This is a genomic window from Paenibacillus xylanilyticus (assembly GCF_013359935.1).
In the GTDB taxonomy this organism is placed as follows: Bacteria; Bacillota; Bacilli; order Paenibacillales; family Paenibacillaceae; genus Paenibacillus; species Paenibacillus xylanilyticus.
This window is the reverse complement of sequence record NZ_JABMCB010000149.1, coordinates 1-101,434: the sequence shown is the minus strand read 5'-3', so window position 1 is coordinate 101,434 and position 101,434 is coordinate 1. Positions and strand designations below refer to the sequence as shown.

The 101,434-nt window shown below is 48.2% G+C and carries 88 protein-coding genes, 2 tRNA genes, 1 rRNA gene and 2 other annotated features; of the genes, 81 read left to right on the top strand and 10 right to left on the bottom strand.

Annotated elements, in window-relative coordinates; translation table 11 throughout:
• From HP552_RS04645 to HP552_RS04635, 3 genes are all read right to left on the bottom strand, one after another.
• The coding region (locus HP552_RS04645; RefSeq protein WP_217506309.1) for a hypothetical protein at positions 1–995 on the bottom strand (995 nt) is incomplete at its 3' end.
• A gap of 415 nt (positions 996–1,410) precedes the next feature.
• On the bottom strand, positions 1,411–1,764 hold the full coding sequence (locus tag HP552_RS04640) for a hypothetical protein (protein WP_175394445.1): 354 nt from the start codon (positions 1,762–1,764) through the stop codon (positions 1,411–1,413).
• 123 nt (positions 1,765–1,887) lie between these two features.
• On the bottom strand, positions 1,888–2,616 hold the full coding sequence (locus HP552_RS04635) for a glycosyltransferase family 2 protein (RefSeq protein WP_175394444.1): 729 nt from the start codon (positions 2,614–2,616) through the stop codon (positions 1,888–1,890).
• 219 nt (positions 2,617–2,835) lie between these two features.
• On the opposite strand from HP552_RS04635, the gene HP552_RS04630 reads away from it, so the two are divergent.
• Positions 2,836–3,207, top strand: a complete 372-nt coding sequence (locus HP552_RS04630) for a hypothetical protein (RefSeq protein WP_175394443.1) — start codon at positions 2,836–2,838, stop codon at positions 3,205–3,207.
• Positions 3,208–3,798: 591 nt separating this feature from the next.
• On the opposite strand, the gene HP552_RS04625 is transcribed toward HP552_RS04630, so the two are convergent.
• Positions 3,799–5,154 (bottom strand): dipeptidase, encoded by a 1,356-nt coding sequence (locus HP552_RS04625; RefSeq protein WP_175394442.1) that lies wholly within the window; start codon positions 5,152–5,154, stop codon positions 3,799–3,801.
• 227 nt (positions 5,155–5,381) lie between these two features.
• On the opposite strand from HP552_RS04625, the gene HP552_RS04620 reads away from it, so the two are divergent.
• The 13 genes from HP552_RS04620 to HP552_RS04560 all read left to right on the top strand — a co-directional run bounded on the left by HP552_RS04620 (position 5,382) and on the right by HP552_RS04560 (position 22,737).
• Positions 5,382–7,787 carry an AraC family transcriptional regulator gene (locus HP552_RS04620; protein ID WP_175394441.1) on the top strand — a complete coding sequence of 802 codons (2,406 nt, stop codon included), beginning with the start codon at positions 5,382–5,384 and terminating at the stop codon, positions 7,785–7,787.
• Between the two features lie 331 nt (positions 7,788–8,118).
• The gene (locus HP552_RS04615) at positions 8,119–9,048 is read left to right on the top strand and encodes an ABC transporter permease (RefSeq protein ID WP_175394452.1); all 930 of its coding nucleotides are present in this window, start codon (positions 8,119–8,121) and stop codon (positions 9,046–9,048) included.
• 47 nt (positions 9,049–9,095) lie between these two features.
• On the top strand, positions 9,096–9,983 hold the full coding sequence (locus HP552_RS04610) for a carbohydrate ABC transporter permease (RefSeq protein ID WP_175394440.1): 888 nt from the start codon (positions 9,096–9,098) through the stop codon (positions 9,981–9,983).
• An 18-nt stretch (positions 9,984–10,001) separates the two neighbouring features.
• Positions 10,002–11,510 carry an extracellular solute-binding protein gene (locus HP552_RS04605; RefSeq protein WP_175394439.1) on the top strand — a complete coding sequence of 503 codons (1,509 nt, stop codon included), beginning with the start codon at positions 10,002–10,004 and terminating at the stop codon, positions 11,508–11,510.
• A gap of 210 nt (positions 11,511–11,720) precedes the next feature.
• Positions 11,721–15,062 carry a glycosyl hydrolase gene (locus HP552_RS04600; protein ID WP_175394438.1) on the top strand — a complete coding sequence of 1,114 codons (3,342 nt, stop codon included), beginning with the start codon at positions 11,721–11,723 and terminating at the stop codon, positions 15,060–15,062.
• Between the two features lie 17 nt (positions 15,063–15,079).
• Entirely contained in the window at positions 15,080–16,702 is a 1,623-nt protein-coding gene (locus HP552_RS04595) for a glycoside hydrolase family 43 protein (RefSeq protein ID WP_175394437.1), read from the top strand.
• A 28-nt stretch (positions 16,703–16,730) separates the two neighbouring features.
• Entirely contained in the window at positions 16,731–18,017 is a 1,287-nt protein-coding gene (locus tag HP552_RS04590; protein WP_175394436.1) for a Gfo/Idh/MocA family protein, read from the top strand.
• Between the two features lie 87 nt (positions 18,018–18,104).
• A complete protein-coding gene (locus tag HP552_RS04585; RefSeq protein ID WP_175394435.1) occupies positions 18,105–18,926 on the top strand; it encodes a polysaccharide deacetylase family protein in 822 nt (273 codons plus the stop codon).
• A gap of 56 nt (positions 18,927–18,982) precedes the next feature.
• On the top strand, positions 18,983–21,163 hold the full coding sequence (locus tag HP552_RS04580; protein WP_312884204.1) for a glycoside hydrolase family 88/105 protein: 2,181 nt from the start codon (positions 18,983–18,985) through the stop codon (positions 21,161–21,163).
• 245 nt (positions 21,164–21,408) lie between these two features.
• Complete coding sequence (locus tag HP552_RS04575; protein ID WP_175394434.1) at positions 21,409–21,684, top strand: hypothetical protein; 276 nt, start codon at positions 21,409–21,411, stop codon at positions 21,682–21,684.
• Between the two features lie 9 nt (positions 21,685–21,693).
• Positions 21,694–21,996 (top strand): hypothetical protein, encoded by a 303-nt coding sequence (locus tag HP552_RS04570; protein WP_246310755.1) that lies wholly within the window; start codon positions 21,694–21,696, stop codon positions 21,994–21,996.
• A 48-nt stretch (positions 21,997–22,044) separates the two neighbouring features.
• Positions 22,045–22,476, top strand: coding sequence for a hypothetical protein (locus HP552_RS04565; RefSeq protein WP_175394433.1), 432 nt, complete (start codon positions 22,045–22,047; stop codon positions 22,474–22,476).
• Positions 22,477–22,479: 3 nt separating this feature from the next.
• Entirely contained in the window at positions 22,480–22,737 is a 258-nt protein-coding gene (locus tag HP552_RS04560; RefSeq protein WP_175394432.1) for a DUF8617 domain-containing protein, read from the top strand.
• Between the two features lie 129 nt (positions 22,738–22,866).
• Here HP552_RS04560 and HP552_RS04555 read toward each other — a convergent pair whose 3' ends face one another.
• The gene (locus tag HP552_RS04555; RefSeq protein WP_175394431.1) at positions 22,867–23,742 is read right to left on the bottom strand and encodes a DUF72 domain-containing protein; all 876 of its coding nucleotides are present in this window, start codon (positions 23,740–23,742) and stop codon (positions 22,867–22,869) included.
• Between the two features lie 338 nt (positions 23,743–24,080).
• Between HP552_RS04555 and HP552_RS04550 the strand changes: the two genes are divergently transcribed.
• From HP552_RS04550 to HP552_RS04530, 5 genes are all read left to right on the top strand, one after another.
• Entirely contained in the window at positions 24,081–24,824 is a 744-nt protein-coding gene (locus HP552_RS04550; protein WP_175394430.1) for a class I SAM-dependent methyltransferase, read from the top strand.
• Between the two features lie 22 nt (positions 24,825–24,846).
• Entirely contained in the window at positions 24,847–25,836 is a 990-nt protein-coding gene (locus HP552_RS04545) for an MBL fold metallo-hydrolase (protein ID WP_175394429.1), read from the top strand.
• Between the two features lie 199 nt (positions 25,837–26,035).
• Entirely contained in the window at positions 26,036–26,371 is a 336-nt protein-coding gene (locus HP552_RS04540) for a hypothetical protein (RefSeq protein ID WP_175394428.1), read from the top strand.
• A complete protein-coding gene (locus HP552_RS04535; RefSeq protein ID WP_175394427.1) occupies positions 26,368–27,408 on the top strand; it encodes an FAD:protein FMN transferase in 1,041 nt (346 codons plus the stop codon). Before HP552_RS04540 ends, HP552_RS04535 begins: the two co-directional genes overlap by 4 nt.
• A 49-nt stretch (positions 27,409–27,457) precedes the next feature.
• Entirely contained in the window at positions 27,458–28,111 is a 654-nt protein-coding gene (locus tag HP552_RS04530; RefSeq protein ID WP_175394426.1) for a ferric reductase-like transmembrane domain-containing protein, read from the top strand.
• Positions 28,112–28,218: 107 nt separating this feature from the next.
• Here the strand turns inward: HP552_RS04530 and HP552_RS04525 are convergent, their stop codons facing one another.
• Positions 28,219–28,785: a phosphatidylglycerophosphatase A family protein gene (locus tag HP552_RS04525; RefSeq protein ID WP_175394425.1), complete on the bottom strand. Its 567-nt coding sequence runs from the start codon at positions 28,783–28,785 to the stop codon at positions 28,219–28,221.
• 236 nt (positions 28,786–29,021) lie between these two features.
• Between HP552_RS04525 and HP552_RS04520 the strand changes: the two genes are divergently transcribed.
• The 8 genes from HP552_RS04520 (at position 29,022) to HP552_RS04485 (ending at position 37,223) form a co-directional block, all read left to right on the top strand.
• Complete coding sequence (locus tag HP552_RS04520) at positions 29,022–30,077, top strand: GerMN domain-containing protein (RefSeq protein ID WP_175394424.1); 1,056 nt, start codon at positions 29,022–29,024, stop codon at positions 30,075–30,077.
• 171 nt (positions 30,078–30,248) lie between these two features.
• A complete protein-coding gene (gene rph / locus HP552_RS04515) occupies positions 30,249–31,007 on the top strand; it encodes a ribonuclease PH (RefSeq protein WP_095293274.1) in 759 nt (252 codons plus the stop codon).
• 1 nt (position 31,008) lies between these two features.
• Entirely contained in the window at positions 31,009–31,632 is a 624-nt protein-coding gene (locus HP552_RS04510) for an XTP/dITP diphosphatase (RefSeq protein ID WP_175394423.1), read from the top strand.
• A gap of 359 nt (positions 31,633–31,991) precedes the next feature.
• Entirely contained in the window at positions 31,992–32,834 is an 843-nt protein-coding gene (locus HP552_RS04505; RefSeq protein ID WP_175394422.1) for an STM4015 family protein, read from the top strand.
• A 3-nt stretch (positions 32,835–32,837) separates the two neighbouring features.
• On the top strand, positions 32,838–34,127 hold the full coding sequence (locus HP552_RS04500; RefSeq protein ID WP_246310754.1) for an STM4014 family protein: 1,290 nt from the start codon (positions 32,838–32,840) through the stop codon (positions 34,125–34,127).
• Positions 34,120–34,905: an STM4013/SEN3800 family hydrolase gene (locus tag HP552_RS04495; protein WP_175394421.1), complete on the top strand. Its 786-nt coding sequence runs from the start codon at positions 34,120–34,122 to the stop codon at positions 34,903–34,905. The genes HP552_RS04500 and HP552_RS04495 overlap by 8 nt, the downstream gene beginning before the upstream one ends.
• Before the next feature lie 57 nt (positions 34,906–34,962).
• Positions 34,963–36,357: an STM4012 family radical SAM protein gene (locus HP552_RS04490; RefSeq protein ID WP_175394420.1), complete on the top strand. Its 1,395-nt coding sequence runs from the start codon at positions 34,963–34,965 to the stop codon at positions 36,355–36,357.
• Positions 36,354–37,223 (top strand): STM4011 family radical SAM protein, encoded by an 870-nt coding sequence (locus HP552_RS04485; protein ID WP_175394419.1) that lies wholly within the window; start codon positions 36,354–36,356, stop codon positions 37,221–37,223. The genes HP552_RS04490 and HP552_RS04485 overlap by 4 nt, the downstream gene beginning before the upstream one ends.
• Before the next feature lie 167 nt (positions 37,224–37,390).
• On the opposite strand, the gene asnB is transcribed toward HP552_RS04485, so the two are convergent.
• The gene (gene asnB, locus HP552_RS04480; RefSeq protein WP_175394418.1) at positions 37,391–39,235 is read right to left on the bottom strand and encodes an asparagine synthase (glutamine-hydrolyzing); all 1,845 of its coding nucleotides are present in this window, start codon (positions 39,233–39,235) and stop codon (positions 37,391–37,393) included.
• Positions 39,236–39,427: 192 nt separating this feature from the next.
• Here asnB and HP552_RS04475 point away from each other — a divergent pair, with 192 nt between their 5' ends.
• The 3 genes from HP552_RS04475 to HP552_RS35330 all read left to right on the top strand — a co-directional run bounded on the left by HP552_RS04475 (position 39,428) and on the right by HP552_RS35330 (position 40,303).
• Positions 39,428–39,727 (top strand): hypothetical protein, encoded by a 300-nt coding sequence (locus HP552_RS04475; RefSeq protein WP_175394417.1) that lies wholly within the window; start codon positions 39,428–39,430, stop codon positions 39,725–39,727.
• 20 nt (positions 39,728–39,747) lie between these two features.
• A complete protein-coding gene (locus tag HP552_RS04470; RefSeq protein ID WP_175394416.1) occupies positions 39,748–40,101 on the top strand; it encodes a hypothetical protein in 354 nt (117 codons plus the stop codon).
• 73 nt (positions 40,102–40,174) lie between these two features.
• Positions 40,175–40,303 (top strand): hypothetical protein, encoded by a 129-nt coding sequence (locus HP552_RS35330; RefSeq protein WP_281366003.1) that lies wholly within the window; start codon positions 40,175–40,177, stop codon positions 40,301–40,303.
• Positions 40,304–40,375: 72 nt separating this feature from the next.
• Here HP552_RS35330 and HP552_RS04465 read toward each other — a convergent pair whose 3' ends face one another.
• A complete protein-coding gene (locus HP552_RS04465) occupies positions 40,376–40,669 on the bottom strand; it encodes a magnetosome magnetite crystal formation protein family (RefSeq protein ID WP_175394415.1) in 294 nt (97 codons plus the stop codon).
• A 271-nt stretch (positions 40,670–40,940) separates the two neighbouring features.
• Here HP552_RS04465 and HP552_RS04460 point away from each other — a divergent pair.
• From HP552_RS04460 to HP552_RS04445, 4 genes are all read left to right on the top strand, one after another.
• Positions 40,941–41,014 (top strand) — tRNA-Arg (locus HP552_RS04460).
• Between the two features lie 318 nt (positions 41,015–41,332).
• Positions 41,333–41,485, top strand: a complete 153-nt coding sequence (locus tag HP552_RS04455) for a hypothetical protein (RefSeq protein ID WP_175394414.1) — start codon at positions 41,333–41,335, stop codon at positions 41,483–41,485.
• 118 nt (positions 41,486–41,603) lie between these two features.
• Positions 41,604–42,377 carry a class I SAM-dependent methyltransferase gene (locus HP552_RS04450; protein WP_175394413.1) on the top strand — a complete coding sequence of 258 codons (774 nt, stop codon included), beginning with the start codon at positions 41,604–41,606 and terminating at the stop codon, positions 42,375–42,377.
• A gap of 380 nt (positions 42,378–42,757) precedes the next feature.
• Entirely contained in the window at positions 42,758–47,272 is a 4,515-nt protein-coding gene (locus tag HP552_RS04445; RefSeq protein WP_175394412.1) for a S8 family serine peptidase, read from the top strand.
• 93 nt (positions 47,273–47,365) lie between these two features.
• Here HP552_RS04445 and HP552_RS04440 read toward each other — a convergent pair whose 3' ends face one another.
• Positions 47,366–48,601, bottom strand: a complete 1,236-nt coding sequence (locus HP552_RS04440) for a CynX/NimT family MFS transporter (RefSeq protein ID WP_175394411.1) — start codon at positions 48,599–48,601, stop codon at positions 47,366–47,368.
• Between the two features lie 289 nt (positions 48,602–48,890).
• Positions 48,891–48,964 (bottom strand) — tRNA-Arg (locus HP552_RS04435).
• Positions 48,965–49,290: 326 nt separating this feature from the next.
• Between HP552_RS04435 and HP552_RS04430 the strand changes: the two genes are divergently transcribed.
• The 47 genes from HP552_RS04430 to HP552_RS04200 form a co-directional block, all read left to right on the top strand.
• The gene (locus HP552_RS04430) at positions 49,291–50,133 is read left to right on the top strand and encodes a hypothetical protein (RefSeq protein ID WP_246310759.1); all 843 of its coding nucleotides are present in this window, start codon (positions 49,291–49,293) and stop codon (positions 50,131–50,133) included.
• 135 nt (positions 50,134–50,268) lie between these two features.
• Positions 50,269–51,609, top strand: coding sequence for a trigger factor (gene tig, locus HP552_RS04425; protein ID WP_175394410.1), 1,341 nt, complete (start codon positions 50,269–50,271; stop codon positions 51,607–51,609).
• A 375-nt stretch (positions 51,610–51,984) separates the two neighbouring features.
• Positions 51,985–52,575 carry an ATP-dependent Clp endopeptidase proteolytic subunit ClpP gene (gene clpP / locus HP552_RS04420; RefSeq protein ID WP_091001992.1) on the top strand — a complete coding sequence of 197 codons (591 nt, stop codon included), beginning with the start codon at positions 51,985–51,987 and terminating at the stop codon, positions 52,573–52,575.
• Between the two features lie 12 nt (positions 52,576–52,587).
• A complete protein-coding gene (gene clpX / locus HP552_RS04415) occupies positions 52,588–53,841 on the top strand; it encodes an ATP-dependent protease ATP-binding subunit ClpX (protein ID WP_063566713.1) in 1,254 nt (417 codons plus the stop codon).
• A 120-nt stretch (positions 53,842–53,961) separates the two neighbouring features.
• The gene (gene ispG, locus HP552_RS04410; protein ID WP_175394409.1) at positions 53,962–55,059 is read left to right on the top strand and encodes a flavodoxin-dependent (E)-4-hydroxy-3-methylbut-2-enyl-diphosphate synthase; all 1,098 of its coding nucleotides are present in this window, start codon (positions 53,962–53,964) and stop codon (positions 55,057–55,059) included.
• Positions 55,060–55,232: 173 nt separating this feature from the next.
• Entirely contained in the window at positions 55,233–56,990 is a 1,758-nt protein-coding gene (lonB, locus tag HP552_RS04405) for an ATP-dependent protease LonB (protein WP_175394408.1), read from the top strand.
• 87 nt (positions 56,991–57,077) lie between these two features.
• Positions 57,078–59,417, top strand: coding sequence for an endopeptidase La (gene lon / locus HP552_RS04400; protein WP_175394407.1), 2,340 nt, complete (start codon positions 57,078–57,080; stop codon positions 59,415–59,417).
• Positions 59,418–59,577: 160 nt separating this feature from the next.
• Complete coding sequence (yihA, locus tag HP552_RS04395) at positions 59,578–60,237, top strand: ribosome biogenesis GTP-binding protein YihA/YsxC (RefSeq protein ID WP_175394406.1); 660 nt, start codon at positions 59,578–59,580, stop codon at positions 60,235–60,237.
• Between the two features lie 269 nt (positions 60,238–60,506).
• The gene (locus HP552_RS04390) at positions 60,507–61,094 is read left to right on the top strand and encodes a non-ribosomal peptide synthetase module (protein WP_175394405.1); all 588 of its coding nucleotides are present in this window, start codon (positions 60,507–60,509) and stop codon (positions 61,092–61,094) included.
• A 338-nt stretch (positions 61,095–61,432) separates the two neighbouring features.
• Positions 61,433–61,831, top strand: coding sequence for an adenosylmethionine decarboxylase (gene speD, locus HP552_RS04385; RefSeq protein WP_175394404.1), 399 nt, complete (start codon positions 61,433–61,435; stop codon positions 61,829–61,831).
• A 327-nt stretch (positions 61,832–62,158) separates the two neighbouring features.
• A complete protein-coding gene (hemA, locus tag HP552_RS04380; protein ID WP_175394403.1) occupies positions 62,159–63,547 on the top strand; it encodes a glutamyl-tRNA reductase in 1,389 nt (462 codons plus the stop codon).
• A 15-nt stretch (positions 63,548–63,562) separates the two neighbouring features.
• Positions 63,563–64,390, top strand: a complete 828-nt coding sequence (gene ccsA, locus HP552_RS04375; RefSeq protein WP_376768940.1) for a cytochrome c biogenesis protein CcsA — start codon at positions 63,563–63,565, stop codon at positions 64,388–64,390.
• Positions 64,391–64,395: 5 nt separating this feature from the next.
• Positions 64,396–65,046, top strand: a complete 651-nt coding sequence (locus tag HP552_RS04370; protein WP_175394402.1) for a precorrin-2 dehydrogenase/sirohydrochlorin ferrochelatase family protein — start codon at positions 64,396–64,398, stop codon at positions 65,044–65,046.
• Positions 65,047–65,048: 2 nt separating this feature from the next.
• Positions 65,049–66,005, top strand: coding sequence for a hydroxymethylbilane synthase (hemC, locus tag HP552_RS04365; protein WP_175394401.1), 957 nt, complete (start codon positions 65,049–65,051; stop codon positions 66,003–66,005).
• 4 nt (positions 66,006–66,009) lie between these two features.
• A complete protein-coding gene (cobA, locus tag HP552_RS04360) occupies positions 66,010–67,572 on the top strand; it encodes a uroporphyrinogen-III C-methyltransferase (RefSeq protein ID WP_175394400.1) in 1,563 nt (520 codons plus the stop codon).
• A 135-nt stretch (positions 67,573–67,707) separates the two neighbouring features.
• Entirely contained in the window at positions 67,708–68,712 is a 1,005-nt protein-coding gene (gene hemB / locus HP552_RS04355) for a porphobilinogen synthase (protein ID WP_175394399.1), read from the top strand.
• A gap of 143 nt (positions 68,713–68,855) precedes the next feature.
• Complete coding sequence (gene hemL, locus HP552_RS04350; protein WP_175394398.1) at positions 68,856–70,160, top strand: glutamate-1-semialdehyde 2,1-aminomutase; 1,305 nt, start codon at positions 68,856–68,858, stop codon at positions 70,158–70,160.
• Positions 70,157–71,065 (top strand): RluA family pseudouridine synthase, encoded by a 909-nt coding sequence (locus tag HP552_RS04345; RefSeq protein WP_175394397.1) that lies wholly within the window; start codon positions 70,157–70,159, stop codon positions 71,063–71,065. The genes hemL and HP552_RS04345 overlap by 4 nt, the downstream gene beginning before the upstream one ends.
• Before the next feature lie 135 nt (positions 71,066–71,200).
• Positions 71,201–72,739, top strand: a complete 1,539-nt coding sequence (locus HP552_RS34845) for a LysM peptidoglycan-binding domain-containing protein (RefSeq protein ID WP_246310753.1) — start codon at positions 71,201–71,203, stop codon at positions 72,737–72,739.
• 161 nt (positions 72,740–72,900) lie between these two features.
• Positions 72,901–73,186 (top strand) — a binding site (T-box leader).
• 58 nt (positions 73,187–73,244) lie between these two features.
• Positions 73,245–75,911 carry a valine--tRNA ligase gene (locus HP552_RS04335; RefSeq protein WP_175394396.1) on the top strand — a complete coding sequence of 889 codons (2,667 nt, stop codon included), beginning with the start codon at positions 73,245–73,247 and terminating at the stop codon, positions 75,909–75,911.
• 77 nt (positions 75,912–75,988) lie between these two features.
• The gene (locus HP552_RS04330) at positions 75,989–77,365 is read left to right on the top strand and encodes a bifunctional folylpolyglutamate synthase/dihydrofolate synthase (RefSeq protein WP_175394395.1); all 1,377 of its coding nucleotides are present in this window, start codon (positions 75,989–75,991) and stop codon (positions 77,363–77,365) included.
• 5 nt (positions 77,366–77,370) lie between these two features.
• The gene (murC, locus tag HP552_RS04325; RefSeq protein WP_175394394.1) at positions 77,371–78,741 is read left to right on the top strand and encodes a UDP-N-acetylmuramate--L-alanine ligase; all 1,371 of its coding nucleotides are present in this window, start codon (positions 77,371–77,373) and stop codon (positions 78,739–78,741) included.
• A 118-nt stretch (positions 78,742–78,859) separates the two neighbouring features.
• Positions 78,860–80,053: an SPOR domain-containing protein gene (locus HP552_RS35555; RefSeq protein ID WP_175394393.1), complete on the top strand. Its 1,194-nt coding sequence runs from the start codon at positions 78,860–78,862 to the stop codon at positions 80,051–80,053.
• Positions 80,054–80,197: 144 nt separating this feature from the next.
• A complete protein-coding gene (locus HP552_RS04315; protein ID WP_175394392.1) occupies positions 80,198–80,440 on the top strand; it encodes a DUF4321 domain-containing protein in 243 nt (80 codons plus the stop codon).
• 93 nt (positions 80,441–80,533) lie between these two features.
• Positions 80,534–81,145, top strand: coding sequence for a Maf family protein (locus HP552_RS04310; RefSeq protein ID WP_175394391.1), 612 nt, complete (start codon positions 80,534–80,536; stop codon positions 81,143–81,145).
• Positions 81,146–81,179: 34 nt separating this feature from the next.
• Complete coding sequence (gene radC, locus HP552_RS04305) at positions 81,180–81,869, top strand: RadC family protein (protein ID WP_175394390.1); 690 nt, start codon at positions 81,180–81,182, stop codon at positions 81,867–81,869.
• A 185-nt stretch (positions 81,870–82,054) separates the two neighbouring features.
• Positions 82,055–83,089, top strand: a complete 1,035-nt coding sequence (locus tag HP552_RS04300; RefSeq protein ID WP_095293312.1) for a rod shape-determining protein — start codon at positions 82,055–82,057, stop codon at positions 83,087–83,089.
• A gap of 183 nt (positions 83,090–83,272) precedes the next feature.
• Positions 83,273–84,148, top strand: a complete 876-nt coding sequence (mreC, locus tag HP552_RS04295) for a rod shape-determining protein MreC (protein WP_175394389.1) — start codon at positions 83,273–83,275, stop codon at positions 84,146–84,148.
• Positions 84,148–84,681: a rod shape-determining protein MreD gene (mreD, locus tag HP552_RS04290; RefSeq protein WP_175394388.1), complete on the top strand. Its 534-nt coding sequence runs from the start codon at positions 84,148–84,150 to the stop codon at positions 84,679–84,681. The genes mreC and mreD overlap by 1 nt, the downstream gene beginning before the upstream one ends.
• A gap of 74 nt (positions 84,682–84,755) precedes the next feature.
• Positions 84,756–85,418, top strand: coding sequence for a septum site-determining protein MinC (minC, locus tag HP552_RS04285; RefSeq protein ID WP_175394387.1), 663 nt, complete (start codon positions 84,756–84,758; stop codon positions 85,416–85,418).
• Positions 85,419–85,421: 3 nt separating this feature from the next.
• Entirely contained in the window at positions 85,422–86,216 is a 795-nt protein-coding gene (gene minD / locus HP552_RS04280; protein WP_175394386.1) for a septum site-determining protein MinD, read from the top strand.
• Positions 86,217–86,450: 234 nt separating this feature from the next.
• On the top strand, positions 86,451–87,329 hold the full coding sequence (locus tag HP552_RS04275; protein ID WP_175394385.1) for a M23 family metallopeptidase: 879 nt from the start codon (positions 86,451–86,453) through the stop codon (positions 87,327–87,329).
• Complete coding sequence (locus tag HP552_RS04270; protein ID WP_175394384.1) at positions 87,322–88,182, top strand: M50 family metallopeptidase; 861 nt, start codon at positions 87,322–87,324, stop codon at positions 88,180–88,182. Before HP552_RS04275 ends, HP552_RS04270 begins: the two co-directional genes overlap by 8 nt.
• Positions 88,183–88,295: 113 nt before the next feature.
• Positions 88,296–89,546 carry an Rne/Rng family ribonuclease gene (locus tag HP552_RS04265; RefSeq protein WP_175394383.1) on the top strand — a complete coding sequence of 417 codons (1,251 nt, stop codon included), beginning with the start codon at positions 88,296–88,298 and terminating at the stop codon, positions 89,544–89,546.
• A gap of 56 nt (positions 89,547–89,602) precedes the next feature.
• Positions 89,603–89,687: a sequence feature (ribosomal protein L21 leader region), on the top strand.
• Positions 89,688–89,701: 14 nt separating this feature from the next.
• Entirely contained in the window at positions 89,702–90,013 is a 312-nt protein-coding gene (gene rplU, locus HP552_RS04260) for a 50S ribosomal protein L21 (protein WP_095293319.1), read from the top strand.
• A 13-nt stretch (positions 90,014–90,026) separates the two neighbouring features.
• Positions 90,027–90,356 (top strand): ribosomal-processing cysteine protease Prp, encoded by a 330-nt coding sequence (locus HP552_RS04255; RefSeq protein ID WP_175394382.1) that lies wholly within the window; start codon positions 90,027–90,029, stop codon positions 90,354–90,356.
• A gap of 23 nt (positions 90,357–90,379) precedes the next feature.
• A complete protein-coding gene (gene rpmA / locus HP552_RS04250) occupies positions 90,380–90,691 on the top strand; it encodes a 50S ribosomal protein L27 (protein WP_095293321.1) in 312 nt (103 codons plus the stop codon).
• Positions 90,692–90,852: 161 nt separating this feature from the next.
• Entirely contained in the window at positions 90,853–91,590 is a 738-nt protein-coding gene (locus tag HP552_RS04245) for a Spo0B domain-containing protein (RefSeq protein WP_175394381.1), read from the top strand.
• Positions 91,591–91,605: 15 nt separating this feature from the next.
• The gene (gene obgE / locus HP552_RS04240) at positions 91,606–92,916 is read left to right on the top strand and encodes a GTPase ObgE (protein WP_175394380.1); all 1,311 of its coding nucleotides are present in this window, start codon (positions 91,606–91,608) and stop codon (positions 92,914–92,916) included.
• A 231-nt stretch (positions 92,917–93,147) separates the two neighbouring features.
• Positions 93,148–93,585, top strand: coding sequence for an ACT domain-containing protein (locus HP552_RS04235; RefSeq protein WP_024633956.1), 438 nt, complete (start codon positions 93,148–93,150; stop codon positions 93,583–93,585).
• A 111-nt stretch (positions 93,586–93,696) separates the two neighbouring features.
• Positions 93,697–94,983: a homoserine dehydrogenase gene (locus HP552_RS04230; RefSeq protein ID WP_175394379.1), complete on the top strand. Its 1,287-nt coding sequence runs from the start codon at positions 93,697–93,699 to the stop codon at positions 94,981–94,983.
• A gap of 108 nt (positions 94,984–95,091) precedes the next feature.
• On the top strand, positions 95,092–96,162 hold the full coding sequence (gene thrC, locus HP552_RS04225) for a threonine synthase (RefSeq protein WP_175394378.1): 1,071 nt from the start codon (positions 95,092–95,094) through the stop codon (positions 96,160–96,162).
• Positions 96,159–97,127 (top strand): homoserine kinase, encoded by a 969-nt coding sequence (gene thrB / locus HP552_RS04220; RefSeq protein WP_175394377.1) that lies wholly within the window; start codon positions 96,159–96,161, stop codon positions 97,125–97,127. Before thrC ends, thrB begins: the two co-directional genes overlap by 4 nt.
• Positions 97,124–98,005, top strand: a complete 882-nt coding sequence (gene pheA / locus HP552_RS04215) for a prephenate dehydratase (protein WP_175394376.1) — start codon at positions 97,124–97,126, stop codon at positions 98,003–98,005. The genes thrB and pheA overlap by 4 nt, the downstream gene beginning before the upstream one ends.
• 145 nt (positions 98,006–98,150) lie before the next feature.
• Positions 98,151–99,035, top strand: a complete 885-nt coding sequence (gene ilvE / locus HP552_RS04210) for a branched-chain-amino-acid transaminase (protein WP_175394375.1) — start codon at positions 98,151–98,153, stop codon at positions 99,033–99,035.
• 193 nt (positions 99,036–99,228) lie between these two features.
• The gene (locus HP552_RS04205; RefSeq protein ID WP_175394374.1) at positions 99,229–100,848 is read left to right on the top strand and encodes a LysM peptidoglycan-binding domain-containing protein; all 1,620 of its coding nucleotides are present in this window, start codon (positions 99,229–99,231) and stop codon (positions 100,846–100,848) included.
• Positions 100,849–101,349: 501 nt separating this feature from the next.
• Positions 101,350–101,434: ribosomal RNA gene (locus HP552_RS04200) — 16S ribosomal RNA — on the top strand; the annotation flags it as partial.

Below are 101,434 nucleotides of genomic sequence, written 5' to 3'. Positions count from 1 at the left end.
ACCTTGAGGTCCTTGGTCGCCCTGAGGTCCTTGAGTACCTTGAGGTCCTTGGTCGCCCTGAGGTCCTTGAGTACCTTGAGGTCCTTGGTCGCCCTGAGGTCCTTGAGTACCTTGAGGTCCTTGGTCACCCTGAGGTCCTTGGGTACCTTGAGGTCCTTGAGTACCTTGAGGTCCTTGGTCGCCCTGAGGTCCTTGATCACCCTGAGGTCCTTGGTCACCTTGAGGTCCTTGGTCACCCTGAGGTCCTTGGGTACCTTGAGGTCCTTGAGTACCTTGAGGTCCTTGGTCACCCTGAGGTCCTTGAGTACCTTGAGGTCCTTGGTCGCCCTGAGGTCCTTGAGTACCTTGAGGTCCTTGGTCGCCCTGAGGTCCTTGGGTACCTTGAGGTCCTTGGTCGCCCTGAGGTCCTTGGTCGCCCTGAGGTCCTTGGTCACCTTGAGGTCCTTGGTCGCCCTGAGGTCCTTGATCACCCTGAGGTCCTTGGTCACCTTGAGGTCCTTGGTCACCCTGAGGTCCTTGGTCGCCCTGAGGTCCTTGGTCGCCCTGAGGTCCTTGGTCGCCCTGAGGCCCTTGATCGCCTTGAGGTCCTTGGTCACCTTGAGGTCCTTGGTCGCCCTGAGGCCCTTGATCGCCTTGAGGTCCTTGGTCGCCCTGAGGCCCTTGGTCGCCTTGAGGTCCTTGGGTACCTTGAGGTCCTTGGTCGCCCTGAGGCCCTTGGTCACCTTGAGGTCCTTGATCCCCTTGAACGCCCTGAGGTCCCTGAGTACCCTGAGGCCCTTGAGTACCCTGAGGTCCCTGAGTACCTTGAGGCCCTTGAGTACCCTGAGGTCCCTGAGTACCTTGAGGCCCTTGAGTACCCTGAGGTCCTTGGGTACCCTGAGGTCCCTGAGTACCTTGAGGTCCTTGAGTACCCTGAGTACCCTGAGGTCCAACACTGGAACCCAGGAGCTCGTCGGACACGAGACGGTGGGCTGGCACCAATTGTCCGCTTGCATTTTTGCCCCAAACGGAGATCTGGATGTCATTCTCTGCCGGACCGGTTACCGTAAACACATACTCGAATGCATCGAGATTGGCGAAGTAAGAGAGGTTCACATCTGTATTGGGAGCGAGTGATCTGTTTTCCAGTACATACAGTATTCTGGTGCCTGACAGAAAGTAGCCTTGGATCAATACATTGGCGGAGCTTACCTGGTTAGGGTTATCGATAAGAACGGTGACAGTCTGCGTGGGTCTCACTCCGTTAACTGGAGCATTGGCAATGGGACCGGTTGAAAGAACAGCCATACCTAAACACCTCCTTAAAAAAGTTTGTGAACATCGTTCTGAAAAGAACAAGTTCTCTATAAGATATGATTCAATGATATGTTGCGTTTGTAAGTTTGCCTCAGTTCATTTGCTGATTTTTCCTTAATTATCCAACTGTTCATCCGCGACAATGCGCTGTGCATTGACAAGATTACCCGTACCGTCCTGACCCCACATCGAAATTTCAACAAGACCTTCGGCAGGCCCGCTTGTCGTAAATACAAATTCGTATTCATTCGTATTTGCAGCATAATTTTTGGTTATAAACACTTCGGGTGCCAGCGAAATTTCCTCAAGCACATACAGCATTCGTACACCGAGCAAAGAATAGCCCTGAATCAGAACTGTTGCGGAGTTAGCTGCATCTCTGTTGGTTAAAATGATAGTAATTTGCTGAACCGGCCTTGTGCCTGCAACAAGATTATTTTCAATGGGTCCTGACGATAGAATAGCCATTGAGCATCACCTCCTTTCTATTTGATTTAACAGGGTTAACTTGGAAGATTAAGAGAGTAATACTGGAATCTTTTGTATCCTATTCCGTACCTTAAGGCGATGACAGTTTTTCTACCCATTGAGTTACAGTACAATTACGGATTGGTTCTTCAGAACTTCGAATTGACGGCGTTTTTCCGCTTCATCCCATAGGTAATGAAAACCCCAGCGATTAGCAGTGTCATCTTCACGAAGTCCCTGCTTCAGAGTGGAGTAGCGCGAACTCAGGTATTCTATGCCCAGATACTTGTAGTGCAGAAGCAGTACTTCACTCGAGTGAGGCCGGACGAGTTCTCCGAAAGGCGCAGCTTGATGTCGCCCGGGTCCGAAGTTCATCTCTTGGATAGCACTTGGATTAAGGATTTGGGGTTTGTCAAACAGAGTACTCCTTACTCCCGTTCGTACAGATCGGCATAACGTTTCACCGTCTTCAGGAAAGGAATCAGATACCATTTGATATCCTTGGGGAACAACTAGAGTAATGCCTTGCGAGGTACATTGCTGGAGGTATTGTCGGAGGTCTGGATGATAGAGATGTTCATCGATGTCGCAGACAATAATCCAGTCAGCCTTATCTCTGCTTGCTTTCCAGAAGTGGTTGAATAGATGCTGCGCGGACCGTATGAGCGAGTTGTCCTGGATATCAAAGTGTTCAAGAGTCACCTTGGGGTGGGATTTCAACATTGCGAGGGATTGATCGGTTGAACCGTTGTCGAAGACGAAATATTGATCTGCGATGTCATCATAGTGGCGAAAAAAGAACGGTAGCATCTTTTCTTCATTCCAGCATATGCAGTAGATGTGTACAATCATCGGTATTCTCCCTTCCATTCGAAAAAGATAGGATGTGCTGGAACACTATATGTCGATTAGAAGTGCATCGTTCAACATAAGGGAGTGGTTTCGAACAGAACAATGGAAGCCTATATTTTTGTCCGAATCATAGCCATTACGCAAAATGCCAGTGACTATGTTAAAATAGATCTCAAAAAAGACGAGATCTGCGGATCACGCATGACGGAGGCGTGAAACATGGAACGTAACGCTATGCTCGAATTCGACCCGTTCATCACAGAGCTGGCGGAGAAGCTGCACGTACACGGGTATTACGCTTTTTATGGCGAGCACTACAATGAGACCGATATGGAGCAGTACCGCAGACATCTGTTCACCTCATTCAGCAATATCGTATGGGTGGAGCTGGATGCACGCAAAAAGTATATGATTGTGGATCACCGTGGTCGCAACACGGTTATGAAATTAATCGACGGTATGCTAAACACCCGTAGAACGCTTCGGGCCAATCTGGCGATGGCAGGTACGGACACCTCCGAAGTCCAGCAGGAAATTACGCACATGATGCAGCTTGTGCATATGCTGAATTTCACGACGTTTAGAACATAAGTGACATACAACAAGAGAGACTTCCCCGAAGGGAAGCCTCTTTGTTTTTTCACCTAACGAATCCATACCACCTTATGGCGAGAACTTATGCAGAATGCAAAAGTTAACGAACTTCAGTCACATTATCTTAGTGTTTACTTATTCGAAATACTTCCACAGCCAGGAATAACGCGCCTCTGATTCATTAAACCACCGATCCCATGGTAATCAGCTTAATAACGCTCGATCTGTTCGTCAAACGGTCAAGTGTCAGATTTAACATTAACCTCTATCTTAGATCTATTATTTCTTACGACAAAAAGAGTGTCCCGTCATAAATCAAACGGGACACTCTTTTTATTTCACTTACCCACTATCCACTTGTATAGATAGCCTCAATCTTAAAATCAGTTCGGGAAATGCTGAAAAGTAGTGAAGGAAACGAAATCGATTCTGGAGAAGCGGAGCGGTCGCCTTTATCACCGGGATTTCTCCCTTTGGAAAAGGGAATCAAAGAAATCCGGGGATAACAGCGATCGAAAGAACGATTCGGAACCGAAACGGCCACTTCAGCACACTGCCCAGCACTTATTTTTCACATGAGCTTCCAACTTACAAGCTCTTCATAAACTGAACAATCGTCAACAACCCTTTATCAAAGTTCTCCAGGTTGAAGTGCTCATTCGGTGCGTGCAGGTTCTCATCCGGCAAACCAAAGCCCATCATGACGGCTGGTACGCCAAGCACACGGGACAGTTTCTCCACAATCGGAATGGAGCCGCCGTCTTTGGTAAACAGGGCACGAACACCATACACTTGCTCATACGCATCAGCCGCTTTTTGCAGAATCGGATCCGTAGGATCGGTATTAAACGCAAAAGCTTTCTCGATTTGTTTCACATGCAGTGTTGCACCTGGCTGAACATGGGCACGCAAGTGTGCTTCAATGCGGTCCAGCACCTGTTGTGGGTCTTGGTCGGCAACAAGGCGGCATGTGATTTTGGCATGAGCCTCTTTTGGAATGACCGTTTTGGTACCCTCACCCTGGAAGCCGCCCCATACGCCATTCAGCTCGAGCGTAGGACGGGCGCCAACACGTTCCACGAACGAGTAGCCTTCTTCGCCGTACAACTGCTCCAGTCCGAGATCCTGGCGAAGCTGTTCTTCATTGAAGCCCTGCTTCACGAACTCTTCTCTCATCTCAGCAGACAGCGGCAGAACGCCATCATAGAAACCATCCACGCTCACGCGGCCTTGCTCATCATGCAGCGAAGCAAGCAGGGAAACGAGTGCATGCAGTGCGTTTGGTACACCACCACCAAAAGAACCGGAGTGCAGGTCCGTATTGGCTGTGTTCAGATCCACTTCGAGCGAGCAAAGGCCGCGCAGACCTGTGGAGATGGCCGGTTTTCCTTTTTCGAGCAGGGAAGTGTCAGAGATCAATACCATATCTGCACGCAGCTTGTCCGTATTGTCGTTCAGATAGATCGGCAGGTTCGGACTGGAGATTTCTTCTTCACCTTCGATACAGAACTTCACGTTAATCGGAAGTTCCTTGTTTTCGGCGAGCAGTGCTTCAACCGCCTTGATATGTAAAAAGATCTGTCCTTTGTCATCCGTCGCACCGCGTGCAAACAGTTTTCCGTCACGAACCGTAGGTTCGAATGGAGGCGTATCCCACAGGTTAAGCGGATCGACAGGCTGTACGTCATAGTGCCCATAGATCAGGGCCGTTGGTTTTCCTGGGGCATGCAGGTGATCTGCATAGACGATCGGATGTCCAGCCGTTTGAATAACCTCTACATTTTCCATGCCGGCACGAGTCAGTGCATCCGCCGCCCACTGAGCTGCACGGTTGATGTCCTCTTTATGAGCCGAAATGGCCGAGATACTTGGAATGGACAACCATTCGTTCAGTTCTGCCAGATGTTTTTCTCTATGTTCCTGAAAATAAGTCTGTTCTTTCATTAAAAGGGCCTCCTTCATGTTTTGCTTTATCCTATTGTAATCCATTTTGCCATCTTAATAAAACATTGGTTAAAAAATGATCGGCTACGTACCGTTTCATTCCACCGGAAATTGAGCGTATAATACAGGAAACGGATTTCATCCATATTTTCTCATGAAAACCAATCAGCAGGGGAGTTGAGGGAGTCCCATGACAGACAGATCACATGCAAGCAGGCAGGTGAGCGATGATGGAAACGGCTAAAAGAGAAAAACCTACGGGCCGGCTTATACGTTTGCCCGGGTTCACGCCTGGACGCCAAAAGGGGCGTTTTTACCGGAACAGTCTGATCATTATTTTGCTCATTGCCAGCATTCCCGGACTGATTACAGGTATCGTGATGTATCAACTGGTCGTTGGCAGAATGGAAAATGAATTCAATCGCATGCATCAGAACCAGATCGAGAACCGGGCACGCAATGTGGACGACCAACTGGCCTATCTGGAGATGACCTTGTCGCATTGGGCTTTTGAACCGAGGTTTGGCAATGTACTGCGAACGCTGGACTTTGTATATTATTTTAATGAAACACAGGAGATCGTAACCACACTTTATGTGTTGGAAGGGTCACATCCCCTGATCAAGTCTGCGCAGCTGTATTTGCAGGAACCGAAACCAATCCTGTTTAACCGGGAATATAATGAGTTAAAAGATGATGCCAAAATACAAGCATATGACCGTTATCTATCGATGGGTAATCACGTGTATTGGACAGACTGGGTATCCAGCATAAGCAGTGAACCTACAGGTTCCACAGAGAACAGCCTGCTGCATACCGATGCAAGCAATGCGCTGGTTCTTGTACATAAGATCCCTGGCGAAAACAATAATCCTTTCGGTGCACTGATCATTACCTTGGACAATGAGAAAGTCGCCAGCTTGTTGAAAACGCTTACTCCATATGATGAAGGATTAACTTTTCTAATGGATCAGGAAAAAAATACACTGGTCACCGGTAATCCGGGCGGGAGTCAGCAGAATGCTGCTTTTGAACAGCAGCTCAAGAAAGAGGTTGCACTTCATGAGGACAGCACATCCTTTTTGTTCAAATATGAGGATCAGACTTACTCCGTATCGTACGGTTCATTGAGCCGGATTGATTCGGAGTGGACCTATGTCTCTGCTGCACCATTAACATCTGTCACATCACCAGTGAAACTGGTATCCAAAATCATCGTCATTGCAAGCGCAGGCAGCCTTTTGCTTGGACTCATGTTATCCTGGCTTGCTTCACGCCGCATCTACTCTCCGGTTGCCAGAATGCTGCATCTTCTGACACCAGGCAAACATGAAGCGCAGACCCATCCGAAGCTGGACGAATTCCAGCTGCTGGAGCAGCAGTGGAATGAGCTCACTTCCCAGAGTATCACTGCACACCGCCAATTGCAGGAGCAGCTCCCGCATTTGCGTGACAGCTTTGTACTGCAGCTGGTTCAAGGTCATTTATATGCCTACAACGAGCAAGATCTCCAGAAGCGAATGAAAAATCTGGGATTCGAAGTGGAGGGGCAGCAGTTTCTTCTGCTGCAGATGTACTTTACGGGCTACGCCCGGCTGCAGGGCCGATTTGGAAGCCAGGATACCGGTCTGGTGACATTTGCAGCGGTAAACATTATCGAGGAAGTCGCTGAAAGTTACTTCGGGCAGATTAGTGTCATGAACTTTCATGACCTCTCTTCAGCCATGCTCGTTATTGCACCGAAGGATGAACAGCTGAAGCCACAGGCATTGCTCTGGGGAGAGGAGCTGGTAGAGGTTATTGGGCGAACACTCAAAATGAATGTCACGATCATGATCAGTCGGCCGGCTGATTCCTTGCATGAATTGCCTGGCATCTTTGTAGAAATGGAACAGGCGGTTGCTTATCGCAGCATAGAGGAGGGAAGTCAGATTCTCGATCTGGAAGATGAGCAATGTTTCCGCAGAGCGGAAGAAGCTGCTTATCCACTGGGACTGGAACGCGAGTTGATTCAGGCGATCAGGCTGGGCAAGCCAGAGGAAGCTGAACGGGTGATGGACCTATTTATGAGCGAGGTTACCTGGACGGGCAGTACCGAGTTCCAGGTGCAGCAGATGATGCTTCAATTGCTGGGAAGTGTGCAGCATATGATGCTGCAGACGGGAGTAACGCCCTACAAGCTGTTTGGGGGCTGCAATATGTACGAGCGGTTGTCTGCGATCCGGGAACCTGCACAGATGAAGCAATGGATGATGGCTGAGGTGCTGCAACCTTACGTGCAGGAGATCGAAATGCGATCCCAGGAACCGCTCAAGCAGATCGTGGAACGCACAATGCTGTATATGGATGAACACTATAGAAGCGAAATTTCCCTGGAGGGCTGCGCAGATGCGGAACAGATGACACCCTATGCACTCAGCAAAGCTTTTAAACAGGTATCTGGCATGAACTTTATTGATTATTTGACCAAAGTAAGGATGGAGGCAGCCAAGCAGCTGCTGCGTGAGACAACGATGAAGATCAATGACATCGCAGCTGCCGTTGGCTATCAGCACAGCTATTTTAATCGCATTTTCAAAAAACAGGAGGGTATAACGCCAAGCCAGTATCGGGATCTGTGGTTTGGCAAATAACCGTGTTCACACCCTTTCTATTTCACCGGGATCCGCTCCATAGGATTCCGGTTTTCTGTGTGAATGACGAAAAACAAAGAAGGATAAAGCTGCAAAAATGTGCAATACCGTCTTCTGTACATATGTGCAAATCCAAGCGGAAATGGCGTCATAGCGGGATTTCTAGCCTCATACTGCATATCAGCAAAAAATGAAGGTTGCCGGAAACAGGGTGGCTGTATAGTCTGAATATCAAGTTGATTGATAACGCTTACATAAATGGGGGAGGGGAGAGATTATGAACGGGAAGACCAAATGGAATGGGAATACCGCTGCAGCAGCTCAGGCGGAAATGGCTGCCATGCCGATGAAGCGGGAGTCCAACTGGAAGAGGCAGATTAAACGAAACAAATGGCTGTATGTGCTTGTGCTTCCCGGTTTTCTGTACTTTGTTATCTTTAAATATTTGCCCATGTGGGGAATCGTCATCGCCTTTCAGGATTATCAGCCTTTTCTCGGCATTCGGAACAGTGAATGGGTGGGCATGGAGAACTTTACAACCTTCTTCTCCAATCCGGATTTCTTTCGATTGCTTCGTAATACGCTGGTCCTGGCTGTGTATGATCTGATTTTCTTTTTCCCGGCTCCGATTATTATCGCCTTATTATTGAATGAAATCAGGGTCGCATTCTTCAAAAGAACGCTTCAGACGCTGGTCTATGTGCCCCACTTTGTATCGATGGTTATTATCGCCAGTATCACTTACGTGTTCCTGACCCCTCAGGGCGGGGTACTGTACGACCTGATCGCCTGGATTACAGGCAAGCCTATTGATGTATTATCCAGTCCGGGTTCGTTCCGTCCGCTCATTATCATTCAGATGATGTGGAAAGAGATGGGCTGGGGAACGATCATTTTCCTGGCAGCCCTCGCAGGCGTGGACACGGAGCAATATGAAGCTTCCATTGTGGATGGTGCGGGACGATTGCGCCGAATGTGGCACATTACACTGCCAGCGATTCGCACAACCATTGTTATCCTGCTCATTCTCAGACTGGGGAACTTTTTGGATACGGGCTTTGAACAGATCTATCTGATGACCAACTCGCTCAACCGGGATGTGGCAGATGTATTCGATACGTATGTCTATACGGTGGGGATTACGCAAGGAGCATTCAGCTACAGCACCGCGGTAGGATTATTCAAATCGGTCGTAGGTATCATTCTGGTGCTCGGCAGCAATAAACTTGCCAAAAAATTTGGTCACCCCGGGATTTATTAAAAGCGACTTTCCAGAAATTTTACATCCATTCATAAGGAGGAGCGCCCATGAACAGCCGTCTATACAACAGCCCTGCCGGCAAAGTATTTGATATGTTCAACTACGTTATGCTGGGTATTCTGGGCATACTGACTGTCCTTCCTTTCCTGTACATTATAGGGAATTCCTTCGCGACCGAAGCCGAGATTACGGAACGCAGTTTCTTTCTCATTCCGAAAGTGTTCTCCTTCAGCGCGTATGAGTATATTTTTTCCTCGTCCACGATCTTTCGCAGCATCGGCGTTTCCGTTTTTGTGACGGTAGCGGGGACGCTGGTCAATCTGTTCTTCACGCTGACGATGGCTTATCCGCTATCCAGAAGCGATTTCTGGGGCCGCAACGTCATGATGAACATGGTGATCTTCTCCATGTTGTTTGGTGGCGGAATGATCCCGACATATCTCGTCATTCGCGGACTTGGACTGCTCGATTCGTACTGGGCCCTTATGCTTCCTGGCGCAATCAGCGCTTTTAATTTAATAGTTGTCAAAAACTTTTTTCAGCAAATGCCGCCCGGGCTGGAGGAAGCGGCCCGCATCGACGGCTGTTCGGATCTGGGGGTACTATGGCGAATTGTCCTGCCATTATCCAAACCGGTGATTGCCACGTTTGCGTTATTTTATGCCGTAGGGCACTGGAATAACTTTTTCTCGGCCCTCCTGTATATTTCCGACAGTGACAAATGGCCACTGCAGGTGATGCTGAGGCAGATCGTTCTGCTCTCGCAGGCAAGTGTTGGGGATATGGCCAATATGGACCCCAATTTTGTACAGCCACCAGAACAGTCCATTAAAATGGCAGTGATCGTTGTAGGTACCATTCCGATTTTGCTGGTGTATCCGTTTTTGCAAAAGCATTTTGCCAAAGGTGTCATGCTAGGTTCAATCAAAGGCTAAAGCCAAGGGGGAGAACGTATGGGACAAAAAGCGGGAATCCAAAAAGCTGCACTAGTACTTTCTGCAACATTGTTACTGAGCACGATTCTGGGGGCTTGTTCCACAGGCAAAACCGATTCGGGAGAAGCGGCTGCAGGTGGAACTGATCAGATTACAATTATGCTTCCGAATTTTGAAGCCGAGAATCCGCCTGAAAACAGCCCGGTGATTCAGAAGCTTGAGGAGTTGACCAAAGTGGATGTGAATCTGCAATGGGTGCCGAGCAGCTCGTATGAGGATAAATTCAATATCACCCTGGCTTCAGGCAAACTGCCGGACGTGATGGTCGTGCTTGGCAAGTCGCCAAGCTTCATTAACGCTTCACGTACAGGGGCCTTCTGGGAACTGGGACCTTATCTGAAAGACTATCCAAATTTAAGCCAGATGAATGAAATTATTACGAACAATGCTTCCATTGATGGCAAAACGTACGGTATCTATCGAGGAAGGCCGCTGGGGCGTAACGGGGTCACGATCCGGAAGGATTGGCTGGAAAATCTGGGTCTGGAAGCACCCAAAAATTTGGAAGAATTTTATAATGTGCTGAAAGCGTTCACTACAGATGATCCGGACGGCAACGGCAAGGACGATACGTACGGCTTGGTTGCGAGCAAATTTAACGGACCTTGGGACAATATGCAAATCTGGTTTGGTGCACCCAACAAATGGGGGGATGATGGCAGCGGCAATTTGATTCCGGCTCACGAAACTCCCGAGTATATGGAAGCACTGAAATTTTTCCGACAGATCTACAGCGAAGGATTGGTGAATAAGGACTTTGCCGTGATGGATGCGACCAAATTGCCTGATCCGTTTGTCAACGGGCAAGCGGGTGTCATGATCGATGTAGCGGATAACGCACAGCGGATGGACCAGAAAATATTGGAGAAAGACCCGTCGGCAACCGGGCGAGTTGATGTACTTCAAGCGATGGAAGGACCAAAGGGACTGCGTGACATGCCAACCTCAGGCTACTCCGGTATGATTGCCGTCTCCAAAAGCGGTGTGAAAACGGAAGATGACCTGAAAAAGGTACTCAGCTTCCTGGATCAATTGAACGAACCGGAACTGCAAGCACTGCTGTCCAACGGTCTCGAAGGTAAGCAATATGAGAAAAAAGGGGACTATGTCGTTCCGACCACCGACAAGCTTGCTCTGCGCGATCTGCAGGGATTAAATCAAATGCTGATGTTTCTTCCTGAAGACCGCGCCTTCCGCATTCAGCCGACACCGGTTCGGGAGAAGGTAGCCGAAATTCAGAAGGCCAACGAGGAAATCGTTGTTCCCAATCCGGGTGAGCCGCTGATTTCCGACGTTTATGCACAGAAAGGACCGCAGCTGGACAACATCATTAACGATGCACGTATCAAATTCATCGTGGGGCAGATTGATGAGAAAGGATTCCAGGATGCGGTAGCACTGTGGAAGAGCAGCGGTGGTGATGACTATGTCAAAGAAGTAAATGAACTGTACGCTGCACTGAAGTAAAACCAATTCCAGAGCCCGACAGCCGTGCTTACAGTACAACAGTTGCTGCCGGGTATTTCCATGTATATCAATTTTATAAAACATTTTGTAATTCAAGGCTCCCTAACACCCCTTTTTGAGGTATAATCATAGCCAAACAAACCTAATTAAACACAAATGAACCATATTAGTAGTCAATGAGGACTCTATTTTATAGGGGAGGAAAGCGACATGTGGAACGGGGAGGCATTTGTTAATCCCGCCGCGCAGTACCGGATTCACCCCTTCTGGTTTTGGAATGGGGATATGGAAGAAGGTCAGATCAAACGGCAAGTGAATGAGATGGCAGCACAGGGCGTAGGCGGTTTTTTCATCTGTCCGCGTCAGGGGCTGCAGATACCCTATCTGTCTGACGCATGGTTTGACAAGGTCCGGATTGCAGTGGAAGCAGCCGAGGCCTGTGGCATGCAAGTATGGCTTTATGACGAATACCCATATCCTAGCGGAATGGCAGGAGGGGAGGTCACGCTTGATTTCCCTGAAGCCAAGCAGCGCCAGCTTGTACATCAGCAGATTCATGTTCAAGACGGAGAGGTTGTGGAACATGAGCTGCCTTGGGGACGAATTTTGTTGGCCAAAGCCATTCCGAGAGACGCAGAGGGTAACCGGTTATGGAATGAGTCTATCGATTTGCGCCATAAAATCGGCAATATCCAGACGGATCAGGTATATCAGGAGACAGGTCTGACCTCGTATAACCGCAAGCGCTTTTTTACATATCGGACAGCTTTTCGCCTGGTATGGGATGCCCCGGCAGGGGAATGGGATATTATCCTGTTCCAGGAAGAGGAAATGAGTGATTTCAAATATTACGGCAATTTTGTTGACCCGTGCCACAGGGAAGCGATGAGCCGTTTTATTGAACTGACACATGACCGATATGCAGCAGCTGTTGGAACTCATTTTGACAGCGTTATCAAAGGGATGTTTTCCGATGAAATTGCGCCGCTCGGACGTATTCCCTGGTCTCCGCAGCTGCCGGCATATTTCCGCGAACGCTGCGGATATAGTCTCATTGATTCGCTGCCGGCCCTTTTATATGGCGATGTGCCGGATTCGGCCCGGATTCGGTATGACTACTATCAATCGCTGCATCTGCTTCTGAGGGAGTCGTATCATAAACAGGTTCATGACTGGTGTGAGGGAGCAGGAATTCAGTATGCCGCAGAGGTCCCTGGTGTACGGATGACTACCCAGTTGTTCAGCCATATGCCTGGCGGAGACTCTGCACACGAGAAGATCGGGCGCCCCCTGTCCTGGATTCTGGAACGGTACGGCAAACGAATGCGTGACAATCCCAAAATGGTCAGCTCACTGGCCAGACAGCTGGGACGCAGCCGCAATCTGATTGAGTGTTTTCATAGTGTCGGTTGGTCGATGACGCTGCAGGATGCCAAATGGATGATTGACCGCATGGCAGCCATGGGCACAAACTTTTATAATTTTCACGCTTTTTTCTATACGATTGGCGGGTTAACGAAGCATGATGCCCCACCGTCCCAGTTTCTCCAGAATCCGTATTGGAAGCATTTCCGCCAGCTTGGCGATTATACGGGGCGAATAAGTTATCTGATGAGCACAGGGACAGCCGATATCCGGATTGCTGTACTTGACCCGACGACCACATTCTGGAGCCTGATGGGTAATCCGCTGCATGGGTTTGAATACAGCGGTGAGGATGCAGCGGAGCGGGCAAGACTGGAGAGGCTTACGAACGACTGGATGAGAATCGGTGTGCACCTGCTCGAAAACAGACGTGACTACGACCATCTTGATCCCGAGCTGCTGGCTGAGTCCGTACTCGCCGATGGAACGATTCAAATTGGCGTTGCCAGGTACGAGGTGCTCATCCTTCCGCCGATGCTGAACCTGGAGGCTGCTGCATGGAAGCAGGTTAAACGGTTTGTTGAACAAGGAGGAACGGTCATTTCGGTTGGCATGCCTCCGCACATCTCCATTCAGGAGGGAAGTCCGGAAGGAGATGAAGCAGCACAGTTCTTCGGTGCGGGTGAGAAACCAGAGGAAGAGTACTGGGGCCATGCCGGCGAGACTAGACAAGCCAGCAGTCAGCTGATGTGGCAGCAAGGAGAGGGAGAGGCCTACTTTCTTCCGGTGGGTAGCGGTCGCGGGGATGATTCATCACTTGAACTGATTTCACTGCTGCTGGATCAGGTGCTGCCGGAGCCGATTTGCTGGATCATGGAAGAAGAGAGTGCATCCTTGCTGATGCAAACCCGTCAATTGTCGGATGGAGAATATATGGTCTTCCTATCCAACCAGGAGGACCGGCAACTGGAGGGTCAATTAAAAGTCATTGCCAAGCGGTTATGGACGGGTTCGGATCTCTCAACGGGACAACGCCTGCTGGCAGAGCGGCTTAACCTGGAGACAGGAGAGCGAGTAGTCTTGCCGCTAACCAGCAGCGGTGGAGAATGGTGCATCTCCCTCCGGTTTGCCGGGTATGAATCCCATGCTGTGCGGCTGACTTTACAGGCAGTAGAGACCGCTGGAGACCTTTCGGGTACCGTGGGCAAGGCCGGAGTAGCTGAACGATCGACATCAGCTGCTGCGGAGAAACCATCAGGTCCCATGATAATACCTACGGAAGGGCCGTGGCGGCTGGAAACCGTTCAGCCTAACACACTTCGGATAGGACAGTTCCATCTCACGGCAATGAATGACAATGGAGTCATTTTGGAAAGCAAGCATGCAGCAGCCAAACCCTTTATCGATCAGGCAGCTGAATTGTCGAAGCAGCATCACCTGCCTCTTCAGTTCAACCAGGTATTTGGTACGCCGAAAAAAGCGGTTATTGCCTATCCTATCCAATGCCGGTATACGACTGCTTTTGAGCTGAGAACAGCATTGCCCGTTTGCATGATATTTATGGACCGGGCAGCGATTGCCGGGACCTGGACCATGGAGATCAACGGCGAGCCTATTGGGCCAGATCGATTCAAGTCCATGGAGATTACGGATTACACCAACATTGGGTGTGATATCACGGAGTTTCTTCGCACGGGCTTGAATGAACTAACGATAACGGTGCAGGTCACGAAGGATGAGGAAGGGATCATTGATCCGCTGTATTTGCAGGGACGGTTTGGCGTGGAGTTTCATCATGAAGGCATGGTCTCGTTAGTACATGAACCAGGTACAGCTGTACGGATCGCACCAGAGCCTCAGCCGCTGTATCCGCATTTTGCAGGAGAAACGAGCTATAAACGCAGCTTTTGGCTGGATCAGCCTGATGCTGATACCGATGACTTTGAGCTCGAATTCAGTGAATGGCGGGTGCAGGATGTGACGGAGGTATTGGTCAACGGGCATAGCCTTGGCGTGCGATGCTGGTCTCCGTATCGCTGGAGCGGAGAAACTTCCTGGCTTCGTCCAGGGGACAATGAAATTGAAGTGCGGATCACCAATACGTTAATTGGTCTGCTGGAAGGTACCTATTTTGATTCAGATAGCCACAGTTTGCATGAGACTGGTCTTGGACCCGCTAAAGAATGAATTTGAAGGAGGAGCATATGAGTACAACCCAATCAGGACAGGAAAGAAAGACTCCCATCTGGGTCGCGGATCAGGGAGATGGAACGTATCGCAACCCCATTCTGCATGCGGATTATTCAGATCCTGACGTCATTCGTGTCGGTGATGATTTTTATATGACGGCTTCGAGCTTCTCTCATATACCGGGGCTGCCAATCCTGCATTCCAAAGATTTGGTGAACTGGAAACTTGTACGATATGCGATTGAACGTCTGGATCTCCCTGGATATGATGTGCCGCTTCATGGCAAGGGTGTATGGGCACCCAGTATCCGATACCATGATGGGAAGTACTGGATATTCTTCAGCACACCGGATGAAGGCATCTTCATGACAACGGCTGATCACCCAGAGGATGAATGGTCCCCTCTCCATCTGGTTCATGAGGTAAAGGGTTGGATCGATCCCTGTCCGTTCTGGGATGATGACGGTCAAGCCTATTTGGTTCATGCCTTTGCCCACAGCCGTTCCGGCATAAAAAGCAAAATAAAGGTATGCCGCATGGCTCCGGATGGAAGCAGGCTGCTCGATGAAGGCCAGATTGTTTTTGACGGTACAGCGCATCACCCCACGATTGAGGGTCCGAAGTTTTACAAGCGGGAAGGGTACTATTACATCTTTGCCCCAGCGGGGGGCGTAAAGCCAGGATGGCAGACTGTGTTGCGTTCGAAGCAGGTGTTTGGACCTTATGAGGACCGGATTGTGATGCATCAGGGTGCCTCCACTGTTAATGGCCCTCACCAGGGAGGATACGTGGAACTGGAATCTGGAGAGTCATGGTTTATTCATTTTCAGGATCGGGACGCTTATGGCCGAATTGTTCATTTGCAGCCGATGAGCTGGAACGAAGACGGATGGCCTGTCATTGGCATTGACCGTGAAGGAACTGGGACCGGTGAGCCTGTTAACGTGTACACGAAACCGGATGTAGGTGCAACCTACCCTGTTATGGTGCCAGATGTCTCAGATGATTTCCAAAGGGAGCGCATGGGGATTCAATGGCAATGGCAGGCGAACTCTCGTCCCGAATGGGCTGAAGTCGCTCCGGACAAGGGACTTGTTTTACATATGCATCCTTACCCGGAAGGCATACAATCCCTGTTCGGTGTTCCGCAGCTGCTTATGCAGAAATTTCCCGCTTCTGCCTTTGAAGCAACAACCAAGCTGACGTTCTTGCCGAAGGAGGAGGGTGATCGAGCGGGGCTTCTCGTGTTTGGTGATCAATATGCGTGTTTATGTCTGACTAAGACTGAATCTGGAGCTGCAAGGTTGTCCCTGAGCCGCGGAGCCAAGCAGCCAGACAACCATGTGCATGCGGATGAATGGGAAGAAACCGGGTTGGACTGGAGTGACCATGGTTCACAGGAAATCGGTTGGACCATTCATCTCCGTCTTACGCTGGAGGAACCTGCCCGCTGCCAGTTTAGCTGGAGTGAAGACGGGGCAGACTTCCAGCCGATTGGGTCACCATTTACCGCGACAACTGCACTTTGGGTGGGAGCGAAGATGGGCGTTTTTGCTGTGAACACACGATCTACGAATAGTGAAGGTCAGGGTGTTTTTCGATATTTCGATGTGAAGGAAATCAATCATCTTCTATAAATACCATTTTTCAAAGGAGAGACGGGATATGAGCAAAAAAACGTATGCAATTGTAGGGACAGGCGGACGGGCAGGATTTTTTTATACAGCACTGGCAAAGGAATACAAGGATCGTTCCGAACTGCTGGCCCTCTGTGACACCAATCAAACCCGTATGGATTATGCCAACAAGATATTAACGCAGGATTGCGGCTATCATGAACTTCCAACGTACACGGCTGATCGTTTCGAAGAAATGATTGCAGAACACAAACCGGATACTGTCATTGTCACCTCCGTCGACCGCACGCATCATCATTATATTATCAAGGCAATGGAGCTTGGCTGTAATGTCATCACAGAGAAACCCATGACGGTAGACGAGGAGAAATGCCAGGAGATTTTGGACACGGTTAAACGTACTGGGCGAGATGTGCGCGTGACCTTCAACTATCGGTATGCTCCGCATCACACGAAAGCACGTGAATTGATCATGAACGGCGTGATCGGCGATATTCACTCCGTACATTTTGAATGGCTGCTCAATACGCGCCACGGTGCGGACTATTTCCGCAGATGGCATCGGGACAAACGTAACAGCGGCGGTCTGCTCGTGCACAAATCGACCCACCACTTCGATCTGGTCAACTTCTGGATTGGTTCACAGCCGGAAAGTGTATTTGCTTACGGTGACTTGCTGTTCTATGGCAGAGAGAATGCAGAGCGCCGCGGAGAGAAACACAACTATGCACGCGCTACGGGAAACCCGCAGGCGGAGAACGATCATTTTGCACTGCATCTGGATCAGAACGAGCAATTGAAGGCCATGTATCTGGATGCAGAGCACGAGGATGGTTACCAGCGGGATCAGAACGTGTTTGGTGACGGAATCAGCATCGAAGATACACTCGGTGTATTGGTACGTTACAAAAATAAGGCTGTCCTCACCTATTCGCTCAACGCGTACATGCCGTGGGAAGGGTACCGCATCGCCTTTAACGGCAGCAAGGGCCGGATTGAGATGAATATTGTGGAGCAATCCTACGTGAACGCAGGAGGAGACCGGGCCAAAGAAGGGGCACTCAAAGGCCGCAGCATTACCGTGTACCCCATGTTCGACGCACCTTACGAGGTCCGGGTGGAAGAAGGAGAAGGCGGTCATGGCGGAGGTGATCCGGTGCTGCTGAATGACATCTTCGGTGATCCGGTGCCTGACCAGTTCAACCGTGCTGCGAACCATGTGGATGGAGCCCGCTCCATTCTGACAGGCATTGCCGCCAACCGGGCGATCAAAACCGGACTGCCTGTCCGAATCGAAGATTTGGTGAAGTTTTAGTTTTATATAAATAGGCGAACTTTTCATATACCCAATAAAGAAGTGACAGGAAAACGGTGGAAGAAAAGTGTGAGGAGGAGGTACAAAATGGGGAATCGCATTCAGTTTGATCGATATCCTGGCGGCGTGATGAAGGCACTGACGCTCAGTTATGACGACGGTGTGATCCATGACCGCAGGCTGGTTGAAATTTTTAATCGTTACGGACTGCGAGGTACATTTAATCTAAACTCTGGTACACTCGGAAAACCTGGGCGAATTGAGCGGGAGGAAGTGGCTGAACTGTACGCCGGGCATGAGGTGGCTGTGCATACGGTTACTCATCCTACATTGTCTTATGTACCAGATGAGCTGTTGAACGAAGAAATTATGGAAGATCGCCGAGCACTGGAGCAGCTTGTCGGTTATCCGGTGAGGGGAATGGCTTATCCCAATGGAGGGTACGATCGTTCACTTAGTACCAAACTGGAGTGGCTAGGCCTTGACTACGCCCGAACAGTTGAATCCCACGGCAGATATACGCTGCCTGAGCGTCCGCTCGAATGGCATCCGACCTGTCATCATAAGAACGATCTGGCGGCGCATGCCGAGCGTTTTATCCAGCATTCCAAAACAGGTACACCGCTCCTGCTCTATGTTTGGGGACACAGTTATGAGTTCAATGATAACGACAACTGGGACATCATGGAACGATTTGGTGAACAGATTGGCGGCAGGGATGACATATGGTACGCGACGAATATCGAAGTTATTGCCTATTGGAAAGCGGTCAAACGACTGGAATGTTCAGCAGACCGATCCATCATCCATAATCCGTCGGCCAGATCCGTCTGGTTCACGGCAGATCAGCAGGTGGTTGAAGTGAGAGCCGGAGAGACATTGCGATTAACCGAACCAATCAAGGTATAGGAAGGGAGCTGACGATCATTCGTTATTTTCATGAAAACGAGGCGATTGCAGGCAAGGTGTATCAATCAATTCCGGATATTTTGACGACGGTTGCCCAGCGATATATTGGCGATCATCCCAAACATTCATTTTTATTCAGAGCATACCACCGGGGCGGGTTCCGCCGACTTGGGGATTATCGTTACGATCTGAATCTGGACGACAAGTGGTCTGAGGCACGTGCAGGGCAGTACGTATACGTATGGGGCAAGTTATGGAGCCAGCAGGAGGCTACGTTGAATACAGGTCTGAACTGCTACAGTCCGGTAACGATCTATGTGAACGGGGAAGAGATTTTTAAATCCGAGCTGCTGCAGGAGTTATTTCCCGAGCGAAGAACTCAGATCCCCATTTCCGTAAAGTACGGCTGGAATGATGTTTTGCTTTGCTTTGTAAAAACAGAGGTTGGGTTCGGCGGTATTTATGGTACCGCTTCCTTCAAAAACTTCCCTCTCCACTTCCTCACTCCTGGTGTGGATCGGCAAGGTCAGGAGGGCTGGCTGTATTCGGAGCCTCTCGATGAACCTGTAACTTCACTTCCCCGTGACGGGATGACCGAAGAAGAAACAGAACTTTCCTGGTATCCTCGGAGAGAATGGACAGAAGAAGAGCAGGACGCGGGTTCTTTCGCCAGGATCTATGGTACAGACCAAGCAGCCGTATCCTATGCGTGGACCAAGCTAGATGTAACATTGCCGGGATCGTCTCCTGTGGTTTTGGAAGGGCAGCATGCGGGGGCTCTGTCTTTGTATGTAGACGGCAAAGAAGTGTACTCTGCTCGCAAAAGTGGAGATTTCCGCGTGGAACTGCCGCGCCGTTATGGTTCTTCCGATCTGGTGGCACGAGGTGAAATCAAGGGTGGGGAGAGTCGCTGGGGATTCACGCTGGATTCTGCGAAGGCCTCCGGATCAGAAGGCTGGAGGTTAAGACCTCCACATCCCGTTGCCGGCAGTTCGGACGTATGGCTGTATACCGGAAGATTTGCACCAGGCTCTGAGCCGGTACCTACAGATATTACTGTGACGGATACTGTTTTTGATGATGGCTCGAAAGGCGTTTACTGGCATGCCGATCAGCCAGAGACCAGCGTTCGTCCCTATCTGGAAAATACACATTACGGAAAATGGAATTACCCGTTAGGGGTTACCCTGCTTGGACTTTTACGCATTGGACAGGAGCTGGGTCGTGACGATGTTGTCCAGTATGTCCGGGATCATATCGGTTTGAGTACTTCGTTCGACCGTTATGGTCTATGGGATCGGGAAACATACGGTGCAGCGGGGATTAATAACCAATTGTCGGCAATTGACAGTCTGGACGATTGCGGTTCGTTCGGATCGACATTGCTGGCTGCGATGGAACTGGGTGACATTCGCGGGGGCAGAGATACGGCGGATCGCATTGCCAGTTACATCACGGATGAGCAGGAACGTCTGGAGGATGGAGCATTTAATCGTGTCCGTGGCAGCGGCGAGATGCGTCACGAAACGATGTGGTGTGATGATCTGTACATGAGCACACCATTCCTGATGCGTTATGGTCAATTGACGGGTAACACGGCGTATTGGGATGATGCGGTCAACCAGTTTCTGCTGTTCCGTAAATATCTTTACCTTCCTGAGCAGCAGATCATGTCCCATGTGTATGATTTTGTCCGTGGCCGGGCGACAGGCATTCCGTGGGGGCGCGGAAACGGCTGGGTCCTTTTTTCACTTACCGAATTGTTAAGCATTTTGCCGGAGGATCATGCCCGGCGGTCGGAACTGCTGAGTTTCTACCGGGAGCTATGTCAGGGGTATTTGGCGCTGCAAGGTGAAAATGGCCTGTGGCATCAGGTGTTGAATCGCCCGGATTCATATGAGGAAACGTCGTGCACGTCGATGTTCATCTACGCCTATGCCCGGGGAATTCGGGAGGGCTGGCTTGAGACGCCTGCACTCTATCTGGAAGCTGTACGCAAAGGATGGGAAGGCCTGACCCGACTGTCCATTGATCATGAAGGCAATGTGTACGGCGTATGCCGTGGATCGGGTTACTCTTTTACTGCACTCTATTATCGGGACGATCTGGGGTGGGTTCTGAACGATACCCATGGCATTGGAATAGTGTTGTTGGCAGGTATTGAAGCGCATAAGATGAACCAGCAGCTGAGCCAGATGAATGTTGCTGAACAAGAAGATACGATGCAGAAAGCCTGAAGGAATTATCCAATCATCATACAAAGTGATAGCGGACTATTTTAGGGGATACGGCCTGAAATAGTCTTTTCTTTTCTTTAATAAAAAAAATCAACTGAGTAAAAATATTTAAAACACATTGAGAGACTTTCGATATTAAGTTATAAAATATATCTAATTGGAAGAGCAACAAGTGGATTGAAGCTTGTGCCTTAGGCTTGGAAATGTTGGTGAAAGGTTGAATAATCAATTTTAAGGGTGAATTTATGGAACTAAAGGAGAAGATTGAGTCTCTAATTCAAGAGTTGAATTTTGAGAAGGTTTATGTAAGTGGCACCCCATTGTTATTACGTGATGGTATTTATTACAAAATAACCTTTGTTGAAGGTCTAAATTCTTATGTCATTGAATTTGCAAGTAGTTATGATGAGGCAGTAAAGAATATGTTTGAGGATGGTGATATATATCCTATTTCATTAGGTGAAGATCAACTAATCTGTCAGTTGCGTCATGATCTAAAAAAATTTTATTTGAACGAGTAGCATGTATTATTGATTGGTGCTTTTATTGATTCTTTGTGGTATGGGCGATATTCTGTGATTATGTGGGTGGAGGTATTAAAACAGGACGAAATAGCAAGTGTCACTTTGTTTGACCTAAGATTGTCAGAGGGCGAATTAATGGTTTATGCAGATTGTATTGAATTTGTCTTAAACCATTGTTCTGAGGAACAACTTTACGAACTTACCGGATGTGAAAACCGAGTTGAATTAGTTTCTTATTATGATGATTTAAAGAATTTAATTAAAACGGTCATCAATAAGAAGTGTTTACCAGAAAAATATAAAGATTGATTTGGTTTCAAGAAAATTTAAATATTAGCCTCTGGAAGGGGAGTATGCATGTCCGTTTCAGCATCTATTGAGGTAACCTTATCAAAGCCAATCTCAAGAATGACTATTCTTCGCAAACTAGAAGAATTCGGTTGGTCTTATAACGATCATGGAAAAGTAACTTTTCTACCAGTTGGGGACGTGGATGACTTTGATTGGCAGCACGAATGTATTCCTGTAGAAGAGTTATATAAGATATTAGCTATAAAGGATAACGAAGGAGAATTAATTGGGGTGGCAATGACCTGGAAAGATACTAGTATAGGGGGCACATTTTTAATTAGAGAGAACGGCACCACAATAATGAGTCCTGATATCAATCGAAAAGTCCTTGATGTAGAAAGTTACAACAAAATAACGGATATAAATTGGTACCCGTATTTGGCCGATTACTTGAGTACATTTCTTACGAAGAACATGTTTAAAGTTCAGGAGGAATGATGTATGGCTAGATTTCAATGCAAATGTGGTGTAACACTATCAAATTCAAAAGCCCCGAATGACGTTGAGTTGACAGTATACACAGATAAGGAATGGGACGACATTATTAATCAAGGCGACTTAATTGATCCAATTTCTATATCGTTCCCTCGTTATGATGTTTGGAGATGTAATAGTTGTGAAAGGATTTATGTTTTCGATGGAAATAAAGTAGTAAGAACCTATATTTTAGAAAAGGGCGATCTTAGTACTCTAAATTAAATAAGGTAAGTGACCTTGTATGACATAAACCTTTAGTTAGATACTAACATACGATCCTAAGCTACCTCTATGAATCTTTGCTTAAAGACCTCACCTCCAATCCTGCTCGTTTATCTCATGCCAATAAATTCAAAACAGCTCCAATTGCTCAGGCCCATCCTCTTCCTCATCTGCTGTACGATCAGGGAATGGCTGGACAGGGATATCCAGCAGCTCCATCATCATCTGCGCATTGGCTGCCGCATCGCCACCCGAGTTGTTGTTAAAAATCACATGGACTTCCTTGCTCTGTTCGTGCAGCTGTTCCAGGTAATTTTTCCACTCCATCAGTTCTTCCTTGTTGTACCGATACAAATAACGGGTTTCCCGCCAATTAGGCGCACCGTTCTGGTGCCACCCAGACACATTGCGTCCGTGCATCCGCACGAGCGTCATTTCTGAATCTGTGGCCTGCGGCACGATCGGAATGGAACCGGAGCCCGCCTGCGGCTCGTCACAGACACTGTGAATCCAGCCCTGTTCCCGCAGAAAAGCGAGTGTACGCTCACGCATGCCATCCTCATACCAGCTGCGATGACGAAACTCGAGAGCGCAAGGGATGCCTTCCATTCGCAATCTCACTTCACGCAGTTCATTGACGTTATCGCGATTGCAATCAAACCACGGTGGATATTGAAACAGTGCAGCTTGCATTTTACCGGCTTCCATCACGGGTTCCAGTGACTCCCGAAAAGCCTTGTACATGTCCGAGGTACTGGTGAAATAGGGCTTGCCCCGAAGGTGTCCGGTCATTCCCTGATAGGCTTTGACAATAAACGAAAAGTCATCCGGCGTTTCAGCTGCCCAGCGTGCCATCCGGTCCCGGGGCTGAACGGCATAGAAGGAACTGTCGACTTCCACGGTTGAAAAATATTGCCCATACAGACGAAGCTTGTCTTTCGCTTTGGTGCGATCGGGATACAGATCTTCATGATCTCCCCATCCCGTGAGTCCAATCCGGATCATGAATAACACCTCCTGCTGTTGTTGTGTCTCCGATTATTATGATTGCGTATTATGATTGCGACAAGATGTGAGTATATTATGATTCATTGATATGCAATCGCAGTGGTACTGTGTAAATCATCAGTTTGGCTTACATATAGTTAACCGGTTTGCGACCGTGTGACTATGTTTAACATTATATAGGGCGATTTCAGGTCGTTCAATGAACAGAAACCATGGGAATCTTTGAGTTTGCACCACAAAGGCGATACAATGACTAAAAGCTTAGGGGTATGATCAGGCCTTTACGAATATGGGATGCAGAGCGTTGGGCCATTGACATGTGGAGGGCGATACGTATGACGGAATGGTATGAAAAAAGTTTTGGAGAAGATTACCTTCTCGTATACAAGCACCGGGATGTGCAAGGTGCATATGAGGAAGTACATAAAATGATTAATTGGTTAAAACTCGAGCCAAAGGCACGAGTCCTGGATCTATGCTGCGGCATGGGTCGCCATTCCTTGGCACTGGCTGACGCAGGCTTCCGGGTGACCGGAATTGATCTGTCCGATGTGCTTCTGCGTGAAGCGCGACAAATGGATACCGAGGATCGTGTGGAGTGGGTTCACGCCGACATGCGTGATCTGCCGCTCAAAGGCGGATTTGACGCTGTAGTCAACCTGTTCACATCATTTGGTTATTTTCGTGAGGATGGGGAACAGCTCAAGGTGTTGCGTGTCATTCGTCACATGCTGAAGCCTGGCGGCAGCTACATCATAGATTTTATGAACACGGCTTATGTGACCCGCCATCTGGTACCCCATTCCAAGCGTGACGCAGAAGGACAGCATATTGAGGAGTTTCGCAAGATCGAGAACGGCTTTGTGCAAAAAGAAATTCACATTACCGATGCTGATTCCAGTGATAAACCTCGAATTTATCAGGAGCGTGTCAAGCTGTATACCCGTGAACAACTGAGTGAACTGCTGCAGGAGGCAGGACTTGTGGTAGATCAGGTTCATGGAGGTTATGATGAAGAGAAATACGACGAGCAGGATTCCCCGCGCATGATTTTTGTTGGGCATCGGCCTGCAGAGTGAGAAGATCATGGAGGAGAAGAAAATGAAACGAACGGAAGCAATCCCCATGCCGGAGGGCATGCATCGGCTCCAGATCACGATGTCTTTCCCGCTGCGCTGGGTGAACAGTTATGTGCTTTATGAACCGGATGGAATGATAACGGTGGTTGACCCTGGACCGCGTAATTCAGGAACGGAACAGGAATGGCAGGAAGCTCTGACAAGCCTCGGCTTGTCATTTCAGGATATCCGTCAAATTGTATTGACTCATCATCATCCCGATCATCTCGGTTTGTCGGGCTGGATGCAGCAGAAGTCGGGTGCACCTGTGCGCATGTCTGCGAGATCGCGCCAGGAGGCAGACTACATGTGGGGTCCGGACGCGACCATTAATACCATGCTGCCTGAATTCTATCATCATCATGGGATGCCCGAAGATAAAACCGTACAGATCCGCGAACATCTGGAGGGATTTGTCTCGCAGATTACCCCGGTGCCGGACGTGACGTTTATTGAGGACGGGGATTGGCTGGATATGGGCGGTAAGAGATGGGTAGCCATCGAGACAGGTGGACATGCCCCGGGGCATCTATCCTTTTATGCGCCAGAGTCCAGAGAAATGATATGCGGTGATGCGGTTCTGCCGCAGATTTCGCCCAATATCAGTTTGCAGCCTGAAAGTGATGCTCAGCCATTGTTTTCTTATCTAGAGGGGTTGCACCGTCTCGGGACCCTGGATATCAAGACGGCCTATCCGGGGCATCGGAATCCGTTTGGCCATTTCAGTGAACGAACGTCTCAATTGCTGGCTCACCATGAAGAGCGGCTACAAAAGATGGCCGAGCATATTTACGAGCATCCAGCGAACGGATATGACGTTTGCGTTTCCTTGTTTGGCGATCGATTGGGCATACATCAGCTGCGGTTTGCCATGAGTGAAACATTGGCGCATTTACAGGAGTTAATCAGGCGAGAACGTATTGTGCAGGAACAGAAAGCAGATGGATCATTTTTTTTCAAAAAGCATAACTGAGATAGTATGTGGACTTAATAAAATTAAACGGTTAATAAGGCTCTGGAATGGGAGAACATCTCCTTTTCAGGGCCTTTTGCTGTATATGGGTCTGAATAATGGAAAGCTTTAGCCTTTCTTAACGGTTCCTTCATCTGCTTTTAATCCAAGGCCCATAAGATAAGTTCATGAACTTCGCCAGAGAAAGCAGGGAAGCGCGATGAACAGAACAAAACGAAATCAATGGAGAAAATGGCAAGCCTCAGCGATTGCAACATTAACTGTGGCTGCACTCTTTCAATATGTAAGAACCTCTGATGCCTTTGATGTCGCTTATGCAGCATCGAGTGGAACAGATACCGATGGTCTGCCTGCAAGTCAGATGGATACCCGGGATGATGTAATGGATGAATGGACAGGCAGCTTGGCTCCGAATCACGAAGAGGAGCAGAACAACCAAAGCAGACTTTATGGAAAAGACATTGGGCAGCCTGAACAGGAAGCCGATTCGGGAACCGGCAGAGGAAGTTTCCAGTCACGCACAGGTGTATCATGAGCCGCGCTGAAGAGACCACGCGTCCGATCAGGTTCAGGTTTCGTGCAATGAACACGGACGTGGAGGTTCAGCTGGTAACAGCCGGACGTGAGGAAGCGGAGCATGCAGCTGCACTCGTGAAGAATTGGTTTGAAACACAGGAGCAGCGTTTCAGTCGTTTTATACCTGATAGCGAGTTGAATCGTCTGAATCGAAAGGCGGGTTGGATGTCTGTCTCCGCTGCCATGGATGAGGTATTAAGTTTGGCATACGGATATATAGGTCAGACGGAAGGGATTTTTCAACCCGGGATTTCAAGGGCACTTCGGGAACAGGGATACGATGTCAGCTTCGAACAGATCGGGCAGGGTAAGCCAAGCACAACACAATCCCTGCTCCATACCTCAACCTCACTTGCCTCGCCGATCCTCGGAGAGGACCGCGATTATACTTGTCCGGGATGGATTCATCGAGAGGGCAGCCGGATGGTTCATACGGATCCGGGGCTGGAACTGGATCTGGGCGGCATTGTGAAAGGCTGGGCAACCGAGCGTATTGCCGACTGGTTGCAGCATTCACTTCATATTCCTGCAGGCATGATTAATGCAGGAGGCGATATTCAGGTGTGGGGTACGCCTCCTTCTTCTGCATGGACGATCTATGTAAAGGATCCTTTGCTGGATAAACGGAATTTAACAGGGAGCATTCAGTTAGGATCTGGTGCTGCGGCGACTTCAGGCATTGCCCGAAGACAATGGCAGCAGGCTGATGGACGCCTCTGCCACCACTTGATTGACCCGAGGACCATGGAACCGGCTGACACAGATGTCGTGCAGTGTACCGCTGTGGGCCAGCATGTCTCACAATGCGAGATTATTGCGAAGACTGTCTGTATCCTGGGAAGTGCTGAAGCGATTGGCTGGTTGAATCGGCATTATGATCGGCATGATGTGTTATGGATGACCCGGGAAGGAAAGCTCTGGTTCCGTGGGGACAAGGATACACTCAAGCAGCGGTGGCCTGGGTTTGAACCGGATCATTGCTTTAGCTTTATTTAAAATGCAAAATACTGAAACGACAAGTCTATCAGATAGGGGGGAGCCGGTTATGGCACAATGGATTGTAGATTATTTGCCGACATGGAATTTCATTCGTATTAGTGGAATAGCCGCTTATCTGCTGCTCTTTGCGGGGGTGTTTCTGGGAATTGCACAGGGGTTGCCTGCCGCCAAGGGCAAGTCCAAAGCAGCCATGTACCAGTGGCATACCCGAACAACCTGGCTCGCCTTTGGACTTGGTATCTTACATGCGTTAACCCTTTACATCGATCATTACAGTCCATTTACCTGGAGTGAAATGCTTATTCCATTTACTGCTTCAGTGCATCCGGTTGGCAGCGGCCTGGGGACATTATCCTTTTACGGTTTGCTAATCGTGCTGCTGTCCAGTGATCTGCGTAACAAATTGGGGCGCAAATGGTGGATTGTGTTCCACATGCTCTCATATCCAGCGTTCATCTGTTTGCTGGTGCACGGCATGATTACTGGTTCCGATTCGGGGAACGTGCTGATGCGTTTAATATACGCATTCACGGGATTGTCCATCCTGGGCATAACGGTGCTGCGAGGGCTGATGCGTGAGCGCAAAGGACCGCAAATCACGATTGGGCACAATCGTTCGCAGTCTAAGCCAACCGTGGAACGGATGTGGGGCGAAGCATATGGACTCGCTGGAGCGGGGAGACAGGAGCGTTTAAAATAGTCGTAACGTATACTTGATATATACGAAAAAAGAAGCGGCCGATTGGCCGCTTTTTTCTATGAGCTGTCTTTTACAGACATGTCTCATTTCTGAGTGCCAGACGTGGCTTAAACGACGTCATCACTGACCGGTTTCTCGCCCAATGCTTCTTCAAGCTCGGACTGTTTGCGGTGCGCGATCCGGCTGCTTGCTGCTGATGCGATGGCCCCGACGATATCGTCCAGAAACGTATGTACAGGTCCCAGGCTTTTATCATTCAGCCGCTCAAGTACACCGGGTTTAAGCTTGTCTACATAACCGTAATTCGTGAATCCGATGCTGCCGTATACATTGACGATGGAGAATGCGAGAATCTCATCCACGCCATATAACCCTTCATCATTCTCAATCATTTCCTGCAAAGGCGAAATGAGCTGACCCTGCTCTGCCAGCAGATCAAGCTGAATGCCCGTCAGAACAGCGTTCTGCACCTCGCGTTTGCGGAGAACCTTCTCCACATTATCGATACATTCTTCCATCGTAAGATCCGGATAGTATTTTTTCTGCAATAACATGACCAATTCTGCGATCTCAGGGATCGTGACGCCCCGCTTATGCAGCCATTCCCTTGTTGCGTCCGCTACTTTGCGGCTGTTCAGGCTGTAAGGGATTTTTTCTTGCTCAGGATGTTCCATGGGCGATTCCTCCTCTGATGTTAGCAATGTCCCTACTCTTGCTTCCTAATACGTAATTAACCGTTTTGCGTTTCTTTCAATATCGTTTTGAGTTAGTTCAGTAACCTTCAAGGCGGAAACAAGAGCAGTTTTCGGCTTGGTACACCAGGAGCTTGTTTAAAAAGTAGTTATTTTTTGGACAGAGGCTCGTATACATGGTAGTACAAACTGTAAAAATGATGAGGGGGAACGTAATCATGAGTAAGATCCGATATATGCGTACGGCATCGGCAGCTGCGCTGCTGAGCATTCCTATGGTACTGTCCGGCTGCGGCATGTTTAATGCACAGTCATCCGAGGCGATTGATCCGCCGCCGCCCATCCAGGAAGCAGCCATGATTCAGGCAGCCGAAGGCAATGGGACACTCGCGACGCTTCCACTCACGACGGTTTATTTGCAGGATCAGCAAGGGTTGCTTGCTCCGGTATCATTGACACTTCCATCCGGGTCGGATGTTAGCAGTCCGAAGACCGCACTGGATACCCTCGTAACGGGTGGCGAGTACGCAGGTATGCTGCCTGAAGGATTCCAAGGCGTTCTCCCGCAAGGGACCGTGGTGCAGAATGTAACCGTACATCCGGATGACAAACTGGCTGTTGTAGAGTTCTCCGGTAATTTTGCCAAATACGATGCCAAGGATGAGCGCAAAATGCTGGAAGCTGTAACATGGACATTGACAGGCACACCGGATGTGGAGAACGTGCAGATCTGGGTAGATGGCAAAAAGCTGACACAAATGCCGGTCAACAGTACACCGCTGCCTGAACCGCTGAACCGGGCGGTAGGCATCAATCTGGATCTGGGGGATACATTCACGACCAACAGCAGTCCGGTAACCGTGTATTTCTCGGCAGCTTCGCCAGCAGGCATTCAATATTACGTTCCGGTTACGCGTCTGGTCACACCGGGTACGGACCGGGTGCAGGCGGCGCTGAATGAGCTGATTAAGGGGCCAGCCAAGGGCGGCGAGCTGGAAGAGGTCATGACAGGTGGAACGGAGCTGCAATCCGTCAAAACGGCTGAGGATGGAACGGTTACGGTCGCACTCAAAGACGATATGTTCGTTGAAGGAGATGTCGTGCCAAGTGAGCTGCTGCAATCGGTCGTCTTGACTACCACAGAGAACACGGCAAGTAAGGATGCCAAAGTCCAAATCGAGTGGAACGGTCAAAAAACGGTGATGGGTGATGATAACCGGGATTATAGTGCGCCGGTCTCCAAACCTGAATATATCAACGAAATTCCAATTTAAGATCCAGACAACGCCGGGGAATGTTAACAGAAGTCCTTGGTGGATAAATGTTTGCAGCAGCACTCTTTGGCGGATAGATGCTTTTAAGGTGACTCTTTGGTAAAATAGAAGGGATTAGTAAGTGTGAATCAGTTCAACAATTACAGGATGCTTAAGTCGTAGGAGGCAGAAATGATGAGATCTAACGGACGAACCAGCGAACAGCTGCGGCCGATGAATTTAACAATTAACACAAATAAATACGCCGAAGGTTCTGTACTGATTGAAGTCGGAGATACGAAGGTTATTTGTACAGCAACGGTAGAGGAACGTGTTCCTCCCTTCATGAAAGGTCAGGGAAAAGGCTGGGTTACCGCTGAATACTCCATGCTGCCCCGTGCAACCCATACCCGTAATCAGCGCGAAGCCAATCGCGGGAAATTGACTGGGCGCACCATGGAAATTCAGCGTCTGATCGGCCGTGCGTTGCGCTCTGTTGTTAACTTGCAGGCCCTTGGCGAGCGGACCATTACCCTGGATTGTGATGTCATTCAGGCGGACGGAGGCACACGTACAACGTCCATTACCGGTTCGTTTGTGGCGCTGGCGCTGGCTGTGAACAAAATTGCCCAGCAGCATCGCCTGCAAACATTCCCCATCACGGATTTCATTGCAGCTGTAAGTGTTGGTGTAGTTGGAGAACAGCCTGTTCTGGATCTCAACTATGATGAGGATTCCAAAGCGAAGGTGGATATGAACCTGGTGATGACAGGTGGCGGGAAATATGTGGAGCTGCAGGGAACAGGGGAAGAGGCCCCGTTTGACCGCCGTGAGCTGAATGCCATGCTGGAGCTGGGTGAACAGGGAATCCTGGAGATGATCGAGCGGCAAAAAGAAGTGCTTGGTCCGATTGCGCTCAAGATCGGCGCTAGTGGATTAGGAGAAGCCTAAGATGCGTCTGGATAGCCCAATCATTATTGTTGCAACCCGGAATCAGGGGAAAGTAAGGGAGTTTGCCCATGCATTTGCCCCACTTGGCAAAGAGGTCAAAAGCATGTTTGACTATCCCGAACTGCCGGATGTCGTGGAGGATGGGGTAACCTTTGCCGAGAATGCATGGAAGAAAGCCAAGGCCGTAGGGGATGCGCTTGGCCTTCCAGTACTCGCCGATGATTCCGGACTTTGTGTGGACTTGCTGGATGGAGAGCCGGGCGTGTACTCGGCAAGATATGCTGGCGAAGGAGCAACGGATGCCCTGAATAATGCCAAGCTGCTTCGAACGCTTGAATCCATAAAATCCGGTGAGGATACTGAACAGCCATTGCTCAGTCCGGCACGCTTTGTATGTGCATTGGTCCTGTATGACCCGGTATCGGGGGAAAAGTTTGAAGCGGAAGGTACAGCGGAAGGTTGGATTACAAGCGAGGCTGCCGGGGGTGGCGGTTTTGGATATGATCCTCTTTTCTATGTGCCTGAATACGAGATGACGATGGCCGAGCTTACGCTGGAGCAAAAGCAGGCGATAAGTCATCGTGGCCATGCACTGCGGGCGCTTGTATCCAAACTTGAAGGATGAATCGTAGTTAACAGGAGCGTCTTGAATCGGATATAGCAGCTTCAAATAGTAAAGTGTTAATGGAAGGAAAGCGCCATTCTTGCGGAATGCTCTCCTTCTATTAACGCTTTTTTTATTTTCGAAAAGAATGATAGCGACAGAGTGAGATGCAAATCCATCGATAGACCTACCATCCATCCCGTGTTTTCACTTACTCTATTCGGAACATATGTTCCTATTCCTAGATGGCCACATATTACGATTGCGCGTTTGAGAATCAGCTTGGGACCGGAGTTGGAAGAAGTTGCAAGCCTTGTACCGTATGGGTTAACATTCATGGTAACGACTCAAGAATGAACTCAAGCGGAGGGGATTAGCGCATGCAGGAAGTGAAACTTACAGTGTCTTACGATGACTATGAGAACGATGTCCGTATGGAGAATTTAATCAAGGAATTAGCAGCCAAACCAGAGGCAGGTTCACTGGAGAGTCTGATCATTGGAGACTGGGGACAAGCTTACGAAAATTCGCCGGACGATTTTATGGGCACTCTCATTCAGCTGGCACCAAGCTTCCCTTCGTTGAAAAAGCTGTTTATTGGAGATATGGGTTTTGAAGAGTGCGAGGTATCCTGGATTATTCAGACCGATCTGACGCCACTATTGAACGCTTTTCCTGAATTGAAGTCATTTTCGGTTAAAGGAAGCAGCGGATTGGTTCTCGAACCTCTGCAGCATGCCAAACTTGAAGAGCTGGTTATTATCTGCGGAGGGCTGCCGCAAGAAGTATTAGCTTCGATTAGCCATGCTCAATTGCCTGAACTGCGCAAGCTTGAACTATATCTGGGTGTGGATGATTATGGCTTTGACGGTTCACTCGAAGATGTGCTTCCCTTGCTGGAACAGGGACGCTTCCCTAAACTTGTGTATCTTGGCCTGAAAGACAGTGAAATTCAAGATGAAATTGCCAAAGCTGTGGCGCAGGCTCCCATCGTGGATCAGCTGGAAGTACTGGATCTTTCCCAAGGGACCTTGTCGGATGAAGGGGCCGAGGCACTGCTCGCCAGCGACAAGATCAAAACATTGAAGCATCTTGATCTCAGTTACCACTACATGACGGACGAAATGCTCATTCGCTGGAAACGCTCAGGCATTTCTGTGGATGTCAGTGATCAGCAAGAGAGTGACGAAGATGACTGGCGTTATCCGTCACTAACGGAATAAGGAATGCCAGGCATTACTAAAGACAAGATGGTTCACGGACAGCAAACTCAAGTCAATGGCATGGACGGGGAGCGACCGTTTTGGTTGATTGGAAACCCGGATAACCGCAGAACCAAGGGACTGCAGCAGGCAAGGCAGCAATGTGGCTTGAAGCCCGCTGTGGTGATTCCCTATGCCGACTTGCTCAAGACCTGGAGACAGGGTGCAACCCTGGCAGAAGTAATCCAGAAAAAGGTTACAGCCGGGGATGCACCACCATCGCAAGATGCACCCCTGGTTCGAATAGATGCCCCAGGAGAGCAGTGGGACGTGGAGCGTGGATTGCTATCGCTTGGTGCGGAAGAATACGAGCCTTCCTTTTATTTAGGCAGAAAAGAGCGGATTCCTGCCGAGCAGGCGCTTGATCTGCAGCAGGATTGGGGACGCATCTATGCACCGGCCCAGTGGTTTAATGGCTGGAGAACATGTCTGGAGCGAATCGGACGGGAAGTGAATGAATTCTGGCCTTCTGCCAGGTTCCTGAACGATCCCGAAGATATTGCCATCATGTTTGACAAAAGAAAGTGTCAGCAGCATCTATCCGCCCACGGTGTGGATGTCCCTCCTGTCCTGCAATCATCGGGACAGATATTGAGTTATTCGGAATTGCGCGCTGCCATGCAGGTCGCAGGCATGCACAGAGTGTTTGTTAAGCTTGCTTGTGGCTCAGCGGCATCCGGTGTTGTTGCTTATCAGTTCAACCCGAGAACGGGCGCGGAGATTGCTCTAACCACAGTGGGAATGGAACATATTGAGGGCAAGCTTGTTTTCTATAATGAAGGCCGCATGCAGAGGTATACCCGCAGGGAAGAAATTGAGCCTCTGCTCGACTGGTTATGTGCTGAAGGTGCTCAGATTGAACGCTGGATGGTCAAAGCTTCCCATGGTTCGCGCGTATTTGATATACGTCAACTTGTAGCTGGTGGACATGCAGGTCATGCGATTATGCGGTTAAGTCATACACCCATAACCAATCTGCATCTACGCAATGAGCGAATGCTGCCTGTAGAAGCAGGGCTGGATGAGCAAAAGCTGGGACTGGTTCAGACCGCTGCCCTAAGAGCTATGGCTGCTTTTCCCAACTCATGGTCTGCCGGTATTGATGTAATGCTCAGTGGAGGGGACAAACCGCATGCCTATGTTCTGGATGTAAATCCGTTCGGCGATCTGTTGTACCACGTACAGCACGACGGACTTGGAACATATGAATGGGAGATGGATATTTTGCAAAAGGAGCCTTACGAACATGCCTGATATGAACACCATTGTGGGCTCTCATGATCTGTTGATGATTACCTTGGATACGTTAAGGTATGACGCAGCGAAGCTGGAGGAACCGAATTGTCCCAATCTGTGTGGTTCGGGCTCCTGGGAGAAACGCCATACGCCAGGAAGTTTTACATATGCGGCACATCATGCCTTTTTTGGCGGGTTCATGCCTACGCCTGCGAATACGGACAAAGCCTCTCATGTCCGACTGTTTCATTCACGAAATACCGGATTGAAGACTCATCCGCATACCTGGCTGTTTGATACACCGGATATCGTATCCGGTCTGGCGGAGGAAGGATATCGTACGATCTGTATTGGTGGGGTCATCTTTTTCACGAAAAAAAATCCGCTTGCCAAAGTGCTGCCTGGTTACTTTCAGCAGAGTTATTGGCGAATGAACTTCGGGGTAACGAACCCTCGCTCGACAGAGCATCAGGTTCAGCATGCATTGAAGCTGCTTGATCAGATACCGCAGGATGAGAAAGTATTTCTTTTTTTGAATGTGTCCGCTATCCATGGTCCCAATCGTTACTTCGTGGAAGGGGCAAGAGAGGACTCCGTTCAGACTCAACGGGCCGCACTTCGGTACGTGGATCAAGCCCTTGGTCCATTGTTTGATGCCATGCGGCAGCGCTCGCGGCCAACGTTCTGTCTTGCGTTTTCCGATCATGGGACGGCTTATGGTGAAGATGGGTACCATGGGCACAGGCTGGCACATGAAGTCGTCTGGAATGTGCCCTATCGTGAATTTATTTTATAGACAGAAGTGGTTTTATTTTATCGTTAACGACAACAACCGGAGACAGGGAGGAAACCGATGGATAATCAATCTCAAAACACAACAACAGGTCATTCCGCAGCGTCCGGATCCAATACGATTACAGGTCTGAGAGAAGTACTGTCTTCACCCTATCGCTCTTATCTATACTCTTATCCTCATAAGACGGCGTATCGGGAGTTGGAGCCTCCGCTGCCCCTGGGGCCATTGTGGGAACGGGAGAACACGGATACGTATTTTTTATATATGCATATTCCGTTTTGCGCTGCCCGCTGCGGATTTTGCAACTTGTTCACTTTGCCTGATCGGCGTGACGATACGCATGAACGTTATGTGGATGCACTGGAACGGCAGGCGAAGCAGTGGGCGCCTATTACGTCGCGCAGACCATATTCCAGGTTTGCCATAGGTGGCGGGACGCCAACATTGCTGAATGAAATTCAGTTGAATCGGTTGTTTGACATTGCGGAAAATGTCATGGGACTTGATCCCACACACGCTTCCATTTCGGTGGAGACATCACCCGACACGGTGACCGAAGCCAAGCTCACGTTGTTGAAGGAACGTAGCGTGGACCGTGTCAGCATGGGGATTCAGAGCTTTATCGAAGCGGAAGCTGCAGCGATTTACCGCCCCCAGAAACCACAGGAAGTGGAGCGCGCACTTGAGAAGCTGACCCGATACAACTTTCCTTTGTTGAATCTGGATTTGATCTACGGTTTGCCGGGACAAACGGTGAAATCGTGGCTGTACTCGCTCGAGCGTGCTCTATCTTATGAACCCGGGGAAATTTTCATTTATCCGCTCTATACCCGCGAGAATACCATCGTGAAGCCGGAAGACATTCAGCGACAGGGGCCGGATATCCGCATGCAGCTCTACACTGCCGCCCGTGATATGCTAAAAAGTCGTGGCTATGTTCAGTATTCCATGCGCAGATTTGCGAAGGAGTCATCTTCTCCGGCAAGCAAAGACCTTCTCCCCTACAGCTGTCAGGAAGAAGGCATGGTTGGCCTGGGATGCGGCGCCCGTTCGTACACCAGCGAAGTGCACTATGCTTCAAAATACGGAGTAAGCTATAAAGCTACTCAGAGCATTATCGCGGATTATGTGGCAACCGAGCGGTATGATGTGGCTGACTACGGCATTGTACTGAGCAGAGAAGAACAAAAACGCAGATTTATTTTAAAGGCACTGCTGCATCGGGAAGGCCTGACTTTAGCAGATTATCTTCAGCGATTCGGAAGTGAAGTTATGTCAGATTATGTTTGGCTGGCCGAACTGCTGACAGAGGGAATGGCACGGATCAAGCAGGAGGATGGACGCCAGATTCTGCGTTTGACTGAAGAGGGGCTGGGATACTCTGATGCGATAGGTGATTGGTTGATATCCGCCGAGATTCGTGAACAAATGGAAGGGTTTGTGTTCTCATGAGAGCAACCTTGTATTATCGGGGAAAGCTGTCGTCCTGCAATTACGACTGTCCCTATTGTCCATTTAGCAAAACCGTGGATTCCAAGGAGACACTGGAAACCGACGAACAGCAGTTGCGTCAATTTGTGAATTGGGTGAAGGCCCAGGAAGTTGCTGGACATCAGTTGTCCATTTTCTTCAATCCGTATGGAGAGGCTCTGGTCCGGCGTTGGTACAGGGAAGCCATGGTTGAACTGTCACATATGCCTCATGTAAATAAGGTCGCTGTGCAGACCAACCTGTCCGTGAAGCTGGATTGGGCTCGTGAACTGAATTCCGGAACAGCTGCCTTCTGGGCAACATATCACCCGCGTGAGACCAAAGAATCCTCTTTTGTGAAGCAGTGCCTTACTTTACGTGAAATGGGCCTTAATTTCAGTGTGGGCACAGTTGGGCTTCGCAGTGCCTTCCCTGCAATCCAATCCATGAGAAAAGCTTTGCCAGACGATGTGTACATGTGGATCAATGCATTCAAGGATAAACCCAAATATTACACGGCAGAAGAGGTTGAGTATTTGCGATCCATCGACCCGCTGTTTGAAGGCAATCTGCAGGATTACGAGAGTTATGGCAAAGGCTGTGCGGCCGGATCGGAAGTATTTTATGTGCAAGGATCGGGGCATGTAAAAAGGTGTTACAAGGATCGCCGGATCATTGGCCATTTGTACCGTGATGGTCTGGAGAAGTTATCCGCTGATCGGCCCTGCAGGATGAAAAAGTGCGGCTGCTACATCGGATATGTGCATATGCTGGACTCTCCGTTTAGAGAAATTTATGGCAATGGCTTGCTTGAACGGAATCCTCAATCGGTTGTGCTGAATCGATAATTCTCCTGGTTTTTTGGGGGGGGGATTAAATGACGATTGATTAATATGAACATGATGTTGGAAGTAGATGGGAACTCTATATTTATATTTAAAGGGGTGCCCGGTGAATGCATTAAATGCTGTTCACCGGGCACCCCTTTATTCGAATCGAAATGGAAAACGTTGTTTTAACGAATGGCAACCTTGTACGTGCGTAACCATGAGTTAATTTGTGTCAAATAAGCGAATAACTGTGGCCCAGACATGAGCTGCCCAAACCAGGGAAGATTGGAGGAAGCATCAGGTGAAGAAGCGAGTTTGCGAATCTGATCCTTGTCAATCAGGGGTAGAATCGGTGAAGTCGCATCATCAAGAATATCCAGTACCTGCTGCTTAACAGCAGCCAAATACTGCGGATTATGTGTTTTGGGATACGGACTTTTTTTACGATATAAGACATCGTCAGGCAGCACACCCTCCAACGCTTTTCGCAAGATGCCCTTCTCACGGCCGCCCGTTATTTTCATTTCCCAGGGAATGTTAAACACATATTGGATCAGGCGGTGATCACAGTAAGGTACTCGAACCTCGAGCCCTGCACCCATACTCATCCTATCCTTACGATCCAGCAAAGTAGGCATAAACCGGGTGATGTTCAGGTAAGACATGACACGCATTTGTGCTGCTTTTCCGGTTTCACCATCCAGTAAAGGAGTCTCTGCTACAGCATCTGAATACCGGTCGGCAAGATAGTCCAGCGGTCTGATCCATTCCCGAACATCCGGCGACAACAGCCCTGCGCGCATGTCGGGCGCTACCGACCAGGGGAACGTTCCGGAATTCAGCATTTCATCCCGATGGAACCAGGGATATCCTCCAAACACTTCATCTGCTGCCTCTCCCGAGATGGCGACGGTCGCCCCTTTTTTGATTTCTTTACAGAACAGGTAGAGAGAGGAATCGACATCAGCCATCCCCGGCAAATCCCGTACGATCATCGCCTGATTCAAGGCATGAACCAGTTCACCATTCTCGATCTCAATCCAGTGATGGTCAGTCTTGAGCTCATCTACCATACGCTGGATCCAGGGGCCATCAGCACCGGGCTGGAACGAGTGAGCCTGGAAATGCTTCGCATTATCGACATAATCGACGGAATACGTACTGACTTGGCCCTGACCCGTGCGGTTGTAATAGTCTACCGCCAGTGCGGACAGAGCACTGGAGTCGAGCCCACCTGATAGGAGGGAACAGACCGGAACATCGGACGCCAGCTGGCGTTCAAGTGTATCCTGCAACAAACGCCGGACTTCGGCAGCTGTCTCATCCAGGTCATGCTCATGCGGGCGACTTTCCAACTTCCAATACGCATAGGTTCGGATCCCGTTCCGGTTAAAGATGAGCGCATGTGCCGGTTTGAGTTCATTCAATGAAGAATAGACTCCGTGTCCAGGCGTTCTGGCCGGACCTACGATAAATACTTCTGCCAGGCCCTCAGGACCAACAGCAGCCTCTACATCCGGGTGCAGCAAAAGGGATTTGGGTTCCGAGCCAAATACGAGAGCGTCTTTGGCGTTGCTATAGAATAACGGTTTGACGCCAAGGCGGTCACGTGCAATAAAGACCTGTTCACGCCCCCCGTCCCAGATGGCAAAAGCAAAAATGCCATTAAAACGGTCTACACACGCCGGTCCCCATTCGATATAAGAGGCCAGCAAAACTTCCGTATCACATTGTGTACGGAAATGGTGCCCCCGCTGAAGCAGTTCTTTTTTTAATTCGGGTGCATTGTATAGTTCTCCGTTATACACGACGGTATAGGAGGTGTCTCCCTGTAACGCATGCATGGGTTGAGCGCCATTCTCCGGGTCCATTACGCTGAGCCGGCGATGTCCAAATGCACAAGGATTGGAGATCCATGTACCTGAAGCGTCGGGCCCCCGGTTCGACAAACTGTCCGTCATTCGGACCAGCAGCTCCGATTCCTGGGTCAAATCCCGATTCCATTGTATGAAGCCGGTTATACCGCACATGGTTGTTCATCCTTTCTTAGTCGAGTCGTTGATCCCGTGTGGTGTTGCATGGCATGGAGCCAGCAAATGTTGTCATTTTCGTCAGAAGTCGTAACAAATATATGCCGAAAGCAGGCATAAAATGTCTGTCCTCTTCGGAAACTATATCTAGGGACAACGGCCTCAGCATGCCTGTGAAGGAGAGAATGGATAGTGGACAAAACAACCTATTATGTCTCTGTGGGTGGGCGTTCCGTTTTGCAGGATCAGCACGCAGCTGCCTATGAATGGGTCATTCAGGCGACACCTCAGGAAGCGGAACATTTACTGGGGCTCCTTAATCTGATGCAGGAAAAAGAGGAAGAGGCTTTTCCAGGAATGGTATTCCCGTGGCCGGATACACCGGAAGAATCTGTGAACCGAGCTTATGAAGCTGTCTTACAGCAGGTGTATCACGAAATTTATCGTTTGGGAACGCCTGAGACAAGACAAGAGATTGAACAAAGTACATGACATGATAAGGAGCGATAACAATGTATGCAATTCAGGATGCCAAGATCCGCAGATTAACCGAGGTGGATGGATTGTCTTGTGCTGAAGTGGAGGTACAGCCCGCTAATGCAGGAGATCCTTCTTTATTAGTATATGTAGCGGCAACTCAGCCTGGAAGTATGGAAGTGGTTCGCATTGTACGTAACCATTCGGATGCCGTTCTGGACTGGTATAACAACAACATGCATACGGCCTTTGAAGATGCAACGGAAACCGCATTTGAGAACAGTGAAGGTGTAACAGCGGGAGAAGACAAAGCACGGTTCCAAAGTGAGTTGTTTGCGTTTGGTCTGCTCGGTCCGACCCTTCAACGCTATTTAATTGGTCAGGCTTAATAATCAATTCCCAGCATGGATAACGGAGTTAACCCGGAGCATACTACATATAAGTTCCGGGGAGGTGATAGCAATGGCTTCCAAGTTCAAGAAAAACAAAGGAAACCTTTACGCGCATCATACCGAGTTTGCCGGGGAAATGCTTGCCATCAACGGCAAGCGTCCTACGCAGAGAAATCCATGGCGTCGGGGAAACAAGTAACCCGGAATGAAAAACCCGCCGTTTTTAGGAACGGCGGGTTTTTGCATGTAAACTTTTAAAGTGTGTAAGAAGTTACGCATATTCACGAAGCACTTGAATCCCTTTGACCACATTGTATATAAAGCTTAATCCATAAATAACAAAGAACAGGATGACAAACCCGATGGCGCTGCCCAAGCTCTGGGCGGTTATAAAGAAATAAAACATTGGAATGGCGGCAAGAAACGGGAAAACGTGGGAGAACAAAGCTCGTTTGGCATGTCCCTCAATATAGGCGTCTCGTGCGACGATCCAGACAATGATCGGAAACAGAAAAGGAGCGAAGAAAATACTGAAATAGGATAAGGCCGATAAAAGCTGTCTCATAACAATTCTCTCCTTTGTTGAATTCATTCATAGTTATGTATGCAAAAGATTACCCAGTCAGGCTGACATTGAACACTCTTAGACTTTAGGACCCGGCAGTATCAATATTGCCTGCTAATCATGATCATATTCCCTAGGTGACTAACGTATGAAAATAATACGTAAAAGATTGAAACAGGATGCAGTTTATTATTTTTTTTATAAAAGTATTGAAAAATATAGAAAACAGAGTATAATAGAAATCGCGCCAAATTTTTATTTATACATATTTGTCTCAGTAGCTCAGCAGGATAGAGCAACGGCCTTCTAAGCCGTCGGTCGGGGGTTCGAATCCCTCCTGGGACGTTCAAAAGAAGCTTCCTCCGGGAAGCTTCTTTTACGTTCAGGGGATGAGAACCCCAACGGTTCGTCGGAGCATTGTCTTCGATAGCACTACTTCGCAGTCTCGACTGCAAGGAGAGTATCCCTCCTGGGACGTTCAAAAGAAGCTTCCTTCGGGAAGCTTCTTTTACGTTCAGGGGATGAGAACCCCAACGGTTCGTCGAAGCATTGTCTTCGATAGCACTACTTCGCAGTCTCGACTGCAAGGAGAGTTTCCCTCCTGGGAGTACGAGCCAGCTTGTAACCGATGAGGAAAGGCAAATTGGTCAGGCGTTTCTGCACATGAAACGGATTGCAGAATCTGAAGGCACAACGCTTCAAGGTGCGACACGTCTCATCGTGTATGTGACGGATATGTACCGCTCAATCAGATTCAGGAGAACTGGGGTTCAGGTCCATTTTCCGCTTCTTACAATCATCGAGGAAGTTGACTGATAAAAGAATTTGAAAATGATATAGGCATTACCTATAAAATGAATAGTATTTATATATTTTATTAATAAACGGATTTATGCCACAATAATCCTATCAGATTGAAAGGACGGTGGTGTCATTGAAATCGATTAACCAATGGCGGGCAGATGAGTACGATCACCAATTGGCTTTTGTATCAGGATACGGCAAAAGTTTAATCTCTTGGCTTCAACCTCAAAAAGGTGAATACATTCTGGATTTGGGCTGCGGCACGGGTGACTTGACGCATGAAATTGCTATGTCACAAGCAGAGGTGGTTGGCATGGATGCATCTCCGGATATGATTCATCGGGCGAGGGAGAAGTTTCGGGATATCGAATTCCTGGAGGGAGACGGACATCGGTTCCAGACAAGCAGACCTTATGATGCCATCTTCTCCAATGCTGCATTGCACTGGATGAAAAGTCCTGGCCTTGTCATCGAAAGTATATGGAATGCGCTGAAGCCTGGCGGGCGTCTGGTAGCAGAGTTCGGTGGGAAGGGAAATGTACAGACCATTGTGAATGCTTTGGAGGCTGTGCTTGAACGAAAAACAGGAATCGATGCAGCGGATCGCAATCCATGGTACTTTCCAACAATTGGAGAGTATAGCTCCATTTTGGAGGAAAAGGGGTTCCTGGTTCGACAGGCCTACCACTATGACCGTCCTACCCAACTTCAAGATGGGGAACAGGGTATTGAGGGGTGGTTAGCTCATTTTGGCGGTGACTATTTTGCGGGTTTAAGTAAGGAACAGATCCAGGAAATCTGTCTGGAAACGAGTAATATAGTTGTACCAAAGCTCTGGAAAGACGATGCGATCTATGCGGATTATAAGCGTTTGCGTGTGGAGGCTGTAAAGCCGGAAAGTTGAAAAAATAATGAAATCTGCTTGTTAAATGAATATCTGATAAACTCCACCTGTAAAATATGATGTCTTTCAAAGACCATGATTCTCTTTTGGCGAAAGAGGAATATGGTCTTTTTTCCTATGGACTATTTTAAATTTCAAATTCTCCATCGACAAATAAATACAAGCCCATCTCCCTCTCTTACTCAAGAACCATATAAGTAATTTTTATATCATAATTGTAATTATTTAGAAGGGATATATGGTATTTTAGTAGAATAATTTACCAAGGGTCAATCCTCTTGCGGATAGGATGGTGACGTTATTACAAGTATTGCAGTACTTGATCGGGCAAGGCCCCAGTGATTGGTGAGGTATTCATATTGAGAAGGAGGGGCATAGCCTTGAATAAACGATTGATATCCATGTTATTGAGTGTCCTCATGATTTTCTCCATCGTCATGCCAGCGGCTGGAGCCGCTCCCACAGATGTACTACTTGATAGGAATTTGCTGACCAAGGCTGAAGCCAAGCAGTGGAAAGAAATTCTCGCCCAGCGGGAAGAAAAACTTGCTGCAGAACCACTTTTGGACCAGAGACTGGAAGGTCTAGGTGGAGAGAGTACAAGAGTTATCGTTGAGCTCTCGAACAAACCTGTAGCTGTAGCGCAAGGTGAATCAACCCTCTCAGGAAAGTCTTTTACCTCCTCTATGGAAACAAATGCTGTGACTAAGGTTGAACAACAACAACAGTCATTTGTACATAGCCTCACTCAGAACAAAATCAACCATGAAGTGTTGGAAAATTACGCATATGCCCTAAACGGTGTGGCCATTGAAGTGGATGGAAATCAAATGGGGCAATTGCTTCGCATACCAGGCGTAGTCAGTGTATATCCTGACCTCGAAATTACGTTAGCTCCGGAGAACGATGAAGTTAATCCCTATATGAAAGATACAGCGCCGTTTATTGGTGCCCCGGAAGTATGGGATTTGGGATACAAAGGGGAAGGCATCAAAGTCGGTGTTATTGATACAGGAATCGATTACGAGCACCCGAATCTGAAAGATGCTTACAAGGGTGGTTGGGATTTTGTTGAAAACGATGATGATCCTTATGAAACAACACGTGAGGAGTGGAAAGTGTCTGAACAGCCGGAGTTTAATGCAAACGGAAGTTCCTACTACACATCCCACGGTACTCACGTAGCGGGCACCATCGCTGCTCGCGAGGCTGGAGATTACGGTGTTGTTGGTATTGCTCCCGAAGCCGATATCTATGCTTATCGTGTACTTGGAGCATATGGTAGCGGGCAAACATCGTGGGTGCTTGGCGGAATTGATCGCTCGGTTAAAGATGGTATGGATGTCATCAACCTCTCGCTGGGTAATGATGCAAATGATCCAAGTTACATTACTTCGGTTGCGCTCAACAATGCCATGCTGTCGGGTGTTACTGCAGTTGTAGCAAGTGGTAATGAAGGTCCAAATCGTTATACATTGGGTTCTCCAGGGGCATCGGCCATGGCTATCACTGTAGGTAACTCCACAGGACCTAGTCAGATCATTACGGCCAACACGCATTTTTGGATTGGTGAAGATGGTGAAGGTACACTACCTGAAGAGCAACCTGTACCTGAGGTTGAACAATTGCCTGAACTGGGGATAGCACCAGAGACTGAAGCTCCTGAAATTCCAGAGCAAGGCGTACCGGTGACTAATCCAGATGATTCATCTGCAGATGCTCCCGAAGCAGACGTGATAAGTGAAGAGTCTGCATCACCAGGTGAAGGTGCACTACCTGTAGAAGAGCAAGCTGAAGCTGAAACCGTGACGTCTCAGGATGCAACTGATCCTAGTACAGAAGAAGTTACACCTGTAGAAGAAGAGGAAACGGTAGCTCCAACTGTAACACAGCCAAACCCACTGACTGTCACAGAATCAGTCTATCGTCTGGACGTAATGGGCTGGAACCTTTCAGCAGATCCTGAAGATGTTCTGACAGGGCAATATGAGCTTGAGTTTGCCGGGCTCGGGAAACCAACCGACTTCGAAGGCAAGGATTTTGCAGGGAAAGTTGCATTTGTACAGCGGGGTGAGCTGGCATTTGTGGAGAAGGTAGCCAATGCGAAAGCGGCTGGCGCAGTGGCCGTCATTGTGTATAACAATCTTCCAGGTCCGATTGGTCTAAGCTTGGGTGATAACTTTGAACTTATTCCGACACTCAGTATGTCCAAAGAAGATGGTGAAGGGATCAAGGCTCAGCTGGATGCGGGAGAACTGGTTGAAGTAAGCTTCAGTGATTTTGTCCATGATCAAACGCCTGGAGATGACATGTATGACTCCAGCTCCCGCGGACCTGCCAAAGTAACATTGGATATCAAGCCAGATGTGGTTGCCCCGGGTACAAGCATCTTGTCTACGATTCCTGCCTACGGGAAGGATGAGCCTGGAGCAGATTATGCACAGGCTTATGATCGCAAAACAGGCACGAGTATGGCTACTCCTCATGTAGCAGGACTGATTGCATTACTCATTGAGAAGCATCCGGACTGGACTCCTTTTGATATTAAGGTTGCTCTCATGAACAATACCAAAGTGCTGGATACAGCTCTATATGACGTATTCGATCAAGGCGCTGGCCGTATTCAAGCACTGGAAACGATTGACCCTGAAACTTTTGTTAAAGTCATGGACGTGACAAAATACACCGAGAGCGGCGAGGCAGTCGAAAAGGAAAACATTACGGGTAGCGTCAATTTCGGCAACTTCCTGAGCACAGACGAGAAAACGGTCAGTAAAACGCTCAAGGTGCAGTCGCTAAAAGGAGTAGGCGGGGAATATTCCGTAACGGTCAACCCTACACGTTCTGTAAATGGCGTATCGGTTTCCATGGATAAAACGTCCTTTGCGTTGAATGGAGAAGAAGAGGTACAGGTGACGATTACGGTGCCAAAAGGCGTGACTACTGTAGGAGAAGCCCAAGGATATCTCCAATTCAGTCATGAAGCAAAAACGTATAGTGTGCCGTACGTGGCTCACTTCAATCTGACAGAATCCGGCATCAAATACATCGAAACGAAGTATGGCAATGAAACGAACCCGTTCCATTATCCATTGAATGCCGATGGCACGCTGGATACACTCGATGTATTTATGGAATTCCATAACCCAATGAATTTCGCACTTATTGAAATTTTTGACGGTCTTAATCCGGATGGTGGTTTTTATCAGGATGGGTATATTGGATCTATATATGGTGCCAATTATACCTTCAATGCAAATGCGAGATATAAACTTGCCTGGGACGGACAATATGTAGATTATACAACGGAGCAAGAGACAGCTATTCCGGATGGCTTGTATACCGTTGATATCACATCTAGAGGTACTGATGGAAAGACATATCGGGAAGATACCCCTCCATTCTTGGTGAAAACAGAAGCTCCGGTTGTAAAAGTGCCTGAGACGCTGGAAATACAGCAAATGGGTAAGGATTCTCTTATGGGAACTGTTGAGGATTTGTATATAACGGTTGCTCCTGCTCTTAAAAGTGGATGGGATTATGATCTTGATGTAACCAAATCCTTGAAGTCTGGCTATACCGTCAAAGATTCTACAGATAAAAAGATTAAAGAAGGAAGCTTTGAAGTAGAATCAGATGGTTCATTTAGGATTAGTCTCGGGGAATTGCCAGCAGGAAAATATAGTGTGGAATTCGCTATTGAAGATCTTCAAGGGTTGGTTGGAACATCTTCAACCTCTCTGACTGTAAAAAAAGATCCTGATCCGCAAGTTCCTAAGCCGAGCACGCCATCCCCAGGATCTGGTTCAGGATCTTCAGGGGGATCAAGCTCTGCATCGTCGCCAACACCAGCACCGGCTTCAACAGTTATTGGCGATGCATCTCTATCTGAGAAGAAAAATGCTGACGGAACTATACAAGCCACAGCGGCACTCTCCGAAACCGTCATCAATACACAATTGCTGGGTGATGGACAAGAAGTGAAGCTGGATGTTTCCGGTATAGAGTTCGAGAAATACAGTCAAGTGGAACTGACATTAAGTAAGTCTATTGCTGATAAGCTTCAAGCGGCTGGCAAAAACTTAATTATTGAAGGTCAAACGTTTAATGTGTCCATTCCCGCTACTTCTCTAACGGATTTTATAACGTCCAACGGATTTAGCCTAAAGCTGCATGTATTAGACGAACAAGCGGAAAAGCAGAACGTAAACATTGTCTCAAAAATTGTGTCCATCGATCATAATGCAGAAACATTTAAGCACAACATTAGCCTTACTTTGAAATATGATGCGAAGTCTGTGAAAGACCCACGAAAAGTCATTGCTTACCACCAAACAACAGAAGATGCATGGCAGCCTGCATCATTGTCCAATGTGTCTCAAAAAGGGCAGTTAGAGTTCAGTGTTACAGAGCCAGGGGCATACGCTGTAGTGGAAAATGACGTAACTTTTGGAGATATTACGGGCCACTGGGCCAAAGATGAAATTGAAGTTATTGCATCCCAGCAAATTGCCAAAGGTATGAGTGCAAGTGTATTTTCACCTAATAGCACCATTTCTCATGCAGAATTTGCAACGCTACTCGACCGTATATTTGGAACGGGTATCGATTGGGAAACACGAAGCAAAGAAGCGGGTGCACAGGATCAGTTGACCCGTGAGAAAATGGTCATGATGATCGCAGACGCATTGGAGTTGGAACAAGGACCGACATCCATTAGTTTCAAAGATGGAGATCAAATTTCGGATGAAGCGAAATCTGCAGTAGCTTTTGCGGTGGAGAATGGGTTGGTAAAAGGGATGTCAGGCAATCAATTTGCTCCAAAGGCCACTTCAACCCGCGCGCAGGTATCTGTTATTCTATACCGTCTGCTTGAACATCTAGACAAAATTTAATTTCACAATGTGGCGTACAACATTATTGAAGTATATAAAGAGACCTTCCATCATGGAAGGTCTCTTTATATACAATGGACGTTATATTTTATCTCACGGAGAGCCAATCAAACGATTCGCGCTGGCCTTCAGACCCATGAGTAACAATAGGACGGCGAGCGTAACCTGCAGAAGCAAAGGAATAGTCCAGCCCTCAGTCCAATCATGGATTAAACCGAATAACAAGGGCCCTCCGGCGGCCAACATATATCCGAACGATTGAGCCATTCCTGATAAACCTGCGGCTTGTCTGGCGTCAGCTGTGCGAAGTACAAAAAACATGGTAACCAGACCAAATGAAGCACCGCCCCCAATGCCAGCGAGAGCAACCCCGATCGTAACCATTGATGAGATACCGCTTAGCAGGAACGCATATCCCAAAATGAGACACATACAGGTAATGGCCGTCAGCATACGCTGATCCTTCATTCGTCCCGCCAGAATAGGAATAATAAACGTTACTGGAACGCTGACCATTTGCATCATGGATAGCATCAAGCCTGCTGAAGAAGGGTTAAAGCCCTGATTAGACAAAATTTCAGGCAGCCATGTAATGGTCGAGTAAAATATCAACGATTGCAATCCCATGAAAAGCGTGATGTACCAAGCGAGAGAAGAGGAGCGAAGCCGAACCGGTTTCTCGGTCTTTCGGGAGGCTACATAAACTTCTCCGCGGCGTCCATTACGAACGTGGGGCAGCCACAAAATGAGAGCCAGGATCGAGAGCACAGCCCACATTCCGAGTGAGGCATGCCAACCCATGGAGGTTAAGCCTGCTGCCGGAACGCTAATTCCAGAAGCTATAGCACCCCATATATTCATGGACACGGAATACAGACCAGTAACGAGTCCTACTCGTAATGGGAAGTCCCGCTTAATTAGACTTGGAAGTAACACATTACTTAGAGCAATCCCGCATCCGAGGATGGCTGTACCTGCAAAAAGTGCAGGGACTGACGGTAAAAAACGGAGGGCTATGCCCAAGGTTACAATAATGATAGCAGTAAGCAGTGCTGCTTCCAGACCAAATCTTTTTGCCAGATGTGGGGCAAACGGAGAAATTGCAGCAAACGCAAGCAAAGGCAGTGATGTAAGCAACCCGGCCATGGTATGGCTTATGCCTGTATCGGAGCGAATCAGTTCAACGATAGGGCCTGTCGCTGTAATCGGTGACCGCATCGTAGCTGCGATGAAGATAATACCCGTAAGAAGAAGCCCGAGTTTCATGGACGATGAGGAGCTGTCCATAACTGCTTGATCAGATGAATGTTGATGTAAAGAAGATGGCATAGGTAAATCTCCTGTTATTTATTTTTTCTAATATGTATACTTTGATACATGCGTATACACAACAAGCATAACATTCGGTGTCAACATCGGACAACGGAGTTGGCCGAAATACACCCCAGAACGGAAAAAGCTTCCCGAAGGAAGCTTTTCTTAATACGTCCCAGAAGGGATACTCTCCTGCCAGTCGAGACTGCGAAGTGATGCTAACGAAGACGATGCTCCGACGAACCATAGGGGTTCTCATCCCCAGAACGCAAAAAAAGCTTCCCGAAGGAAGCTTTTCTTAATACGTCCCAGAAGGGATTCGAACCCCCGACCGACGGCTTAGAAGGCCGTTGCTCTATCCAGCTGAGCTACTGAGACATGAAATTTTTCAAGCAAAAATGATTTTATCATAAATAAATATGAATATCAAGTGTTTTGTTTTAATATGTTTTTCGTATATGATGTTTGGCGGTAGATGACGTTTTTTTCATTATATTTACGGTTATGTTAGAATATCAGGAGAACTCAGAAAATAGATCGATTTTCGTTTAATATACATCTATTTATGATTGATTCCGATTGGAGATTCAGGATATAGAGGAGGTGCTCCTATCAAGGAATCCACGACCCCGGAAAACGAGCACAGTAACAATATCGTGCTGTTTCCTAAGACGCTGGACTATTACCAGATTCAATTGACTGTCATGCTTGAAAATGAGCGGTATGGTGAAGCAATGAATCTGCTCCGCTTTTTGCTGCAATGCCAGGGGCAGGAAGAGCGCCATTATGATGAATGGCGGGCTTTGCTTGAATGGCTTGAGGCTGCCTTCCCTCATTATGCAGAGGATCCCTCTGTGGTTCAAGATGAACATGAAGAAGAGGAAATCAGTGAGGAAGACATGGCGCGTCAGCATGCCAGGTCCAAGCTGGAGCAGGATAAGGGATACGCGGATAAGCTGCTTCGCACCGTAATGGAGGAACCACTGTCCGAACAAACCATGCTTGCTTTGGAGCAGCTGGCCTATCTGGATATGCCAGAGATAGATGATTCGCTGATTCGCTGGTTGACAGATAAGTCCCTTCACCCGCTGCTGCAGTTCCGAGTGCTGCAAACGCTGCGTCGTCGAGGTACACAGGGCATGATCACCTTCGCAAGAGGAGAAGAACAGGTTGAAGTGGAGATCGATACGGTACCGCTCAGGCCAGAGGATTTCCCGCTTCAGATTGTTCGCATTCTGGAAAGAGTGGCTGATCAGACGGAAGTTCACGAACCGACACTTTTTTATTTTGCACAGGAACTGTGGATTCAGTTTGTGATGGCCGTATATGGAACCCGAGATTATGCTTCCATGCTTGAAGAGAATGATTCCATGACAGACATATGGGCAGCTGCTCTACATATGACCGTTGCAGACAGCCTGGGCGGTTCGCACGACGAAGAAGATACGCGCTCAATGTATGCTGTGACCGGAGCAATGCGCTTCCGTTTGGAGCAGGCATATCGTTCTATGAAGCAGTTTGTTTCAGCTGGTTTGGGAGGCCAATAGAGACCGGAAACGTTTACCTCAAACCGCATCAAGGGATTCCCCTTGAAAAAGAATGTAATCTTGTTTATACTAAAATGGTTATTTTGTACGTGATCGCCTACGTGAACATGTGAATTTTGGAGGGGAAAGTATACAATGAAAGCAACTTGGGAAAAGATAGAGAAGAACCTTGGGGTTCTTGAAGTTGAAGTTGGTGCAGATCGTGTAACTGCAGCACTCGACAAAGCTTTTAATAAAGTAGTAAAACAAGCGAACGTACCTGGATTCCGTAAAGGTAAAGTTCCACGTCCAATCTTCGAAGCTCGTTTCGGTGTAGAAAGCCTGTATCAAGAAGCAATCGACATTTTGCTTCCTGAAGCATACACAGAAGCTATCGACCAAACGGATATTTTCCCGGTAGATCGTCCGGATGTAGATATCGAACAATTCGCTAAAGGACAAGCGTTCAAGTTCAAAGCGAAAGTAACAGTTAAACCTGAAGTTACCCTGGGTGACTACAAAGGTATTGAAGTTGCTGTAGCTAAAGGCGAAGTAACTGAAGCAGAAGTGACTGAAGAGCTTGAGCGTCTTCAACAACGTCACGCTGAACTCGTTGTAATCGACGAAGCTTCTGCACAAAACGGCGACGTTGCAGTTATCGACTTCGATGGTTCCGTTGATGGCGTACCATTCGAAGGTGGACAAGCTGAGCGTTATTCCTTGGAACTCGGTTCCAATACATTCATTCCAGGCTTTGAAGAGCAAGTTGTGGGTCTGTCCACAGGCGACTTCAAAGACGTGGAAGTGACTTTCCCTGAGAGCTACCATGCAGCAGAACTTGCTGGCAAACAAGCGGTATTCAAAGTGAAAGTACACGAAATCAAACGCAAACAATTGCCAGAATTGGATGATGAGTTTGCAAAAGATGTCAGCGAATTTGATACTCTGGAAGAGTACAAAGCTGACCTGAAAACACAATTGGAATCCCGCAAAGCAGATGAGTTCAAAGCAGCTCAAGAAAATGCGGTTGTAGAAAAAGTGGCTGAAAATGCTGAAGTGGACATCCCTTCTGCAATGGTTGATAGCGAAGTACAAAACATGATGCGTGATTTTGACAACCGTCTGCGCAACCAAGGCATGAACTTGGAAATGTTCCTGAGCTTCTCCGGTCAAACACAAGCTGACCTGAGAGGTCAGATGCAAGATGATGCTTCCAAACGTGTTCGCAACAACCTGGTTCTTGAAGCCGTAGGTAAAGCGGAAAACATCGAAGTTTCTGATGAAGAAGTGAACCAAGAACTCGAAAAAATGGCTGAATCCTACAAGCGTCCTGCTGAAGAGATTCGTGGCATTCTGGAGAGCAATGGTTCCCTGGACAGCCTTCGCGATGAAGTTAAACTGCGCAAAACGATCGATGTTCTCGTTGAGAACAGCAAAGTTGTAGAGCCGGTTGAAGCTCCTGCTGAAGAAGCTGCTGCAGAATCTGACGAAAAATAAGACAAGCTGTGAAGTAACATACAGCTGAATAAACGATAAGGCACGTGAATCATTGCGTGCCTTATTTTTAAATTATGGCATCCATTTTATAGATGATTCAGTAATAATATGGATGGTTATTATGATGGATAGGGAAATACATTTTGCCCTCCTATGTACACCATGCAAATAAAATAAGGTTAAACGGCATAGGAATCCTTCGATTTGCACATACATAGAAAACATGGTTAAATATGATCAGGCTAAAAAGTAAACTAACTTATGCTTGTCACCACTTGTGAAAAATGACATTGTCACAGGAACGTGTTAGAATGAATTTGGGTTTGCTTTACAGGTAGCCTATGTCTAATTACATGTAGAAAAGAGGTTGGTCTCATGAGTCTGGTGCCAATGGTTGTGGAACAAACCAATCGAGGCGAACGGTCTTACGATATATATTCGCGTTTGCTGAAGGATCGCATTATTTTTCTAACCAGTGCGATTGATGACGATGTAGCCAATCTTGTCATAGCACAGCTTTTGTTTTTGGCAGCCGACGATCCTGAGAAGGATATCAGCTTGTACATTAATTCACCTGGTGGTTCTGTCACCGCAGGGATGGGTATATACGATACGATGCAATACATCAAGCCGGATGTATCTACCATTTGCGTAGGAATGGCAGCTAGCATGGGCTCGTTGTTGTTAACAGCCGGTGCACCTGGCAAACGATACGCGCTCACCAACAGCGAAGTGATGATTCATCAACCGCTTGGCGGCGTTCAGGGACAGGCTGCGGACATTAAAATTCACGCAGAATGGATTATTAAAACACGTCAGAAACTGAATCAAATATACGTCGATCGTACAGGTCAACCCCTTGAGAAAATTGAGCGGGATACAGACCGTGACTTTTTCATGAGTGCGGAAGAAGCCAAAGCGTACGGCATTATTGACCAGGTGCTCAGCAGACCGATCAATTCCTAAAGGGGTGGTTTCATGTTTAAATTTAACGATGAGAAAGGGCAGCTGAAATGCTCTTTTTGCGGTAAATCTCAAGAACAGGTGCGCAAGCTGGTCGCTGGACCAGGCGTTTACATTTGTGATGAATGTATCGAACTTTGTACCGAAATCGTTGAGGAAGAGCTCGGTCATGACGAAGAACTGGACCTCAAAGATATACCGAAACCAAAAGAAATCCGCGACATTCTGGATCAATACGTCATTGGACAGGATCAGGCGAAAAAGTCTTTGTCTGTAGCGGTTTACAATCACTATAAACGGATCAATACTCAGAGCAAGATTGAGGACGTTGAATTGCAAAAGAGTAACATTTTGCTTCTCGGACCTACTGGTTCCGGTAAAACGTTGCTTGCGCAAACCATGGCTAAAATTCTCAATGTTCCATTTGCTATTGCGGACGCGACTTCATTAACGGAAGCTGGTTATGTCGGCGAAGATGTAGAGAACATTCTGCTCAAGCTGATTCAAGCTGCTGATTATGACGTTGAAAAAGCAGAGCGCGGTATCATTTATATCGATGAAATTGACAAAGTAGCCCGTAAATCCGAAAATCCGTCCATTACACGCGACGTATCGGGTGAAGGGGTACAACAAGCGTTGCTGAAAATTCTGGAAGGAACTGTGGCATCTGTACCACCACAAGGTGGCCGCAAGCATCCACATCAAGAATTCATCCAGATTGATACAACGAATATCCTGTTCATTTGTGGCGGTGCCTTTGATGGTCTGGAGCAAATGATCAAACGCCGGATCGGTAAAAAAGTCATCGGCTTTAACACCGTTGCGGAACAAAAAGATCTCAAACCAGGTGAATACCTCGGTATGGTTCTGCCGGAAGACTTGTTGAAATTTGGTCTCATTCCGGAATTCGTAGGCCGTCTTCCAGTTATCTCTACTTTGGAGCCTTTGGATGAAGATACATTGGTACGGATTCTTTCCGAACCAAAAAACGCGCTTACAAAACAGTACCAAAAGCTGCTTGAGCTGGACAATGTGAATCTGGTATTTGAACCAGGAGCATTGCTCGCGATTGCGAAGGAAGCGATCAAGCGTAACACGGGTGCCCGTGGATTGCGTGCGATCATTGAAGGCATCATGCTTGAAATCATGTATGAAGTGCCTTCACGTGATGATGTTACGAACTGTGTGATTACCGAAGAAGTCGTTGAGAAAAGAGTTGTGCCTGAACTGAGCCAATCGAAGGACGATAAGCAGGAAGAGAGTGCCTAACCAAGGCATGAATCCTGTTCAGCTCTGAAATATAGACTTGTCAGTTCTCCACTTTGGCAGAAGGCGAATTCATGTCTCTGTCAGGGTGGAGCTTTGACGTTGTGGGGAGAGAAATCACTCATGTATTTAAGACAAGATACACGTCCCGTAAAAGTGGGGAACTTAACGATTGGTGGCAGCAACGAAGTCATTATCCAGAGTATGTGTACTACAAAAACGGCAGACGTTGAGGCGACCGTTGCAGAGATTTTGCGACTGGAAGAAGCAGGATGCCAAATAGTACGTGTAACTGTGAATAATGAGGAAGCTGCCGCAGCCATTAAGGAAATCAAAAAACGTATCCACATCCCGCTTGTAGCGGATATTCACTTTAACTATAAGCTTGCTCTTCTTGCGATTGAGAACGGCATCGATAAAGTCCGGATCAATCCCGGAAACATCGGTAAACGTGCCAAAGTGGAAGAAGTCGTCAAAGCATGTAAAGAACGCGGTATTCCGATTCGGATCGGGGTAAATGCAGGTTCTCTTGAAAACCATTTGCTTGAGAAGTACGGATATCCTACGGCTGATGCTATGGTAGAAAGTGCATTGTATCACATTGGTATTCTGGAAGAACTGGATTTCCATGATATTATCGTTTCTCTCAAAGCATCGGATGTACCGATGGCGATTGAAGCGTACACCAAAGCAGCTCAAATCATTAAATATCCGCTGCATCTAGGGATTACGGAAGCTGGTACATTGTTCTCGGGAACCATTAAAAGCTCTGCCGGTATGGGAGCTTTGCTGTCCATGGGTATTGGTTCAACGATGCGAATCTCGCTTAGCGCAGATCCGGTGGAGGAGATCAAGGTTGCCCGCGATTTGCTCAAAACTTTTGGCTTGATCTCCAATGCAGCTACACTGATTTCCTGCCCAACATGTGGACGTCTGGACATCGATCTGTTCTCCATTGCCAACGAAGTGGAAGAGTACATCTCCAAACTCAAGGTGCCGATTAAAGTGTCTGTACTCGGTTGTGCGGTGAATGGTCCAGGTGAGGCCAAAGAAGCGGATATCGGGATTGCTGGTGCTCGCGGAGAAGGTCTCTTGTTCCGGCACGGTAAGATGATCCGTAAGGTGCCTGAAGAAATCATGGTTGAGGAATTGAAAAAGGAAATCGATAAAATCGTCGAAACCTATGAAACGACAGGTGTAATTCCTGGTCGCTCGCACTGATTGATTCATATATGCTTCGAAGAGAGCCCGTCAGCAATGACGGGCTCTTGGTGTCTTCACATCCACAACAAATTCCGACTGGACCGTTTACCTGTTCGTGAAACGGCTATACTACCATGTATTAGCATGATTCCGTAAGGGAACAGGACAGAAGAACAGGAGGATGTTGAGATATGGGTGATTTAGGCATGGTCTTCATGTTGATACAGTTATTTTTTGGTGTGGTGATCGGTTTGTATTTCTGGAATCTGCTTCGAGGCCAGAAAACAAACCGCAGCGCAGTCGAGCGTGAATCCCGCAAAGAACTGGAGAAGCTGCGCAAATTGCGTTCTATCTCACTCACCAAACCGCTCGCAGAGAAGACGCGGCCGGCGACCATCAATGATATCGTAGGGCAAAAGGACGGCCTGCGTGCCCTCAAGGCTGCTTTGTGCAGTGCCAATCCACAGCACGTCATTATTTACGGGCCTCCAGGGGTAGGTAAGACAGCGGCCGCCAGGGTCGTTTTGGAAGAAGCCAAAAAAAATCCATCCTCGCCTTTCAAGCCGGATGCGAAGTTTACGGAGCTGGATGCGACGACAGCTCGTTTTGATGAGCGGGGTATTGCCGATCCTTTAATCGGTTCGGTACATGATCCGATATATCAGGGAGCGGGTGCCATGGGGGTTGCGGGTATTCCTCAACCGAAACCGGGAGCCGTGACCAAAGCGCATGGTGGCATGTTATTTATCGATGAGATCGGTGAATTGCATTCCATTCAGATGAATAAATTGCTGAAAGTGCTGGAGGATCGCAAGGTCTTTTTGGAAAGTGCGTACTATAACTCGGAAGACACGCATACTCCTGCTTATATCCACGATATTTTTCAAAATGGCCTGCCGGCTGATTTCCGCCTTGTCGGAGCGACGACTCGTTCGCCTCATGAACTGCCTCCAGCGCTCCGTTCACGGTGCATGGAAGTATACTTCAGACCATTGCTGCCGGAAGAAATCGGGAAGATTGCTGAAGACGCTGTGCAGAAAATTGGCTTCAGTCCTTGTCCGGATGCTGTTGAAGTGGTCAAGCGATATGCCACGAATGGGCGCGAGGCGGTAAATATTATTCAGCTTGCTGCCGGACTGGCACTCACCGAAAAAAGGGAGACCCTTCAGGCCTCGGATGTCGAATGGGTGGCTGGCAGCAGCCAAATTCAACCACGGCCGGATCGCAAGGTGCCTTTGCACCCGCAGGTCGGTTTTGTTAATGGCTTGGCCGTATACGGTCCGAATATGGGCACCATTCTCGAGATCGAAGTTTCTGCAGTGCCTGCACTCAAAGATCAGGGCCGAATTAATATTACAGGCGTTGTGGATGAGGAAGAGATTGGAGGCGGTTCGCGTACACTCCGGAGAAAAAGCATGGCCAAAGGCTCGGTTGAAAATGTAATGACTGTATTAAAAGCCATGGGTATCCGTCCGAATGATTATGATTTGCATATCAATTTTCCGGGAGGAACGCCGATTGATGGCCCATCGGCTGGTATTGCCATGGCCACGGCGATTACCTCTGCCATTCAGGGGCGCCCTGTAGATCACGAGACAGCGATGACTGGTGAAGTCAGCATTCATGGCCGGGTGAAGCCGATCGGTGGCGTGCTTGCCAAAGTAGAGGCTGCATTTCAGGCGGGAGCGAAGACCGTTATTATTCCAGCAGAGAACTGGCAGTCCATTTTTGAGAATCTGGATGGCTTGCGTGTCATTCCGGTAGATACGGTACAGGATGTTTTCCGCGAGGTATTTGCCTGGGTTCCTGATTCGGGGCAGATGGAACAAACAAAGCAGGCGGAGGAGTCAGCAACACCCGCTGCAGAAATTTTCCCTCCGGCATCTGCTTCATATTTGCGTGCTGATTTACCCCGTCCGGGACAGGTTACGGATTCGGGAAGCTGCTAAGAGCTTCCCTTCAATTGGTTTTTTATGTGAACATTTGATAGAATAATGAATGACTACAACCTGAGAGCCATTGGAGGTGCGAAAGCGATGGGACCGAGCAAAGTGAAAGGTCGTCGTTTTCCTTTACTGCCTTTAAGAGGACTTCTCGTCTACCCGAGTATGGTACTGCATCTCGATGTGGGCCGGGAGAAATCGGTCAAGGCTTTAGAAAAAGCGATGGTAGAAGAACATCTGATTCTCCTATGTTCCCAAGCCGAAGTGAATATTGAAGAACCAACACAAGAAGACATTTTCAGAATCGGAACCGTAGCCAAGGTCAGACAGATGCTGAAGCTTCCAAACGGAACGATTCGTGTTCTCGTGGAAGGCTTGGAACGGGCTGAAATCATTGAATATACGGACAACGAGGAATATTACGAAGTACTGGCAAAAGAACTGCCTGAAGAGGAGAACAGTCATCCGGAGACGGATGCCCTGATGCGTACGGTTCTGAACCAGTTCGAAAATTATATTAATCTGTCCAAAAAGGTAACACCCGAGACACTTGCTGCTGTGTCGGATATTGAGGAACCAGGGCGACTGGCTGATGTGATCACGAGCCACCTTTCCCTGAAAATCAAGGATAAACAGGAGATCCTGGAAACCATTGATGTTCGTGAACGTCTGGAGAAACTTCTCGACATTCTCAACAACGAGCGGGAAGTGCTGGAGCTTGAACGCAAAATCAGCCAACGCGTGAAGAAACAGATGGAGAAGACCCAGAAGGAATACTATCTGCGCGAGCAGATGAAGGCCATTCAAAAAGAACTGGGTGAAAAAGAAGGCCGTGCAGGTGAGGTCGAAGAACTCCGTAATCAAATGGAGACCCTCGGCTTGCCGGACAAGGTCAAGGAAAAGGTCGAGAAGGAAATTGATCGACTGGAAAAAATGCCAGCAAGCTCTGCGGAAGGCGGGGTCATTCGCAACTATGTGGATTGGCTGCTGGCGCTGCCTTGGAGTCAGATGACAGAGGACGACCTGGATATTCAGAAAGCGGAAGATGTGCTGAATGCCGATCATTACGGCTTGGAAAAGCCGAAAGAGCGCGTACTTGAATACCTGGCTGTCCAGAAGCTCGTCAAAAAGCTCAAAGGGCCCATTCTCTGTCTGGTCGGGCCTCCGGGTGTCGGTAAGACATCGCTTGCCCGCTCCATTGCCAGATCATTGGGCCGGGAGTTTGTCCGAATTTCTCTGGGTGGTGTTCGCGATGAAGCGGAGATCCGTGGACATCGGCGTACCTATGTGGGAGCAATGCCTGGGCGGATTATCCAGGGAATGAAAACGGCGGGTTCACTTAACCCCGTTTTCCTGCTGGACGAGATCGACAAGATGGCTTCCGACTTCCGTGGAGATCCTTCTGCAGCGCTGCTTGAGGTGCTCGATCCTGAACAGAACAGCACGTTCAGCGATCACTTTGTGGAAGTGCCTTTTGACTTATCCAATGTCATGTTCGTTACAACCGCCAATACGGTGCATAACATTCCTCGTCCGCTTCTGGACCGGATGGAAATGCTCAACATTCCAGGGTATACCGAGATCGAGAAACTGCAGATTGCCAAAAACTATCTGCTGCCGAAGCAAAAGCGCGATCATGGTCTGGAAGATGAGCAGCTGGAGATTGGGGACGACAGCTTGCTTCGAGTCATTCGTGAATATACCCGCGAGTCCGGTGTGCGGAATCTGGAGCAGCAAATGGCTTCGTTGTGCCGGAAGGCGGCCAAAAATATCGTATCTGGTGTGGAAGGCCAAATTAATATTGCGCCGGATGAAATCAAGGATTATCTTGGACCAGGCAAGTTCCGTTACGGTATGGCTGAACTGGAAGATCAGATTGGTACAGTAACCGGGCTCGCTTGGACTGAAGTTGGCGGGGATACTCTCGTCATCGAGGTCACGGTTGTCCCTGGAACAGGAAAACTGACATTAACGGGTAAACTGGGCGATGTCATGAAAGAATCCGCTCAGGCCGCATTCAGCTACACCCGATCCAAAGCGGCACAATTGGGGATTCCAGCTGACTTCCATGAGAAGAATGATATTCATATCCACGTACCCGAAGGTGCTATTCCTAAGGATGGTCCATCTGCTGGGATTACGATGGCTACTGCTTTGATTTCTGCATTGACGAACAAACATGTCTCCAAAGACATTGCGATGACTGGCGAGATCACTCTGCGTGGTCGCGTGCTTCCCATCGGTGGTCTGAAGGAAAAATCACTGGCCGCTCATCGCGCCGGTTATAAAAAAATATTATTGCCCAAGGATAACGAACGGGACCTGCGGGACATTCCGGATAGCATCAAGGAAGATGTGGAATTTGTCCCTGTAGCCCATATGGATCAGGTGCTGCAGCATGCACTCGTGGAACAGACAGGTATTCATCTGTAGATCCAGTTAGCCAAGGGAGCGTATGAAGAAAAAACCGTTCTGCGGAGCTTCGGCGTCCGCCCGAACGGTTTTTTTGGTATGATAGAACAATGATCCAAGGCATAATACCTTCATCAGCTTCAAATGCAAGAACATGAGATCCAGAGAGGACAGATATATTATGAAAGTAAACCAATCCGAATTTATTATCAGTGCCGTTCGGCCTGAACAATATCCTGATGACGGTCTGCCGGAGATCGCTTTGGCGGGGCGCTCCAATGTCGGCAAATCATCCCTGATTAATCGCTTGATTAACCGCAAGAATCTGGCACGCACAAGTTCGACACCAGGTAAAACTCAGCAACTGAACTACTATAAAATTAACCAGGATCTATACTTCGTGGATTTCCCGGGTTATGGTTACGCCAAAGTCTCCAAAGAGCAGCGTTTTGCCTGGGGTAAAATGATGGAAAAATACTTATTGGGACGTAAAGAATTGAAACTTGTTATGCAGATGGTGGATATGAGGCATGAACCATCCAAGGATGACAAGATGATGAATGAATGGCTTCGCCATCACGGATTGCCTTTGGTTGTGGTAGCAACCAAAATGGACAAGATTCCAAAGACACGCAGAGCGAAGCATATTAAAGTCATCAAGCAAGCGCTGGATCTTCGTTCAGGGGATCTGTTTGTACCATTTTCATCAGAAGAAGGATTGGGTAAAGAAGAGTTATGGGACATCATTACCCGCCATGCCCGCATAGATAAGTATGCACCAGAAGTGCTGGATGCAGAAGGTTATCCAGAAGAGGAAGAAAACACCGAAATTAACGGATGATATAGAGATTGCGCCATTTTAATGCGGGAAAGTGAGTAACCTGGGTGAATCCTGGATGAGATCATGAATTAATCCGTATTTTTATGGATTTTCGTGAGAATTTATCGTTTCGTTCTGGAGCAAAATGGTTTTGTGGTGGTGTATAATGAGCTTAGGTGCATTCGTGCTACAGGAACCAAAAATACCGGCCTTGCCGGCCTGAAGAGTTTTGAGATCACTGCCATGAGCAGGAAGGCAAAACAATCCGGGAAAGAATTGAGGAGATTTGTATGGCTCAGCGGTTAGCCACAGAGTATGTTAAAGCCACTTTGAAATTGTCGGAACCCCAGATGCATCAGTTTTTGCGCATGTCAGAGGATGGCCGGATTCATCACCGAGTGAAGGTGCTGGATAACGGTTGCCAGGAGATTGTGCTTGAGGATGTAAGTGGAGAGGAAGTTCATTTCCCGTTTGACCGTCAGGAAGGGTTTTACATCTGTGAATTGTCTTGCCGGCTGGTAAACCATCATCTGACCAACGTTGTGCGGAAATTGTTCATGACCTTTAAGGGAGACGGTGTCGTCCATCGGATTTATGAAGATTTCATTATGACGTATGTTTATGCTCAAGGCTCTGTCCGTAAAATCGTAGAGAAGAACGGGGAGAATACGCGCCTCATCTACGAATACAAAAATACGTTGCTCGAATTGCAGCGAGTGTTCCAGGCTCGGGATGTTGAACGCGAAATCAACCGGGTATACGCAGAGGTCGACACACTTCTGGACACAAGGAATCATACTTCAGTTCCTGAAGAACTTCATCAGATTGATGAAAGGCTTGCTCAACATCAAAAACGACTCTTCGAACTTGAAGCTTAAATAACCTGGAGATGCAGGTTATACAGGTATAAATGTGAATCAATCCCCTTATCGATTCTGATTGCAGGCACTTGCCGGTTCAGCGTCCGAAGGGGATTTTTTTGTGATGGAGATGTCCAACTTGGATGGCAATTATTTATTTTTTTAACTGTAAAAAAAGGGTTGCATTCCTTTTAAATAGATGTTATTTTTAATCTCGTTGAAAAGAATATAGGAACCAGGATTCACTCAGGACATTATATGTTGCGAGAGATTATTCCCTCGGGAAGTGAATGACGTAGGTCCTAGCGGATGAAATTTTTTCAAACATTTTATTCCTAGGAAGGGGGAACCGAAGGATGGAATATTCAACTTTCGGAAGACACGTTGCTGTTGACGCTTGGGGTGTCGACTTTGATCTACTGAACAGTGCTGAGTATTTGCAAGCCCAAATGGTTGAAGCAGCGGAGGCATGTGGCGCGACAGTAATGTCCGTACAATCCAAGCAGTTTGAACCACAAGGAGCGACAGTGCTTGTACTGCTGTCAGAGAGCCATCTCTCCATTCATACGTATCCTGAGAGAGGGTTTGCGGCGATCGACTGCTACACTTGTGGAGAAACGGTTGACCCACAACTGGCCATTGACTACCTGGTATCCGTTTTGAAACCGGAAAAAACATACGCCAAGAAATTGGTACGTGGATTGGGCGAATTGCAGGTTGAAACACCAGAAATGCAACCTATCGAACTGGTATAACTGTTTTAGACACACATCATGAACAATGTTCACATATTGGGATGAACGAAGACTAGTCCCCAACTCATAATGGTCATGGAATTATTCCATGGCTATTTGTTTTAATATCCGAAGAAATGGATTTGCACGCATAACGGTGAAGATTGGTGAGACACTACCATAAATGACAATGCATAAGATGATCTACATGGGGATTTCATAAACATTTCATAAAAATGGCCCGGACCCGGTCATGATGTGTGATATAATTAACCATGTCAAGCATAAATGGATGGAGATATGTAGAAAACACTTTGATTGGAAATTTATTAGGCAGGTGAACTTGCAATGCACATCGTTGTAGTTGGTTTGAATTATCGCACGGCGCCTGTAGAGGTTAGGGAACGATTCACATTTGCAGAAAAGGACTTGTCTGAAGCGCTGCAGCAGCTCAAGCTGACCAAGAGTGTATTGGAAGGTGTAATCGTAGCCACATGTAACCGTACCGAGTTGTATGTTGTGGTGGACCGTCTTCACATGTGTGGTTATTTTATTCGTACGTTTATGGAACAATGGTTTAATGTTCCGCGGGAAGAATTTACGCAACACTTATATATATATGAAGATGATCAAGCCATTCGCCATTTGTTCCGTGTGATTTGCGGACTGGATTCAATGGTGATTGGGGAAACACAGATTCTTGGACAGGTGAAACAAGCCTTTTTCACTGCCCAGGAAGAGAAATCGACAGGCACCTGGTTTAACATGCTGTTTAAACAGGCTGTAACCCTGGGCAAGAGGGCACATTCGGAGACTTCAATTGGAGAGAGTGCGGTATCGGTCAGTTACGCAGCTGTTGAATTGGGGAAACGCATTTTTGGCATGTTCACGGATAAGAAAGTTCTGATTCTTGGAGCGGGCAAAATGAGCGAACTGACCGTCAAGCATCTTTACGCCAATGGCGCCTCAGAGGTCATTGTAGCGAACCGGACACTTGCAAGAGCTCAGGAGCTGGCAGCCAAGTTTAAGGGAACCCCTTGTACGATGGAGCAAGCCTTGGACAGACTGAATGAGGTTGATATCGTCATCAGCTCTACTGGGGCAGAACGGTATGTTCTGGATGCTTCTGTTGTTCGGGAGAGTATGAAGCGGCGCCAATCGCGTCCGTTATTCCTGATCGATATTGCGGTTCCGCGTGACATTGATCCGGCCATTGGAGAGTTATCCAACGTATTTCTCTATGATATTGATGATCTGGAAGGAATCGTGGAGAGCAATCTGGAGATGCGCAAGGTAGAAGCGGCTAAGATTGAAAAAATGATTGAACTGGAGATGGAAGACTACTATCACTGGCTCAAAACCTTGGGCGTTCGCCCAGTCATTCGGGCATTGCAGGAGAAGGGGGCTTCCATTCATGAAGAAACGATGGAGAGTCTTTTTAATAAACTGCCAGAATTGGACGAACATCAACGCAAGGTCATTCGTCGATTAACCAAAAGCATCGTGAATCAAATGACCACAGATCCGATTAACCGGATCAAGGAAATGGCAGGCACGAAGCAGGGTGATGAAGCTTTGCGCATGTTCACTCAAATTTTTGCCCTGGAGGATGCAGTGGAGACGGCCGCAGAAAAAGTAAACCAAAGCGATGCCTCGGCCTTGGGGAAACCGGCCGCCGTTCATCTTAAAGACAACCGGCAAGACGCTATGCCGGCTTACGCTCCGGCTAGTGTATAAGGGCGGGTGAGCAGCTTGACCCTTGCTGAACAAATCTATGAAGCTCTGATCTATATGTATGCCCTGAGCCTTCTGTTCTATTTCTCGGACTGCATTCGACGGAATGCGGGGGCGAAGCGGACGGGCACAGGGTTTCTTGTCGTTGTCTGGATGCTTCAGGTCGTTCATGTGATTTTACGCATGTGGACCGAGGGGCATTTTCCGATCTATACGACCTTTGATTTTTTATTCATCTTTTCGTTTAGTATCGTACTGATGTCTCTGGCGATGATGCGAGTCCAACGTTCGGAATTTGTCATCCTGCTGTTAAATATCGTCGGGTTTTCCGTTACGGTGCTGAACCGATTGTGGTTCACGGCTGGGGAGATTTCACTGCACAACTGGCAGACTGTACACGGATTGCTTATCATGCACATTACGCTGGCGAATTTGGGATTCGCAGCATTAACGGTGGCTGCTGTTTTTGCGTTGTTGTATCTATTCTTGCATCGCAAACTGAAAAACAAAAAGTGGAATGACACGATGCGGCGGATGCCCAGTCTCGAAGTTATTGGCAAGTACATGGACGGTGCTACATTAATAGGAACACCATTGCTAGGTGTCTCTGTTGTACTGGCTGTATTATCCATTGTCGCAGAGACACGCTGGTTTTTGCTTCTGGATCTCAAAGTCATTGCCACAGGTCTCGCAATCGCGATCTATATTGGTTATTTTGTGTCCAAGCAAAGAAAGCAGTTTTCCAACATTATTATGGCAAGATGGACATTGATTGGATATGGTTTTGTCATTATAAGCTTTTTATCCAATGCGTATTCAGCGTTTCATCGCTGGACAGGAGAGTGAAGGCTATGGATCGCTACACCCCGCTATTTGTAAATACTGCAGGTAAAACGTGCTGCGTCATTGGTGGCGGACGTGTCGCCGAACGTAAAATTAAAGGTTTGCTTCACGCCGAAGCACATATTAAAGTGTTTAGTCCGGAGATCACAGCGGAGCTTAAACAACTGCATGATGATTCCCGAATTGAGTGGATAGCCCGGTCCTACCGCAATGGTGATTTGCGGGGGGCCTTTCTCGTATATGCGGCAACGGATCACGTTGAAGTCAACTCATCGGTTGTACAAGAAGCGAACGAAGCGGGCATACTGGTGAATGATGCCATGTCTTCCGAGCGCAGTGCTTTTATCACCCCCAGTGTAGTCAGGCGTGGGAGATTAAGTATTGCCATCTCTACGGCTGGAGCAGGACCGGCAGCAGCTGCTGAGATTCGGTCCACATTGGAGCAGCAGTTTGGCGAAGAATACGAGACTTATATTGAGTTTTTGCATCAGATGAGGACTGAAGTGAAGGCACGTGTATCGTCTCCGGGTCACAGAAGGGTGTTACTGCGGCAATTGACGGAAATGAATGTATTGGAGGACATCCGTACAGGGCAATTCCGGTGGTGGACAGAAGAAGAAATCGGGAATTGGATATCCCGTAATCAGGAGGAACTGTAGACATGCGTACAATTAAAGTGGGAAGCAGACAAAGCGCACTAGCTTTGACACAGACAGGCCATGTAATTCAGGATTTACGCAGCATTTGTGAGCGGGAAGGTTTAGCATTTGACTTTGAAGTACATAAGATCGTTACGAAGGGAGACTTGATTCTTGATGTAACGCTGTCCAAAGTCGGAGGCAAAGGGCTGTTTGTCAAAGAAATTGAACAGGCGATGTTGGATCATGCCATCGATATGGCCGTGCACAGCATGAAGGATATGCCATCCGAATTGCCGGAAGGATTGACCAACGGCGCTGTGCCGCGCCGTGCCGACCCGCGTGATGCATTGATTTCCAATGGAGGCCTCTCTCTGGACCAACTGCCAGAAGGTGCGAGAGTGGGGACAAGCAGCCTCCGTCGTTCCAGTCAATTGAAAGCATACCGTCCGGATCTGCAGCTTGAATCCCTTCGTGGCAACATCGACTCACGTCTTCGCAAACTGGAGACAGAGGGCCTCGACGCTATTATTCTAGCTGCTGCTGGATTATATCGAATGGGTTGGCAGGATCGGATTACCGAGTATCTGTCCGAAGAGGCTTGTCTTCCTGCGGTAGGTCAAGGTGCACTGGGAATTGAATGCCGGGAGGATGATGCTGAACTGCTCCATCTGCTGAAGCTGTATAATGATTCGGAGACAGCATCTCCCGTATTGGCAGAACGTCGTTTCCTCAGCGTATTGAATGGGGGATGCCAGGTTCCGATTGGTGCTCATGCCGTCTGGATTCCTCAACAAGATACCGATTCCCCGAATGGGCAAAACACGTTACAATTAACGGGTATGGTCGGTACGCCGGATGGCGGACTGATTCTTAAGGAAACGCTGACTGGCAAAGATCCGGTTCGTCTAGGAGAAGAAGTGGCTTGGAGATTGATTGAACGGGGAGCAGAGCAGATACTGGCAGAAGTTAGGGGATGAAGACATGGTGGGAAAGGTCTTTTTGGTAGGGGCAGGTCCGGGGGATGCGAAGCTGATTACGGTAAAAGGATGGGAGTCCATCGGCAAAGCAGACGCCGTAGTATATGATCGTTTGGCCAGTCCGAGATTATTGAAGCAGATGAAGCCTGGCGCGGTGAAGATCTACGTGGGCAAGCGGCCTGACCGACACACGATGAAACAGGAAGAGATCAATCAGCTACTGGTGGATCTGGCCCTGGAAGGGAAAGTGGTCGTCCGGCTGAAGGGCGGAGATCCGACGATATTTGGACGCGTGGGTGAAGAGGCGGATCTGCTGCGCAAAAACGGTGTTCCTTTTGAAATTGTGCCTGGAGTTACCGCAGCCATAAGTGTACCTGCTTATGCCGGAATACCGGTGACCCATCGCGATTATGCATCTTCCATTTCCATTATTACGGGACATGAGAGCCCGGACAAGCTGGATCGCAGCATTCATTGGGATAAAGTAACGAACGCAACGGGTACACTTGTATTTATGATGGGTGTAGCCAAAATCGGCTATATCAGTGAACAGCTCATCCGTCATGGCCGTCCGGCACAGACCCCTGTCGCATTGGTTCGTTGGGGAACCAGAGCGGAGCAGGATACCCTCATAGGTACGCTTGAAAATATAGAGGCCAAGGTCATTGCTGCCAATTTCCAACCACCTGCAGTTATTGTGGTGGGGGATGTGGTGAACCAGCGTGAGCAGTTAAAGTGGGCTGAGGCACTGCCGTTGTTTGGCAAACGAATACTGGTGACGCGAGCTCGCAGTCAGGCGAGCGAACTGGTGAACCGAATCGAGGAACTTGGCGGAGAGCCGTACGAGTTTCCGGTGATTGAAACGGTTATGCCCTCCAGTGAGACTGCAAGGCAAAGTGTCAAAGGTGCTTTTGATGTGTTAAATACATTTGACTGGGTATTTTTCACCAGTGTAAATGGCGTGGAATTTTTCTTCCGTCATCTGGAACAACAGGGCAGGGATATCCGCCAGATCCATCAAGCGAGAATCGCTGCGGTAGGACCTTCGACCGCTGAAGCCCTTCGTAAACACGGTATTATTGCGGAAGTGATCAAGGGACCTTTTCAGCAGGAAGGCATGCTGGAAGCTTTCGAAAGTGAACTGAAAGAAGGTCAAAAAGTGCTGCTTCCCCACGGGGATCTGGCACGATCATGGTTGCCTGATCAGTTAAGGGAGCGTGGACTTGAGGTCACAGAAGCTATTATCTATGACACCGTTTTGGCGGGTGAAGATGATGACGAACTCCTGAAACTGCTGGAAGAAGGCGGTATTCACGCTGTAACATTTACAAGCTCTTCAACAGTCACCAACTTCATGGAGATGCTTAAACGCATGGGATTGCAAGATCCATTACCTTTGTTAAAAAATGTCGAGGTTGCATGCATCGGACCGGTGACTGCCAAGACGGCCGAAGCCGCGGGGTTGAAGGTGACACTGATGGCTGCAGAAGCAACGATCGAAAGCCTGATTGCTGCTCTGTGCGACTGGAAACGGACACCTTCTGCAGATGGGGCTTTGTCTCGTTGATTGCAAGAATCAGACCGCTATTGCAATAGATCGTATTTATATACAAAATGCTGATTAGATGAAGCGTGCTGAATTCGTTAGGATACCGGCGCGCTTCCCTTTTTGTGCTACTTACTTCAGAGAGGATGTTTCTATATGAGTTTTCCAATTGTACGACACCGTCGTTTAAGACAATCCGCAGGCATTCGCAATATGGTCAGAGAGACGCATCTGACAGTGGATGATTTTATCCAACCCATTTATGTAACCTACGGAGAAAATGTAAAATCCGAAATCAAGTCCATGCCGGGCGTATTCCGTTTCTCGCTTGATCGTTTGCAGGAAGAAGTGAAAGAGATTGCTGAGCTGGGTATTCCGGCTGTATTGCTGTTTGGTATTCCTGAGACCAAGGATAGTGTGGGTACTTCCGGATTTGCTGAAGATGGCATTGTGCAGGAAGCAACGAGATTGATCAAATCCTGGTATCCGGAGCTGCTGGTTGTGGCAGATACCTGCTTGTGCGAATTTACGGATCACGGACATTGCGGCATGGTGCATACCGTTGAAGTGGACGGGCACATTTGCGGGGATGTTCTGAATGATGAATCGCTGGATTTGCTCGTGAAAACAGCCGTATCCCAGGCCAAAGCAGGCGCCGATATTATTGCCCCATCCAACATGATGGATGGATTCGTTCAGGCCATTCGGGCAGGACTTGATGAGAATGGCTTCAGCCATATTCCAATCATGTCATACTCCGTCAAGTATGCATCTGCATTTTACGGACCTTTCCGTGAAGCAGCGGATTCCACACCGCAGTTTGGGGATCGCAAATCGTATCAGATGGACCCTGCGAATGCCCGGGAAGCGCTGCGCGAAGCCGAAACGGATGTGCTGGAAGGAGCGGACATGCTAATGGTGAAACCGTCACTTTCCTATCTGGACGTCATGCGCACGATTAAGGATCAATTTGATCTTCCGCTTGTCGCTTATAATGTAAGTGGGGAGTATGCCATGGTCAAGGCAGCAGCCATGCAGGGATGGATTGATGAGAAAAAGGTCGCCATGGAAATTCTGCTCAGCATGAAACGCGCGGGTGCGGACATGATCATTACGTATTATGGAAAAGACGCTTCCCGCTGGCTGGCTGAAAAACAATAGCACGTTGTAACCATATTCCTGTTCATTGAATGAGACTTTCTGGTTCAAATATATTAATGGCCCTGCCTGACTCGAAAATGTCGCTGTATGGATTAAGACTGTCCATGCACGAGCAGGGCCTTCACTATTAAGGAGGATGTTCCATGACTGCACAACAAGGAAAACGACGCAATGATGAGCGCTCACGCAGCGCATTCGAAGAAGCCAAGCAGTACATACCTGGAGGCGTAAACAGTCCCGTTCGGGCATTCAAATCGGTAGGACTTACCCCAATCTATGCGGAACGCGGAGAAGGCTCCAAAATCTACGATATTGATGGCAACGTATTTATTGATTATGTAGGCTCATGGGGACCGCTTATTATGGGGCATGCCCACCCTGAAGTTGTGGAGGCACTGCGCGAGACCGCCCTTAAAGGAACGAGTTTTGGCGCCCCAACGCTGCTGGAGACAGAAATGGCTAAACTCGTCTGCGAACGTGTGCCTTCCATTGATATTGTGCGGATGGTCAACTCCGGTACGGAAGCAACCATGAGTGCCATCAGGCTGGCACGCGGAGTAACGGGTCGCAGCAAAATTTTGAAGTTTGAAGGTTCATATCACGGACATGCAGACAGTTTGTTGATCAAAGCGGGATCAGGCGTTGCAACCCTTGGATTACCTGACAGCCCAGGGGTTCCTGAAGGAGTGGCTACCAATACAATTACAGTACCTTACAATGATTTGGAATCGGTCAGCCTTGCGTTTGAACGTTTCGGTGAGGAATTGGCTGCTGTCATTGTTGAACCTGTGGCCGGCAACATGGGAGTTGTACCTCCGGCAGCCGGTTTTCTTGAGGGCTTGCGCAATCTGACCAACCAGTACGGCAGCTTGCTCATCTTTGATGAGGTCATGACCGGTTTCCGTGTAGGCTTGAACTGTGCACAGGGCCGTTATGGTGTTACACCTGATCTGACCTGTCTGGGTAAAGTGATCGGCGGCGGGCTCCCGGTTGGAGCATATGGCGGTCGCCGGGATTTGATGGAGCAGATTGCTCCAACCGGACCAATCTATCAGGCAGGAACATTGAGTGGTAACCCACTGGCTATGGCAGCAGGCTACACGACACTCAAACTGCTGACACCAGAAGTCTATGACCGGTTGGAGACGTTGTCTGCACGTTTACAAGCCGGTTTTGAGAAAAACGCAGCAGAGACGGGGATCGCGGTAACGATTAACCGTGTTGGTTCCATGGTATGTCCATTTTTCAGTGATGTCCCGGTAACCAATTACGATGCAGCTAAAGAAAGCAATCTGGATCAATTCCGTCGCTACTTTGCAGCCATGATTGATCATGGCGTAAGTGTAGCACCTTCCCAGTTTGAAGGCATGTTCGTCTCTGGTGTGCACACGGAGCAGGATATTGACGATACCATTGAAGCGAACCGCAAGGCACTTCAATCTCTATGATGATCAAAAGTTGGAAACGTCGTGGAGAATGGCTTGAGCTGATGCCAGGCAAAGTGGTAACAGGCAGTTCAGACAGGCAGCTTGCGGCTGAGCAATGGCTGCTCTCTGAACTTCAGTTTCCGGAAAAACTGTTCCGCCAGCTCAAGGCAAATCACGGAATTCAACTGGCAGGGGACCGGCTTCGGCTGGCCCTTTTTGCGTCTCAGCCCATTGATGTTGAGCCTCGCTGGGCGGATATGAGTGTATTGTTTGAGGATGATTTTTGTCTGGTGGTGCACAAACCCGCGGGTATGAAGCTCCATCCCGATGGAAGCCGTGCCGATCATGCAATCACGCTGGACCATGCAGTGGCTTCCTATTATGAAATGAATGGCATCGACACGAATGTGCGCCATGTGCATCGATTGGATGAGGATACAACGGGTCCTGTTTTATATGCCAAAAATGCTTTTGCTCTTGCCAAGCTGGATGAGGCGATGCGGCGCAAAGAGATTGGACGCCAATATGCAGCCATTGTTGAAGGTCAGGTATCTCCGGAACTCGTCCAAATTGATGCTCCAATTGGCAAGGACAGACATCATAAGCAGCGCAGACGTGTTTCCGAGGGTGGTCAGGAGGCAGTAACACATGTAGAGATAAGGGAAGTATGGGAACGTGCCACACTTGTGCGATTGATATTGGATACAGGGCGTACGCATCAGATCAGGGTACATCTGAGTTATTCCGGACACCCGCTTGTTGGTGATTTGCTATATGGTGGCCGACCTGATGCGATTGGACGTCAGGCTCTTCATGGAGAAGTGTTATTGTTTAATCATCCACTTACCGGGGCATTGATTGAAGTTCGTGATCCATGGCCTTCTGATTTTTGGCAGCTCGCACAGCGGGAAGGCAATTCCCGATAAAAAGTTAAGGATTGAACAAAGGTGGCATGCTCATCTCATCCATGGCATATAGATGGGGTAACGAAGGATTTGGACCATGGATCAGTCCCATGAGAAGGATCATGGTGAACATATGCCGAAAGGAGGACGCCACCTTTGTTGAATCAACCTTATGGTTTACGGTTCGATATTTATGAGCGCGTTCATTTGTCCGAGGGAGTCCCTGCCATTGAGGAACTGGAGGAAATTGAGTTATACCCGCGCATTCAAGTCATCGGTCAGGATGATCATGCAACGCTGCGAGGCCATCTTTTGCTTACAGGTGCATACCGGGGAGAGAACGAGATCTCGGAGGAGCTGAAGCATTTTATTCCGGTTGAAATCACGGTTCCCCTGAATCGGGTAAGATCACTTGAGGATATTTCGATTGAGATTGAAAATTTTGATGTGGATTTGTTATCCAGCCGCAGTCTGAATATTACGGGGGTATTGTCACTGCGTGGCATAGAGGGTTTTCCTGTGGAAGAGACTCAGGCCTGGTCAGCAGACGAGTTTACTGTCGTACATTCACCTGATCCGCAGCAGGGTAACCGAACCCCTGAAGAAGAGTTAACGGATGTTGGTTTGAACACCTTTGCACAGGAGTATTTGCTTCAACGTAGTGAAGAGGAAGGTCTTTCCATAGCTGCTGAATCTCTGTATGCGGCGGAAGAATCTAACCATTTGCTGCAACCTGCTGACGAAAATATTCGTTATGAAGCAGACACCCAGTCGGAATCCCAGATAAACCCTGCACCTGAACAGCTCTATGCTGAGATGAATGAAGATCCCTATGAAGAGGAAAGTCAGAACAGACCCCCTGCTGACGAAGATTATCCATCCTTAATCACTCAAGACGATGAATTGGCCGAGAATGAGGTGTCCAGCTCGCCTTCGCCCGTCTCTTCTTTTATGGCGGAGACTGCTGACAGGCTTGCTTCTTATCCGGAGTCAGAGCCTTTGCTCCCCCTCGCCGAAGATTCGTCGTCTGTCTGGTCCGAGCCTTCCGTGGAGACCTTACATACAAACACGGGGCTGAACCAACAAACTTCGGAAGATTCAGCCACCTCGAATGTTTGGAATTTTGAGTCCCGATCGATCTCCCAGCAGGAAGATCAACCTGCGGCTGAAGTTCCGGCAGAAAATTGGCAGGATGTATTCGCCGCGTCTGAACCTGAAACTGCTGAGGTTGAGAGACCTTCTTCGCTGGAAGCAGGGAGTGCAGATGAGGCCGTGGAGTCTGCCTCGTTTATTCCAGAACCTGTGGCTGAGACGGAAGACAAGCCGGAGCTCAAAGTGGCTTTTGGCAGCAAGAAGGCATCTTCATCAAGACAGGAAGAAGGGGTAGGCATCTCCTCCCTGTTGTCTTCGGGCAGATCCGTGCGCGATGCTGAATCGGATCGGGAGGACGAGTCGGTCGCGGGTACCAGTCAGGAAGAACCCTATCAGGCTGATGATGTTCAATGGAAGAACCTGTTTCTGGGTACGATCGTCGATCAGACGCCATTCCGCAAAGTGAAATTGTGCATTGTTCAGCGTGAAGAGACACTGGATACCATTGCTGACCGTTATCAATTGAGTACCCGGGAACTCCAGTTATACAATCGTTTGTCCGAACAGGTTGTTGAAGAAGGGCAGATTTTATACATCCCCTGACCTCTGACCTGTGAAATAACGATCCGCACTGACCCGCAAACCGATCAGGATTGCGGGTTTTTGCAGCTTTTTGGTTCTGCACCCAAGCCTGCCGCCTGTTTCCGCTGTTGTCAGGTTGACTATCGGGCACGGTCAGGGTATGATGTGTTTAGGTTTTTTGAAGAACAACGTGGAACGGGAGTAGTAGACAGCATGGCCTTTCAGAGAGCGGGATTGCAGCGCTGAGAAATTCCGCAGGAACCAACTGATCGAAGTCGCCCGGGAGTTGCCTGTTTGAATATGAGGAATAATGAAGCAAGTACTTGTGATTTGTTCCTGAAGTAGGATGGGCCGGTAGCAGCCGTTATCTGCTTGAAGTGTCACGTGAGGCCCCAGAAAGGCATGTATCTTCTTTCTGTCTGCGTGAAACAAAGGTGGTACCGCGAAAGCTAACCTTTCGTCCTTTGATGGATGAAAGGTTTTTTTGTTTTTTGGCGATGATGATTAAGTAACGGAGGAATGACACATGTCTGAAGAAAAAAAATCAGCTGCAACTGAAATGCCGACGACGTATGACCCGAAAGCTGCGGAGCAAAAATGGTACTCCACCTGGACAGAGCGTGGGTATTTCAGGGCTGGGCAGCGCAAGGATGCTGAGCCGTATACCATTGTAATTCCACCCCCGAACGTAACCGGAATGCTTCATATCGGTCATGCACTTGATTTCACATTACAGGATATCCTGATTCGGACCAAGCGGATGCAGGGCTATGATGCGCTGTGGCTTCCAGGTTCCGACCATGCAGGGATTGCTACCCAAACCAAAGTGGAGCAGAAACTGCGTGAAGAAGGCTTAACCCGCTATGATCTGGGGCGCGAGAAGTTCCTGGATAAAGTATGGGACTGGAAAGAACAATACGCGACAACGATCCGTCAGCAGTGGGGTAAAATGGGCTTGTCGCTTGATTATTCACGTGAACGCTTTACGCTCGACGAAGGGCTTTCCCAAGCGGTGCGCAAGGTGTTTGTTCAACTGTATGAAAAAGGCCTCATTTATAGAGGTAAACGAATTATCAACTGGGACCCGGTAAACCGTACTGCATTGTCTGATATTGAGGTTGAATACAAAGAGGTTCAGGGACACCTGTATCATCTGAAATATCCACTCAAAGACGGAAGCGGACACGTAACAGTGGCGACCACTCGTCCGGAGACGATGCTGGGCGATACTGCGGTTGCAGTTCATCCGAAGGATGAGCGCTATGCAGACATGATTGGCAAAACGCTGATCCTGCCGATCATTGGCCGTGAGATTCCGGTTATCGCAGATGACTACGTGGATAAAGAATTCGGAAGCGGTGCTGTAAAAATTACACCTGCACATGATCCGAATGACTTCGAAGTGGGTCTTCGTCATAATCTGCCTCAGATCACAGTGATGGATGAGACAGGTACCATGAATGCCGAGGCTGGCAAATACCAGGGTCTGGACCGCAGCGACTGCCGTAAGCAGATTGTAGCAGATCTGCAGGAACAGGGCGTATTGATCAGCATTGAGGATCACACGCACCAAGTTGGACACAGCGAGCGGACAGGAGCTGTCGTTGAGCCATATTTGTCCACACAATGGTTTGTTGAGATGAAGCCTCTGGCAGAAAGAGCCATCCAAAAACAGCAAAACGGTGATGGTGTAAACTTTGTTCCGGATCGTTTTGAGAAAACATATTTGAACTGGATCGAAAATGTCCGTGACTGGTGTATCTCCCGCCAGTTGTGGTGGGGACATCGAATTCCTGCCTGGTACGACGACGAGACGGGTGAAATTATTGTATCCGCTGAAGATCCAACCACGCTGCCGGAATACGCTGGTCGCAAGCTGAGACAGGATGAAGATGTACTGGATACGTGGTTCAGTTCGGCATTGTGGCCTTTCTCCACACTCGGCTGGCCGGAAGATGCAGAGGATCTGAAACGGTATTATCCGACAAGCGTGCTTGTAACCGGATATGACATCATATACTTCTGGGTTGCACGGATGATCTTCACTGCTCTGGAGTTCACGGACGAAATTCCATTTAAAGATGTCCTGATGCATGGTCTTGTTCGCGATGCAGACGGACGCAAAATGTCCAAATCACTCGGTAATGGTGTGGATCCGCTGGATGTTATTGAGAAATATGGTGCAGATGCGATGCGCTACATGATTTCCACCAGCAGCACGCCAGGCCAAGATCTTCGTTTCCGCTGGGAGCGGGTAGAACAGGCACGCAACTTTGCGAATAAAATCTGGAACGCATCACGCTTTGCACTGATGAATCTGGAAGGTTTCACATACGAAGATCGCGACATTAGTGGAGAGCTTGGAACAGCGGATTATTGGATTTTGCACCGACTGAACGAAACTTCCCGCGATATTACGCGTCTAATCGAAGCATACGAATTTGGAGAAACAGGACGCTTGCTGTACAACTTTATCTGGGATGACCTCTGTGACTGGTATATTGAATTTGCCAAGTTGTCCTTCTACGGTGAAGATCCGGTTGCCAAGAAAAAAACACAATCGGTACTGGCTTACGTCCTGGATCACACCATGCGCCTGATTCACCCGTTCATGCCATACATTTCGGAAGAAATCTGGCAGCACCTGCCTCATGATGGCGAGACGATTACACTTGCTTCCTGGCCAGTGTATGATCCTGCGCTGGAGAATACGGAAGCCGTTGCTGAGATGAACCTGCTCATGGATACCATTCGTGCCGTACGGAACATCCGTGCAGAAGTGAACGTGCCAATGAGCAAAAAGATTGAATTGATGGTAAAAGCGAACAGCGCCGAGACATTCAGCATCATCGAACGCAACAGCCATTACATCCAACGATTCTGCAATACATCCGAGTTCGACAGCGGACTTGATCTGAGTTCACCGGACAAGGCAATGAGTGCTGTGATTACGGGGGCTGAACTGTACTTGCCGCTGGCAGGACTGATTGATATTGAGCAGGAAGTGGCTCGCCTGGAGAAAGAGTTGCAGAACCTTGAAGGCGAAGTACTCCGTGTAGAGAAAAAACTGGCAAACGAAGGCTTCGTGGCCAAGGCACCAGCCAAGGTTATTGAGGAAGAACGTGCCAAACAAGCGGATTATTCGGATAAACGGGATAAAGTCATTGCCCGGATCAAGGAACTGAAAGGTTAATATTTCTGGGTCGGATGGAGAGGAACATGCCATCCGGCCGATTTTTTCAATCAAACTCGGGACCGAAGGTGAAACCTATGACGGAACTTAATGGCACGGGTACTATTGCCCCTCTGCATACGTATGACGAGGCTGTGGACTGGATCAATGGCCTTATTCCTTTTGGCATCAGACCCGGATTGGAACGAATCATGGAGTTGATGTCACTGCTGGGCAATCCTCATCAACGTCTCAAATTTATTCATGTCGCGGGAACGAACGGTAAAGGTTCGACTTGCGCTTTTTTGACGTCAGTGCTGCTTCAGGCGGGATACGATGTCGGCACGTTTACATCTCCGTATATCACGAAATTCACGAATCGTTTTCAGTACAACGGTGAGGATATTCCGGAAGAGACGCTGCTGAAGCTGGCGAATCGACTTCATCCTTTGGTCACAGATATGGCTTCCACTTCCCAAGGGTCACCTACCATGTTCGAAGTGTCTACGGCACTTGCACTACTCTACTATGCAGAAGAGTGTTATCCGGATGTCGTAGTATGGGAGACTGGACTGGGGGGAAGGATGGACGTAACGAATATCGTTACACCTGTGGTTTCGGTGATTACCAATATCGGTATGGATCATACGGATGTTTTGGGAGACACCATTGAAGCGATCGCGGGAGAAAAAGCGGGCATTATCAAACCAGGCGTACCTGTTGTCACCTGTGTCACGCAGCCGGAGGCGGTGAAGGTGATTCAGGAAAAGGCACACCAGCTCCGATCAACCGTGTATTTGTCAGGAGAACAATTTTCTTACCATAGACTGAATAGCGATGAGAATGGTCAATCTTTTCATTTTACAGGGCCGTTCCGTGAGCTGGATGTTCGGATTCGCATGCAGGGCATACATCAAATTGATAATGCTGCGTGTGCTCTTATGGTGCTTGAATTGCTCAGGCAATACATGGCGTTTATGCTGGATGACAGAGATATTGCACTTGGACTGGAGCATGCCTTTTGGGCTGGCCGGTTCGAGAAGGTTGTGGATGAGCCCCGAATTGTACTGGATGGAGCGCATAATCCGGAAGGGGCAGAATCACTGGCCAAGAGCATTATCGACGTATATCCTCACAACAAGTTAAATTTGATGATGGGCATGCTGGCGAATAAGCATCACGAAGCGTATTTGCAGCATATACTGCCACTAGTGGATACGCTGATCCTGACCGAGCCAGATTTTCGACGCAAGATGGATGCAGCCGAGTTGCTGCAGATCGTCGAGCGGGTACGTCCCGCCATTGCGAAGCAGGATCTGGAAATCATCGTCGAGCCCGATTGGGCGAAGGCACTTGATCTATTGAAGTCACGGACGGAAGCGGAAGATCTGGGGGTGGTGTCCGGCACATTGTATCTCATTGCGGATGTGCGGGCAGCCCTTTTGCATCAAACCGATTCTGAAAAAGGTTGGTGAAAGTTTTGTTAAATACATCAGAACACGTTCATTTTATAGGGATTGGCGGATATGGCATGAGTGCCATCGCAAGAGTTATGCTGGAGATGGGATACACCGTTACCGGATCGGATGTCGCTTCACAGGAGTTGACCGAGAAGCTGGCAGCCAAGGGAGCGAAAATATATATCGGGCACACGGCAGAACATGTAAATGGAGCAGATCTCGTGGTCTACTCTACGGCGGCTCCGGCGGATAATGTGGAGCGTGTGGCAGCTGAGCAGCTTAATATCCCGATTCTTCACCGTGCGCAAATGCTGGCGCGCTTGTTGAACGAACGCAAGGGTGTGGCGGTTGCTGGTGCCCATGGTAAAACGACAACATCTTCCATGATTGCACTTGTCATGGACAAATGCGATACAGACCCGACCTATATCATTGGTGGGGAGATCATGAATCTGGGCACCAATGCCAAGGCAGGTCAAGGTGACTGGGTTGTTGCCGAGGCGGATGAGAGCGATGGATCGTTTTTGCAATACCATCCATGGCTTGGTATTGTAACCAACATTGAAGCGGATCATTTGGAGAATTACAACAGTGACTTTGAGGAACTCAAAAAGGCGTATGTTCAATTTTTGAGCCAAATTCGTCCGGAGGGAACAGCGATTGTCTGTGCGGATGATGAGAACATTCAGAGCATTTTGCCTGAACTGAAATCTCGAATCACGACGTACGGTATTGATCAGAAGGCTGACTATATGGCATCGGATATCGTGTTAGGTGATCGCCGGATCTCCTTCACGATGAGCCATCAGGGTACCGCTCTGGGAACGGTAGAGCTCTCTGTTCCGGGTAAACATAATGTTTATAACGCAATGGCTACGGTAATTACCTGTCTGGAAGCGGGCATTCCGTTCGAGAAGATCACGGCAGCCATTATCCAGTTCCATGGGGCCAAACGCAGATTCCAGGTACTTGGTGAAGCACAGGATATTCTGGTTATCGATGATTATGCACATCACCCGACTGAAATCGAGGCGACCATCAGTGCAGCGAAAGCGACAGGGAAACGTATTATTGCAGTGTTCCAGCCGCAGCGATACACCCGTACCTTTTTCCTGCTGGATGCGTTTAGTCGTGCTTTCGCGGAGGCAGATGAGGTGCTGATTACCGACATTTACTCCCCGGCCGGCGAAAAACAGATTGAAGGTGTGCACTCCGCCAAACTGGTTGAACTGATTGTTCAGAACAGTAATGCGGCTGCTCGCTATCTTCCTACCAAGGAAGAAGTTGTAGCTGATTTGCAGAATCGTCTACAGCCAGGAGACCTTGTACTCACCATGGGTGCGGGGGATATTTGGAAAGTTGGCGATACGCTCGCCAAAGGCTTGAAATAAATCATGGTACTGACCCGCTTGTCCTCGTATGGAGGCAGGCGGGTTTTTGAATTCCCGGAATCTTTCATTGTCTCCAGTCATATAGTTGATATAAATGGAACAAAGGAGAGGGTACGGGGTGAGCAATGCTAGAATGACATTTCGTTTTGGGGAGAACGAGTCGGACAAGCCGAATTACAAGGAGGAGAAGGTGGTCGGAGCCTTTCCTTCCTTGACGGATGAGATTTCACAGAGTTCGGCGCGGATGGATAGCACACCTTCCTGGACACCGGAAAATATCCCTGGAGATTGGGGAGAGATAACATTGCCAGGGACAAGCTTGCTAGAATCGGAGTCTGATCAGAAAAAGGATAAAAACTCGGAGCTGATGCAGCCGCAGTATGTCTATTCGGACCGTGTTATAGATCCCGGGGAAAATGAGAGGGAGCTTACTGATGACAGCAGCTATGAGGGCCACGATTGGATGGCGGATCGTGATCACTACTCGTATAAGCGAAATCGTCCTCCAAGAGGCTGGAAGATGATTGGTTCAGTCACGGGAGCTCTGGTAACCGGCGCTCTTTTCGGTATGGTCATTCTCTCCTTTTTTAATCGGGAAGGAACAGATCCGGGGGTCCTTCCTCAAACCAATCAACCGGTATCGAGTGTAACGGGAGTACAAGGCGCAGCAGGGACGGAGCAGCAGGTTCAGTCGGTGTTGAATGGGGGCAGCTACTATGCGCTACAGTATGGCGTGTTTAGTTCACCTGAACGTGCTGAACAGGCCAAGCTTGAGCTCTCGCAGGCAGGGATTGCCGCGGGAACGGATCCGGATGATGGGAATCGGGTGTATGCAGGCATATCCGCTGACCGAGAGGAAGCTAAACTGCTTAGCTCCCGTCTTAAGTCTGAGGGAGTTGAGCTGTATGTCAAAGAAATTGCATATCCCGCAGTAAACTCCGCTGCTCTGGGCATGAACCAGGAAGATGTTCAGCTGTTTTTCAGCAGCAGTGCGACACTGGTGGAACAACTGTCGACACTGTCGATCGGGCAGCTCGGACAGGTGACTCCTGAGCCTGTGCCTGCTGAAACAATGACGACTTTACAGAATCAGCACCAATCCTGGCTAACAGGTGTAGGGAAACTTTCAGCAGAAGTGGGACAGGAGGCGGAGCCCATCGTTTCGGCTATGAAAAAATCGATGAACAGCGCAATTACAGCAGTTGCTGAATATAACAAAAATCCCTCCAATGTGCACATGTGGTCCGTCCAATCCGATCTGATGGATTATGTCTTACAGCAGAAAAAATGGCTTGAGGGGATAAAGCAATAAGTTTTCCTTCCCCTAACACTGCCCCGAAATCCCTGTCCGGCAAGGAACTGGAAATAGTTCCCCTTGCCGGATTTGTGTTTGTATTGACGTACAAAACCCCGTATAATAATGTGGGTGTCAAAAAATGGCGAGGGAAGATAACCGATGAAAAAAAACTTCGGCATGTTATTGCTGTTTCTGCTGCTCGGCTGGATGGCCGGAGCGTGGATCGCCAAGGCACTGCAGCCGGTAAAGGCTGTTGCCATTCTAACCAAAGCCACGACCATACGTTGGTCACCGCAGGCTGATCTGGACATTATCAGTTATGACATTTCATTTCAATTTCAAATGAGCCTTCTCAGTCTGATCGGCATTATTGCCGCTGTATGGCTGTATCGCAGACTGTAGGAGTATGACGATTTTTGACGAAGAAACTAAACGTATGACATCTATTTATCGTGATTAGGACGGATGTCGCCGTAGCATAAGGAGCCGTTCATTTTGAATAGATCACAATCGCGCCCGATTATTCTGGCTTCCACTTCGCCACGGCGCAAAGACCTGATTGCTTCACTCCAATTAGCTTTCAAAGTAATACCAAGCCACGCGGATGAAGATACACCGCCGGAATGGACTCCAGAGCAAACTGTTCAGGAACTCGCCATGCGCAAAGCAATGGCAGTCTATCGTGGCCTTGAGGGTCTTGAACAGGACGCTGTCATTGTGGGCAGTGACACGATTGTTGTACTGGATGGAGACATTCTGGGCAAACCCGTGGATCAACAGGACGCTGAGCGTATGTTAGCAAGGCTTCAGGGACGTACACATCGTGTGTTCACTGGAGTGGCTTGCATTGATGCCGGAAATGGAAAATCCGTTGTGCATTATCGGCAGACGGATGTAACGATGAAGGAGCTGTCCGAGGCTACGATTCGTGCGTATGTTCAGACAGGAGAGCCTATGGACAAAGCCGGATCGTACGCAATTCAAGGAATTGGCGCTTCACTGGTAGACCGCATTGAAGGATGCTACTTTAATGTGGTGGGCTTGCCTCTTTCCCTGCTGAGTGACATGCTGGATGGATTCGGAGTCCATGTGCTGCCGCGAACTTGATTTTGGGAAATGACGATGTGAAAAGAGGGAGTATATGGAGTCGCCTCAGTACATGATGCGCGACATCCCCCATGAAGAACGCCCGAGAGAACGCATGATGGAATATGGGGCGGGCGCCTTAAGCCATGCAGAACTGCTGGCTATTTTACTTCGGACGGGTACAAGGCAGGAATCAGCAGTGCACATGGCACAGCGTATTCTGAGCGAAGCGGGTGACATTCGTTCGCTGATGGATATGAGTCTGAACGAGTTGACAGCAATGAAAGGGATCGGTATGGCCAAGGCGGTCCAGCTCAAGGCTGGCATTGAACTTGGTCACCGGATTGCGAAGAGCAGACGGGTACAGTCCTCTTCAATCCGTACACCTCGTGATGCAGCAGACATTCTGCTCGAACAGCTTCGTTACTTGCAGAAGGAGCACTTTGTGTGCCTTTTCCTGAATAGCAAAAACCATATTATTGCCCAGGAAACACTCTCCATGGGCAGCCTTAACGCTTCGATTGTACATCCACGTGAAGTGTTTCGTGCTGCCATCAAATGCAGCAGTGCCTCGATCGTATGTGCACACAACCACCCGAGTGGTGATCCTACACCTAGTCCTGAGGATATCCAAATAACCAAGAGACTGATCGAAGCTGGTTCAATCGTTGGCATAGATGTGCTGGATCATATCATTATCGGCGACGGAACATACGTAAGTTTGAAGGAGAAGGGCTTAGTATAATATAATGGTTGGCGTTGATGTTTTCCTATGAATATTGACGGCGTTGTCCGTAGAAGATAGGTTCACTTTACAGATGCAGCAAATATAAATGAATGATGAACCCTGCAGGATTGCAGCGGAAATGAAAATGAAACGCTCTGAACGTTGATGGAGCGGCTATATGAGGCAGAAAAGGAGATTACGTTATGTTTGGTGGTTTTACGAAAGATTTGGGTATTGACTTGGGGACAGCGAATACACTGGTTTATGTACGTGGAAAAGGAATTGTGGTGCGGGAGCCTTCGGTTGTTGCCCTGCGAACAGATACGAAAAGCATTGAGGCTGTTGGGGAATCTGCAAAAAAAATGATCGGACGTACACCTGGTAACATTCGTGCCATTCGTCCAATGAAGGACGGCGTTATTGCTGATTTTGATACAACGGCAACGATGATCAAATACTTTATTCGCCAGGCGCAAAAACAGCGCTCGATGTTCCAACGTCATCCGAACGTTATGGTATGCGTACCATCCGGAATTACAGCGGTAGAACAGCGTGCGGTTGAAGATGCAACGAAACAGGCCGGCGCGCGTGAAGCCTACACGATTGAAGAGCCATTTGCAGCAGCCATTGGTGCAGATCTTCCAGTATGGGAACCAACAGGCAGCATGGTTGTGGACATTGGCGGCGGTACGACAGAAGTGGCTGTCATTTCCCTCGGCGGGATCGTAACAAGTCGTTCGGTTCGTGTAGCTGGTGATGAAATGGACGAATCAATCATTCAGTACATTAAACGTCAGTACAACCTAATGATCGGTGAGCGTACATCTGAACAATTGAAAATGGAAATCGGATCAGCTATGCCACTGGAACAAGTGGAGACGATGGAAATTCGCGGCCGCGATCTCGTAACAGGTCTGCCTAAGACCATCACAATCACATCGGATGAAATCAGCGAAGCTCTGGCAGATACGGTAAATGCTATTGTTGAAGCTGTTAAGGTTACTTTGGAAAAATGTCCTCCTGAGCTTGCAGCAGATATTATGGACCGCGGTATCGTGTTGACTGGAGGCGGTGCATTGCTCCGCAATTTGGACAAGCTGCTGGCTGGTGAGACAGGCATGCCGGTCATCGTAGCGGAAAATCCACTCGATTGTGTAGCAATCGGAACAGGTAAAGCTCTTGAGAACATCCATTTGTTCAAAAGCAGAAGCAGTTCGGCAGTTCGTTCCAAACGTTAATCCGGCACTGATCGCTTAATCACGTTTGACTTGAGCGGCAGTAACCAACGAAGAGGACCCGACCTCAGTCGGGAGAGCTATTACCCGCATACCCGGGGAGATCAGCGAATATTCTCGAAGGGACTATCAGTCTGCACGTCTCCCCGCCGGGCATAGCTCGGAAGAGAATATGGATGTTAGAGGGTGTTCGAACTGTTTAAGCTGCTGGGCAACAAAAGACTTTTTGTTTTGCTGGTGGGCCTTGTTACATTTATCGCGTTGATGGGCTTTACGCTCGGTCCGCGAACCGCTCTATCCTGGCCGGAAAAATTCCTGAAGGATTCAGTCGGATTTGTACAATATGTATTTTACAAGCCCGCTTCTGCTGTAGCGGGCTTTTTCAAAGATGTGGCGAACATGCGTGCGGTTTATGAAGAGAATGAAGAGTTGCGAATTGCGATGGGGCATTATACCCGTGATCGATTGAAGTATAACGAGATGGAAAAAACAAATGATCGTTATAAGGATTTGCTTAAATTTACGGCTGAGCAGAGAAATCGGTACAACTATGAGTATCGTATTGCTCAGGTCATCAGTGCGAATTCGGATCCCAATAGCAGAACGATCAATATTGATATTGGGGAGAATGCGGATATTAAGCCAGGCATGGCTGTCACTTCCCAGGAAGGTCTGGTTGGTGTGATCAGTCACGTTAGTGCTTATACATCAACGGTAAACCTGCTAACCTCGATGGATGCCAACGATCCGAATTCCAATGCCATCGCAGCTACAGCGGTGGGCAAGGAAGACACCGTTTTCGGTATGATCGAGAGCTTTGATCCCAAGACAGGCATGTTCAAAATGACCAAGATTTCGGAAGAATCTGATATCAAAGAAGGCGACGAAATTATCTCATCCGGCATTATCAATAATTTTCCGAAGTATATGCGAATCGGGAAAGTGAAGAATATTGAAGTCGGCGAATATGGGCTCACTCGCACAGCAACGATCGAACCGTATGCAAGCTTCTTGGATTGGAAAGAGCTGATGGTGGTTATTCCTCCCGAGGTGAAGGAGTAATGGTGACGCGCAAGCAAGTCTTGTTCCTGTTGCTGTTCATTTTGTTTATCGCCGAAGGAACTATTCTTCCATTGCTTATTCCATCTGCCTGGCAACTGCGAATTTCAGCAAACCTCGTTTACATTGTAATTTTGTTTATCGCTGTGTATCATCATCGCCATACTGCGCTGGTGCTCGGCATATTTTTTGGACTGCTCCATGACGTTGTATTCTATGGGGAGATGATCGGACCTTACGGCTTTGCGATGGGGTTATCTGCTTATATGATGGGACTCATATTCCAGGCACCGCGGGCACCGCTTCCGGTTATGGTATCGGTTGTCATTCTGGGGAGTCTGCTCAATGACACCATGTTGTTCTTTTTGTATAAGCTTTTCCGTCTGAATCATGTGACATTTGACTGGGCGCTGCTGGAATACATGATACCCAATTTGTTCATTCATTTCGTGTTTGCCCTGATCATTTATACTCCACTTCGGAAGCAGTTGGAGCGTATTGGCAAGAGAAAGAGCAAAGTGCAGGAGGCATCCTGATACATTTGTTGGAGCGGAAAGCAGGAACTTGGGGGCCCGGGCACGAAATGTAATGAGATGGGAGGGACAGGCTTATGACGGTAAAATCGAATCACGTAACGATTAAAGGCATCCGAGACGGCTTGGTTTTCCTGTTGGACGATCAATGTGAATTCGAGGAATTGCTCTATGAGCTCCGCTATAAGCTGGAACACAGCCATCAAAATATTTTGACCGGACCGATTGTTCATGTGGATATCAAGCTGGGCAGCCGTGAAGTAACAGAGGACCAAAAAGAAGCGATACTGGACATATTGAAGCAAAAAGGGAATCTGCTCATTCGCTCCATCGATTCACCAGCCCTTAAACCCGAGGTTAAAGGGCCACCGCCGATTGTTACAATGTGCGGCATGGTGCGTTCAGGTCAGGTGCTTCATCACGAAGGAAATCTCCTGTTTCTTGGGGATATCAATCCGGGGGGCACGGTGACGTGTACCGGAGATATATATGTTTTGGGTTCACTCAGAGGCATGGCTCACGCTGGGATCGGCGGGGACGAAGAGTCAATTATTGCTGCATCGGTGTTTGCACCGACACAGCTCCGAATCGCTGATATCATCAGCCGTCCTCCTGATGAATGGGAGAGCCGGGATACCGGGATGGAATTTGCTTATTTACAGGACAATCAGATGCAGATCGACAAGATGAGCAATATCGTCCGGTTGCGCCGAGATTTTAATGTGTTTAAAGGAGTGTAGCTCATGGGAGAGGCGATCGTGATCACTTCGGGTAAAGGCGGCGTTGGTAAAACAACCACCTCAGCAAACATCGGAACAGCGCTGGCGCTGCTCGGAAAAAAAGTTTGTCTGGTAGATACCGATATCGGCCTTCGCAATCTGGATGTCGTGATGGGACTCGAGAACAGGATCATTTACGATCTGTGTGATGTAGCAGACGGCCGCTGCCGTCTGAACCAGGCGTTGGTAAAAGACAAACGCTTCGAAGAATTATATATGCTGCCTGCGGCTCAAACAAGAGACAAAAACTCTGTATCACCGGAGCAGGTCAAGGATATCATCCTTGAATTAAAAAAGGATTTTGAATATGTTATTATCGATTGTCCTGCCGGAATCGAACAGGGATTCAAAAATGCGGTAGCCGGAGCGGATCAGGCAATCGTAGTGACTACACCGGAGAATGCCGCTGTGCGTGATGCGGATCGGGTCATCGGTTTACTTGAAAGCTCACATATCCAATCGCCGAAGCTTGTTGTAAACCGTATTCGGAACAACATGGTCAAATCGGGTGACATGCTTGATATTGATGGTATTTTGCAAGTCCTTAATATTGATCTGGTTGGAATTGTTCCAGATGACGAACTCGTCATCAAGGCGGCCAACTCTGGAGAGCCTACGGTAATGAATCCGGACTCACTTGCAGCCATTGCATATCGGAACATTGCCCGTCGTATTCTGGGAGACACGGTTCCACTAATGCAGTTGGAGCAGAAAAAAGGCGCCTTTTCACGCTTTAAGAAGTTTTTTGGCATGGGTTAATCCGGTCGCCTTCATAACGTTATTTCCTTTCAGCCGCGGCCTTTAGCCCGGCTTTTTTATATTTTGGCACAAAACTGAAATATCCTTATACTTTTTCTTTGCAGCGGACTCCTTCGACAGGTTAAGGTTAACCTCATTCGGTGGGGTTATTTTGCTTCGACCCTGGTGCTTGTTCATATTATGAAGGGGGCCTTCATAGGATGTATTAAACAAGCCTCGGCGGGAGGATATTCCATGAATACGAAACTTCGAATCAAGCAGAGAAGAGAAGAACGCATTCGGCGATTGCTGGATGGTGCTGCGATGGAGATCATGCAGGAAGCGGGCTCTGGGCCAGGCAAGAAGGGTTCTGAGAGCCAAGTTCCCCATTCTTCTTTTGATATACAGGGTCCAGTACGAAGTGTAGGGTCTCTAGTGGGGGAGCAAGAGAGGGATCCGGAATGGCTGTGGAAAAAGGAGAACGGGCGTTACGTTCCAGGTGGGCATGTACGATTTAACTTGACGAAATCTTTTGTGCGAAGAACAGTAGTTAGTGCGTTGATTTTCGGTGCAGTGTGGGGCCTGTTTCAACTAAATTCGTCATGGACAGCTTCCCCGAAAACGGCAATTGCAGATGCACTACATCGGGATATGGATTTTGCCTCGGCAGCTCTCTGGTATGAACGGCATTTTGGCGGCACACCGTCATTTCTGCCCGTATTGGGTAATACAACAGATGCTGCTAATGGTTCGGGAGTACGCTCCTTGCTGGATAAACCCATCTCGGGAACGGTCGTTCAGCCTTTTGCGCTGAGCATGAAGGGCATAGAGATTGTTCCGGAAGCAGAGGGGACGGGAATGGTTCAGGTAGTCAGTTCGGATGCGGGGCGAGTTATGCAAGTTCTTGGTGATTCAGAGAGTGGTATAACCGTAGTCATCCAACATACAGGAAATCTGACTGCGATATACGGCCGTCTGAACGAGAGTGAAGTGGACGTGAATGATTGGGTAGAAGCGGGAAGTGCCGTAGGGAGCCTCAAGGCGACCGGTGGGGAACAGCCAGCCACGTTATATTTTGCTGTAAAAGAAGGCGAGGAGTACGTAGACCCTGCGGAAGTGGTTGCCCTTGATTAGGCTATGGGGTGTACGCATTTCGCTGCATCCGTTTTTTGTCATTATCATGCTGGCTTCCCTGGCTACGGGTCACTTTATCGAGCTTATCACCCTGTTTTCGATCGTATTTATTCATGAATGTGGACATGCTGCGGCGGCAGCCCTTCTGGGCTGCCGTGTCCTGTCGATTCAGATGCTTCCTTTTGGAGGCGTGGCTGTCATTGAAGATGGAGGCACTCTCACCGCTGGCCGGGAGATTTTGATTGCGCTAGCTGGCCCCCTGCAAAATATATTGATGGTTGGAATCACCTTGCTGCTGCAATATGCCAATCTGGGAGATCCGGTGTTCTTGGCGTACATCATTCAAGGGAATCTGATGATCGCTCTGTTTAACCTGCTGCCGGTGCTGCCACTGGATGGCGGAAAAATTGTACAGGCCCTTGTCAGTCTGATTGCTCCCTACTATACCACTTTAATGTGGACCTACCGGATTAGTATCCTGTGCAGTGCAGGTGTTATTTTGTTTGCCATCAGCAAATGGATTACCGGAGACTACGGGCTACCGTTAAATGTGTTGTTGATTGGTCTTTTTCTGTTCTATTCCAACGTAACTGATTACCGCAACGTGCCCTACCGTTTTATCCGCTTTTTGATGAACCGGGAAGGTGCATTTGCCCATCACGCGGCTACAGGCAGTTTGGCACAGCCGATAATCTCATTTCCGGCGAAACCTTTGGACACTATTTTGCGTCTATTAAAGAGAGAGAGATATCATATGGTATATGTGATGAACAGACAGGGACGGATTATGGCCGTATTGCCAGAACAACGCATTATCGGTTCTTACTTCAAACAGAACACGGATAAACTGTAACAAGGTTGGTGGACTCGTCCTAAATTGGGGTAATACATATACAATGAGTATTGCGTAATGCAAAGATATAGAATGGATGTGGATGAATTGAAATGTCTTCTAGAGGTGAAGCCATGAAACAAATGATCGTACATAATGAACACAACCTCATGCAAATGGCGCTTCTGGAAGAAGGCAAAGCTGTGGAATTCACGGCAGAACGTACGCGCGAACGCGGGCTGCTTGGTTCGTTTTTCAAAGGGCGGGTCGTCAATGTGTTACCGGGTATGCAGGCTGCTTTTGTGGATATTGGTCAGAAAAAAAATGCCTTTCTATATGTCGATGATGTCCTGCATCCGCATTTGGAAAAACAGCCCAAAGTGAAGCCTTCGATCTCCGAATTGCTTCGTCCGGGTCAGGATGTCATCGTTCAGGTTCTGAAAGAACCTGTAGGAAGCAAAGGAGCCCGGGTGACGACACACTACTCACTGCCGGGCCGATGGCTTGTCTACATGCCAATAGCGGATTACGTAGCTGTTTCCAAGAAGATTGCCCGTGAAGGGGATCGTTCTCGCCTCAAGGCATTGGGTGATCAGCTCAGGCGGGATGAGGAAGGGCTCATTATACGAACCGTATCGGCAGAAGAGCAGCGGGAAGCGATTGAGACTGACTTGGAAACGTTGCGTGAACAATGGCGCTTGATTCGCGAAAAAGCAGATAGTTTGCCTTCACCAAGCCTGCTGCATCGGGATCATAGCATGGTACAGCGAATTATCAGGGATGTGTACACACCGGGCAGTGATGAAGTCATTACTGACAGTGAAGGACAAGCCCGCGAAGTGACGGCATTGCTTGAGGAAATCTGTCCTGGCCATCAGCCGAAAGTACAGGTTTATAGGGGCTCGGAGTCAATCTTTGCTGCATATGGGGTTCAGGAGCAGCTCAACAAGGATTTTGCGCGTAAAGTGTGGCTTCCGGGTGGAGGCTATATTGTCATCGACCATACAGAGGCGCTTACCGTGATCGACGTCAATACTGGCAAGTTCACCGGAGGCGGTGGGGATAGCCTCGAAGAAACCGTAACGGAAACCAACATGCAGGCAGCGGTTGAGATTGCGCGTTTGATGCGTCTGCGGGATATTGGCGGCATGATTATTGTGGACTTTATTGATATGGAGGAAGCGACCAATCGGCAGGAAGTGGCTGCAACGCTGGAAGCTGAACTGAAAAAAGACCGAACCAAGGCGTTTGTAATGGGCTGGACCAAACTGGGCCTGCTGGAGCTTACCCGCAAAAAAGTCCGGGAAGAAAGTACACTTCCTTATGTGGAGCCGTGTTCTTCCTGTCATGGTACAGGTAAAAGATATATTTCACCATTGCATTGATTTTTATTATGGTTGGTGGTATAATCATCAGGTATGTGTTTAGCCTATTGGTCTTGCACATGCTGTAACCGCACTGGCCGGGTACAAGAACAGCTCCGCAAGGAGGCTGTCACCTGAGACCGGGCGAGTCTGAGACATGAGGAGGTGCAAGGCAAATGTACGCAATTATTGAAACAGGCGGCAAACAGTACAAAGTCCAAGAGGGCGATGTTCTGTTCATCGAGAAATTGACTGCGAACGATGGCGAGAGCGTAACGTTCGACCGTGTCCTGGCTGTATCTAACGATCAAGGTTTGACAGCAGGTACACCATTGGTTTCCGGAGCTACTGTAACGGCTAAAGTGGAGAAACATGGCAAAGGGCAAAAGGTTGTTGTATACAAATACAAACCGAAAAAGAACTACCATGTGAAGCAAGGTCACCGTCAACCGTACACTAAAGTAACTATTGAGAAAATCCAAGCGTAAGAGGGTGCGATAAGTGATTATCGTTCAAATCTTTCGTAACGATGACGAGAGCATCGATCGCTTTTCCATCGAAGGGCATGCCAATTATGCCAAGCGGGGAGAAGACATTGTATGTGCCGGGGTATCTGCTGTTACAGTGGGTACGGTAAACTCGATCGAAACATTGACTGGTGTCGAAATGGACGCCAAGATGAAGAATGGCTTTCTAAGCGCTTCTTTACCAATGCTGGAGAGAGATGAAACTTGGTCCCAGGTACAATTGCTGCTCGAATCCATGGTTCTTATGCTCACTGATATTGCAGAGTCATACGGGAAGTATATTAAGATAGAGCAACTCAAATAAGTAAAGAAGGAGGACAACCAATCATGTTGAAATTAAATCTTCAGTTATTCGCATCGAAAAAAGGTGTAGGTTCCACGAAGAACGGTCGTGACAGTAGAGCGCAACGCCTTGGCGTTAAGCGTGCTGACGGTCAAACAGTAACTGGTGGTAGCATTCTCGTTCGCCAACGCGGAACGAAAATCCACCCAGGTACTAACGTGGGTATCGGTAAAGATGACACTTTGTTTGCGAAAGTGGACGGCGTTGTGAAATTCGAACGTTGGGGACGCGATCGTAAAAAAGTAAGCATCTACCCTGTGGACGTTGCTCCAGTAGCAGCTGCAGTAAAAGCATAATATCGGCATTCCGCCTAAGGAGCCTTCGGCAATTTTGCCGGAGGCTTTTTGTATTTGCGGTGGTATAAATGTTTTCGATAATGAAGTGGTAGAAAAGACATGTTATACTTGGTTACGGTGGGGTTTAAAACCAACCGAGTTTTGTAGAACGGGGAGAAGCCATGAAATCTTGGAAAAGAGTGCCGTGGATCGCGGCATGTTCACTTCTGATTCCTTTGGTTTTCGTTATGCTGTATCCGGCAGCCATTACAGGTGCTGTATGCGCATTGTGGTCCGTGGCTGTGCTCTTTATTTCGATGAATGTGATGAAGAGACAAGCAGAAGCGGAACGCAGAACCATCATACAATCTATGGAAAAGACAGCAATTGCATCATTAAATCATCATCGGCATGATTGGATGAACGATCTTCAGGTGTTATATGGATATCTTCGGCTGGGCAAACTTGATAAATCCGTGCAATGTGTGGAAAGAATAAAAGAGCGGGTCAACGAGGAGAGTCGCATTTCCAAATTAGGCATTCCCTCACTCGTTTTTTATCTGCAGTCTTTCCGTGCCAGTGGAGTTGCTCTGGAATTGCATGTGGAAGTCGAGGAAGAGTTGCAGCTTAGTGCTCTGGTCTCTCCCGAGGATGGCGAGTCGCTTACGGGGGCAATTGCAGATGCAATCAGAGCCTATCAATACGGTGGCGGCCGGTCGTCTTGGGGAGAGGTTCGCAAACTGACCTTGAACTTCGGACAGGACCATGGGGATGTGGTTGTTCGACTGGATGGGGATCAAACACCTGATCCGGAAACATTGCGGCAGCTTAATGCCGTACTCAAAGGAAAAAATGTCAGAACGGAGCAGCTTCCGTCTGAAGACACGTTTATACAATTCAGAATGCCGTGTGGAATATAGGAAGAAGGGGTAGCCATGTTTGTTGATAAAGCGAAGATTTATGTAAAAGCAGGAGATGGAGGAGACGGGATTGTTTCCTTCCGCCGGGAGAAGTATGTGCCTGAAGGTGGACCAGCAGGAGGCGATGGAGGCAAGGGTGCCGATATCATTTTCCGTGTAGATGAAGGTCTGCGTACGTTGATGGATTTCCGTTACCAGCGCCATTTCAAAGCGAAGCGCGGAGAAAAAGGCCGTAATAAAAGTCAGCACGGTGCTAATGCAGAGAATATGATCGTTCGTATTCCACCCGGAACTGTCATTATGGATGATGACAGTGGAGAAGTACTGGCAGACCTGACTCGTCATGGCCAACAGGTTGTTGTTGCACGCGGCGGCCGAGGCGGACGGGGGAATATCCGGTTTGCTACACCTAACAATCCTGCCCCGGAGCTTGCGGAAAATGGTGAAGAGGGCGAAGAACGTTATATTGTGCTCGAGCTTAAAGTCATGGCAGATGTTGGCCTGGTAGGGTTCCCGAGTGTCGGGAAATCCACACTGCTGTCTGTCGTATCGGCGGCGAAGCCGAAGATCGGAGCTTACCATTTCACTACGATTACTCCTAACTTGGGTGTAGTCGGTGTAGGTGAAGGACGCAGCTTCGTTATGGCTGACTTGCCAGGGTTGATTGAAGGCGCTCATGAAGGAATTGGACTTGGACATGAGTTTTTGCGACATGTGGAACGTACCCGCATCATTGTTCATGTTGTGGATATGTCCGGTTCGGAAGGACGGGATCCGTTTGAGGATTGGGTGAAAATCAATGATGAACTGAAGCTGTACAACCCGGTGCTCGCGGAAAGACCTCAGATTGTGGCTGCCAACAAAATGGATATGCCGGAATCGGAAGAAAATCTGGAGCAGTTCATGCAAAAGGTCCGCGAAATTCAACCGGATATTGAAATCATGCCGATCTCGTCCCTGACACGTAAAGGGATTCAAGAGCTCTTGTATCGTGCGGCGGATTTGCTCGATCAAATCCCGGACGAGGTTGTAGTGGAAGAGGTAGCGGACATATCCGAACGCAAGGTGTACAGTCTGGACAAGAAAGAGGACGAAGGCTTCCGCATTGTGCGTGAGAATGAAATCTTTGTTGTCGAGAGTGCCAAGATTGATCGCATGATGAAACGGATGCAGTTGAACTCGCATGAGGCCATACTGAAACTGGCACGAACGCTCCGTCATATGGGCGTGGATGAAGAGTTGCGTAAACGCGGGGCCGAAGAAGGCACGATTGTGCGCATTGGTGACTTTGAATTCGAATTTGTAGAAGGCAGCAGCTACTATTAAGTTCTGGTATGCGAAGTGATTTTTAGCTGTGCACATATAAACGCAGAGACGTGGGGAATCGACCCGCGGCTCTGCGTTTTTTTTGTTCTTCCTAACATGAAGCAGGGATAAACTTGTATACTGTGAGGAACGTATTTCAAAAAATAGACATGTAACGTATTGCCCTTTTAGTGTAGATCCTTTATAATGTCCACTATATGAAAACATGAGTCTTTGAGGAGAGGACGTTCTGTGAATGAACGCTATTACTTAGTACGGGAAGACATTTTGCCAGAAGCTGTCGTGAAGACGATGCAGGTAAAAGAGCTGCTGGCTTCGGGAGATGTCAAAACAGTGCATGAAGCCGTAGAGCAGGTCGGATTAAGCCGGAGTGCTTTTTACAAGTATAAGGATGGAATCCATCTAATCAACCAGCTTGAACGGGAAAGAATCGTTACCATCTCGATTGACCTGGAGCATCAGTCCGGTATACTGTCTCGTGTGTTAGGACATGTGGCTGGATATGGAGCGAACGTACTCACCATTAACCAAAGTATCCCGCTTCAGGGGAGAGCCAATGTTGTTATATCGGTCGAGACGTCACATCTCCATGGAGAGATCGGTGAAATGCTGGATCGGATGCAGGATATGCCCGGAGTTCGGCGCACACGGATTGTAGGTCAGGGCTAACTGAAATTTATCTCATAAACGTTCGAATATATGCTTAACTAAACTGCTTTATTGTACATAGACAGTGTACAGGAATGGCAGACGTAAAAGATATTAGGGGGTAGATCGTTAGTGAAGCCAGTGAAAGTGGGATTGTTGGGACTGGGAACGGTAGGTACCGGTGTCGTTCGCATTGTGGAAGGAAATCAGGAGGATCTGAGTAGTCAGGTCGGTTCACCAATTGTCATTGAAAAGATTTCCGTTAAAAACACGGACAAGGATCGTGTCATTGCTGTGGATCGTGCCAAACTGACAGAAGATCCGTGGGAAGTGATTCGTCACCCGGACATTGATGTGATCGTCGAGGTTATGGGCGGTATTGACCAGACGAAAGAGTACATTCTTGAAGCGCTGGAGCGGGGTAAACATATTGTCACAGCAAACAAGGATCTGATGGCTCTCCACGGTTCGGAGATTTTGGCAAAGGCACAGGAGAAGAAATGTGATGTCTTCTATGAAGCCAGTGTAGCCGGGGGGATTCCAATTATCCGCACACTGATTGAAGGTTTCTCCTCTGATCGGATTACCCGCATTATGGGCATTGTGAACGGAACTACGAACTTTATTTTGAGCAAAATGAGTCAGGAAGGTGCCTCCTATGGAGAGGTTCTCGCAGAGGCACAGGCTCTGGGTTATGCAGAAGCAGATCCGACTTCGGATGTGGAGGGACTGGATGCTGCCCGCAAAATGGCAATACTGGGAACGCTGGGCTTTCGTACCAACGTGGAGCTGCAGGATGTGACCGTCAGCGGTATTTCTTCCGTAACCCGTGAAGATATTACGTATGCCAGAAGACTCGGCTATGAGATGAAACTGCTGGGGATCGCAGATTGCCGTGATGATGAGATCAACATCAGTGTTCAACCAACCATGGTTAGACAGAATCACCCGATTGCCTCTGTTAATGGTGTATTCAATGCAGTTTATGTCCATGGGGAAGCAGTAGGGGAGACGATGTTTTACGGTGCGGGTGCGGGCGAACTTCCAACGGCAACTTCCGTAGTTGCAGATTTGGTCGCTGTCATCAAAAATCTGAAGCTCGGCGTAAATGGACTCAAAGCTATCGCTCCATACAAACAAAAACGTCTGCAAAGCGATGAGCAGATTATGTCGAAAAACTTCATTTTGCTGCACGTGGACGACAAAGCGGGCGTTTTGGCACAAATCACGCAAATTTTTGCCGAATATGAAGTCAGTCTCGCTTCGGTAGTTCAACAGCCCAATGAGCATAACCCGGATGCCGAGATCATTATTGTTACACATAATGCAAGCAAGGCAAGTATGGATAAAGTGTTGAAGCACTTTGAATCGCTTAGTGTCATTCGTCGCATCAAGAGTGTATATCGGGTTGAAGGTTAGGTTGCATTTTCGTTTCTCGTTAGGATTCCAATTTTAAATGCACACGTTTAATTATATAGATGCAGGTTTTCATATTCGTATTATTTAATCATAAAGGAGCTTACTACAATGAGATATCAAGGATTGCTGCAAACTTATAAAGAGTACCTTCCGGTCAATGAAAATACACCTATGCTCACGCTTCAGGAAGGGAATACACCTCTGATTCATGCTGAAAACCTGTCCAAGGAGCTTGGACTGAATTTATATTTCAAATATGAAGGTTTAAACCCAAGCGGTTCTTTTAAAGACCGCGGAATGGTAATGGCTGTTGCCAAAGCCATGGAAGAGGGCAGCCGTACCATCATGTGTGCCTCGACAGGGAACACTTCAGCAGCTGCTGCTGCATATGCGGCACGTGGTGGCCTGAACTGTATCGTATTGATTCCAAATAACAACATCGCACTGGGCAAATTGGCTCAGGCCATGATCTACGGAGCCAAAGTGATTGCGATTAACGGTAACTTTGACCGTGCGCTCGAAATTGTACGTGAGATTACAGCGAAGCACCCCATTACGCTGGTGAACTCCGTGAACCCTTTCCGGATTGAAGGTCAAAAAACCGCTGCATTTGAAGTTGTTGACCAATTGGGACAAGCACCTGACGTACTCGCAATCCCAGTCGGCAATGCGGGGAACATCTCAGCCTACTGGAAAGGCTTCAAAGAATATAAAGAAGCAGGAAAATCGGATTCCCTGCCACGTATGGTTGGTTTTGAAGCGGAAGGTGCGATGGCGATCGTTAAAGGAGAGCCGATTCTTGAGCCTGAGACTGTAGCCACGGCGATTCGCATTGGTAACCCGGCTAGTTGGAAGACGGCTGTAGCCGCGGCTGAGGAATCTGGCGGACAGATCAATTATGTAACAGACGAAGAAATTTTGACAGCGTACCGTACCATTGCTGCACGGGAAGGCATCTTCGCTGAACCGGCATCGGCAGCCTCAGTTGCAGGAGTATATAAACTGAAGCAGGAAGGATACTTTAAAGGCGGAGAGACGGTTGTTTGCGTTTTGACGGGACATGGCTTGAAAGATCCGAATATCGCAATCAAAACGGTTGCAACAGAGCCGCTGGTTGTAGAAGATTCGGAAGAAGCGGTTATGGCGGCCATTGCACAGCTGGAGCAGCAATCTGTATGAGCTTGCAGCAAAGAGTCACAGTAAAAGTACCCGCAAGTACAGCCAATCTGGGCCCGGGGTTTGATACCCTGGGCATGGCATTGTCTTTATATGCCTGGATTGAGATGAAACCGGCTGATCAGACTGTGTTCCATTTACATGGAGAACATCTGACTGGTTTACCAACGGATCGTTCCAATCTGATCTACGAAGTTGCGCAAATGGTATTCAAAGAAGCAGGAGTTTCTGTACCTGAATTGGAGATTTCCATGTATTCGGATATTCCTCTTACCCGAGGACTGGGCAGCAGTGCATCTGCTATTGTTGGTGCACTCGCTGCTGCGAACGCGTTGATTGGAGCTCCGTTATCGGATGACAAGCTTATGGATATGGCGACTTCGCTGGAGAAACACCCGGATAATGTTGGTGCTTCGCTATATGGCGGGATCATCACGGCAGCGTGGGATGGTAGTCGTGTAGATTATATTCGCATAGAGCCTCACCAGGATTTGCAGACATTGGTCGTCGTGCCGGACTTCGAGTTGTCGACTTCAAAAGCAAGAAATGTGATTCCGCAGCAGTTTGATAAGTCGGATGTCGTGCATAATATAAGTAGGTCTTCCTTGTTAGTTGCGGCCCTGGCTAGCGGGCGGCTGGATATGATCCAGAAAGCAATGTCTGATCGTATCCATCAACCCTATCGGGCATCCTTGGTGCCGGGAATGAGCGAAATTTTGGAACATGCTGTGCAACATGGCGCTTTGGGAGCTGCACTCAGTGGAGCTGGCCCCACTGTTCTGACACTGGTAGATCGGCATGATATTCATAAAGCGGACCTGGAGCAGTATTTGATGAAGACCATGAGCAGTGAAGGCATTACTGCAACGGCATTGTGGCTGGATCCGGATTTGGACGGCGTAACCGTACTGTCTGATCAAGATGAACGTCCTTTTTTGGACAGAATTAAAGGGGAAGTTAATGCATGAAACGAATTGCCGTATTACCTGAAGGCTCCGTTTCCCATGAAGCCGTAGAATTTCTGTTTAATGGAGAACCGCTCGAGTTGCTTCATTCCAAGCTGATTTCTGATGTTTTTCGTGCTGCGGACAGCGGGAAATCGCAATATAGTGTAATTCCTATTGAAAATACAATTGAAGGTTCCGTTAGTTTGCATATGGACTGGCTAGTTAACGAAGTGGATATTCCGATGCAAGCCGAGTGGGTCTATCCCTCCATACAAAATGTTATCGGGCATGGTTCCGAGTTCATTGACGAGAGTGGTACATATGACTTTGGGAAAATCACCAAGATCATGTCTCATCCGGTAGCCATTCCACAATGCCAGAACTTTATCCGTCTTCATTCCCCGGAAGCTGAGCTTGAGGGCGTTAACAGTACAGCAGAAGCTGTGGAACTGGTGAAAAAGAATCCAGGCAAAGGCTGGGCGGCTATTGGCACTCGGCTTGCCGCACAAAAGCATGGATTGGACATTATGGCTGAACGGGTAACCGATCATGACAACAATTACACCCGTTTTGTGCTTATAGGTCATGAGCCCGTGCAGATACAACGTGAGCCGGATCATGTGAAAACGAGCTTGCTGGTCACGCTGCCTGAAGATGCACCGGGTGCCCTGCATCAGGTGTTGTCTGCATTTGCCTGGAGGAAGCTGAACTTGACAAGGCTGGAGTCTCGTCCTACCAAGAAACGGCTGGGCAGTTACTATTTTTATATCGATGTTGAGGAAACGGTAGAATCCGTGTTGCTTACAGCAGCCATGGCTGAGATCGAGGCTTTGAATTGTCAGGTCCGGGTTCTGGGCAGCTATCCATGTTATACATATCCTTCATTGAAGACCACCTGATAATAAGGATAAAATTTAGCCCAGGGTTGTCATCGAGGCGGGTAAAAAAGTGCACGTAAAGGCTTGTCATTTGTTGTACAATAAAATGGAATAATTTAAGAATCGGCATTCAATGGTTGGAAATTTAACGGAGGTGCAGTCATCCATGTCAGAACAGTGGATTTATTTGGATGGTCAATATGTGACCAAGGAGAACGCAACCGTTTCTGTGTATGATCACGGCTTTTTGTATGGGGACGGAATTTTCGAAGGCATCCGGATTTATAACGGTAACATTTTTAGATGCAAGGCACATTTGGACCGTCTGTATGATTCGGCAAAATCGATCAGTCTGAACATTCCTTTATCGTATGATGAAATGCTCGAAGTTATGGCGGAAACGGTCCGTCGCAATGATATGCGTAACGGCTATATTCGACTGATCGTATCGCGTGGACCTGGTAATCTGGGTCTGGATCCGCTGCGCTGTCCGAAAGCATCCGTTATTATTATTGTAGAGCAACTGGCGATTTACCCAGAGGAAGCGTATCTCACGGGTTTAAAGGCCGTATCTGTATCCCAGCGCCGGAATATCCCGGATGCGCTCAATCCGAAAATTAAATCACTCAACTATTTGAATAACATACTTGTTAAAATTCAGTCCAACTATGCAGGTGTTGGTGAAGCGATTATGCTGAATTCTCAAGGCTACGTTACTGAGGGCTCAAGTGATAATATCTTTATTGTTAAAAATGGTGTTGTCTATACGCCGCCTTGCTACCTGGGAGCTTTGGAAGGGATCACACGTCAGGCGATCATTGATCTGTGTGGCGAACTGGATCTGGAACTAAAAGAAGTTCCTTTTACCCTGCATGATGTGTACATCGCTGATGAAGTCTTTTTCACGGGAACAGCCGCAGAAGTCATCGCCGCATATGAGGTTGATGGAAGAACAATTGGATCGGGTGTAGCAGGCCCAGTCACGTTGAGATTGCTTGAAGCGTTCCGTCAAATTGTTGATAAAGACGGTTATAAGGTTTGGGAAGCTTAATTATCAAAAATATATTTTAATATAATGTCCTTCTTGTCCAATAAAATCTGTATCCCAATCAGGGGGCGGGTTTTAGAGGCGGGGAGGATTTTTTTTGTATAGTTGATGTCATTGGCCCAGTTCCTGCATAGGATGTAGTAACGGTATGGGCGAATGCACTGCCCAAGTATCACGTCTAGGAGGTTAGTTCCCCGTGAAAATACACATGGTGAAAAAAGGCGACACGTTATATTTACTGTCCCAAAAATATAACGTGGGCCTGGACAAAATTATTGCGGCTAATCCGCAAATTGCCGATCCCGAAAAGCTGGAGATCGGTATGAAAGTCAAAATTCCTGCAGAGCCTGTAACACCGAAACCAGAAGGAATATTGCACAGCCACAAAGTCCAACAGGGAGATTCCTTATGGAAGCTGTCCCAGGCTTGGGGAGTTCCATTGAAGGATATGATCAACGCCAATCCTCAATTGAAAAACCCGAATGCACTGCTTGTAGGAGAGACGGTTTATATTCCATCCCAGCATGTTCAGGGGAATACGGTAACAGGTAGTGAGGCGGGCAACATTGTCGCTCATGAAAAGCTGTCACCCGAAGGGAAAGACTACACAGGAGTCAAAGAAGAGCCAGCACCACCAGCACCGATAACGCCTAAGCCTGTGGAAGAAGCGCCAGTTCCTGCTCCGACACCAGCGCCTACACCTGTTCCTCCAAATCCTGTCATGCCTAATGTCATGCCTGAACTGGAAGTACTGCCACAGCTGCCGGAAATTCCCGAAGTGAAGCCGGAGAAGGAGCCTGAGAAAAAAGAACAGGTTGCTCCAGCGGCCGAAGTAGCACCACTGCCGGAAGTACCCACGTACACAATGCCCAATCTTTCTCCTGAAATTATGCCGCTACCAGTCATCCCCAATACCAAATCACCTTCTGTCGTATCCCCAGCCACCAAGTCGCCTTGCGGTTGCGGTAACAAATTGCATCATGCACCGGCAGAGCATCCATATGCTGAAATTCCGGTACCGGTCCAAGAGGTGTATGCTGTTCCTGACTCGACCTATATTTCTGGGGTCAACCATAATTCAGGATTTCCTGGCTTACCTGAAGCTACCCCGTACTCAGTAAGCCATTCACACCAAGGTCAATGGCCGGAGCACAACCATAACAATGTGATGCCGAACCTGGCTCCAGATCTGCAGGGTAATGTTTACCCGACAGCGCCTGCAGCTCAAGTTAACAGCCCATTCCCTCCATTTGTCGCTGATGCACATATGAATCAGTCGCCATTTATTTCACCATATTCAACGCTTCCATATCCGCCTTGTGGGTGTGGTGGACACATGCATCCCCCGCACTATGGTCACTATCCTGCACATACTTATCAGGATCCGGCGTGGGGGATGTATGGCCCATACGACCCGTATGGTATGCAGTCCAACATGGGGCCAAACTTTGTACCAAGCCAACCCGTGGAATACGCCTATCAAAATCCATACCCTACACAAAACATGGTACCCCCATCTCCGCTTGGAGCGTTTGGAGAATTGTATCCTTCACAAGGTCATGGAGGAAGTAAAAAAGGTGAGCGGGAAGAGGCGGATTTAAGCCAGTCCAATATATCGGGGGAAGAAGTAACAGATGCAGGCGGGAAAACGAAGCAAGCTTCTGCAAAAACCGGAACAGCGAAGCGCAGAACAAGTAAACCAACTGGGAGAAGAACTTCTAAAGTATCCGTTTCATCTGCAAATGACAGACGTAAAACAGAAGCTGACAAACGCAATTCAACCAAAAAACGTCGTAATCCCTGGATACAGTCATAGTCAAACTAAATGGGATGGTCAATAACTGATTGCTAAAATAGTAACAAGCCAGCCTATGTATGAAGGGCTGGCTTGTTACTATTAGCAGGATTGATCAGACTCAGTAAAGGGAGAAATATAACTAGAATTAAACGAAAAGTTGTAAATTAATTGTTAATTCGTTGTATTTGTGCTAATATATCAATACGTTTTATTTTATTGGATTTGAAAGAGTTAACGTGTGTCTGAAATCTATGAAATAAAAAAAAGAAAAAAACTGTTGCAATGGTTTCGGCGATATGTTATATTATTTAAGTCGCCGCTGAAACACAGCGCTGACGCGATAACGAAATGAAATGATAAGTTTGATCTTTGAAAACTGAACAACGAGTGAGTAACGATCTTGCTTGCAAGATCGACGCTGAGAAATCGGTACACGTCATTTGACTGTATGATTTCGAAGCACAATTGAGATTTTAATCTCGTCAGATTCAAAATGAGCTAATCGCTCTTTTCAATACTTTATTGGAGAGTTTGATCCTGGCTCAGGACGAACGCTGGCGGCATGCCTAATACATGCAAGTCGAGCGGACTTGAAGAGAAGCTT

Excerpts from the sequence above, each read along its gene's own strand:
- HP552_RS04640 (WP_175394445.1), bottom strand. The coding sequence starts at position 1,764 with ATGGCTATTCTATCGTCAGGACCCATTGAAAATAATCTTGTTGCAGGC.
- HP552_RS04575 (WP_175394434.1), top strand. The coding sequence starts at position 21,409 with ATGGAACTAAAGGAGAAGATTGAGTCTCTAATTCAAGAGTTGAATTTT.
- HP552_RS04615 (WP_175394452.1), top strand. The coding sequence starts at position 8,119 with ATGGCTGCCATGCCGATGAAGCGGGAGTCCAACTGGAAGAGGCAGATT.
- HP552_RS04505 (WP_175394422.1), top strand. The coding sequence starts at position 31,992 with ATGCAGGAAGTGAAACTTACAGTGTCTTACGATGACTATGAGAACGAT.
- HP552_RS04545 (WP_175394429.1), top strand. The coding sequence starts at position 24,847 with ATGAAACGAACGGAAGCAATCCCCATGCCGGAGGGCATGCATCGGCTC.
- minD (WP_175394386.1), top strand. The coding sequence starts at position 85,422 with ATGGGAGAGGCGATCGTGATCACTTCGGGTAAAGGCGGCGTTGGTAAA.
- HP552_RS04635 (WP_175394444.1), bottom strand. The coding sequence starts at position 2,616 with ATGATTGTACACATCTACTGCATATGCTGGAATGAAGAAAAGATGCTA.
- HP552_RS04620 (WP_175394441.1), top strand. The coding sequence starts at position 5,382 with ATGATGGAAACGGCTAAAAGAGAAAAACCTACGGGCCGGCTTATACGT.
- HP552_RS04335 (WP_175394396.1), top strand. The coding sequence starts at position 73,245 with ATGTCTGAAGAAAAAAAATCAGCTGCAACTGAAATGCCGACGACGTAT.
- HP552_RS04390 (WP_175394405.1), top strand. The coding sequence starts at position 60,507 with ATGGCTCAGCGGTTAGCCACAGAGTATGTTAAAGCCACTTTGAAATTG.
- HP552_RS04530 (WP_175394426.1), top strand. The coding sequence starts at position 27,458 with ATGGCACAATGGATTGTAGATTATTTGCCGACATGGAATTTCATTCGT.
- mreD (WP_175394388.1), top strand. The coding sequence starts at position 84,148 with ATGGTGACGCGCAAGCAAGTCTTGTTCCTGTTGCTGTTCATTTTGTTT.
- HP552_RS35330 (WP_281366003.1), top strand. The coding sequence starts at position 40,175 with ATGGCTTCCAAGTTCAAGAAAAACAAAGGAAACCTTTACGCGCATCAT.
- HP552_RS04625 (WP_175394442.1), bottom strand. The coding sequence starts at position 5,154 with ATGAAAGAACAGACTTATTTTCAGGAACATAGAGAAAAACATCTGGCA.
- hemL (WP_175394398.1), top strand. The coding sequence starts at position 68,856 with ATGACTGCACAACAAGGAAAACGACGCAATGATGAGCGCTCACGCAGC.
- speD (WP_175394404.1), top strand. The coding sequence starts at position 61,433 with ATGGAATATTCAACTTTCGGAAGACACGTTGCTGTTGACGCTTGGGGT.
- pheA (WP_175394376.1), top strand. The coding sequence starts at position 97,124 with ATGAAACGAATTGCCGTATTACCTGAAGGCTCCGTTTCCCATGAAGCC.
- HP552_RS04555 (WP_175394431.1), bottom strand. The coding sequence starts at position 23,742 with ATGATCCGGATTGGACTCACGGGATGGGGAGATCATGAAGATCTGTAT.
- HP552_RS04595 (WP_175394437.1), top strand. The coding sequence starts at position 15,080 with ATGAGTACAACCCAATCAGGACAGGAAAGAAAGACTCCCATCTGGGTC.
- HP552_RS04490 (WP_175394420.1), top strand. The coding sequence starts at position 34,963 with ATGGATAATCAATCTCAAAACACAACAACAGGTCATTCCGCAGCGTCC.
- HP552_RS04510 (WP_175394423.1), top strand. The coding sequence starts at position 31,009 with ATGCGTCTGGATAGCCCAATCATTATTGTTGCAACCCGGAATCAGGGG.
- HP552_RS04550 (WP_175394430.1), top strand. The coding sequence starts at position 24,081 with ATGACGGAATGGTATGAAAAAAGTTTTGGAGAAGATTACCTTCTCGTA.
- radC (WP_175394390.1), top strand. The coding sequence starts at position 81,180 with ATGGAGTCGCCTCAGTACATGATGCGCGACATCCCCCATGAAGAACGC.
- HP552_RS04535 (WP_175394427.1), top strand. The coding sequence starts at position 26,368 with ATGAGCCGCGCTGAAGAGACCACGCGTCCGATCAGGTTCAGGTTTCGT.
- HP552_RS04265 (WP_175394383.1), top strand. The coding sequence starts at position 88,296 with ATGAAACAAATGATCGTACATAATGAACACAACCTCATGCAAATGGCG.
- HP552_RS04440 (WP_175394411.1), bottom strand. The coding sequence starts at position 48,601 with ATGCCATCTTCTTTACATCAACATTCATCTGATCAAGCAGTTATGGAC.
- hemC (WP_175394401.1), top strand. The coding sequence starts at position 65,049 with ATGCGTACAATTAAAGTGGGAAGCAGACAAAGCGCACTAGCTTTGACA.
- HP552_RS04590 (WP_175394436.1), top strand. The coding sequence starts at position 16,731 with ATGAGCAAAAAAACGTATGCAATTGTAGGGACAGGCGGACGGGCAGGA.
- HP552_RS04465 (WP_175394415.1), bottom strand. The coding sequence starts at position 40,669 with ATGAGACAGCTTTTATCGGCCTTATCCTATTTCAGTATTTTCTTCGCT.
- HP552_RS04585 (WP_175394435.1), top strand. The coding sequence starts at position 18,105 with ATGGGGAATCGCATTCAGTTTGATCGATATCCTGGCGGCGTGATGAAG.
- rph (WP_095293274.1), top strand. The coding sequence starts at position 30,249 with ATGATGAGATCTAACGGACGAACCAGCGAACAGCTGCGGCCGATGAAT.
- HP552_RS04470 (WP_175394416.1), top strand. The coding sequence starts at position 39,748 with ATGTATGCAATTCAGGATGCCAAGATCCGCAGATTAACCGAGGTGGAT.
- HP552_RS04315 (WP_175394392.1), top strand. The coding sequence starts at position 80,198 with ATGAAAAAAAACTTCGGCATGTTATTGCTGTTTCTGCTGCTCGGCTGG.
- clpP (WP_091001992.1), top strand. The coding sequence starts at position 51,985 with ATGAGTCTGGTGCCAATGGTTGTGGAACAAACCAATCGAGGCGAACGG.
- hemB (WP_175394399.1), top strand. The coding sequence starts at position 67,708 with ATGAGTTTTCCAATTGTACGACACCGTCGTTTAAGACAATCCGCAGGC.
- HP552_RS04605 (WP_175394439.1), top strand. The coding sequence starts at position 10,002 with ATGGGACAAAAAGCGGGAATCCAAAAAGCTGCACTAGTACTTTCTGCA.
- HP552_RS04345 (WP_175394397.1), top strand. The coding sequence starts at position 70,157 with ATGATGATCAAAAGTTGGAAACGTCGTGGAGAATGGCTTGAGCTGATG.
- tig (WP_175394410.1), top strand. The coding sequence starts at position 50,269 with ATGAAAGCAACTTGGGAAAAGATAGAGAAGAACCTTGGGGTTCTTGAA.
- HP552_RS04430 (WP_246310759.1), top strand. The coding sequence starts at position 49,291 with ATGCTTGAAAATGAGCGGTATGGTGAAGCAATGAATCTGCTCCGCTTT.
- HP552_RS04565 (WP_175394433.1), top strand. The coding sequence starts at position 22,045 with ATGTCCGTTTCAGCATCTATTGAGGTAACCTTATCAAAGCCAATCTCA.
- hemA (WP_175394403.1), top strand. The coding sequence starts at position 62,159 with ATGCACATCGTTGTAGTTGGTTTGAATTATCGCACGGCGCCTGTAGAG.
- lon (WP_175394407.1), top strand. The coding sequence starts at position 57,078 with ATGGGACCGAGCAAAGTGAAAGGTCGTCGTTTTCCTTTACTGCCTTTA.
- HP552_RS04500 (WP_246310754.1), top strand. The coding sequence starts at position 32,838 with ATGCCAGGCATTACTAAAGACAAGATGGTTCACGGACAGCAAACTCAA.
- obgE (WP_175394380.1), top strand. The coding sequence starts at position 91,606 with ATGTTTGTTGATAAAGCGAAGATTTATGTAAAAGCAGGAGATGGAGGA.
- asnB (WP_175394418.1), bottom strand. The coding sequence starts at position 39,235 with ATGTGCGGTATAACCGGCTTCATACAATGGAATCGGGATTTGACCCAG.
- rplU (WP_095293319.1), top strand. The coding sequence starts at position 89,702 with ATGTACGCAATTATTGAAACAGGCGGCAAACAGTACAAAGTCCAAGAG.
- ispG (WP_175394409.1), top strand. The coding sequence starts at position 53,962 with ATGTATTTAAGACAAGATACACGTCCCGTAAAAGTGGGGAACTTAACG.
- HP552_RS04520 (WP_175394424.1), top strand. The coding sequence starts at position 29,022 with ATGAGTAAGATCCGATATATGCGTACGGCATCGGCAGCTGCGCTGCTG.
- ilvE (WP_175394375.1), top strand. The coding sequence starts at position 98,151 with ATGTCAGAACAGTGGATTTATTTGGATGGTCAATATGTGACCAAGGAG.
- HP552_RS04370 (WP_175394402.1), top strand. The coding sequence starts at position 64,396 with ATGGATCGCTACACCCCGCTATTTGTAAATACTGCAGGTAAAACGTGC.
- HP552_RS04600 (WP_175394438.1), top strand. The coding sequence starts at position 11,721 with ATGTGGAACGGGGAGGCATTTGTTAATCCCGCCGCGCAGTACCGGATT.
- HP552_RS04630 (WP_175394443.1), top strand. The coding sequence starts at position 2,836 with ATGGAACGTAACGCTATGCTCGAATTCGACCCGTTCATCACAGAGCTG.
- HP552_RS04485 (WP_175394419.1), top strand. The coding sequence starts at position 36,354 with ATGAGAGCAACCTTGTATTATCGGGGAAAGCTGTCGTCCTGCAATTAC.
- HP552_RS04495 (WP_175394421.1), top strand. The coding sequence starts at position 34,120 with ATGCCTGATATGAACACCATTGTGGGCTCTCATGATCTGTTGATGATT.
- HP552_RS04300 (WP_095293312.1), top strand. The coding sequence starts at position 82,055 with ATGTTTGGTGGTTTTACGAAAGATTTGGGTATTGACTTGGGGACAGCG.
- HP552_RS04560 (WP_175394432.1), top strand. The coding sequence starts at position 22,480 with ATGGCTAGATTTCAATGCAAATGTGGTGTAACACTATCAAATTCAAAA.
- minC (WP_175394387.1), top strand. The coding sequence starts at position 84,756 with ATGACGGTAAAATCGAATCACGTAACGATTAAAGGCATCCGAGACGGC.
- HP552_RS04245 (WP_175394381.1), top strand. The coding sequence starts at position 90,853 with ATGAAATCTTGGAAAAGAGTGCCGTGGATCGCGGCATGTTCACTTCTG.
- thrC (WP_175394378.1), top strand. The coding sequence starts at position 95,092 with ATGAGATATCAAGGATTGCTGCAAACTTATAAAGAGTACCTTCCGGTC.
- HP552_RS04455 (WP_175394414.1), top strand. The coding sequence starts at position 41,333 with ATGAAACGGATTGCAGAATCTGAAGGCACAACGCTTCAAGGTGCGACA.
- HP552_RS04330 (WP_175394395.1), top strand. The coding sequence starts at position 75,989 with ATGACGGAACTTAATGGCACGGGTACTATTGCCCCTCTGCATACGTAT.
- HP552_RS04275 (WP_175394385.1), top strand. The coding sequence starts at position 86,451 with ATGAATACGAAACTTCGAATCAAGCAGAGAAGAGAAGAACGCATTCGG.
- HP552_RS04525 (WP_175394425.1), bottom strand. The coding sequence starts at position 28,785 with ATGGAACATCCTGAGCAAGAAAAAATCCCTTACAGCCTGAACAGCCGC.
- thrB (WP_175394377.1), top strand. The coding sequence starts at position 96,159 with ATGAGCTTGCAGCAAAGAGTCACAGTAAAAGTACCCGCAAGTACAGCC.
- rpmA (WP_095293321.1), top strand. The coding sequence starts at position 90,380 with ATGTTGAAATTAAATCTTCAGTTATTCGCATCGAAAAAAGGTGTAGGT.
- lonB (WP_175394408.1), top strand. The coding sequence starts at position 55,233 with ATGGGTGATTTAGGCATGGTCTTCATGTTGATACAGTTATTTTTTGGT.
- HP552_RS04610 (WP_175394440.1), top strand. The coding sequence starts at position 9,096 with ATGAACAGCCGTCTATACAACAGCCCTGCCGGCAAAGTATTTGATATG.
- clpX (WP_063566713.1), top strand. The coding sequence starts at position 52,588 with ATGTTTAAATTTAACGATGAGAAAGGGCAGCTGAAATGCTCTTTTTGC.
- yihA (WP_175394406.1), top strand. The coding sequence starts at position 59,578 with ATGAAAGTAAACCAATCCGAATTTATTATCAGTGCCGTTCGGCCTGAA.
- cobA (WP_175394400.1), top strand. The coding sequence starts at position 66,010 with ATGGTGGGAAAGGTCTTTTTGGTAGGGGCAGGTCCGGGGGATGCGAAG.
- HP552_RS04540 (WP_175394428.1), top strand. The coding sequence starts at position 26,036 with ATGAACAGAACAAAACGAAATCAATGGAGAAAATGGCAAGCCTCAGCG.